Annotated in this window: 99 protein-coding genes and 1 pseudogene; 39 read left to right on the top strand and 61 right to left on the bottom strand. The window is 70.2% G+C overall.

Features of this window, described 5'->3' with window-relative positions; genetic code table 11:
• Nucleotides 1-263 precede the first annotated feature (263 nt).
• The 3 genes from AP234_RS12210 to AP234_RS12200 all read left to right on the top strand — a co-directional run bounded on the left by AP234_RS12210 (nucleotide 264) and on the right by AP234_RS12200 (nucleotide 2,801).
• Nucleotides 264-1,307 (top strand): AI-2E family transporter, encoded by a 1,044-nt coding sequence (locus tag AP234_RS12210; protein ID WP_055479674.1) that lies wholly within the window; start codon nucleotides 264-266, stop codon nucleotides 1,305-1,307.
• 322 nt (nucleotides 1,308-1,629) lie between these two features.
• A complete protein-coding gene (locus AP234_RS12205; protein WP_055479673.1) occupies nucleotides 1,630-2,220 on the top strand; it encodes an RNA polymerase sigma factor in 591 nt (196 codons plus the stop codon).
• The gene (locus tag AP234_RS12200) at nucleotides 2,217-2,801 is read left to right on the top strand and encodes a hypothetical protein (protein ID WP_055479672.1); all 585 of its coding nucleotides are present in this window, start codon (nucleotides 2,217-2,219) and stop codon (nucleotides 2,799-2,801) included. Before AP234_RS12205 ends, AP234_RS12200 begins: the two co-directional genes overlap by 4 nt.
• 350 nt (nucleotides 2,802-3,151) lie before the next feature.
• On the opposite strand, the gene AP234_RS12195 is transcribed toward AP234_RS12200, so the two are convergent.
• The 5 genes from AP234_RS12195 to AP234_RS12175 form a co-directional block, all read right to left on the bottom strand.
• The gene (locus AP234_RS12195) at nucleotides 3,152-4,480 is read right to left on the bottom strand and encodes a hypothetical protein (protein WP_055479671.1); all 1,329 of its coding nucleotides are present in this window, start codon (nucleotides 4,478-4,480) and stop codon (nucleotides 3,152-3,154) included.
• 333 nt (nucleotides 4,481-4,813) lie between these two features.
• Nucleotides 4,814-6,271 carry a carbohydrate-binding protein gene (locus AP234_RS12190; RefSeq protein ID WP_055479670.1) on the bottom strand — a complete coding sequence of 486 codons (1,458 nt, stop codon included), beginning with the start codon at nucleotides 6,269-6,271 and terminating at the stop codon, nucleotides 4,814-4,816.
• Nucleotides 6,272-6,320: 49 nt separating this feature from the next.
• Entirely contained in the window at nucleotides 6,321-7,946 is a 1,626-nt protein-coding gene (locus tag AP234_RS12185; RefSeq protein ID WP_055479669.1) for a carbohydrate binding domain-containing protein, read from the bottom strand.
• Nucleotides 7,947-8,576: 630 nt separating this feature from the next.
• Nucleotides 8,577-10,541: a M4 family metallopeptidase gene (locus tag AP234_RS12180; RefSeq protein WP_200926454.1), complete on the bottom strand. Its 1,965-nt coding sequence runs from the start codon at nucleotides 10,539-10,541 to the stop codon at nucleotides 8,577-8,579.
• A gap of 560 nt (nucleotides 10,542-11,101) precedes the next feature.
• Nucleotides 11,102-12,487: a helix-turn-helix domain-containing protein gene (locus AP234_RS12175; protein ID WP_055479668.1), complete on the bottom strand. Its 1,386-nt coding sequence runs from the start codon at nucleotides 12,485-12,487 to the stop codon at nucleotides 11,102-11,104.
• Nucleotides 12,488-12,944: 457 nt separating this feature from the next.
• Here AP234_RS12175 and leuE point away from each other — a divergent pair, with 457 nt between their 5' ends.
• Together leuE and AP234_RS12165 are read left to right on the top strand one after the other, a co-directional pair.
• Nucleotides 12,945-13,601 carry a leucine efflux protein LeuE gene (gene leuE, locus AP234_RS12170; protein ID WP_055479667.1) on the top strand — a complete coding sequence of 219 codons (657 nt, stop codon included), beginning with the start codon at nucleotides 12,945-12,947 and terminating at the stop codon, nucleotides 13,599-13,601.
• Nucleotides 13,602-13,677: 76 nt separating this feature from the next.
• The gene (locus AP234_RS12165; protein WP_055479666.1) at nucleotides 13,678-14,556 is read left to right on the top strand and encodes an aryldialkylphosphatase; all 879 of its coding nucleotides are present in this window, start codon (nucleotides 13,678-13,680) and stop codon (nucleotides 14,554-14,556) included.
• A gap of 273 nt (nucleotides 14,557-14,829) precedes the next feature.
• Here AP234_RS12165 and AP234_RS12160 read toward each other — a convergent pair whose 3' ends face one another.
• The 6 genes from AP234_RS12160 to AP234_RS12135 form a co-directional block, all read right to left on the bottom strand.
• Nucleotides 14,830-16,254 carry an NAD(P)/FAD-dependent oxidoreductase gene (locus tag AP234_RS12160; protein ID WP_055479665.1) on the bottom strand — a complete coding sequence of 475 codons (1,425 nt, stop codon included), beginning with the start codon at nucleotides 16,252-16,254 and terminating at the stop codon, nucleotides 14,830-14,832.
• A 36-nt stretch (nucleotides 16,255-16,290) separates the two neighbouring features.
• Nucleotides 16,291-17,100: an ABC transporter permease gene (locus AP234_RS12155; protein ID WP_055479664.1), complete on the bottom strand. Its 810-nt coding sequence runs from the start codon at nucleotides 17,098-17,100 to the stop codon at nucleotides 16,291-16,293.
• Entirely contained in the window at nucleotides 17,097-17,963 is an 867-nt protein-coding gene (locus AP234_RS12150) for an ABC transporter permease (RefSeq protein ID WP_055479663.1), read from the bottom strand. Before AP234_RS12150 ends, AP234_RS12155 begins: the two co-directional genes overlap by 4 nt.
• On the bottom strand, nucleotides 17,960-19,219 hold the full coding sequence (locus AP234_RS12145) for a polyamine ABC transporter substrate-binding protein (RefSeq protein WP_055479662.1): 1,260 nt from the start codon (nucleotides 19,217-19,219) through the stop codon (nucleotides 17,960-17,962). The genes AP234_RS12150 and AP234_RS12145 overlap by 4 nt, the downstream gene beginning before the upstream one ends.
• Before the next feature lie 62 nt (nucleotides 19,220-19,281).
• Nucleotides 19,282-20,430: an ABC transporter ATP-binding protein gene (locus tag AP234_RS12140; RefSeq protein ID WP_055479661.1), complete on the bottom strand. Its 1,149-nt coding sequence runs from the start codon at nucleotides 20,428-20,430 to the stop codon at nucleotides 19,282-19,284.
• Between the two features lie 47 nt (nucleotides 20,431-20,477).
• Complete coding sequence (locus AP234_RS12135; protein ID WP_055479660.1) at nucleotides 20,478-21,914, bottom strand: gamma-aminobutyraldehyde dehydrogenase; 1,437 nt, start codon at nucleotides 21,912-21,914, stop codon at nucleotides 20,478-20,480.
• A gap of 240 nt (nucleotides 21,915-22,154) precedes the next feature.
• Here AP234_RS12135 and AP234_RS12130 point away from each other — a divergent pair, with 240 nt between their 5' ends.
• Together AP234_RS12130 and AP234_RS12125 are read left to right on the top strand one after the other, a co-directional pair.
• On the top strand, nucleotides 22,155-22,643 hold the full coding sequence (locus tag AP234_RS12130; protein WP_055479659.1) for an Lrp/AsnC family transcriptional regulator: 489 nt from the start codon (nucleotides 22,155-22,157) through the stop codon (nucleotides 22,641-22,643).
• A gap of 73 nt (nucleotides 22,644-22,716) precedes the next feature.
• Nucleotides 22,717-23,466, top strand: coding sequence for a type 1 glutamine amidotransferase (locus tag AP234_RS12125; RefSeq protein ID WP_055479658.1), 750 nt, complete (start codon nucleotides 22,717-22,719; stop codon nucleotides 23,464-23,466).
• Nucleotides 23,467-23,487: 21 nt separating this feature from the next.
• On the opposite strand, the gene AP234_RS12120 is transcribed toward AP234_RS12125, so the two are convergent.
• Nucleotides 23,488-24,279 carry a cyclase family protein gene (locus AP234_RS12120; RefSeq protein ID WP_431998464.1) on the bottom strand — a complete coding sequence of 264 codons (792 nt, stop codon included), beginning with the start codon at nucleotides 24,277-24,279 and terminating at the stop codon, nucleotides 23,488-23,490.
• A 47-nt stretch (nucleotides 24,280-24,326) separates the two neighbouring features.
• Between AP234_RS12120 and AP234_RS12115 the strand changes: the two genes are divergently transcribed.
• Together AP234_RS12115 and AP234_RS12110 are read left to right on the top strand one after the other, a co-directional pair.
• A complete protein-coding gene (locus AP234_RS12115) occupies nucleotides 24,327-25,082 on the top strand; it encodes an ABC transporter ATP-binding protein (protein ID WP_055479747.1) in 756 nt (251 codons plus the stop codon).
• A complete protein-coding gene (locus AP234_RS12110; RefSeq protein ID WP_055479657.1) occupies nucleotides 25,079-25,741 on the top strand; it encodes a hypothetical protein in 663 nt (220 codons plus the stop codon). The genes AP234_RS12115 and AP234_RS12110 overlap by 4 nt, the downstream gene beginning before the upstream one ends.
• A 3-nt stretch (nucleotides 25,742-25,744) precedes the next feature.
• On the opposite strand, the gene rlmN is transcribed toward AP234_RS12110, so the two are convergent.
• Complete coding sequence (gene rlmN, locus AP234_RS12105) at nucleotides 25,745-26,890, bottom strand: 23S rRNA (adenine(2503)-C(2))-methyltransferase RlmN (RefSeq protein WP_083502014.1); 1,146 nt, start codon at nucleotides 26,888-26,890, stop codon at nucleotides 25,745-25,747.
• A gap of 111 nt (nucleotides 26,891-27,001) precedes the next feature.
• On the opposite strand from rlmN, the gene AP234_RS12100 reads away from it, so the two are divergent.
• Nucleotides 27,002-28,027, top strand: coding sequence for a suppressor of fused domain protein (locus AP234_RS12100; RefSeq protein ID WP_055479656.1), 1,026 nt, complete (start codon nucleotides 27,002-27,004; stop codon nucleotides 28,025-28,027).
• A gap of 30 nt (nucleotides 28,028-28,057) precedes the next feature.
• Here the strand turns inward: AP234_RS12100 and AP234_RS12095 are convergent, their stop codons facing one another.
• The 6 genes from AP234_RS12095 to AP234_RS12070 all read right to left on the bottom strand — a co-directional run bounded on the left by AP234_RS12095 (nucleotide 28,058) and on the right by AP234_RS12070 (nucleotide 33,273).
• Nucleotides 28,058-28,963 carry a phosphatidate cytidylyltransferase gene (locus tag AP234_RS12095; protein WP_083502013.1) on the bottom strand — a complete coding sequence of 302 codons (906 nt, stop codon included), beginning with the start codon at nucleotides 28,961-28,963 and terminating at the stop codon, nucleotides 28,058-28,060.
• A 128-nt stretch (nucleotides 28,964-29,091) separates the two neighbouring features.
• Nucleotides 29,092-29,649, bottom strand: a complete 558-nt coding sequence (gene frr / locus AP234_RS12090) for a ribosome recycling factor (RefSeq protein WP_055479655.1) — start codon at nucleotides 29,647-29,649, stop codon at nucleotides 29,092-29,094.
• Between the two features lie 9 nt (nucleotides 29,650-29,658).
• A complete protein-coding gene (pyrH, locus tag AP234_RS12085) occupies nucleotides 29,659-30,357 on the bottom strand; it encodes a UMP kinase (RefSeq protein ID WP_235558133.1) in 699 nt (232 codons plus the stop codon).
• 123 nt (nucleotides 30,358-30,480) lie between these two features.
• On the bottom strand, nucleotides 30,481-31,314 hold the full coding sequence (tsf, locus tag AP234_RS12080) for a translation elongation factor Ts (protein WP_055479654.1): 834 nt from the start codon (nucleotides 31,312-31,314) through the stop codon (nucleotides 30,481-30,483).
• Between the two features lie 144 nt (nucleotides 31,315-31,458).
• Nucleotides 31,459-32,358, bottom strand: coding sequence for a 30S ribosomal protein S2 (gene rpsB / locus AP234_RS12075; protein WP_055479653.1), 900 nt, complete (start codon nucleotides 32,356-32,358; stop codon nucleotides 31,459-31,461).
• 261 nt (nucleotides 32,359-32,619) lie between these two features.
• Nucleotides 32,620-33,273 (bottom strand): ArsR/SmtB family transcription factor, encoded by a 654-nt coding sequence (locus AP234_RS12070; protein ID WP_063842867.1) that lies wholly within the window; start codon nucleotides 33,271-33,273, stop codon nucleotides 32,620-32,622.
• Nucleotides 33,274-33,345: 72 nt separating this feature from the next.
• Here AP234_RS12070 and AP234_RS12065 point away from each other — a divergent pair, with 72 nt between their 5' ends.
• The gene (locus AP234_RS12065; protein ID WP_063842866.1) at nucleotides 33,346-34,677 is read left to right on the top strand and encodes an MFS transporter; all 1,332 of its coding nucleotides are present in this window, start codon (nucleotides 33,346-33,348) and stop codon (nucleotides 34,675-34,677) included.
• Here AP234_RS12065 and AP234_RS12060 read toward each other — a convergent pair.
• Nucleotides 34,565-35,941, bottom strand: a complete 1,377-nt coding sequence (locus tag AP234_RS12060) for a CoA transferase (RefSeq protein ID WP_055479652.1) — start codon at nucleotides 35,939-35,941, stop codon at nucleotides 34,565-34,567. The genes AP234_RS12065 and AP234_RS12060 overlap by 113 nt on opposite strands.
• A gap of 118 nt (nucleotides 35,942-36,059) precedes the next feature.
• On the opposite strand from AP234_RS12060, the gene AP234_RS12055 reads away from it, so the two are divergent.
• The 4 genes from AP234_RS12055 to AP234_RS12040 all read left to right on the top strand — a co-directional run bounded on the left by AP234_RS12055 (nucleotide 36,060) and on the right by AP234_RS12040 (nucleotide 40,307).
• On the top strand, nucleotides 36,060-36,413 hold the full coding sequence (locus AP234_RS12055; RefSeq protein WP_055479651.1) for a YraN family protein: 354 nt from the start codon (nucleotides 36,060-36,062) through the stop codon (nucleotides 36,411-36,413).
• Between the two features lies 1 nt (nucleotide 36,414).
• Nucleotides 36,415-37,977, top strand: coding sequence for a YifB family Mg chelatase-like AAA ATPase (locus tag AP234_RS12050; RefSeq protein ID WP_055479650.1), 1,563 nt, complete (start codon nucleotides 36,415-36,417; stop codon nucleotides 37,975-37,977).
• A 17-nt stretch (nucleotides 37,978-37,994) separates the two neighbouring features.
• On the top strand, nucleotides 37,995-39,257 hold the full coding sequence (gene dprA / locus AP234_RS12045) for a DNA-processing protein DprA (RefSeq protein WP_083502012.1): 1,263 nt from the start codon (nucleotides 37,995-37,997) through the stop codon (nucleotides 39,255-39,257).
• A gap of 117 nt (nucleotides 39,258-39,374) precedes the next feature.
• The gene (locus AP234_RS12040; protein WP_055479649.1) at nucleotides 39,375-40,307 is read left to right on the top strand and encodes a tyrosine recombinase XerC; all 933 of its coding nucleotides are present in this window, start codon (nucleotides 39,375-39,377) and stop codon (nucleotides 40,305-40,307) included.
• Here the strand turns inward: AP234_RS12040 and AP234_RS12035 are convergent.
• The 15 genes from AP234_RS12035 to AP234_RS11965 all read right to left on the bottom strand — a co-directional run bounded on the left by AP234_RS12035 (nucleotide 40,270) and on the right by AP234_RS11965 (nucleotide 52,424).
• A complete protein-coding gene (locus AP234_RS12035; protein WP_063842865.1) occupies nucleotides 40,270-40,869 on the bottom strand; it encodes a M23 family metallopeptidase in 600 nt (199 codons plus the stop codon). The genes AP234_RS12040 and AP234_RS12035 overlap by 38 nt on opposite strands.
• A 76-nt stretch (nucleotides 40,870-40,945) precedes the next feature.
• Nucleotides 40,946-41,269 carry a DUF2469 domain-containing protein gene (locus AP234_RS12030; RefSeq protein WP_036327164.1) on the bottom strand — a complete coding sequence of 108 codons (324 nt, stop codon included), beginning with the start codon at nucleotides 41,267-41,269 and terminating at the stop codon, nucleotides 40,946-40,948.
• 39 nt (nucleotides 41,270-41,308) lie between these two features.
• Complete coding sequence (locus AP234_RS12025) at nucleotides 41,309-42,034, bottom strand: ribonuclease HII (RefSeq protein ID WP_055479648.1); 726 nt, start codon at nucleotides 42,032-42,034, stop codon at nucleotides 41,309-41,311.
• A 92-nt stretch (nucleotides 42,035-42,126) separates the two neighbouring features.
• Entirely contained in the window at nucleotides 42,127-42,735 is a 609-nt protein-coding gene (gene lepB, locus AP234_RS12020) for a signal peptidase I (protein WP_055479647.1), read from the bottom strand.
• Between the two features lie 9 nt (nucleotides 42,736-42,744).
• A complete protein-coding gene (gene lepB, locus AP234_RS12015; RefSeq protein WP_083502011.1) occupies nucleotides 42,745-43,617 on the bottom strand; it encodes a signal peptidase I in 873 nt (290 codons plus the stop codon).
• Between the two features lie 111 nt (nucleotides 43,618-43,728).
• Complete coding sequence (gene rplS, locus AP234_RS12010) at nucleotides 43,729-44,094, bottom strand: 50S ribosomal protein L19 (protein ID WP_055479645.1); 366 nt, start codon at nucleotides 44,092-44,094, stop codon at nucleotides 43,729-43,731.
• 161 nt (nucleotides 44,095-44,255) lie between these two features.
• Nucleotides 44,256-45,080, bottom strand: coding sequence for a tRNA (guanosine(37)-N1)-methyltransferase TrmD (gene trmD, locus AP234_RS12005; RefSeq protein WP_055479644.1), 825 nt, complete (start codon nucleotides 45,078-45,080; stop codon nucleotides 44,256-44,258).
• A 28-nt stretch (nucleotides 45,081-45,108) separates the two neighbouring features.
• On the bottom strand, nucleotides 45,109-45,627 hold the full coding sequence (gene rimM / locus AP234_RS12000) for a ribosome maturation factor RimM (RefSeq protein ID WP_055479643.1): 519 nt from the start codon (nucleotides 45,625-45,627) through the stop codon (nucleotides 45,109-45,111).
• A gap of 96 nt (nucleotides 45,628-45,723) precedes the next feature.
• A complete protein-coding gene (locus AP234_RS11995) occupies nucleotides 45,724-45,966 on the bottom strand; it encodes an RNA-binding protein (RefSeq protein WP_055479642.1) in 243 nt (80 codons plus the stop codon).
• A gap of 1 nt (nucleotide 45,967) precedes the next feature.
• Nucleotides 45,968-46,435, bottom strand: coding sequence for a 30S ribosomal protein S16 (rpsP, locus tag AP234_RS11990; protein ID WP_055479641.1), 468 nt, complete (start codon nucleotides 46,433-46,435; stop codon nucleotides 45,968-45,970).
• Between the two features lie 205 nt (nucleotides 46,436-46,640).
• Nucleotides 46,641-48,191: a signal recognition particle protein gene (ffh, locus tag AP234_RS11985; protein WP_055479640.1), complete on the bottom strand. Its 1,551-nt coding sequence runs from the start codon at nucleotides 48,189-48,191 to the stop codon at nucleotides 46,641-46,643.
• 94 nt (nucleotides 48,192-48,285) lie between these two features.
• Nucleotides 48,286-48,840 (bottom strand): GTP-binding protein, encoded by a 555-nt coding sequence (locus AP234_RS11980; RefSeq protein WP_235558132.1) that lies wholly within the window; start codon nucleotides 48,838-48,840, stop codon nucleotides 48,286-48,288.
• 25 nt (nucleotides 48,841-48,865) lie between these two features.
• The gene (locus AP234_RS11975) at nucleotides 48,866-49,255 is read right to left on the bottom strand and encodes a DUF742 domain-containing protein (protein WP_055479638.1); all 390 of its coding nucleotides are present in this window, start codon (nucleotides 49,253-49,255) and stop codon (nucleotides 48,866-48,868) included.
• Complete coding sequence (locus AP234_RS11970; RefSeq protein WP_055479637.1) at nucleotides 49,252-49,677, bottom strand: roadblock/LC7 domain-containing protein; 426 nt, start codon at nucleotides 49,675-49,677, stop codon at nucleotides 49,252-49,254. Before AP234_RS11970 ends, AP234_RS11975 begins: the two co-directional genes overlap by 4 nt.
• Nucleotides 49,674-52,424, bottom strand: a complete 2,751-nt coding sequence (locus AP234_RS11965) for a nitrate- and nitrite sensing domain-containing protein (protein ID WP_235558123.1) — start codon at nucleotides 52,422-52,424, stop codon at nucleotides 49,674-49,676. The genes AP234_RS11970 and AP234_RS11965 overlap by 4 nt, the downstream gene beginning before the upstream one ends.
• A 310-nt stretch (nucleotides 52,425-52,734) precedes the next feature.
• Here AP234_RS11965 and AP234_RS11960 point away from each other — a divergent pair, with 310 nt between their 5' ends.
• Genes AP234_RS11960 through AP234_RS11940 form a run of 5 tightly spaced genes read left to right on the top strand, consistent with a single transcriptional unit; the run spans nucleotide 52,735 to nucleotide 57,219 of the window.
• Entirely contained in the window at nucleotides 52,735-53,814 is a 1,080-nt protein-coding gene (locus AP234_RS11960; protein WP_235558122.1) for an ABC transporter substrate-binding protein, read from the top strand.
• A gap of 30 nt (nucleotides 53,815-53,844) precedes the next feature.
• Nucleotides 53,845-54,618 (top strand): ABC transporter permease, encoded by a 774-nt coding sequence (locus AP234_RS11955; RefSeq protein ID WP_055479635.1) that lies wholly within the window; start codon nucleotides 53,845-53,847, stop codon nucleotides 54,616-54,618.
• The gene (locus AP234_RS38575) at nucleotides 54,615-55,430 is read left to right on the top strand and encodes an ABC transporter permease (protein WP_055479741.1); all 816 of its coding nucleotides are present in this window, start codon (nucleotides 54,615-54,617) and stop codon (nucleotides 55,428-55,430) included. The genes AP234_RS11955 and AP234_RS38575 overlap by 4 nt, the downstream gene beginning before the upstream one ends.
• Before the next feature lie 11 nt (nucleotides 55,431-55,441).
• Nucleotides 55,442-56,221, top strand: a complete 780-nt coding sequence (locus AP234_RS38570; RefSeq protein ID WP_055479634.1) for an ABC transporter ATP-binding protein — start codon at nucleotides 55,442-55,444, stop codon at nucleotides 56,219-56,221.
• A complete protein-coding gene (locus AP234_RS11940) occupies nucleotides 56,218-57,219 on the top strand; it encodes a methyltransferase (RefSeq protein ID WP_235558121.1) in 1,002 nt (333 codons plus the stop codon). Before AP234_RS38570 ends, AP234_RS11940 begins: the two co-directional genes overlap by 4 nt.
• A 51-nt stretch (nucleotides 57,220-57,270) precedes the next feature.
• On the opposite strand, the gene AP234_RS11935 is transcribed toward AP234_RS11940, so the two are convergent.
• The 18 genes from AP234_RS11935 to AP234_RS11850 form a co-directional block, all read right to left on the bottom strand.
• Complete coding sequence (locus AP234_RS11935) at nucleotides 57,271-57,834, bottom strand: GTP-binding protein (protein ID WP_063842878.1); 564 nt, start codon at nucleotides 57,832-57,834, stop codon at nucleotides 57,271-57,273.
• Between the two features lie 25 nt (nucleotides 57,835-57,859).
• Entirely contained in the window at nucleotides 57,860-58,303 is a 444-nt protein-coding gene (locus AP234_RS11930; RefSeq protein ID WP_055479632.1) for a DUF742 domain-containing protein, read from the bottom strand.
• A 47-nt stretch (nucleotides 58,304-58,350) separates the two neighbouring features.
• Nucleotides 58,351-58,773 (bottom strand): roadblock/LC7 domain-containing protein, encoded by a 423-nt coding sequence (locus AP234_RS11925; protein ID WP_055479631.1) that lies wholly within the window; start codon nucleotides 58,771-58,773, stop codon nucleotides 58,351-58,353.
• Nucleotides 58,770-61,967: a nitrate- and nitrite sensing domain-containing protein gene (locus AP234_RS38565; RefSeq protein ID WP_235558120.1), complete on the bottom strand. Its 3,198-nt coding sequence runs from the start codon at nucleotides 61,965-61,967 to the stop codon at nucleotides 58,770-58,772. The genes AP234_RS11925 and AP234_RS38565 overlap by 4 nt, the downstream gene beginning before the upstream one ends.
• Before the next feature lie 303 nt (nucleotides 61,968-62,270).
• The gene (locus AP234_RS11915; RefSeq protein WP_055479739.1) at nucleotides 62,271-62,828 is read right to left on the bottom strand and encodes a GTP-binding protein; all 558 of its coding nucleotides are present in this window, start codon (nucleotides 62,826-62,828) and stop codon (nucleotides 62,271-62,273) included.
• Between the two features lie 7 nt (nucleotides 62,829-62,835).
• Entirely contained in the window at nucleotides 62,836-63,195 is a 360-nt protein-coding gene (locus AP234_RS11910; protein WP_055479629.1) for a DUF742 domain-containing protein, read from the bottom strand.
• A gap of 18 nt (nucleotides 63,196-63,213) precedes the next feature.
• The gene (locus tag AP234_RS11905) at nucleotides 63,214-63,633 is read right to left on the bottom strand and encodes a roadblock/LC7 domain-containing protein (protein ID WP_055479628.1); all 420 of its coding nucleotides are present in this window, start codon (nucleotides 63,631-63,633) and stop codon (nucleotides 63,214-63,216) included.
• Nucleotides 63,630-66,674 (bottom strand): nitrate- and nitrite sensing domain-containing protein, encoded by a 3,045-nt coding sequence (locus AP234_RS11900; protein WP_055479627.1) that lies wholly within the window; start codon nucleotides 66,672-66,674, stop codon nucleotides 63,630-63,632. Before AP234_RS11900 ends, AP234_RS11905 begins: the two co-directional genes overlap by 4 nt.
• 349 nt (nucleotides 66,675-67,023) lie before the next feature.
• Nucleotides 67,024-68,367, bottom strand: coding sequence for an ammonium transporter (locus AP234_RS11895; protein WP_200926452.1), 1,344 nt, complete (start codon nucleotides 68,365-68,367; stop codon nucleotides 67,024-67,026).
• 269 nt (nucleotides 68,368-68,636) lie between these two features.
• Nucleotides 68,637-69,566: a sigma-70 family RNA polymerase sigma factor gene (locus tag AP234_RS11890; protein WP_152990366.1), complete on the bottom strand. Its 930-nt coding sequence runs from the start codon at nucleotides 69,564-69,566 to the stop codon at nucleotides 68,637-68,639.
• Nucleotides 69,567-69,769: 203 nt separating this feature from the next.
• Nucleotides 69,770-70,459 carry an SDR family oxidoreductase gene (locus tag AP234_RS11885; RefSeq protein ID WP_055479737.1) on the bottom strand — a complete coding sequence of 230 codons (690 nt, stop codon included), beginning with the start codon at nucleotides 70,457-70,459 and terminating at the stop codon, nucleotides 69,770-69,772.
• Between the two features lie 327 nt (nucleotides 70,460-70,786).
• Nucleotides 70,787-71,485 (bottom strand): hypothetical protein, encoded by a 699-nt coding sequence (locus AP234_RS11880; RefSeq protein ID WP_055479626.1) that lies wholly within the window; start codon nucleotides 71,483-71,485, stop codon nucleotides 70,787-70,789.
• 113 nt (nucleotides 71,486-71,598) lie between these two features.
• Nucleotides 71,599-71,793 carry a hypothetical protein gene (locus tag AP234_RS11875; RefSeq protein WP_055479625.1) on the bottom strand — a complete coding sequence of 65 codons (195 nt, stop codon included), beginning with the start codon at nucleotides 71,791-71,793 and terminating at the stop codon, nucleotides 71,599-71,601.
• A gap of 152 nt (nucleotides 71,794-71,945) precedes the next feature.
• Nucleotides 71,946-72,920, bottom strand: coding sequence for an L-histidine N(alpha)-methyltransferase (gene egtD, locus AP234_RS11870; protein ID WP_055479736.1), 975 nt, complete (start codon nucleotides 72,918-72,920; stop codon nucleotides 71,946-71,948).
• Nucleotides 72,921-72,959: 39 nt separating this feature from the next.
• Entirely contained in the window at nucleotides 72,960-73,754 is a 795-nt protein-coding gene (gene egtC, locus AP234_RS11865) for an ergothioneine biosynthesis protein EgtC (protein WP_055479624.1), read from the bottom strand.
• 13 nt (nucleotides 73,755-73,767) lie between these two features.
• Nucleotides 73,768-75,135 (bottom strand): ergothioneine biosynthesis protein EgtB, encoded by a 1,368-nt coding sequence (gene egtB, locus AP234_RS11860; protein ID WP_083502009.1) that lies wholly within the window; start codon nucleotides 75,133-75,135, stop codon nucleotides 73,768-73,770.
• Nucleotides 75,132-76,268: an ergothioneine biosynthesis glutamate--cysteine ligase EgtA gene (egtA, locus tag AP234_RS11855; protein ID WP_055479623.1), complete on the bottom strand. Its 1,137-nt coding sequence runs from the start codon at nucleotides 76,266-76,268 to the stop codon at nucleotides 75,132-75,134. Before egtA ends, egtB begins: the two co-directional genes overlap by 4 nt.
• 112 nt (nucleotides 76,269-76,380) lie before the next feature.
• Entirely contained in the window at nucleotides 76,381-77,046 is a 666-nt protein-coding gene (locus tag AP234_RS11850) for a hypothetical protein (RefSeq protein WP_055479622.1), read from the bottom strand.
• Nucleotides 77,047-77,207: 161 nt separating this feature from the next.
• Here AP234_RS11850 and AP234_RS11845 point away from each other — a divergent pair, with 161 nt between their 5' ends.
• From AP234_RS11845 to AP234_RS11830, 4 genes are all read left to right on the top strand, one after another.
• Entirely contained in the window at nucleotides 77,208-78,350 is a 1,143-nt protein-coding gene (locus AP234_RS11845; protein ID WP_055479621.1) for a sensor histidine kinase, read from the top strand.
• Nucleotides 78,347-79,042, top strand: a complete 696-nt coding sequence (locus tag AP234_RS11840; RefSeq protein ID WP_268778047.1) for a response regulator — start codon at nucleotides 78,347-78,349, stop codon at nucleotides 79,040-79,042. Before AP234_RS11845 ends, AP234_RS11840 begins: the two co-directional genes overlap by 4 nt.
• A gap of 11 nt (nucleotides 79,043-79,053) precedes the next feature.
• Entirely contained in the window at nucleotides 79,054-80,016 is a 963-nt protein-coding gene (gene dapD, locus AP234_RS11835) for a 2,3,4,5-tetrahydropyridine-2,6-dicarboxylate N-succinyltransferase (protein ID WP_055479733.1), read from the top strand.
• A gap of 88 nt (nucleotides 80,017-80,104) precedes the next feature.
• Nucleotides 80,105-80,290, top strand: a complete 186-nt coding sequence (locus tag AP234_RS11830; RefSeq protein ID WP_055479620.1) for a hypothetical protein — start codon at nucleotides 80,105-80,107, stop codon at nucleotides 80,288-80,290.
• Between the two features lie 225 nt (nucleotides 80,291-80,515).
• Here AP234_RS11830 and AP234_RS11825 read toward each other — a convergent pair whose 3' ends face one another.
• The 3 genes from AP234_RS11825 to AP234_RS11815 all read right to left on the bottom strand — a co-directional run bounded on the left by AP234_RS11825 (nucleotide 80,516) and on the right by AP234_RS11815 (nucleotide 84,786).
• On the bottom strand, nucleotides 80,516-82,357 hold the full coding sequence (locus AP234_RS11825; protein ID WP_152990365.1) for a glycoside hydrolase family 6 protein: 1,842 nt from the start codon (nucleotides 82,355-82,357) through the stop codon (nucleotides 80,516-80,518).
• 647 nt (nucleotides 82,358-83,004) lie between these two features.
• Nucleotides 83,005-84,360, bottom strand: coding sequence for a cysteine--tRNA ligase (gene cysS, locus AP234_RS11820; protein WP_055479618.1), 1,356 nt, complete (start codon nucleotides 84,358-84,360; stop codon nucleotides 83,005-83,007).
• A 111-nt stretch (nucleotides 84,361-84,471) separates the two neighbouring features.
• Complete coding sequence (locus tag AP234_RS11815) at nucleotides 84,472-84,786, bottom strand: hypothetical protein (RefSeq protein WP_235558119.1); 315 nt, start codon at nucleotides 84,784-84,786, stop codon at nucleotides 84,472-84,474.
• A 265-nt stretch (nucleotides 84,787-85,051) separates the two neighbouring features.
• On the opposite strand from AP234_RS11815, the gene AP234_RS11810 reads away from it, so the two are divergent.
• The 5 genes and pseudogenes from AP234_RS11810 to AP234_RS39495 form a co-directional block, all read left to right on the top strand.
• On the top strand, nucleotides 85,052-86,497 hold the full coding sequence (locus tag AP234_RS11810) for a helix-turn-helix domain-containing protein (protein ID WP_055479617.1): 1,446 nt from the start codon (nucleotides 85,052-85,054) through the stop codon (nucleotides 86,495-86,497).
• A complete protein-coding gene (locus AP234_RS11805; RefSeq protein WP_235558118.1) occupies nucleotides 86,494-87,441 on the top strand; it encodes a phosphotransferase enzyme family protein in 948 nt (315 codons plus the stop codon). The genes AP234_RS11810 and AP234_RS11805 overlap by 4 nt, the downstream gene beginning before the upstream one ends.
• Before the next feature lie 165 nt (nucleotides 87,442-87,606).
• A complete protein-coding gene (locus AP234_RS11800) occupies nucleotides 87,607-87,810 on the top strand; it encodes a cold-shock protein (RefSeq protein ID WP_055479616.1) in 204 nt (67 codons plus the stop codon).
• A gap of 190 nt (nucleotides 87,811-88,000) precedes the next feature.
• Complete coding sequence (locus AP234_RS11795; protein ID WP_055479615.1) at nucleotides 88,001-89,710, top strand: alpha-amylase family protein; 1,710 nt, start codon at nucleotides 88,001-88,003, stop codon at nucleotides 89,708-89,710.
• 85 nt (nucleotides 89,711-89,795) lie between these two features.
• Nucleotides 89,796-90,302 (top strand): annotated as a pseudogene (locus AP234_RS39495) (DUF998 domain-containing protein); the annotation flags it as partial.
• Nucleotides 90,303-90,437: 135 nt separating this feature from the next.
• On the opposite strand, the gene AP234_RS11785 reads toward AP234_RS39495, so the two are convergent.
• On the bottom strand, nucleotides 90,438-91,415 hold the full coding sequence (locus AP234_RS11785; RefSeq protein ID WP_055479613.1) for a malate dehydrogenase: 978 nt from the start codon (nucleotides 91,413-91,415) through the stop codon (nucleotides 90,438-90,440).
• Between the two features lie 307 nt (nucleotides 91,416-91,722).
• Nucleotides 91,723-92,847, bottom strand: a complete 1,125-nt coding sequence (locus AP234_RS11780; RefSeq protein ID WP_055479612.1) for a glycosyltransferase family 4 protein — start codon at nucleotides 92,845-92,847, stop codon at nucleotides 91,723-91,725.
• Between the two features lie 147 nt (nucleotides 92,848-92,994).
• On the opposite strand from AP234_RS11780, the gene AP234_RS11775 reads away from it, so the two are divergent.
• From AP234_RS11775 to AP234_RS11765, 3 genes are all read left to right on the top strand, one after another.
• On the top strand, nucleotides 92,995-93,792 hold the full coding sequence (locus AP234_RS11775; RefSeq protein ID WP_055479611.1) for a PIG-L family deacetylase: 798 nt from the start codon (nucleotides 92,995-92,997) through the stop codon (nucleotides 93,790-93,792).
• A 96-nt stretch (nucleotides 93,793-93,888) separates the two neighbouring features.
• On the top strand, nucleotides 93,889-95,001 hold the full coding sequence (locus AP234_RS11770; RefSeq protein ID WP_055479610.1) for a lysylphosphatidylglycerol synthase domain-containing protein: 1,113 nt from the start codon (nucleotides 93,889-93,891) through the stop codon (nucleotides 94,999-95,001).
• Between the two features lie 140 nt (nucleotides 95,002-95,141).
• On the top strand, nucleotides 95,142-98,498 hold the full coding sequence (locus tag AP234_RS11765) for an AfsR/SARP family transcriptional regulator (protein ID WP_055479609.1): 3,357 nt from the start codon (nucleotides 95,142-95,144) through the stop codon (nucleotides 98,496-98,498).
• On the opposite strand, the gene AP234_RS11760 is transcribed toward AP234_RS11765, so the two are convergent.
• Nucleotides 98,495-99,301: a TrmH family RNA methyltransferase gene (locus AP234_RS11760; protein WP_055479608.1), complete on the bottom strand. Its 807-nt coding sequence runs from the start codon at nucleotides 99,299-99,301 to the stop codon at nucleotides 98,495-98,497. The two genes, AP234_RS11765 and AP234_RS11760, sit on opposite strands and share 4 nt — an antisense overlap.
• A gap of 177 nt (nucleotides 99,302-99,478) precedes the next feature.
• Between AP234_RS11760 and AP234_RS11755 the strand changes: the two genes are divergently transcribed.
• From AP234_RS11755 to AP234_RS11730, 6 genes are all read left to right on the top strand, one after another.
• Entirely contained in the window at nucleotides 99,479-101,305 is a 1,827-nt protein-coding gene (locus AP234_RS11755) for a substrate-binding and VWA domain-containing protein (RefSeq protein WP_055479607.1), read from the top strand.
• Nucleotides 101,306-101,479: 174 nt separating this feature from the next.
• Nucleotides 101,480-101,860, top strand: coding sequence for a hypothetical protein (locus tag AP234_RS11750; RefSeq protein WP_055479606.1), 381 nt, complete (start codon nucleotides 101,480-101,482; stop codon nucleotides 101,858-101,860).
• A 296-nt stretch (nucleotides 101,861-102,156) separates the two neighbouring features.
• Nucleotides 102,157-102,987 carry a glycosyltransferase family 2 protein gene (locus AP234_RS11745; protein WP_083502007.1) on the top strand — a complete coding sequence of 277 codons (831 nt, stop codon included), beginning with the start codon at nucleotides 102,157-102,159 and terminating at the stop codon, nucleotides 102,985-102,987.
• Entirely contained in the window at nucleotides 102,984-103,940 is a 957-nt protein-coding gene (locus AP234_RS11740; RefSeq protein WP_055479729.1) for a glycosyltransferase family 2 protein, read from the top strand. Before AP234_RS11745 ends, AP234_RS11740 begins: the two co-directional genes overlap by 4 nt.
• On the top strand, nucleotides 103,937-104,734 hold the full coding sequence (locus AP234_RS11735; RefSeq protein WP_055479605.1) for a polysaccharide deacetylase family protein: 798 nt from the start codon (nucleotides 103,937-103,939) through the stop codon (nucleotides 104,732-104,734). Before AP234_RS11740 ends, AP234_RS11735 begins: the two co-directional genes overlap by 4 nt.
• 75 nt (nucleotides 104,735-104,809) lie before the next feature.
• Nucleotides 104,810-105,406, top strand: coding sequence for a hypothetical protein (locus AP234_RS11730; RefSeq protein ID WP_200926448.1), 597 nt, complete (start codon nucleotides 104,810-104,812; stop codon nucleotides 105,404-105,406).
• Nucleotides 105,407-105,578: 172 nt separating this feature from the next.
• Here the strand turns inward: AP234_RS11730 and AP234_RS11725 are convergent, their stop codons facing one another.
• Nucleotides 105,579-106,988: a PLP-dependent aminotransferase family protein gene (locus AP234_RS11725; protein WP_055479728.1), complete on the bottom strand. Its 1,410-nt coding sequence runs from the start codon at nucleotides 106,986-106,988 to the stop codon at nucleotides 105,579-105,581.
• Nucleotides 106,989-107,068: 80 nt separating this feature from the next.
• Between AP234_RS11725 and AP234_RS11720 the strand changes: the two genes are divergently transcribed.
• Nucleotides 107,069-107,707, top strand: a complete 639-nt coding sequence (locus AP234_RS11720; protein WP_055479603.1) for a pyridoxamine 5'-phosphate oxidase family protein — start codon at nucleotides 107,069-107,071, stop codon at nucleotides 107,705-107,707.
• Between the two features lie 43 nt (nucleotides 107,708-107,750).
• On the opposite strand, the gene AP234_RS37185 is transcribed toward AP234_RS11720, so the two are convergent.
• Nucleotides 107,751-108,800: fibronectin type III domain-containing protein (locus tag AP234_RS37185; protein ID WP_160330418.1), on the bottom strand; the 1,050-nt coding region annotated here is incomplete at its 5' end.

The following is a 108,800-nucleotide window of genomic DNA, read 5'->3' as shown; positions in this document are numbered from 1 at the left end:
CCCGGCCCGACCCCGCCACGCAAACCGCAGCGGACCCAAGATCCGGAAGAAAGAGGAGGCACCGAGACCATACCCGGGCGAACCACACCCCGTCGAAACGACCGGGAGAGGGATCCGCCGGATCACCCGGCTCGACAAGATTACCAGAGCTGGACACCAACCGCGGCCGACCACGCGGTCCGGCCGGGGATGTGGCGGAAACCGGCGGGACACGACCCTCCAGGGGGACTTGCGGGATCTTTTGGAGACGGTAGAAACGATGGGTGATTCAACAGGGATTCCCACGCGCCCTGGTCGTGCTGCTCGGAACGGCCGCCGCCGTGGTCACATTGGCCGGGATTCAGGCGGTCGGGTCGATCCTCGGGCCCGTCGTTCTGGCGCTGACCCTGGTGATCGCCGTGTCACCGGTGCGCAACTGGCTGTCTCGGCATCGCGCCCCCACCTGGATGCAGATCGCCATCCCACTCGCCATCGTGCTGCTGGTCCTGCTCGGCATGGTGGCGATCCTCAGCCTCGCCGCCGCGCAGCTGGCCCTCCTCGCGCCCACCTATGCCACGCAGTTCAACACGATGGTGACGGACCTCCGGCACTGGGCCGCCGGCCTCGGCTACGGCAGCGAGCAGCTCAACCAGGTGCTGTCCTCGCTCGACGCGGGCAAGGTGATCGAGGTCGCCCAGGGTCTGCTGAGCAGCGTGATGAGCGTGCTGTCCAGCCTCTTCCTGATCGTGGTGCTGCTGCTGGCGATGAGCCTCGACGCCCCGTTCTTCTCCCGGATCGTCAACGCGGCCGCCGTCGAGCGGCCCGACCTGACCAGGGCGCTCCAGACCTTCACCTATCGGACCCGCCGCTATCTGATCGTCTCGACGTTCTTCGGCCTGATCTGCGCGGCGCTCGATGTCGCCGCGCTCTACGCGCTCAGCGTGCCCCTGCCGCTGCTCTGGGGAGTGCTAGCGCTGATCACCAACTACATTCCGAACATCGGGTTCGTCCTCGGTCTGATCCCGCCCGCGCTGCTCGGGTTGCTCGAGGGCGGACCGAAGACCATGCTGCTGGTGATCATCGCGTACCTCGCGATCAACGTGGTCGTCCAGTCGTTCATCCAGCCGAAGTTCCTGGGCGACGCCGTAGGCCTGTCCACAACCGCGACGTTCCTGTCACTGATCGTCTGGGCGTGGGTCCTGGGGCCGCTGGGCGCTCTGCTGGCGATCCCGCTGAGCCTGCTCGTACGAGCCCTGCTCATCGACAGCGATCCGAAGAGCAAGTGGACAGCGGCCCTGCTCTCTGGCTCGTTACCGGAACCAGAGTAGGCCGCCGGTCCGGCACCCCGCGATGGACGAACACGACTTGTGCACATGACCATTCGAAAGCGCCGGTCTATCCGGCACAAGCATGTCCGAGCCCGTCGTGATCATCTGCCGCCGCACGTGCGGCCACGGGCCGCACCGAACGCCACGGCCAACGCGAACCCGGTCTTGCCGACCACCACCACGTAGCCGGTGCGCGTGCCGCGGTGATCACCTCGCGGCCTGCACGCGGAGCTCGACGCCGGTGATCGAGCGGCTGTCGGGCCTTGAGCACCGGAGGGAACCGGGAGAACCGGGCGGACAGTACCTTTGTGTGGACATGTCAATGCGTGCCCGGATACGGGACGGGGACCCAGCGGCGTTCGAACGGCTCTTCGACGAGAGCGCGAAAAGCGTCTACAACCATGCCTTCCGGCTGACCGGTGACTGGTCCACCGCCGAGGACGTTGTGGCGATGACCTTTCTGGAGGCGTGGCGGTTACGTCGGAGGATCGACGCCGAGGGCGGGTCGCTCCGGCCGTGGCTGCTCGGGATCGCCACCAACGTGACGCGCAACCTGCGGCGCACGTCACGCAGGTACGAAGACGCGGTGGCCAGACTGCCCCGGGGCGAGGTGATTCCGGACTTCGCCGACGAGGTGGTCGGGCGCATCGAGGACGCGGCACGCCTCGTCAGGGTACGGCTCGCGTACGGCAGGCTGCGCCGCCAGGAACAGGACGTGTTCGCGCTGTGCGTGTGGGCGGGGCTGGACTACGCCGAAGCGGCGGAGGCGCTCGGGATCCCGATCGGCACAGTGAGGTCCCGGCTGTCCCGCGCCCGAAGAAAACTCGCGGAATACGGCGAAAACCGGGAACCAGCGCCACGGGGCCGACAGGTAGTAGGTGACCGAGGCCCAGAGAAGGAGGAGATCCGATGAGCTGGCCGGAACGCGATCTTCCTGAGGGCCGTCACCATCTGCTCAAGGAGTTCGTGATGACCGAGATCACACGCGCGCCGCGGCGACGGCGGCTGCTCCGTCCCGCGGTGCTGGCACCCGCGCTGGGCGCTGCTGTGGCCGCAGCGATCGCCTTCCCCTCGCTCACGGGAGGCACGCCCGCTTATGCCGTGACCACAGGGGGCGACGGGCTGGTCCACATCACCATCAACGAGGCCAAGGACCCCAAGCGGCTCCAAGAGGACCTGCGGGCCATGGGCGTCAACGTGGTCGTGGACTACATCCCCATGGGCAAGCGGTGCAGCCCCCAGCCACGCAGCGAGCAGCTCGTGCCGCGGGAGCAGGCCTCCCTGTCTGTGTTCCCGGCCCCCGAAGGGTACGAGGACGGGTTCACGATCGACCCGAAGGTGATCAAGCCGGGTCAGACCGGGGTGTTGGAGTTCAGCGTCGGCGACGGCACCCCCGTGGTCGCGGGCATCTGGGCCGGTGTGTCGGATGGTCCTGTCGCCGACTGCACCTTGGTTGACAGCACGGAAGCGCCCCTGGGACCGCCCAGGAGTTGAGAAAATGCCGGGGCCCGCCACCGCAGCAGGAGGAGCGGGCCCCGCGGCGGGCACCCGCAGGAGGCTCATCGGCTTCCGGCTCCGCGCCGACGACGGCAACCTGGTCGGTGGGCTCCCCGCAGGGCATCCGCGGGACCCGCCGGAAGGCCGCTAGGTGACGATCCGGCGGAACCGGTACGTCCCCGCCGTACGGACAGCAACTCGTAACCCTGGTCCCTGCACGCGCAGGTGTCTCGACGACCCGGCCGACAACCAGGGCAACGGACCGCCCGCTCCCGAACCGAAATCGTCCCTCCCCCGGCGAAGCCCTGACGCCAGGTCCTCGCCGGGGGTCGGCCGCGAGTTGGTCGTCACCTGATCTCTTCGCCCACCTGAGCATGGGCAGGCGAGGCGGCGGCCGCCTCCGCCTGCCTGCGGCTCCACGGCAGGGCCGCGATGATCAGCGGGAACAGCACGATGGAGCTCATCGCCCATGGCTTGTGCAGTTCGTACCACTGCTCCCCGGGGAACTGGGTGAGCACGAGATATCCGACGGCCGCCCACAGACAGCACCCGAGAATCGCCGGCCAGGCCCAGCGGGTGGGCCGGGCGACCAGGAACGGCATGAACCACAGCAGGTACTGCGCGCCGAGCCGCGGCGTGAAGATCATGAACGCCAGCAGGATCGCGATCGTGACGTCGACCGGGTGGGCCTTGCGCCACCAGATCAGGCAGGCGACCAGCGAGGCGTAGATCAGGTACTGGCCGATCCTCGCGGGAGTCGGATCGAGGTTCCACTCTCCCCCGCTCAGCAGGGCCGTCCAGCCCCAGTCGCCCGTGATGGGCCGTACGTCGCTCGGCCGTAGCCCGATGGCGTTGAGCACGTCGTCGAGCTCGCTCCACTTGGTCCAGCCGCCGATCGGCAGCGACAGCAGGAACAGGACCGGCGGTACGCCGGTCGCGACCAGCGAGACCAGGCGGGAGCGCAGTCCCGGGAGAAGCATGAGCAACGCCGGCACGAGGATCACCGGCCAGCTCTTCGCGCACAGCGCGAGCCCCATCAGCAGTCCCGCCCACACCGCTCGGCCGGTGGCAGCGCGGTCCGCTTCCAAGGGGTGTGTGAGGCGGCGCAGGAACTCGCCCGGCCGCAGCCAGGGCAGTGGCTCGGGGCGCCGCCAGCCGTCGGGCCCGCGGGCCACGACGTACGCGGCGACGGCGAAGACCAGGGAGACCGGCTCGACCTGGCCGTGCACGGAGGCGACGAGGATCGCCAGCGGGTTGCACGCGTACTGGAAGGCGCGCAGCCGTGCGGCTGAGCCTCCGGCCAGCCTGCCGACCAGCGGGATCAGCACGATGTCGGCGGCCACGGTCACCAGCCTGCCGGTGACCTCCCAGGGGATGCCCAGCCAGAGCAGCAGGCCGTACATGTAGGGGATCGTCGGCAGGAAGTGCCACCCGCCGTTGCTCTCCAGCACCGGGTCGCGGTGGTTGAGGATCGCCTCGCCGGCCGGCTTGAAGCTGCCGACATAGTCGGGCGGCTGCCATCCGTCCGTGGCGGCGATCACCAGGATCAGTGCGCGGACGCCGACGCCGACCGCCAGGGTCACCGCGAGCGAGGGCTTCCAGCCCTTCCGCTCCGCGACCACCGCGACGACGACTCCGGCTATCAGAACGAGGGCTGTGTGGATTGCGTAATGCATGGCGAAGCCAAGCGTGCCCCACAAACGGTGAAGGAGGCGACTCGATGGAAGATTTCTGCTCCCCCGGTCGCACTCTGTCACTATTCGCGGTATTCTGGCCACTCACAGTAACAAATGGGAGACCTCGATGAAGATGCGGCTCTGGATCACCCTCACTGTGGCGACCTTCGTTGGCATGCTCATCGGCCTGCTGGCCCCCACGCGAAGCGGCGGCCGGCACGACAGGTAACGGGGGGTGATTCCTGTCGTGCCGGCCGCCCGATCACGGGCCGGGCCGGAGCCGGGACGCGTCCCGGCCCGCCCGGCCCCGGTCATCGGAACCGGGCTTCCAGATCAGAAGCCTGCGGTCACCCTGGTGAAGTCCCAGTCGTTCTGGGCGATTCCGCTGCAGTTCTCGGCCACGCCGCCGTTGGGGCAGGGACGGTCCCGGTTGACCGACCAGAAGGCGAGCCTCCCGAGCCCGTTCGACTTGGCGTAGTCCCGGATCCTGGTCCAGGTGTCCACCGAGGTCAGCTCGCGCTGGTCGGACAGGCCGTTCATGCCCGAGATGCCCATGTGGGCGTACGCGGTCGCGTCGGACCAGCCCCACGCGGACTTGAGCGCGTTCTTCAGGCCCTCGGCCGCGTTGACCGTGTTCCCGTACATGTCGGCGCCGCCGCCGAAGTCGAACGGCATGATCGTGTAGTTGTCGATGTCGACGCCGAGCGCCTTGGCCTGGTTGATCAGCCGGGTGCCGTAGTACGTCGGCCCGCTGGTGGCGGTGCCGAACGTGACGACGACCTTCACGCTCGGGTTCTTCTGCTTGACGATCTTCAGGGCGTTGAGGATGCGGTCCTGAACAACCGTGTTCTCGAACTCATCGGTGTTCTCGATGTCGAAGTCCACCGCGGCCGGCTGGTGGGCGTCGATGACCTTCTGCACCGCGTCGGCGAAGGCGGCCGGCGTGGAGCAGTTCGGGCCGAGCTTGTTGCCCGACCAGCCACCGAAGGAGATCTGCACGTTGCCGCCGGCGTTCTTGATCTGGGAGATCGCCGCCGCGTCCTGACCGCCCAACAGCGGACGCTGGCCGTCCCAGGCGGGGTTGCATCCGCCGCTGGAGAGGATGAACGCCATGGTGAACTGCTTGATCCCGGTGGCGTTCATGACCGTGGCCGGGCTGGGCGGGTTGCCCCAGCCCGTGTAGAGGTACGGCGCGCCGGGCATCTTGCCGCCGCCGCCCGTGCAGCCGCTCGTGGTGCCGGTGACCGCCGAGCTCGCCACGGACTCGCCGTTGGAGTTGTACGCCTTGACGGTGTAGGTGTGCGTGGTGCAGGCGCCGAGGCCGGAGATCGTGGTGCTGGTCCCACTGGCGGTGGCCGCCACGCCGGTGCCCTCGTACACGCGGTAGCCGGTGACGGTGCCCGAGGAGGCGCCCCAGCTCAGCGAGATCGAGTTGTTGGTGGTCCCGGTGACGCTCGGCGTACCCGGCTTGCCCGGGACTCCCGCCGGAGGCGTCGGGCTCGGGCTGGGGCTGGGGGTTCCGCCGCCGGCGACCTTCCACAGCGCCGGGACGTTCGACGGCTCCCAACCGGGCAGCGAGGTGTGGCCCTGGATGCACTCGTACTCGACGCCGTTGTAGGTCACCCGGTCGCCGGTCTTGTAGGCGGTCCACGCCGCCCAGGCCGGGGCGGCCAGAGCCGTGCTCGCGCCGGCGGTCACCTGGCCGTAGGCGACGGGGGCCGTGACGGCGAGGCCGGTCACCGACAGCGCCACCGCGGCGAGAGTCGCCGTCATCTTGCGGCTTAATCTCATGACTGTCCTTCGAGGAAGGGAATGGGGGGTGATATCGGGCTTCTCGGGATCAGCCGAGGCCGTTGAGGTACGCCCGATGGTTACGGGAGAACTCGAACCCGTTGTACTTGTCCCAGTTGATGGACCACGCCATCAGGCCTCGTAGGCCGGGGAAGACGCCGTGCGGCCGGTAGGAGCCGCAGCCGGTCCCCTTCGCCAGGCAGCTGAACGCGTTCTGCACCTGAGCCACCGTGGTGAAGCCGTTCCCGGCCCACGGCGCGGCCGGTAGGCCGATCGCCACCTGCTCGGGACGGAGCGCGGGGAAGGTCGCACCACCGGCCACTGGGAAGCCGGTGAGCAGCATGTCGGTCATGGCGATGTGGAAATCGGCCACGCCCATCGTGTGGTACTGGTCGTCGAGGCCCATGATCGGCCCGGAGTTGTAGTCCTGGACGTGCAGCAGCGTCAGGTCGTCGCGCAGCGCGTAGATCACCGGTAGGTACGCACCGGCGCGCGGATCCGCCGTACCGTTCGCACCGGCGCCGTAGAACTGGTAGCCGAGCTGGACGAAGAACGTCTCCGGAGCCATCGTCAGCACGAAGTTCGCGCCGTACTTCGCCTTGAGCGTCTTGAGAGCGGAGATCAGGTTCACGACCACCGGGGTGGTGGGGTTCCTGAAGTCGGTGTCACCCTTGTTCAGCGACAGGGAGTGGCCCTCGAAGTCGATGTCGAGGCCGTCCAGGCCGTACTTATCGATGATCGCGCTGACGGACGCGACGAACTTGTCCCTGGCCGCGGTGGTGGTCAGCTGCACCTGGCCGTTCTGGCCGCCGATGGAGATGAGCACCTTCTTGCCGGCCGCCTGCTTGGCGCGGATCCCCGCGATGAACTCCGCGTCGCTCTCCACATTCGGGCACTCGGCCACCGGGCAGCGGTTGAACCGGATGTCACCGGAGGTGACCGACGTCGGCTCGCCGAAGGCGAGATCGATGATGTCCCATTCGTTGGGCACATCGGCCATCCGCACGTACCCGGAGCCGTTGGCGAACGAGGCGTGCAGATAGCCCACCAGCAGCCGCTTGGTGTTCGGCGTCGGGGTCGGGGTCGGCGTGGGTGTCGGCGTCGGAGTCGGGGTGGGCGTCGGGGTCGGAGTCGGAGTCGGCGTCGGAGTCGGCGTGGGAGTCGGGGTAGGGGTGGGGCTGGGGCTTGGGCCCCCGGGGCCGTCGAGCACGATGTCGTCCGCGTAGTAGGCGCCCTGGCCGTACCAACCGTTGACGTAGACCGTCACGCTGGTCGTCGCGGATCCCGTCGTGAACGAGGTGCTCAGCTGCCGCCACGTGGACCCGGGCGACCCCCAGATCTGCGCGTCGGAGGTGCCCGTGCCGGTCGCGCCGAGGAACACATAGTTGCCCTGGACCCAGGCCGACAATGTGTACGACGTGGACGGACGCACACTGATGGTCTGTTGGCAGCGTGCGTGATCACTCCCGGCGGGCGTGGCCGACAGCGCCTTCGTCCCACCGTGCACCGGGCTGGACACCGCCTGGGCTCCGGAGGCCGCGGAGCAGGTCCAGCCGGTGAGGCCGGACTCGAATCCGGCATTGGCCACGATATTGGCCGCCGAGGCGCTCCCGGCCCACAGGCCGGTCGCCCCCAGCGCCAGTACGGCTACCGCCGCCAGCTTTCGGACGGACACATTCGTCTCACTTTCACCGTGATCTTGCGAAATCTCGCAGGCATGGTCGATGACCTGGCCCGACACTCATCGTGATCTTGCAGAAATCAGGGGAGCACGGCCGTGAGCCGCGCCTTCACCCTCCGTGATCTTGCAGTGCGTCGAGAGAGTGCAAGATCACGGAGGACATTTCACCGGCTCAGGGAAGATGGCCGCGAGATTCTGCAAGATCACGGGCGGCATTTCCGCTGACCAGACCGACCGCGTGCGAGAAATCGCAAGATCACGCGGGGGGTTGGGGAGGGTGATTTCCGGGGGTTCGGGGGGTGGTCAAGGAATCCGTACGGCCGGCGCCTAACCGAGGCGGCCGGATAGGACGGCGCCGGCTGTACGGCGCTCTGGGGCGCCTGGTGACGTGACGCGGACGGAGGTTACGGGTCCGAGAGGGCCATGCTGCGACTCCGAGTCGTCTTTCTTTTAGGAAAGTTTCCTAAGAGTTGATCGGATCGTAGCCCCATGTGCGGCGGCCACACAAGACCCAAACCACATGCTTTTCTGACCACGCATGTCAGGCCTCGCCATCCTCCCGGTGAACACGAAGGGGCCCGGCCCAGCCAGGTGGCTGGACCGAGCCCGGTCACCCTTGAAAGATCAGGGCGCGTCGTATCCGAGGGTGTAGGCGCCGGAGCCGCTGTAGGCATGGACGCGGTAGCGGTAGTAGCCGGCCGTGCCGTTGTAGGAGAGGGTCTCGTCTGCGGCCGCGGTGGCGCCCTGGGCGACCGTCGCCCAGGAGAAGCCCGACCACTTCTGCAGGTAAAGGTCGTAGTCGGTGCCGGCGGGGCCGTCCAGGCAGGCGCGGTGCGCGCCGGAGGCGCCGGTGTAGAAGTAGCTGCCGTCGGGCTGGTAGACGCTGGATCCGCTGGTCAGCGTGCCGGTCTTGGTGGTCTCATACCCCTGGCAGGCGCCGGGTCCCGGGGTCGGGCTGGGACTCGGGCTCGGGCTCGGGTCGCCCCCGCAGGAGCCGTCGTTGCCGGACACGTTGACCGCGGTCCAGGCCGCCTGGACGGTCTTGTACTCCGTGGAGCAGTTGCCGTACAGGTCGGTGGCCGCGCGCAGCGTGTAGGCGCGGGCGGTGTTGCCGGGGTTGCCGGAGTTCACGTAGCGGGTGCTGGACGTGAAGTAGTTGGCCAGTGCGCGGAACCAGATCTTCGCGGCCTTGTCCCGGCCGATGCCGGTCACCGCGGGGGCCGAGCCGCACACGGGCGAGTTGCCGTACTGCGTGCTGCCGGAGCCCTCGGCGAGCATGAAGAAGAAGTGGTTGCCGACGCCGGAGGAGTAGTGCACGTCGACGCTATTGGTGCTGGTCGACCAGCACGAGTGCGAGCGGCCGTCCAGTGAGGGGTTGTACATGTACCGCAACGGGGTGCCGTTGCCGTTGATGTTGATTTCCTCCCCGATGTCGTAGTCGCCGGGGTCGGAGGAGTTGTTGGAGTAGAACTCGACCATCGTGCCGAAGATGTCGCTGGTCGCCTCGTTGAGGCCGCCGGACTCCCCGGAGTAGGTCAGGTTGGCGGTGCGCTCGGTCACGCCGTGGGACATCTCGTGCCCGGCCACGTCGATCGCGACCAGCGGACGGGAGTTGCCCGACCCGTCGCCGTACGTCATCTGGGAGCCGTCCCAGAAGGCGTTCACGTAGTTGCTGCCGTAGTGGACCCGGCTCGGCACGCCCTGTCCGTTGCCGAAGATGCCGTTGCGGCCGTGCACGTTCTTGAAGTAGTCGAACGTGGTCGCCGCACCGTAGTGCGCGTCGACGCCGGCGCTCTGCCGGTTGCTGTTGGAGCCGTTGCCCCAGGTGTTGTCGGGGTCGGTGAACGTCGTGCAGGTGCCGCTGGTGCGGTTGTTCATGTCACACGTACGGCCGTTGCCGCGGTCGACGTCGACCATGCTGTAGGAGCCGCTCGACCCCGAGGTGGAGATCGTGACCGTGCCCGAGTAGATCGAGTTGCCGACGCCGTCCACGTGCATGATCTCGTCGAACGAGGTCAGGACGGCCCCGGTGACCGCATCGGTGATCACGTGTAGCCGCGACGGGGTCTGCCCGTCCTCCGCCATGCCGCTGATCACGGTCTCCCAGGCCAGCCTGCCGTACCCGGAGGAGGCGTCGACGACCAGCTCGGGCTTGGCGATCTCGCCGATCTCCCCCGTGAACGCGTCCTTTGCCTTGGCCGCCGCGTCCGCGGCGCTGATCTTCGGGGTGACGCCGAGCGTGAGCGGCGCCGCGAGACCCACCGATGCCCCGTCGAAGGCGCCGTCCCTGTTCAGGTGGACGACGAAGTCGCCGCCGAGGACCCGCAGGTTGTGATACTTCCGGATGTAGCGCACGTGCGCCGCGCCGTCGCCGTCCACGTTGGCGACCGACACGGTGTACTTGTCCGAGCCGCCGGCGCGCACCGCCTCGCCATGCTGGGCGATGGCCTGGTCGGCCCTGGCGACGACGGAGGGGTCGGGGCTCGGGTCCGTCGCCGTCGAGGCGGCCGCCACCGACATGGGGATCGCGGTCGCGACGGCCGCGGCGGCGATGCCGAACGGGGCCAGTCTTCGGAGGAAACCTCTCATGTTGTCCTCGCTGCTAGACGATGTGGGGGTACGCGGTGCCGGCCGGATGGCCGTACCGCGACATCGACGCGGGACCTGTACCGGTCGTTCATTCGCCCGGACAGGGCAGGAGCGCCGCGACCAGACCGTCCCAATCCCGACAGACCGGGTCAACGATCTGTACGGATCATGCAAACTCTGTCGATCCGTACGGCAGCGCGATCGCGTCCTGCGGGACGCAGGTGACGGATGGTGACGAAGCGACACGCTTCGGGTCACGGTTGGCAAGGAAATCGACAAACCGGTGCACCCCCGATCCGCCCCCGGAGAAGGAGATCCGCCCCCTTGGAGGGCATCGGCGCGCGGCAGGAGAGATCGGCTCGCAGAGAGGGAGATCGGTCCGTGGAAAAGGAGATCGGCTCGCAGAGAGGGAGATCGGTCCGTGGAAAAGGAGATCGGCTCGCAGAGAGGGAGATCGGTCCGTGGAAAGGGAGATCGGCTCGCAGAGAGGGAGATCGGTCCGTGGAAAGGGAGATCGGCTCGCGGGAGAACCGCTCGCGGGAGAACGCCGACCGCGAAGATCAGAAAGGCGGGCCGCCGACTCTGGCGGCGAAATCGCGCACATCGAGCCGGCCGCCCCAGCGGGCCACCAGCCGGTTGCGCAGACCGCGAAGCTCCTGGCTGATCATGGAGGTGGGCATGGCGACCGCCTCGGCGAGCACCGGCTCGGCGACCACGAGGGCGGCCTCGGCGTTGCCCGCGCAGGCGTAGCCGTCGGCCAGCCGCAGCGTGAGCATCACCCGGGTCTGCCGCATGTGCGACGGCAGATGGCGCAGCGACCTCTCGATCGCCTGGACCGCCAGGCCGGCCACCGACCGGCTGGCCGTGACCGCGGCGATGTCGCGCAGCGCGCCGCCGGTGTTCGCCTCGACGCGGAGGTGACCGGCGGTGCCGCACAGCCAGGGCGCCTCGAACTCGTCGCGCTCGCCGAACCGGGCCAGGTGCACCCTGGCGTGCGCGATGTGCCGATGGCACTCGGCCGCGTCACCGCCCAGCGCGTGTCCCCGGGCCTCGTAGAGATCGGCCAGTGCCGCCACCCACTCCCGGCCCGGTCCTGCGGCGCGGATGCCCCGCGCGTACGCCAGGGCGGACTGCGGGTCGTTCTCGAGCCGCGCGAGCGTGCTCATGTCCCCGAGGAGGGACACCCGCGTCTCGAGATCCTCGGCCATCGCGGCCCAGCGCAGGCCCGCGCCGAACCAGGCCGCCGCCATGCCGTGCTGGCCGCGCTGCATCCGCAGCACGGCGGCCAGTTGCCCGTAGCCGGCGGCGAGGCTGAGCAGCGCCCGCCGGTACGGCCCGGCGAGCACCTCCATCCATCGTGCGATCGCGTGCAGCGCGTGCTCGACCACCGTGACCAGCACCGCGGCCGCCCGCTCGTCACCCGCCTGCCAGTACGCCGCCAGGAGCGCGGCCAGCACGTGCACGGCGTCGGCGTCGATGTTCTGCGGGGGCGGGGAGGTCTGGTCGAACGCGCAGGACGCGAGATAGCTCGACAGCGCCTCGGCCGGAACGGGCACCACACAGCCGTCGGCGCCGTGAAGCGGGCACGCGAGCCCGTAACTGGGCAGATGCGACGGCCAGCTCAGCGTTTCGAGGATCTCCATGTCGGCCAGCAGTGCCCTGCCGTCCCCGGGGAGCGGATCGGACGGCGACAGCCCGGCTGGCCCGATCCCGGCCTGCCCCGGCAGGGCGGCGGCCGTGTAGGCCGCCTGCAGTTCCCCGCCCGTGCCCAGCAGGTCGTCGAGCCGGCGCACGAGGCGCGGGGACGGCTCCCGGTTCCCGCCCTCCAGCTTGCTGATCGCGCTGTGGTCGTAGCCGACGTGGATGCCGACCTGCGCCTGGGTGAGCCCGGCCCGCCGCCGCCAGTGCCGCAGGCATCGGCCGAACTCCTCCCATCGTGCCGGCACCCGGACGGCTGGAGGGTTCGCGTGAGCAGTCTCGGCGTCCACCGGGCTCCCAAGGAGTGCGCGGAAATTGCGGGTGACATGACCGTCCGGACGCACACGACGGCGCCGAAGCGTGCGTGCACCGCACGCGTCCGGTGGCCGTGCACGACCGGTGCGCATGCGCGATCGGGTGCGTCGCGCTGATCTGGTAGGCGGCCGCCTCTTTATGGAAACCTTATTGAGATCGGTCGAATCGTAGCTCTGCCCCGCATGCCCGACAAGACCCGATTCGACGCCTTCCGACGCGTTCTCACCCACGCACGTCGACAGAGGCCGCGTAGGTCGTGGATCCGGTCGAGGTCGGAACCGTACCCGGCCTGCTCCGGGGCGGCGGCGGATGTCCCCCAGACCGGGCGAGGACGATCTGTAGATCTTGGTGTGGCTATATGGTGAGACATCATTTTTTGTGGGAGCAACATTGTTCTTTGGCATCACCAACATCTGGGCCTACGTCGTCGGATCGTTCCTCATCATCCTGCTGCCCGGCCCCAACTCGCTGTTCGTACTCTCCGCCGCGGCCCGGCGAGGCGTCAGGTACGGCTACCGCGCCGCGTGCGGGGTCTTCGTCGGCGACAGCGTGCTGATGTTCCTCTCGGCCGCCGGCGTGGCCTCGCTGCTGAAGTCGACGCCGCTGCTGTTCTCGGTGGTCAAGTACGCCGGGGCGGCGTACCTGGCGTGGATCGGCTTCGGCCTGGTGCGCACGGCGTGGAAGTCGCTGCGCTCCCCTGCCGCGCCCCAGGAGGTCGAGGCGGTCGAGGAGCCCATGCCACAGAAGAGCCCGTTCCGCAGGGCTCTGACGATCAGCCTGCTCAACCCCAAGGCGATCCTGTTCTTCGTGGCGTTCTTCGTGCAGTTCGTGGACCCGACGTACGCCGCGCCCGCGCTGTCGTTCCTGATCCTCGCGCTGATCATCCAGGTCTTCAGCTTCGCCTATCTGACGATGCTCATCTTCGGCGGCACCTTCCTCGCCGATCGTTTCCGGCGGCGGCGCAAGCTGTCGGCCGGTCTGACCTCGGGAGCGGGCGTCCTGTTCCTGGGCTTCGGCGCCAAACTGGCCACGGCCACGCTGAGCTGATCGACAGACAGCCACAGAACGTTACAAATTGGCAGGTTAGAGGGCACTGGACGCAAAAATCAGGTAATGTCCGGGCATGTCCGGCGCCTCGTTCCCCCGCATCCAGACCGTCACCGGCGCGGTTCCCGTCTCGGAGCTGAACGGACCGGTGCTGCCCCACGAGCATATGCGCACCGACACCCGCTGGGGCATCGGCGTGGACTCCGATCCGCGCCGCTGGCTGGACGAGGAACGCCACATCATCCCCGAGATCAGGGTGATCGGGCGGGAGCACGGCCTCGCCCTGATCGTCGAGCACACCTGCCTGGGCATGGCGCGGGATCCGGCCGCGCTGGCCCGCGTCGCCATGGACACCCGGGTCCACATCGTGACATCGACGGGCTTCGCGGCCGAGCCGTTCTCCGGCGGACTGATCCGGCACCGCGACGCGGACGAGCTCACCGGCGACCTGCTGCGGGAGATCGGCGCCGGGCTCGACGGGACCGGGACGCGTCCCGGTCTGATCGTGGCGGCGTCCTGGGGCGAGACCCCGACTCCCGCCGAGGAGCGGGCGGTGATCGCGGCGGCGCGAGCCTCGCTGCACACCGATCTCCCGGTGGCCGCCGGAGGCCTCCACCTGCTCGAGCTCCTGCTCTCCAACGGCGTACCCGCGCACCGCCTGAGCGTTCGCGGCGCGGACGCCCCCACGCAGCGTAAGATCGCCGAAACCGGGGCCTACGTCAGCGTCCGTGAGGCCGAGCACGCCCTCGCCCTCCTGGACGCCGGCCACACCGAACAGGTGCTTCTCAGCAGCGGGGTGGAGCGCCAGGAGCACGTCGCCGCCTACGGCGGGCACGGGTACGGCCGGCTGTTCGACACGCTCGTCCCCGCCCTGACCGCCGCCGGAGTCGACGACGACACCCTTCACCTGATCACCAGCGAGAACCCCCTGCGCTGGCTGACCGGCACGCGGTGATCCTCCCCCCTCCCTGGGCGTGATCTTGCGAAAACTCGCAGACATTACCCTTGACCTGCACATACTCCATTCGTGATCTTGCAGAAACTCGCAGGCATCGCACCCCACCTGCGGCTTCGGCGCCCGTGATCTTGCAGTGCAAGATCACGGGTGACATTTACCCAGGTCAAGTGAGGTATGTGCGAGTTTCTGCAAGATCACGGCACGTATCGTCCCAGCTCAATGCACTCATCTGCGAGCAATTACAAGATCACGGTAACTGGGGTGGAGGGATCAGGAGTCGAAGCCGAGGCCCATCGCGTCGAGCAGGCGCAGCCAGGCGTTGCGCCGGCCCCGGCGGGCGTCGGCCCGGGCCATCGACCAGCGGGTGAGCTGGACGACGCCCGACCTGAACGGCTCGGGCGGGAACGGCAGCGGCTTCTCCCTGACCATGCGCAGCCGGGTCCGCTCGGTCTCCCCGCCGCCGAAGCCGGGGCCGCCCAGATCCGGGCCGCCGAGCAGGTCGAGCATCACGTTGGCGCCGAACCGGGTGGCGCCGACGCCCAGCCCCGTGTAGCCCACCGCATAGGCGAGGCGGGAGCCGTACGCGGTGCCGAAGAAGGCGCTGAACCGGCTGCAGGTGTCGATGACCCCGCCCCAGCGGTGGGTGAAGCGCACCCCTTCGAGCTGCGGGAACGTCTCGTAGAAGTGCCTGGCGAGCTTCTCGAACGTGGCGTCCCGCTGGTCGTGGGACGCTTTGATCAGGCCGCCGTTGTGGTAGATCGCGTCGTAGCCGCCCCACAGGATCCGGTTGTCGTCGGTCAGCCGGTAGTAGTGGAACTGGTTGGCGGAGTCGCCGACGCCCTGCCGGTTCCGCCAGCCGAGCTCGGCCAGCCGTGCGGGCGGCAGCGGCTCGGTCATCAGCGCGTAGTCGTACACGGGCACGAGGAAGTGCCCGAGCCTGCGCAGCAACGGCGGGAAGACGCCGGTGCCGAGCGCCACCCGCCGGGCCCTGACCCTGCCCCCGGGGGTGTCGAGCTCCAGCGGCCTCCCACCGTCGCGCACCGACCTGACCGGCGTGTGCTCGAAGATCCGAACACCGAGCCGCAGGCAGGCGTCTCTCAGTCCCCAGGCCAGCCGCGCCGGGTCGACCATGGCGGTCCCGTCCCGGTCCCACAGGCCGCCGAGGTATGTCGGGGAGTCCACCTCGGCCCGCGTCTGCTCCCGGTCGAGCCGGTCCAGCCGCAGGCCGAGCGACGCGGCGGCCCGCGCCTCCTCCTCCAGGTCGGCGAGCTGCCACTCCTCGGTGGCGACGTGCAGCTCGCCGGTGCGCTCGAACGAGCAGTCGATGCCGTACCTCGTGACCGTCGCCTCGATCTCGGCCAGATTCCGCCGCCCGAGCCGCTCCAGCGTGGCGATCTCCTCGGGCCAGCGCCGCAGCCCGTTGCCCAGACCGTGGGTGATGCTGGCGGCGCAGAAGCCGCCGTTGCGGCCGGAGGCGGCCCACCCGATCCGACGGCCCTCCAGCAGGACCACGTCGAGCGACGGCTCCCGCTCCTTGGCCAGCAGCGCCGCCCACAGGCCGGAGAAGCCACCCCCGACCACGGCCAGATCGCAGGTCGTCCCGCCCCTGAGCGGGGGCAGCGGCTCCGGCGCGATCGGCCGGTCGAGCCAGTACGGCTTGCGCTCCGCGTCAGCGAGTGCCTTCAGCGGATCCACACATTTCACTTCCCTACAGCGATTCGAACCGCGGAATCAGCCGCGACGGCGGGCCATCAGGGCGTTGACCACGGCGATCAGCACGCCACCCGCGAAGATCAGCGTGCCCATGATGTTGACCTGGGGCGGAATGCCCACCCGCGTGGAGCCCCAGATCCACAGCGGGAACGTCACCGTCCCGCCTGCGGTGAAGTTGGTGATCACGAAGTCGTCGATGGACAGCGCGAAGGCCAGCATCGACCCGGCCAGCACACCCGGGAAGATCATTGGCAGGGTGACCAGGCGGAACGTGGTCCAGGTGCCCGCGCCGAGGTCCCTGGCCGCCTCCTCGAGCGAGCGGTCCAGCGTCATCACCCGGGCCCGGACCGTCACCGCGACGAACGAGATCGAGAACATCACGTGCGAGATCATGATCGTCCAGAACCCCAGCGGCACGGCGAGCGTGACGAACAGCGACAGCAGCGAGGCGCCCATCACGATCTCGGCACAGGCGATGGCGGCGAACATGACGACGTTCGTCGTACCGGACCCGCGGAAGCGGTAGCGGCCCAGCGCCAGCCCGATGAGCGAGCCGAGCACGCCGGCGACGACCATCGTCAGCAGCGCGATGAGCAGCGAGTTCACCAGCGCCTCGGTCAGGTCGCCGATCTCGAACAGCTTGCCGTACCACTTGAGCGTGAAACCCTGCCAGGCGGTGTTGTAGCGGCCCTGGGTGTCGTTGAACCCGAACAGGATCATCACGGCGATCGGCAGGAGCAGCCAGGCGATCACCAGCCAGGTGAAGATCTGCAGCCCGCGACCGCCCAGCAGCGGTCTGCGTCCGGCCGCACGGCCTCGCAGGCTCATCGGGCCGCCACCTCCAGCACGTCCTCGGTGCCCAGCGCCCTGGCGTAGGCGAAGATGCCGACCAGCAGCAGCGCCATGAGCGTGAACGACAGCGCCGAGGCCGTCGGATAGTCCTGGGTGATCAGGTACTGGTTCTGGATGACGTTGCCGATCATCGTGGTGTTCGTCCCGCCGAGCACCGAGGCGTTGACGTAGTCCGACGTGGCCGGCACGAACGTCATGAGCACACCGGCGAACACACCGGGCAGCGACAGCGGCAGCACCACGCGCAGGAACGTCTGGAACCGGCTCGCGTACAGGTCCTGCGCCGCCTCCAGGACCCGCGGGTCGATCCGTTCGAGCGCCACGTACATCGGCAGCACCATGAACGGCAGGAAGTTGTACGCGAGGCCGCCGATCACGGCGTACGGCGTGGCCAACACCCGGAAGTCCTCCGGCAGCAGCCCGATGCCCTTGAGCGGGCCGAGCAGCATGCCGTTGTCCGACAGCAGGAACTGCCAGGAGATCGTCCGCAGCACGAACGACACCAGGAAGGGCAGCAGCAGCAGGAACAGGTAGACCGACTTGCGCCTGCCGCCCTTGAACGCGATCCAGTACGCCACCGGGAAGCCGATGACGATCTGGATCACGGTCGAGGACAGCCCGTAGATCACCGAACGGATGATCTGGTCGTGGTAGTTCGTCAGCCCGTCGACATAGGAGTGCCAGTTCCAGGTGAAGGCATAGCCGTCCTCCACGCTGCCCGACTGCAGCGAGAGCGACAGCATGACCACCATCGGGACGACGAAGAAGATCGCGAGCCAGATGCCGCCGGGAAAGATCAGCGCATACGGCGTGAGCGCCGTCCTGAGCCGCCTGCTCATGAGGTGGTGATGGGCTGGAAGACGCTCTCGAACTTCTTGTGCTCCTCACTGTTGGCGAAGGTCACATAGGTTCGCAGCTTGGCGTAGTCGTCCTCGCTCGGGAACACCAGCGGGCTGCCGGCGATCATGTCGAGCGTCTTCTTGTCCTCCCCGGTCGCCTTCGCGGCCTTCTCGACGATGATGTCCTTGGCAGCGGGCACCGGGGTCACGTAGTTGATGTACTCGGCCAGGCTCGCCGCGATGGCGGGCTCGTAGAAGAAGTCGATCATCATGATCGCGTCGACCGGGTTGACGGCCGTCTTCGGGATCATGAAGTTGTCGGTCCAGATGGTGGCGCCCTCGTCCGGGATCACGAACTTCAGGTCGGTGCCGTCGGAGAGGTTCTTCTGGAAGATGTCGCCCGACCACGCCTGGGTGATCCAGATGTCGCCCTTGGCCAGCGGATCGATGTACGACTGGTCGTAATATTTCCGGACGATCCCGGAGTCGCGCTGCTCCTTGAGCTTCTCGGCCGCCTTCTCCCAGTCGGCCTGCGTGGACTTGGCCGGGTCGATGCCGAGCAGGAACATCGCGAAGTTCGCGATCTCCTGCGAGTCGGCCATCATGCCGACCTTGCCCTTGTACTTGGGATCCCAGAGTGCGGAGTAGCTCGTCGGCGGCGTGTCCACGTACTTCGGGTTGTACGCGATGCCGGTCATCCCGGAGGCGTACGGGACGGTGAACACGTTGCCCGGGTCGAAGGACTGGCTCTTGTACCGCTCGCCGACGTTCTTGGCGAAGTTGGGCAGCTGGGCGTGATCGAGCGGCACCAGGTAACCCAGCTTGATCAGCTGGGTGAGCTGGACGCTGTTGGTGACGATCATCACGTCGTAGCCGATGGACTGCCCGGCGGCGAGCTGCGGCTGGATCTTGGCGTACCAGCTCGTGGTCTCCTGGATGGCCTCCTTGTAGTTCACCGTGATCCCGGTCCGCTCGGTGAACTCCTTGAGCTCGGGCAGCTTGGGATCCATGTAGAGCGGCCAGTTGACGAAGTCGACGTGGCCGTTCTTCGTCTTGCCTGACCAGTACTTGTCCACCTCGGACTCCACCTGAGCCGAGGAGGTCGGCTGCGCCACGCTCTTGCCCTGCACACCGCACGCGGCGAGGGCGAGCCCGGCGGCAGACAGGCCGCTCAGGCGCAGGGCGTCGCGGCGGCCGAGGCGCCGTCCGGTCATGCCGCGGAGGAAGGCGAGATCCTGCCTGGAGGGGTCGTTCATGGGGTTGCGCTCCGGGGGAGTTGCTGTGCCTGCTCTGGGGAACCGCGCGGTGATCGGTGTGGTCACCTCAGCGCGTAGGAGTGCCGGGGCTGCCAGGAGAGCCAGACCGTGTCGCCTCGCCCGGCCGTGATGGTGCTGTCGTGCGCGTTCTGCTGGAACACGGTGATGTCGGCTCCGTCGGCGAGCACGACCGTGTAGCTGTTGTAGGTCCCGAGGTACACGACCTCCGCCACCGTGCCGCGCACGATGCTCAGATCGCCCGCCGGCTGCTCCGTCGAGATCGTGATCTTCTCGGGCCGTACGGTGAGGTCCACCGTGTCGCCCACGCCCGCCGTGCCGTCGGCCGGGACCATGATCTGGTCGCCGGCTCCGAACGAGAGCACCGCCGTCGCGCCGGTCACCTGCCGTACCGTGCCGCTGAGCAGGTTGGAGGTGCCGATGAACCCCGCGACGAACTTGGTCGCCGGCCTCTCATAGATCTCGCGCGGGTCGGCCAGCTGCTCCACGAGCCCGTCGTTCATCACGGCGATGCGGTCGCTCATCGTGAGCGCCTCGCTCTGGTCGTGGGTGACGTAGACGAACGTGATGCCCACGTCGCGCTGGATGCGCTTGAGCTCGATCTGCATGGCCTGGCGCAGCTTCAGGTCGAGCGCGCCGAGCGGCTCGTCGAGGAGCAGCGCCCGGGGCCGGTTGACCAGCGCGCGGGCGAGCGCGACGCGCTGCTGCTGGCCGCCGGACATCTCCCTGGGACGGCGCTTCTCCCGGCCGACCAGGTCCACCACTTCCAGGATGTCGCCGACGCGGCGCTTGATCTCGTCGGCGGGGACCTTCTTGCGCTTGAGCCCGAAGGCCACGTTCTCCCACACGCTCATGTGCGGGAACAGCGCGTACGACTGGAAGACCATGTTCACGTCGCGCCGGTTCGGCGGCACGTTGGTCACGTCCTCGCCGCGCAGCCGGACGCTCCCCCGGGTGGGCTCCTCGAACCCGGCGATCATCCGCATCGTCGTGGTCTTGCCGCAGCCGGACGGACCGAGGAGGGAGAAGAACTCGCCTTCGGCGATGGAGAGGCTGACGCCCTTCACGGCCTGAACGACCTCTCCGTGTGACACGTACTCCTTGACGACGCTGTCGAGTTCGATGGCGGGCACGTCGGCTGATACGGGGGCGGCCGCGACGACCGCCCCCGTGCCCGCCTGGATGTCTGTCATTCCAGGCTTATTCCTCTTTGTCGATAGGCCGTACGGCCGAACGTGGCCTATTCGCCGATGTAGTGCATGACGTGCTTGACGCGCGTGTAGTCATGCAGTCCGAAGACCGAAAGGTCCTTTCCGTAACCGGAGTGCTTGAAGCCGCCGTGCGGCATCTCGGACACGAACGGGAGGTGGGCGTTGACCCACACCACGCCGAAGTCCAGCCGCTTGGACATGCGCATGGCCCGGCCGTGGTCGGAGGTCCACACCGAGCCGGACAGTCCGTACCGCACGCCGTTCGCCTTGGCCAGCGCGTCCGCCTCGTCGGTGAACGTCTGGATCGTGATGACCGGGCCGAAGATCTCGTCCTGGATCATCTCGTCGTCCTGGCGGAGGCCGTCGACGACGGTCGGCGCGAAGAAGAACCCCTTCTCGCCGATCCGGTGGCCGCCGGTCAGGACCTTCGCGTGGTCGGGCTTGCGCGCGAAGAATCCCTCCACCCTGGCGAGCTGGGCGGCGTTGTTGAGCGGGCCGAAGTAGGCGTCCTCGTCGTCCAGGCCGCCCACCTTGGTCGCGGCCGCCGCCTCGGCGAGCGCGGCGGCGAGCTCGTCGTGGATGCTCTCCTGGACGAGCACCCGGCAGCCGGCGGTGCAGTCCTGGCCGGCGTTGTAGAGACCGGCCTCGGCGATCGCCGCCGCCACGGCCCCGATGTCCTTGACGTCATCGAACACCACGACCGGCGCCTTGCCGCCGAGCTCCAGGTGGACGCGCTTGAGATCGTCGGCCGCCGACCTGGCGACCGCCATGCCCGCGCCGACCGAGCCCGTGATCGCGACCATGTCGGCGCTCGGGTGGCCAACGACCAGCGCACCGGTCTCGCGGTCCCCGGTGACGACGTTGAAGACGCCCGCCGGGAGGATGTCGCCGACGATCTCGGCGAGCTTGAGCGTGGAGGCGGGAGTGGTGTCCGACGGCTTGAGCACGATCGTGTTGCCGGCCGCGAGCGCGGGAGCGATCTTCCAGACCGCCATCATCATCGGGTAGTTCCACGGCGTGACCTGACCGATGACGCCGATCGGCTCGTGCCTGATCATGGACGTGTGGTCGGCGAGGAACTCTCCGGCGGTCGGGCCCTCAAGGGTGCGGGCCGCCCCGGCGAAGAACCGGAAGTGGTCGGCGCCGACCGGCGTCTCGTCCTCGGCCATCCGGGCCCGAGGCTTGCCGGTGTTACGGCACTCCGCCTCATTGATCTCGTCGGCCCGCGCCTCGATCGCGTCGGCGATCTTCAGCAGCAGCGCGGACCGCTCACCCGGCGTCGTCTGGCCCCACGTCTCGAAGGCGGCGGTGGCGGCGGCGTAGGCCGCGTCGACGTCCTCTCGGCCCGACACCGGTGCCTGGGCGTAGACCTCGCCCGTCGTAGGGTCGACCACGTCGGAGAAGCGCCCGCTCACGGCGTCGACGAACTTCCCGTTCACGAAGTTCTGGAGACGGGTGGTCAACATTGACCTCCTGTTGCGGTGGCTGGAGTTGTCGCGACTCTGACAGAGAAAACAGACAACTACAAGGGAATCCGTGGCTAAGATACCAAATCGCTACGAATTCGATTGCCATGAGCAGCAGGGTTGACAACCTGTCGGAGCCTGATCACACGACGTCGGGAACTACCCTGTAACACGAGGTCACACCGGTGACAGCCCGTCTCCCGTCCCACTCCATCCCCCAGAGAGGACACCCCCCCGAGGATGACCAATCCGTCCAAGGTACGCGCGCCCGGAAAGGGCGGGCCAGTGATGCTCGACGAGATCTCCAAGCAGATCATCGAGCAGCTTCAGACCGACGGGCGCAAGCCGTACGCCGCGATAGGCAAGGCCGTGGGGCTGTCGGAGGCCGCGGTACGCCAGCGGGTGCAGCGGCTGCTCGACCTCGGTGTGATGCAGATCGTCGCGGTCACCGATCCCCTGTCGCTCGGCTTCCCTCGGCAGGCGATGATCGGCATCAAGTGCGAGGGCGACCTGGACGCCGTCGCCGAGGAGCTCTCCTCGATAAAGGAGATCAACTATGTGGTGCTGACGGCCGGCTCGGTGGACCTCATCGTCGAGGTGGTCTGTGAGGGGGACAGCCACCTGCTGGAGATCCTCGGCAAGATCAGGGCTATCGGCAGCGTGCGGGCGACCGAGACGTTCGTCTACCTGAAACTGCACAAGCAGACCTACTCCTGGGGCACCCGTTAGATCGGGTTCCCCGCAGCTCCTGGGGCACCGTCAGGCCGGGTTCCCCGAAGCCGATCAGTGAGGCGTACCGTCCGTGAACACTCCCGTGATCCTCATCGTCCAGCACGAGGACGGCGCCGGCCCCGGACTCATCGGCACGCGAATCGCGGCGGCCGGGGTCAGGCCGGATCTGCGCCAGCCGTGGCGGGGCGACCCGCTCCCACGCTCCCTTGAGGGGATCGACGGCCTTCTCGTCCTCGGCGGCGTCCCCGGCGTGGGCGACGTGGACAGGGCGCCCTGGCTGCCCTCGGTGGCCGATCTGCTCCGCCGGGCCGTACGCGCCGAGGTCCCCACGCTCGGCGTGTGCCTGGGCGGGCAGCTGCTCGCCCACGCCTGCGGCGGCGCCGTGGCCAGGGCCTCCGCTCCCCAGATCGGCCTGTTCCCGCTGACGGCCCGGCCGGCCGCAGCGCAGGACGCGCTGTTCGCCGGCCTGCCCGACGCAGCGCCGGCCGTCCAGTGGCACTACGACGAGATCACCGAGCTGCCGCCCGGGGCCGTTCCGCTGCTGTGCTGCCCCGACTTCCCCAACCAGGCGTTCCGGCTGGGCCCGGCGGCCTGGGGCGTGCAGTTCCATCCCGAGGTGCTGGTGGAGTCCGTCGAGCCGTGGGCCCGGGACGATTCCGGCAAATTGGCCGAACTGGGTCTGGACGTCAACACCATGCTCACCGAGATCGCCGCTGCCGAACCCGCCCTGCGCACGATTTGGGGCCGCATGGCCGACCGCTGGATCGACCTGGTCGTCCGCCGCGCCTCCGGCGGAGCGGAGACCGCGGCCTCGCCGTGAGCCGGTTCTCCTTCGGTGGCCCTACGGGGCCTCCGCGGTGACGCGGGCGACGGCGCGGATGGGGGCGCCGTCGGCCGAGCCGAGCCGGAGCGGCAGCAGGAAGACCTCGATCTCGTGGCCCGCGGTCTGGGCGGCCAGGAGGTCGTCGAGGCCGCGCAGGTTCTCCGCGATGACGGCGTGCGCCCCGCACAGGACGCGGTGGGCGGGAATCTCACCGGCCGGGGTGGGATCCACGCTCAGCGCGTCGATCCCGACCGTCATGGTCCCCGACCGTACGATCAGCTCGGCCGCCTCCGCGGTGAGCCACGGGTGCGCCAGATAGTGCTCGTCCCCCCAGTGGGCCGCCCAGCCGGTGGCGATCAGCAGGATCGTCCCCGGACGCGAACCCGCCGACGCCAGCGCCGGCGCCAGCGCCTCCGGCGTGATCGGCGCATGCGGCGGCAGGCCCCGCACGTCGGCGACGACCGCCGGGCCGACGAACCGGTCGAGGGGCAGGTCCGCCAGCGTGGGCAGGGCGTCGTCGATGTGGTACGGCGCGTCCACGTGGGTGCCCGACTGCGACCCGAGGTGCAGACGCAGGACGTTGACCCCCTCGGCCGCGACCGTCAGCGCCGGTTCGACCGCCACCTCGGGATCCCCGGGGTAGACCGGCATCCCGGTCGCCATCGGCACCGTCAGGTCGATCAGCATGTCGCCTCCCAGGGCGATGGAGCGCGTTCCGTCCAGGTTCTCGAGCGGCGTGGAGAACGTGTCGTCACCGATCTTCTCGCTCAACGCGCGCCGTGTCGCCATGATCACGGTCACCGCGACCATCGGAATACCCGACGGATGGGGAAATGTGGTTATAGGCTCCTGTGAACATGCGGGTCGCCAACCTCTCGTTCCGCTACGGGCGGCGGGATCCATGGGTGCTGTCCGGGGTGGAGCTGAACCTCGGCGGCGGAGACGTCGTCGAGATCACCGGGATCAACGGCACGGGCAAGTCCACTCTCCTGCGCCTGCTCGCGGGACTGCTCAGACCCGTCAGGGGCGTGATCGAGGATCGGCCGGCCGTGGTCGGATACGCCCCGGAACGCTTCCCGGCGGGGCAGCCGTTCACCGTCGCCGCCTATCTCCGGCACATGGCGGCCGTCCGCCGCGTCGATCCGCGATCCGTGGGGGAATGGGCGGAACGGCTCGGCATGGATCACCTGCTCGACCGGCGGCTGCCGGACCTGTCCAAGGGCAGCGCCCACAAGGTGGGCCTCGCCCAGGCGCTGCTGTGCCGGCCGGGGCTGCTCGTCCTCGACGAGCCCTTCGCCGGCCTGGACACGGCCACCCGCGCAGAGCTGCCGCGCGTCATCGGCGAGGTGGCGGCCGGGGGCGGCATCGTCGTCGTCAGCGACCACCAGGGCGACCTGCGCGCGCTGCCCGGAAGGCGGCGGCACGAGGTGCGCGACGGGGCCGTCCGCGAGGTCCCCGTCGTCGAGGAGCCCCCGGACGACCTGCTCGACGCCGCCGAGCCGGCCACGGTGCTCGAGGTCCGCGTGGCCGCGTCGAAGGCCGCCGACCTGGCCGAGCGCCTGCGGGCCGAAGGCCACGACGTCCGGACGGTCCGTACGGCGGTGGGCCGATGATCGCCCTGGTCCGGTTCCGGCTCGCCGCCTACGCGCGCTCCCACAGGGCCGTCCAGCCCCTCATCGGGCTGCTCCCGCTGCTGGCGATCCTCTACGCGACGCCGGTCCCCCCGGGTGCCGAACTGGGGGCGGCGGCCGACTCGGCCGCCATCCTCGTCCCGGTGTTCGCCTGGGCCGCCCGCGGGCTTCTCGACAGCGAGCCGGACGAGCAGCGGATGATCTCTCGTACGGCCGTCGGCCGGTCAGAGGTGGCGGGCGGACTGCTGGCCGCCGGGGCGTACGACCTCGTGCTGGCCGCCGTCGCCATGACCACGCTGGTCCTGCGGCTGTCGGCCGCCCCGGGCCCGGCCGTGCTCGCCGCCGGCGCGTGCCTGCACCTGCTGTCGGTGATCGCGGGTGTGGCGCTCGGAGCGCTGACGAGCCGCCCGATCATCGCCTCCCCCGCGGTGTCGAGCATGACCCTGATCCTCGGTTACCTGGTCATGCTGCTCATCAGCATGTCGGGAATCCGCTGGCTCGGCGTCCCGCTCCTCACCTGGATGCGCGACGCACACCACGGCGTCCTGCTCGCCGGCCTGCCCCTGCTCACGGTGCAGTCGCTGCTGTGGCCCGCCCTCGGCCTGGCCGTCTACGCGCGCCTTCGCCTGACCCGCCCGTGACGGTCACGACGGGTTCGCGGCGGCGAGCTGGCCGCAGGCGCCGTCGATCTCCCGGCCGCGGGTGTCCCGTACGGTCACGGCGACGCCGTGCGACTCCAGCCTGCGGACGAAGGCCCGCTCGTCCTCCGGGCGGGAGGCCGTCCACTTCGACCCGGGCGTCGGGTTGAGCGGGATGAGGTTGACGTGCACGAGCTTGCCCTTGAGCAGGCGGCCCAGCAGGTCGGCGCGCCACTCCTGATCGTTGATGTCCTTGATCAACGCGTACTCGATGGAGACCCGGCGTCCGGTCGTCCGCGCGTACCGCCAGGCGGCGGCGAGCACCTCGGCCACCTTCCAGCGGGTGTTGATCGGCACGAGCGTGTCCCGCAGTTCGTCGTCGGGCGCGTGGAGGGACACGGCGAGCCTGACCGGCAGGCCCTCGCCCGCCAGCCTGTCGATGGCGGGCACCAGGCCGACGGTCGAGACCGTGACGCCCCTGGCGGAGATGCCGAGGCCGGCGGGCACGGGGTCGACGATGCGGCGGACCGCGCCGATGACGGCCTTGTAGTTGGCCAGCGGCTCGCCCATCCCCATGAAGACGATGTTGCCGACCCGGCCGGGGCCGCCGGGAACGTCGCCGCGTGCCAGCGACCTGGCCCCGGCCACGACCTGCTCGACGATCTCGGCGGTGGACATGTTCCTGGTGAGACCGGCCTGGCCGGTCGCGCAGAACGGGCAGTTCATCCCGCAGCCCGCCTGGGATGACACGCACATGGTGACCCGGTCGGGATAGCGCATGAGCACCGACTCGACGAGCGACCCGTCGAACAGCCGCCACAGGGTCTTGCGCGTCATGCCGCCGTCACAGGTGATCTCGCGTACGGACGTCAGCAGCGGCGGCATGAGCTGCTCGACCAGCCGCTCACGCAGCCCGCCCGGCAGGTCGGTCATCTGCTCGGGGGCGGCCGTGAGCCTGGCGAAGTAGTGCCGCGAGAGCTGATCGGCGCGGAACGGCTTCTCCCCCAGCTCGGCGACCGCCTCCCGGCGCTCGGCCATGCTCAGATCCGCCAGGTGACGCCGCGGCTTGGCCCGGCGGGGCGCGATGAGGGTCAGCCGGCCGGGCCGGTCCTGGCCGGTGGTCGGCTGCGTGGTGGTCGGCTGCTCGCTCACGCGGAAACCTTCCGATCTCGTGGTTGGCGGAACACGGTCTTAACGGCTGCAGCAACCGGGCTTACATTCGGTCTGACGGCCTGTTCGCGGAGGCGACCCGGAGGTTGACGGGTGGACATCACCACCGTGCTCACCAGCCCCAATCCATACCGGAGCCGCACTCTCACAGTCGAAACCGACCGGGAGTCGTCCGTAGCCTACCTGCGCGACGCGCGGGGCGCCGTACGCGGAGCGGTCTGGCTGGCCAACCACCGCCCGGCTCCGGACGCGGCCGACCCGGCCAGAACCGACGCCGGCCTGCCGCCCGTGCTGCCGGTGAACGCCACCGCTCGTCCGGCCGGCACCCCGCCGCTGGACGCGGCCGCGCTGTCCGTGCTCTGGTTCGAGGAGGGTGACGGCGTCGCCCTGTTCGAGAACGGCGAACTCCTGGCCGTCATTCCGAGCTGGGCGGACATGGACCGCGGCATGCCCGGTTACGCGCGGGACGCCGTGGGCGAGTCACCGTTCGCGTGGCCGCTGGCCGAGGCGATGGAAGGGCTGTCGACCCGCGTCGCCGAGGCGCGCGCCTACTGGCGGTGGCGGGAGACGGAGGGAAGCTGGGCCTCGTTCCAGCAGTTCGTGATGGGCCACCTGGACGGCAGGGTCGGCCCGCCGGGCCGCTACTGGGAGATCGGCGGAGGCGGTCTGCCCGTGATCGGCGTGACGGAACGCCCGGCCACGGCGGCACGCGACCACGCCGTCCTGTCGACGGTGGGGATGAGCTGCCAGCGGATGCCGGGAGCCGAGCTCTACGACACGGCCTGCCGGGTGGAGCTCGCCGTCGCGACGCGACGGGATCCGAGGGTGGTCACCCGGCTGTTCGCCTGGCTGGGCCGGTATCCCTGGCGATCGGTGACCTGGCTGGGGCACGGTCACACGGCCCGGTGGCGGGCCGACGCGTTCCCGATGGGCCTGGATTATCAGGGGGTCCTCATGCTCGCCGAGCCACCCGGATTTCCAGACATGTCAGGATTCGCGTTTGGGGGTGAACCGGTCCGCTGGCTGTGGCTGTTCCCGCTCACCGAGGCCGAACTCCGCTTCACCGCGGAGCAGGGGCACGAGGCGCTCGCCGCGCGCCTGGCCGTACGGCACCGCTGACGGCGCCGATGCTGACGGCGGGGCGAACGGTCATGGGCCGACGAGGAGCGTCAGCAGCAGCCAGACCGGGACGAGCGTGAACAGCAGGGAGTCGAGGCGGTCCATCGCTCCGCCGTGGCCGGGCAGCAGCGAGCTCATGTCCTTGATGCCGAGATCACGCTTGATCACCGACTCGACGAGATCCCCGAGGGTGGCGCAGACGACCACGACCGCGCCGAGGACCGCCCCCTGCCAGTAGCCGGAGTCGAGCCGGAAATGGACGAGTAACGCCCCGGCGACGACGCAGGCGAGCGCCGATCCGGCGAAGCCCTCCCACGTCTTCTTGGGGCTGATGAGCGGCGACATCCGGTGCTTGCCGAAGAAGATGCCGGCGAAATATCCCCCGATATCGCTGCAGACCGTCACGGCGATGAAGATGACGACCCGGTCGGCGCCGTCCTCCGGCTTCAGCAGCAGCGGCACGAACCCGGCGAACAGCGCCGGGTAGACCGCGACGAACATGCTCGCCGTCGCGTCCCTGACGAAGCCGTCGGCGCCCTGGAACATCCGCCAGATCAGCAGGACCATCGCGGTCACCGCGAACGCGCCGACGAGGAAGGGGACCCCGCCCCAGTACGGACCGACGACCATCGCCGCCATGCCGGCGAGCAGCGGCACCACCGGCACCCGGATGCCGTGGATCGCGAGCGCCTTGACCAGCTCGTGCACGCCGACGCCAACGGCGGCCAGGACGACGACCAGGAAGGCCGCCTTGACAATGTAGAGCGAGCCGATGACGACCACGCCGAGCACGACGCCGACCGCCACGGCGGCCGGCAGGTTCCGGCCCGTACGGCTCCCGCCCCCGGCGGCCGCGGCCGCTCCGAAGGCACCGCCGTCGCCGGCGGCCGACTTCCTGTCGGGCCCGTTCTCCGAGGTGGCGGCCGTTGCGTCCAAAACGTCCTACTCCCTATACGCGTGATCCTTGTGCCACGCCGCCGTCGCACGGCGCGGCACAAGGATCACGGTCGTACCGGTCCGTCGGCCCGGGTCGCGTCCGTCGCTCCCCGCCGCCGAGGTGTCGGTCAGACCTCGAGCAGCTCGGCTTCCTTGCCCTTGAGCAGCTCGTCGATCTTCGCGACGTGCCTGTGGGTGAGGTCGTCGAGCTCCTTCACCGCGCGGTGGACCTCGTCCTCACCGGCCTCGCCGTCCTTGACCATCTTGTCCAGGATGTCCTTGGCGTGACGGCGGATGTTCCGCACGGAGACCCGGGCGCCCTCCGCCTTGTTCCGGGCTATCTTGACGTACTCCTTGCGGCGCTCCTGCGACAGCTCGGGGAACACCACGCGGATGACCGCGCCGTCGTTGCCGGGGTTGACCCCGAGATCGCTGTCCCGGATGGCCTTCTCGATCGCGTTCAGCGAACCCTTGTCGTACGGCTGGACAAGGACCATCCGGGCCTCGGGGACGTGAAACGACGCGAGTTGCTGGATCGGAGTTGGCGACCCGTAGTAGTCCACGTTGATCTTGTTGAACATCGAGGGGGTGACGCGGCCGGTGCGGATACCCGAGAAATCCTCCTTGGCGACCGCCACCGCCTTTTCCATCTTCTCCTCCGCCTCGAGGAGGGTTTCGTCGATCACTGCGGCTCCCTATTTCCCTGCCGGACTCACCAGCGTGCCGATCTTCTCACCGCGAACCGCCCGCAGGATGTTGCCCTCGCCCATCAGATCGAAGACCACGATGGGCAGGCCGTTGTCCATGCACAGGCTGATCGCGGTGGCGTCCATGACCCCGAGACCTCGCGTCAGCACCTCACCGTACTCAAGCTGGTCGAACCGTACCGCATCGGGGTTCTTCCGCGGGTCCGCGTCGTAGACGCCGTCGACCTGCGTGCCCTTCAGCAGCGCCTCGGCGCCGATCTCCAGAGCCCGCTGCGCCGCACAGGTGTCGGTCGAGAAGAACGGCGATCCCAGCCCGGCGCCGAAGATGACCACTCGCCCCTTCTCCAGGTGCCGGATCGCCCTGCGCGGCAGGAACGGCTCGGCGACCTGCTGCATCGTTATCGCGGTCTGCACACGGGTGTCGATCCCGCGCTTCTCCAGGAAGTCCTGCAGAGCGAGGCAGTTTATGACGGTCCCGAGCATGCCCATGTAGTCGGCACGGGCACGGTCCATGCCCTGTTCGGACAGGGCGGCGCCGCGGAACATGTTGCCGCCGCCGACCACCACCGCCACCTGCACGCCCTCACGGACGGCCTCGGCGACGGAGTCGGCGAGCTGGGCGACGACGAGCGGGTCGATGCCGAGCGTGTCCCCCCCGGCGAACGCCTCTCCCGACAGCTTCAGCATCACCCGCTTCCAACGCAGCGGCCCGTCGTACGACGAAGCCGCCGGCGTGGCGGGTCTGATGTTTTCCTGCACGGCGGCGGCCTCCTCGAAATATCCCAGGGTCAACGGCTCTTGGCGGTAAGCCTAAGCCTGCCCCACCTTGTACCGGGTGAAGGCCAGAACCTTGACACCGGCCTCGTCCGCGACCTTGGCGATCGTCTTCTTGTTGTCCTTCACGAACGCCTGCTCCAGCAGCGTGAAGTCCTTGTACCAGCCGTTGACGCGGCCCTCGACGATCTTCGCGATGGCCGGCTCGGGCTTGCCCTCCTCGCGGGTCATCTGCTCGAACAGCGACCGCTCCTTCTCGATCACCTCCGCCGGCACCTCGGCGGGGCTCAGGAACCTCGGCGCCATCGCGGCGGTGTGCTGCGCGATGTCCTTGGCCACCTCGGCGTTCGGCTGGTCGAGCTGGATCAGCACGCCGACCGCCGGCGGAAGCTGCGGGTCGGTCTTGTGCATGTACGACACGATGTACCCGCCGTCGAGCACGGAGAACCGGCGGATCTCGATCTTCTCGCCGAGCGTGGCGTTCGTCTCGTCGAGCAGCTCCTTGACGGTCTTGCCGTTCAGCTGGGACTCCAGCAGGGTCGGCACGTCTCCGGGCTTGGTCGCCAGGACATGGGCGACGATGTCGGCGGCGAGCTGCTGGAAGCGCTCGTTCTTGGCGACGAAGTCGGTCTCGCAGTTGATCTCCAGCAGCGCGGCCAGGGAGTCGCCCTCGTGCTTGACGGCCACCAGGCCGTTCGAGGCCGTGCGCGCCTCGCGCTTGCCGACGTCCTTGGCGCCCTTGAGACGCAGGATGTCGACGGCCTTGTCGAAGTCGCCAGCGGACTCCTCGAGCGCCTTCTTACAGTCCATCATGCCGGCGGCGGTCATCTCGCGAAGCCGCTTGACGTCGGCCATGTTCACGGAAGCCATTGTTCTGATTTCCTCTTCAGGACCAGGATGCGAATCGTCATGGGGGGCGGGCGCCCGCCGGTGTGTTCCAGCGGCCGGGCGCCCGCCCGATGAAGCGTGTCGCCGTTCCCGTACGGCTCGGCCGTACGGCGGCGGGAGCGTGCGTCAGGCCTGCTCGCCCTGAGCGTTCTGCGCGCTCTGGTCGGCCTGCTCCGCAGGCTGCTCGGCGGCCTGCTCGGCGGCGGGGGCCTCGCCGGCCTCGGCCGCTTCGGCGGCGGGGGCGGAGCCTTCGAGCAGCTCGCGCTCCCACTCGGCCAGCGGCTCCGCGACGGCGACACCGGCCGCCGGCTTCTCCTCACCGCGGGAGGCGCCGGCGCGGGTCATCAGTCCGTCGGCCACGGCGTCGGCGACCACACGGGTGAGGAGGCTGACGGCGCGGATCGCGTCGTCGTTACCCGGGATCGGGTAGTCGACCTCGTCGGGGTCGCAGTTGGTGTCCAGGATCGCGACGACCGGGATGCCGAGCTTCTTGGCCTCGTTGATCGCGATGTGCTCCTTCTTGGTGTCCACGACCCAGATCGCGCTCGGGACGCGGGCCATGTCGCGGATGCCGCCGAGGGTGCGCTCCAGCTTCTCCTTCTCGCGGCGGCGCATGAGGAGCTCCTTCTTCGTGAGCCCGGAGCCGGCCACGTTGTCGAAGTCGAGCTCCTCCAGCTCCTTGAGACGCTGGAGCCGCTTGTGCACGGTCGAGAAGTTGGTGAGCATGCCGCCCAGCCAGCGCTGGTTGACGTACGGCATGCCGACGCGCGACGCCTGCTCGGCGATAGCCTCCTGAGCCTGCTTCTTGGTGCCGATGAACATGATCGTGCCGCCGTGCGCGACGGTCTCCTTCACGAAGTCGTACGCGCGGTCGATGTACGACAGCGACATCCGCAGGTCGATCATGTAGATGCCGTTGCGCTCCGTGAGGATGAAGCGCTTCATCTTGGGGTTCCACCGGCGCGTCTGGTGGCCGAAGTGAACGCCGCTCTCAAGAAGCTGCCGCATGGTGACGACAGGGGCCATGGTGCTGTTCCTCCATGGTCGCGTGCCCTCGGGCACTGGCCTCGGTTGGTCACGCGGGCCCGTTGCCCGCGTCCTGACGCCCCGGGCCATCTTCACCGGGCGAGGTCGTGTTCTGGTGAACACGCCCCGGTCCGGACCGAGGAGACGGCCCCTGGTCGTGTCTCGCGCGATCTCGCGATCCGCGCGGACACTCCCGTGAACGGGCGTGCGAATTCGGCCCGCACAAGCAGGCCGTCGAACAGTCTATACGGATCCGCCTTATCAGGTGACGACCGCTTCGTCGGCACCGGCGGCACCGGCGGCTTCGCGGGCGTGCGGCGCGGCCCCGCGCGGCGCCCGCGGGAACAGTCGGAGGTGGACCTCCGCCAGCCGGGCCCCTGTGGGAGCGTCCTCGGCCGCGCGCTCGGTCACCCGGTACGGATGGATGAGCTCGTTGATCCGCTCGGCCAGCGCTCGCAGTTCCTCGGCGTCGACCAGCAGCACCGCATGGGTGAGCCAGGCCGCGGCCCGCCACTCGCGAGACTCCCGGTCAGACTGCGCCAGGTAGTCGGCCAGCCGCTGCGCCGCCGCGGCCAGAACGGTGTCGATCACGGCCCGCTGCGCCTGAACGATGTCTGGGCTCAGCTCACCCTCGGGGTCCTCGAACCCCCAGCCGCGCTGGAGCGCCCGCCACACCCGCTCCCTGCCGTCCCCTCTGGGCGGCGCATCCGCCACGAACCCGTGTTTGGCCAGCGTTCGGAGGTGATAGCTGCACGCGCTGGGTGACAACCCGGTGACCTGGGCGCACTCCGTGGCCGTCGCCGGCCCCTCGGTCTGCAGCCGGGTCAGGATGGCCAGCCGGGCGGGATGCGCCATCGCTCGCAGGACTCCGGTGTCGGTGACCCGCCGGTACTCCTCCGACCGAACGCTCGTCATATCACCCCACGCTACCCGGTTCCAAGATATGAAGTCTTTACTTCACAACTATGAAGCACTAGTTTCACAAATATGTCGATCCCCTCCGTTGAGACCTCCGCCTCTCCCGAGTCAGGCGGCCCCGTCCCGTTACGGCGCCAGCGGGACTACCGGCTGCTCTGGTCGGCCCGAGCGGTCTCGGAGACCGGCAGCGAAGTGGCCCGGCTCGCGCTACCGCTCACGGCGGCCACCGTGCTGGCCGCGTCTCCGATCGAGATGGGCCTGCTCACCGCCGCTTCGACGGTCCCGTTCCTGCTGGTCGGCCTCCCGTCGGGCGCGCTCGCCGACCGCGTGATCCGCCGCAGGCCGGTGATGGCGACGTGCGAGGTCGCCGCCGGCCTCGCCGTACTGTCCGTGCCCGCGGCCTGGCTGGGCGGGCTGTTGAGCATCCCCTGGCTGATCGCGGTCGCGCTGACCGTCGGTGTGTGCACGGTGCTGTTCCGTTCGTTCAACCTTCCCCACCTGACGTCCGTGGTGGCGCCCTCGCAGCGGACAGCGGCCCTGGCGGGTTTCCAGTCCGTGTTCGCCATCGCCCAGATGTGCGGACCGAGCCTGGGCGGCCTGCTCGTCGCCCTGCTGACCGCCCCGGTGGCCGTCGTGGTCAACGCGGTCACGTTCCTGGCGTCCGCCCTCTGTCTCAGAGGCATCCGCGCACCGGAGCACGGGACGCGCAGCCGACGAAGGGGCATGCTCCGCGAGATCGGCGAGGGCATGAGCGCGCTGGTGAGGCACGGCACGCTGCGCGCGCTCTGCGCCACCGGGATGATCGTCAACTTGCTCGGCGCGGCCCAGCTCGCGCTCTTCGTGCTGTTCGCCGTACGCGTGCTGGGCCTTCCCGGCGCTCTGGTGGGTGTGGCCGCGACCGGGTTCGGCGTCGGCGGGCTGCTCGGCGCCGTGCTCGCACCCCGGCTGGCCCGCCGGTTCGGCGAGAACCGGGTGCTCCTCGGCTCGGTGCTGTTCTTTCCCGTCGGATTCGTCGCGACGGCGGCGGCCGGGGGCCCGGTCTGGCTCGTCGTATGCCAGCTCGGCGCGGCAGAGGTGGTCACGGGTGTGGCCATCGTCTGCTACAGCGTCTGCGCGAGCTCCGTGACGATGCGTGAGGCTCCCGCCGAGTTGCTCGGCCGGGTGAACGCCACGATCGGCTTCGCCACCCAGGGCGTGATGGCGCCGGGCAGCATGCTCGGCGGCCTGCTCGGAGCGTCAATCGGGCTCCGGCCCACGCTGTGGGTGTGCTCGATCGCCGCGCTCCTCGTCATCCCCTGCCTGTGGCTGTCGCCCATTCGGCGCGGTGCTCGCCCCGCCGCGGCGGGCTCGACCAGTGCGGCTCCGCTCCCTCGATCAGCCCCGGCGGCCGCACGTAGGTGAGGGCGCCGAAAGCGCTGGGCATGGTGGCCAGCAGTCCGTCGGCCGACGGCTGCGGAATCCCGGCGCCGTCGACCCTGCCGAGATCGTCGAGCCAGCCGGCCGTGCGCGCCAGGCCCACCTCTACGTGCCACGATCCGCCCTCGGCCCGGCGGCGCAGCAGCGCGGCGACCGCGCCGAAGGCGGCGAGGAAGCCGCTGCCGTGATCGAGCGCCTGGGCCGGCAGTGGAGCAGGCCGGGATCCGTCGCCGTTCTCGTGGGCGATTCCGCAGGCCATCTGGACCAGACTGTCGAAGCCCCGTCTGTCGCCCCAGAGACCGCGGGAGCCGTACGCGGAGATGTCGACGCAGACGATTCCCGGCCGCAGCGCCGCGAGATCGGCCGGCCCGAACCCCCTGGCCGCCAGTGCCCCAGGCCGGTACGCCTGAATGACCACGTCGGCCTCCCGGACGAGGTCGCGCAGTGCCTCGGGCTCCGAGCGGATATCGATGTGGCACGACCGCTTGCCGAACGCCGTCTCGACGACGAGCCCGGGCACCTCGGGCAGATGGGCGGCGCCGACCCGCAGCACCTCCGCCCCGTGAGCGGCGAGCGTGCGGGCGGCCACCGGCCCGGCGATCACCCGGGTCAGGTCGAGGACGCGCACCCCGCTCAGCGGCCGCTCCCCCTTCGGCGGTTCGTCTCGTCCGGACGGCCCGGCCGCACCCGAGGTGCCGGGCAGGCGGGTGAGCGCGACCAGGGGCCGCTCCGCGACCACGCGCGCCTGCGGGTGCGCGAGCCATTCGGCCCGGCTGCGCATCGCGGCCGCGCCCCCGCCCTCGCGGGTCACCGCCTCCTCGACGTCGAGGGCCGTACGGCTCTCGCAGGCGCGTGCGACGTCCTCCACGGTCGCCCCGGCCGGCAACTCCAGTGCCCGGAGCGCGGCGTCCCGATGGTGTGCGAAGTTGCAGTGCAGCCTGACCCAGCCGTCCCGGGTGCGATGGTCGCCCGACAGGGGCGCCCAGACATCGAGGTGCTCGCCGTCGACCTGGAAGTGTCGCTCGCTCTGGAAGGCCACCGCCGCGTGTCGCATATCGACGAGCACCTCCGGCGGATCGGCGGGCCTCCAGTAGGCGGCCACGGCGGCGGTCGCCGCGCCCACGCACACGGTGGCGGCCGTGCCGACCCGGAAGACGGACGGCAGCACCGGGTCCGCGCCGGTCACGCGGACGTCCGGCAGGGCGACCCCGACTCCCTCGCCGAGTTCCCGGATGAGCTCCCCGATCATGCCCGTCGCCCCCTCCCCCACTTGACCGCGATTCTCCGCGGGGAGTTGTCCACAGAACGCCGTTCGGCCCATCGAGGGTAGCCCTCGGTCGGCGACCGTCGGGGCCGGAGGTGGTCACATGGCCGCGAAAGATCGACTGGGCAGACGCGGCGAGCAGCTCGCCGCGGACTTCCTCGAGGCGGGGGGCATGCGGATTCTCGCCCGCAACTGGCGATGCTCGCAGGGTGAGATCGACATCCTCGCCAGGGACGGCGACACGCTGGTCGTCGTGGAGGTGAAGACCCGCTCCGGCCGCAGCCACGGCACCGCGTTCGAGGCGGTCACCCTCGAGAAGCTGCGGCGTCTGCGGCGCCTGGCGGGCCGGTGGCTGGCCGGGCGGTCCGAGACGTTCGGCGCGATCCGGGTCGACGTGGTCGCGCTGGAGCGGTTCGCCGGCGACTTCGCCGTACGCCACGAGCGCGGAGTGATCTGACATGGCCGTGGCGAGGACCCGGTGCGTCGCGCTGGTGGGCGTCACCGGCCGGATGGTCGAGGTCGAGGCCGACGTGGGGCCCGGAGTCGCGGGCACGCACTTCATCGGCCTCCTCGACACCGCGACCAGCGAGGCACGCGGGCGGGTGCGCTCGGCGTTGATCAACAGTCGCTTCGCCTGGCCCGACACACGGATCACGGTCAGCCTGTTCCCGGCGAGCCTGCCCAAGCGGGGCTCGATCTTCGATCTGGCCATCGCCGTCGCCGTGCTGGGCGCGGCCGGTGCCGTCCCCGCGCACCGCATCGCGGATCCGCTGTTCCTCGGCGAGCTGGGGCTCGACGGCAGGGTGCGGCCGATCAGGGGCGTGCTGCCCGCCGTGCTGGCGGCGGCGGAGGCGGGAATCGGCACGGTCGTCGTGCCCGCGTGCAACGCCGCCGAAGCGGCCCTCGTGCCCGGCCTCACCGTGCTCCCCGTCACCCGCCTCGGCGAGCTCGTGCGGTGGCTGCGCACCGGCGACCTGAACCGCCTGCCGATCGCCGCCGGACCGCCCGTGCCGCCCACCGGGGCCGCCGATGCCGGGTCCACGACGAGCGGGCCGGAGAGCACGCCCGACCTGCGGGACGTGGCCGGTCAGCCGCTCGCGCGCAGGGCTCTGGAGGTGTGCGCGGCCGGTGGGCACAACCTCTGGATGGTCGGCCCGCCGGGCACAGGAAAGACCATGCTGGCCGAGCGGCTGCCGACCCTGCTGCCCCCGCTCGGCCGCGAAGAGGCCCTGCAGGCGTCGGCGATCCAATCGGTGGCGGGGACGCTCCCGGCCGGTCGGCCGCTGCTCACCCGGCCTCCGTTCGTGGCTCCGCATCACAGCGCGACGGTGGCCTCGATCGTGGGCGGCGGCAGCGGCGGGACGGTGCGTCCCGGCGCGGTGTCGCTCGCGCACCGGGGGGTGCTGTTCCTGGACGAAGCCCCCGAGTTCGCCGCCTCCGTGCTCGAGTCTCTGCGTCAGCCGCTCGAGTCCGGCACGGTGACGATCGCGCGGGCGAGCGGGACGATCACCTTTCCCGCTCGCTTCATGCTCGTCCTCGCGGCCAACCCGTGCCCCTGCGGCCGTCCGGGGACGTCGCGGGAACCCTGCCGGTGCACGCCGGGCGCCCGGCGGCGCTATCTGGCGCGGCTGTCCGGCCCGCTGCTCGACCGGATCGACGTGAAGGTGCGGGTCGGCCGGGCCACCCGGGCCGAACTGCTGGCGGACCGGCACTTCACCGAGTCGACCGAGGTCGTGGCACAGCGGGTCCTGCTCGCGAGGGAACGTGCCGCCCGGCGGCTGGCGGGGACGCCCTGGCGTGCGAACGCCGAGGTGCCGTCCGCCGCCCTGCACGACGAGTTCCGCCTGCCGAGCGAGGCCCTCGCCCCGCTGCATCGTGGCCTCGACCTCGGCACGCTCGGCGCGCGTGGGCTCGACCGAGTGCTCCGCCTGTCCTGGACCCTGGCCGACCTCGCGGACCGGGAGATCCCCGGCGAGCAGGAGACGTCCGGGGCGCTGGCGATGTGGCTGGGGGTGGACTGATGGGGGGACGTGAACCGATGGGTGAACCGCTGGAGGAGACGGGACGAGACGAGGGCCGGGCCGACACCGGGGCTCGGGCGGAGGGCCCGGCGGAGGCCCGGCACGGCGTCCCCGAGGATCACGCCCGGGAGGAGGAGCGGGCGGCCCGGGCCGCGCTCATGCGCATGGCCGAGGCCGGTGATCCGGTGATGGGCCGGCTGATCGCCGCGTACGGCCCGGTGGCCGCGCTGGAACAGGCTCGGCGCGGCGGGCTGGAGCCGGAGTTCGTGCGGCGGGAGGCCGCGCTCGCGTCGGCGTCGCGGCGCCGTCTCGATCTCACCCGGCTCGTCGCGGGTTGGGCCGCCCGCTACACGGACCCCGAGGCCCTGCTCACCGCGGGACTGGAGCAGGGGGCCCGGCTGGTGGTCCCCGGCGACGCCGAGTGGCCCACCCAGCTCGACGACCTCGCTGACCGGCGGCCGTTCGGACTGTGGCTCGATGGGCGGGCCAACCTGCGCTTCGCCTGCCTGCGCTCCGTCTCGATAGTCGGAGCACGGGCCGCGACCGCCTACGGGACGACCGTCGCGAGCGATCTCGGCTCGGGACTCGGCGAGCGCGGCTGGTCGGTGATCAGTGGTGGAGCCTACGGGATCGACGGCGCCGCCCACCGCGGCGCGCTGGCGGCCGGGGCGGCGACGGTGGCCGTGCTGGCCTGCGGTACGGACGTCTGCTATCCAACGGCTCACGAGGAGTTGTTCCGCGCCGTGCGCTCCCATGGCCTCGTGATCAGCGAATGGCCGCTGGGCTTCCATCCCACGAGGCCGCGGTTTCTCGTACGCAACCGGGTGATCGCCGCACTGTCGCGCGGCACGGTCGTCGTCGAGGCCGCGGCGCGGAGCGGAGCGCTCAACACCGGAGGGCACGCCGCCGACCTGAACCGGCATCTGATGGCCGTGCCCGGCCCGGTCACCTCGGAGACCTCGGTGGGCTGTCACGTGCTGATCAGGGAGGGCAGGGCGGTCTGTGTGACCTCCGCCGACGAAGTGATCGATCTGGTCGGCTCCATCGGGACCGACCTCGCCCCACATCCCCGGGGACCCGTGCTCCCCCGGGACGCGCTGAACGACGAGACGAGACGGGTGCTGGAGGCGGTGCCCGCCCGTGGCGGGACGGGGCCCGCCGCGGTCGCCGTCGCAGCCGGGGTGGATCTCACCACGGCCCTCGCCTGCCTCGGCGGGCTGGCCGCCGCCGGATTCGTCGAGCAGTCGAACCGCGGCTGGCGACTCCGCCGCTCCCGGTAGTCCGATTCATCGAGATCACGAATGGGTCGACGGTTAGCATGCGAATCATGACCGTCCGCATCTCGGCAACGATCGACGTGGGGGACGGCAGGGAGATCACCCTGGGGGTCACCTGAGATGTCGTCCAACGGGTTCGAGCCGGTCCTGGCGGCGTTCGAGCGCCATCTTCGCCTGGAGCGAGGTCTGTCGCCGCACACCGTCAGGGCGTACCTGGGAGACATCGCCTCGCTGTTCGCGCACCTGGCGGCCGCGGAGCGGGAAAGCACCGGTCTGGAGGCGATCGCCGCTCTCGACGTCGCCGCTCTCCGCGACTGGCTGGGAGATCAGCATCGGGCCGGGCTGTCCCGGGCCACGCTGGCACGTCGAACGGCGTGCGCGCGGGCCTTCACGGCCTTCTGCCACCGGCGCGGCTGGTCGGACCACGATCCCGGGTTGCTGCTGGGCACCGCCAAGCCGCGCCGGAGCCTGCCCAAGGTGCTGGACCAGGCGGAGGCCCGGGCCGTACTCGACGGGGCCGCGGCCGACCGGACGAGTTCCGGCGATCCCAGGGACCTGCGCGATCAGGCGATCATGGAGCTGCTCTACGCCACCGGTGTGCGGGTGAGCGAGCTGTGCGGTCTCGACCTGGACGACGTCGACCGCGATCGCCGGACCGTGCGGGTGCTGGGCAAGGGCGGCAGGGAGCGAACGGTGCCCATGGGAGCGCCCGCGCTGCGCGCGCTGGACGCCTGGTGCGTGCGCGGCAGGCCGTCGCTGGTCCGCGAGAGCTCAGGGCCCGCCCTCTTCATCGGAGTGCGCGGGGGCCGGATCGACCAGGGCACGGTCAGGCGGATCGTGCACGCGCGGCTGGCGGAGATCGACGGAGCACCGGACATGGGCCCGCACGGCCTCCGGCACACCGCGGCCACCCATCTGCTCGAGGGCGGAGCCGACCTGCGCAGCGTTCAGGAGATGCTCGGCCACGCGTCGCTGTCCACCACGCAGATCTACACCCATGTGTCCGTCGAACGGCTCAGAGCCGCGTATCGGCAGGCTCACCCACGGGCCTGACCTGACTCTCCCCCGGCCCCGTCTCCGGCCAGGACGGCAGCAGGCGGACCCTGCCGAGGCCGAACAGCGCGAGGGGATCGAGGTAGCTCCTGCCGCGGAGGAGTCCCCAGTGGAGACAGACCCTCCGGCAATGTCCCACGACATCCTCGACCACCCCGATCACGTCGCCCGCTGCCACCCGTCCGCCGGCCACCACCGATGCCCGGACCGGGAGATAGGTGGTGCGCAGCCCGTTCGGGTGCGCGATGACGACGACGCCTCGCCCGGCCACCCGGCCGGCGTATCCGACGATTCCCGGACCGGCCGCGTGGACCTCGTCGCCGGCCCGCGCCGCGAGATCCACCCCACGGTGGCCGGCGAGCCACGGCCGGGGCGGCGGATCGAAGCCTCTGATCACCTGGCCGCGAACACCGAGCGGGCGACGCCATGACATGACCGCCGGGGCCGGCGATCCGCCGTCCGGGCCGTCGCCCGCACCAGTGGGCGGCGGCGGCCGCGACGAGAGGCCGATGCCGGACCAGGTGGTCACGAGGCAGGCGAGCAGGCAGATGACCGAGCGCATGCCCCAACAGTGCGACAGGCGGACGGCGCCCCGGCCCGCCGAACCCGGTTCTGGGGAAAACCGGGCTCGAGATCGGTCAGCTCGAGAATCCCTCCTTGGGCATCTCCAGATCCGGCTTGGCCAGTTCCTCTATGTTGACGTCCTTGAAGGTCACGACTCGCACGTTCTTCACAAAGCGCGCGGGACGGTACATGTCCCACACCCAGGCGTCCTGCATCTTCACGTCGAAGAAGACGTCACCGTTCTCGGCCGTCCGGACGTCGAGATCCACCGAGTTGGTCAGATAGAAGCGCCGCTCGGTCTCTACGACGTAGGTGAACAGTCCCACGACGTCGCGGTACTCCCGGTAGAGCTGCAGCTCCATCTCGGTCTCGTACTTCTCGAGATCTTCCGCGCTCACTCCGGACCTCCTCTTCCGCTCCCCGTCGCGATCGCCCTTTCAGACGACACCGGCCCCCACCTCATTCTCTTGCATGCCCCCATCCTGCCCGGTCGACGGGCCCGCGTCCTGGATCTCCGCTCCACGAGTCACCCTGGCCACCGTCACGAACGAGAACCGGTGATGGGGGCTGGGTCCATGTTGGGCCAAAGCCCGTCGATGGCCGGACGTGACGTAACCCTTGTGGACGGCGAAGCCGTACTCGGGAAACACCTCGTCCAGGCCGCGCATCAGGCGGTCCCTGGTCACCTTGGCCACGATCGAGGCCGCCGCGACGCAGGCCGCGACCTGGTCGCCCTTCCATACGGCGAGCGACGGTGCGGGAAGGCCGGCCACCGGGAACCCGTCGGTCAGGATGTAACCGACATCGATGCCCAGCCCCGCCACCGCCCGGCGCATCCCCGTCACGTTGCACCTGTGCAGACCCCTCGCGTCGATCTCCTCTGGGGGGATGACGACGACGCCGACCGCGCGCGCCGTCACGGTGATGTGGTCGTAGAGGCGCTCCCGGGCGGCCTCGGTGAGGAGCTTGGAGTCGGCCAGGCCGTCGATCTCCCGGCCGAGCACCACCGCGGCGACCACCAGCGGCCCGGCGCAGGCACCACGGCCTGCCTCGTCCACCCCGGCGATCGGCGTGAACCCCCGTCGTGCCAGGGCCCGCTCGTAGCCGTACAGTCCCGAATCCCGCCGCACCACACTGGGACGCGGGCGATACAAAGGCGTCATGACGACAAGCACATTACGCCCCATTCCGCCTCGGCGATACGGCCCGAACCCCCACCTCGGGCAAAAGCCCAGGTGAATCGGGACCGGCGAGATCAGCGGACCGCGGCGAAAGTCTCCGGCGGGGACAGCCAGGAAAAGCGCGAGAACGGCCAGAACCGGACGAAGGCCCGGCCGATGACGTCGTCCTCGGAGATCGTGCCCAGATGCCCGTCCTCCAGGAACGTACGGGAGTCCATGGAGTTGTTCCGATGGTCGCCCATCAGCCACAGCCGTCCCGGAGGCACCTTCACCTCGAACTTGCGCCCCGAGGGATAGACCCCCGGATACAGATAGGCGCCCTCCTCCTCGAGCGGGGTGCCGTTGACCGTGATCCGGCGCTTGGTGTCGCAGCATTTCACGGTGTCGCCGCCCACGCCGATGACCCGTTTGATCGTGTCCTCGCCGTCCCAGCCCTTGAAGACGACGATGTCGCCCCGATCCACGTCGCCGAACTTGTAGGCGAGTTTGTTCACCGCCACGTAGTCGTTCAGCAGCAGCGTGTTCTCCATCGACCCGGAGGGAATGTAGAACGACTGCAGGACGAACGCGTGGACCAGTAGGGCCACCACGATCCCGCCGAGCCCGTACAGGATCGTGTCGCGGAGCCCCGACCCCTTCTTCTCGGTCTCTTCGGTCTTCTCGGTCTTGCCGGTCTTCGTCATGACCTTCCTCTACCGACTGGCTGATCTGCGGTTCTTGAGTCTGCGGCGCATCATCACCAGTGGTACGGCTCCCGCGAAGCCCGCCAGCACGGGGGCGGCCCCGCCCACGGTTCCGGCGGCCTTCAGCGCGGGCTGGGCGAACGTGTCGGGGATCGGCAGGACCTGGGCCCGGTCGAACGGCCAGACGATGACGAAGGCGCGGCCGATCACCTGGTCCGCGGGGATCGCGCCGCCTCCGGGATCACCCGTGTGGCGCCGCGAGTCGGAGGAGACGGCGCGGTGGTCGCCCATCACCCACAGCCGCCCGGGTGGCACCGTGACATCGAAGGGCGTATCGGAGGGCGCGTCTCCCGGGTGCAGGTATGCCTTCTCGTCCAGCGGCACCCCGTTCACCGTCACGCGGCCCTCACCGTCACAGCACTTCACCCGGTCGCCCGGCAGTCCGATGACCCGCTTGATGTAGTCCTTCTCCCCCGGGACCACGCCGAAGGCCGTGCCGATCCAGCGGGCGGCCGCGGTGATCGGGTTCGACGGCTCCTCCAGACGCACCTCGGGATCCCAGGAGTCCACGCCCGAGAACACCACGACGTCGCCGCGCTCGATGTCGCGGACGTGGTAGACGAGCTTGTTGACGAGCACGCGGTCGTTGATCAGCAGGGTGTTCTCCATCGACTCCGACGGGATGTAGAACGCCTGCACGACGAAGGTCTTGATGAGCAGGGCCAGGCCGAGGGCCACCACGATGAGGACGGGGAGCTCCCGCCAGAACGAACCCTTCTTCTCTTTGGGACCATCGGCGCTCTGCTGGATGTCTTCGGCGACCACGTCCACCCCGTCCTCGGCAGGGGGGCACACGCCGAACCCCTGACCTTCGCTAGTCAACGGTGCTGAGCCTAAATGATGTCCGCGGTGACCAGTGGCGTGGACGCGGCGTCACCGCCAAAAGAAAGTGGTCCGTACCGATGGCACGGACCACGATCGACACTCCTTGACCTACTTGGCGGCCGGCGTCGCCTCACGCTTCTCGCGGATGCGCGCCGCCTTGCCGCGCAGGTCGCGCATGTAGTAGAGCTTCGCCCGGCGGACATCGCCCCGGGTCACCACGACGATCTTCTCGATCACCGGGCTGTGCACCGGGAAGGTCCGCTCGACGCCGACACCGTAGCTGATCTTGCGAACGGTGAAAGTCTCACGCACGCCGCCGCCCTGCCGACGCAGGACGAACCCCTTGAACACCTGGATACGGGACCGGTTGCCCTCGACGACGCGGACGTGGACCTCCAGCGTGTCACCCGGGCGGAACGCCGGAATGTCGCTGCGTAGAGCAGCCTTCTCGAGCTCCTGGATCTGCGTGTGCATGGCGGCGGTTCCTCGCTGACATGGGCACGCGGAGGTCCACCCGGCCGGGCCGACGAGGCTCGGCGACGAGGGGGACACGCGCGCTTGGCTTGATTTACGTCCGGTTGTGCTGCGGCCGGGACCGGGCGACACCCGGCCACCCGAAAAGCGGCAGCAGCGTCTTAGTTTGCCACATCATGAGGCCGCGCGCGAAACGGGACTCCGCAAGCGGCCTCGAACTCCGCCAGGATCTTCCGGTCGTCCTTGTCGAGACCGGCCGGATCGAGCCGGGCGACCAACTCGGGCCGCTTCTCCAACGTGCGCCGGAGGGCCTGGTCACGCCGCCAGCGGGCGATCTTCCCGTGGTGGCCGGACAGCAGGATCTCGGGCACCTCGTGGCCGCGCCACACCGGTGGCTTGGTGTAGACCGGGCCCTCCAGAAGGTTGGCCATCGGTCCGGGGGCGAAGGAGTCGTCGGCGACCGATCGGGCGTTTCCGAGAACACCGGGCAGCAGCCGCCCAACGGCCTCGACGATCACGAGGACGGCCGCCTCACCGCCCGCCAGCACGTAATCGCCGATGCTCACCTCGTCGACCCGCAGGCGGGAGCCGTACTCGGCGGCGACGCGGGAGTCGATGCCCTCGTAACGGGCGGGTGTGAACAGCAGCCAGGGCTCGGCGGCGTATTCGATGGCCGTCTCCTGGGTGAACGGCCGGCCGCTCGGCGTCGGCACGATCATCCGTGGCGCCCCGGCCGGTTCGCCCAGCGCCGACCGGCCTGCGGAGATCACCGCGTCGATGGCCTCGCCCCAGATCTCCGGCTTCATCACCATGCCGGGGCCCCCGCCGTACGGCGTGTCGTCCACGGTCTTGTGGACGTCGCGGGTCCAGTCCCGCAACTGGTGAAGATGGATCTCGAGGATGCCCCGCTCCCGCGCCTTGCCCACCAGCGACACATCGAGCGGAGCGAAGTATTCGGGAAAGATCGAGATGATGTCGACGCGCATGCGTGGCCTCCTCCTGCTCGCCGTCGCCCTACTCGGACTCGCCGAGATCGAACAGGCCGGGCGGCGCGTCGACGACCAGGACGCCCCGGTCGAGATCGACCTCGGGGACGAGCGCCTTGACGAAAGGAACGTAGGCATCGCTCCGCGCCGGACGGCGGACCACGAGGAGGTCCTGCCCGTGGTGGAGGACGTCGGTGACCTCACCGACCCGCTCGCCGGCCACGGTCAGCACCGCCAGGCCGATGAGCTCGTGATCGCGGAACTCGTCGGGGTCGGCGGAACGCGGGACGTCGGCGGAGTCGATGACGAGCAGCGTGCCCCGCAGTTCCTCGGCGGCGTCACGGTCGGTCACGCCGGCCAGGGCCAGCAGCAGGATCCCCTTGTGCCAGCGTGCTCCCTCGACCGTCAGCGGCCCGGCTTCCGCCGGGTCGGTGGCGAGCGCCGTACCGGGGGCGAAGCGCACGTCGGGGTCGTCGGTGCGCACCTCGACGGTGACCTCGCCCCGCACGCCGTGCGGCCGGCCGATCCTGCCCACCACCAACTGCACTTGTCGCCTTCTTCCAGAAACGAATCTCGCCGGCGCCGGACCCCCGGAAGCCGAGCGGGGGACCCCATGCGGGGTCCCCCGGAGATCAGGTCGTCCTCAGCGGACCTCGTCCAGATCGACCAGGTCGATCCGTACGTACCTGCCCTGGGACAGCCCGTTCACGACCGTGCGCAGTGCCCTGGCCGTACGGCCGCCGCGGCCGATGACCTTGCCGAGGTCTTCCGGATGGACCCGGACCTCGAGGACGCGTCCGGTGCGGATGCGTCGCGCGCGGACCCGGACGTCGTCAGGATGTTCGACGATGCCCTTGACCAGATGCTCGAGGGCCTCCTCGAGCATCTCAGGCCTCGCCTTCCGGCTTCTCCTCGGCGGCCGGCGCCTGGGCTGCCGGGGCCTCGGCGGTCGCTTCGGCCTTGGCGGGCTTCCTGGCCTTCTTCTGGGTGGTGGCCGCACCGGTGTCGCCGGTCAGCGTCTCCTTGGCCGCGGCCTCGTAGGCGGCGTGGCGGTCGGGCTTGGGCTCGGCCACCTGAAGCGGCGTCGCCGGAGCGGGCTCGCCCTTGAACTTCTGCCAGTCGCCGGTCAGCTTGAAGATCTTGAGAACCGGGTCGGTCGGCTGCGCGCCGACGCCCAGCCAGTACTGCGCCCGCTCGGAGTTCACCTCGATGCGCGAGGGGTTCTCCTTCGGGTGGTACAGGCCGATCTCCTCGATCGCACGGCCGTCGCGCTTGCTCCGGCTGTCGGCGACGACGATGCGGTACTGCGGGTTGCGGATCATCCCGAGCCGCTTGAGCTTGATCTTGACTGCCACGAGTGTGGTCTCTCCTGCATTAGAGCGTGGGTGAGCGGTGTCTCATCGAGTGGGGCACGATGTGAACCCGCCCGAGGGACAGACGCGACCGGCGGGGGTGAGAGGGCACCCGCCTGGTCACGATGTTCCAGCCAGACATTCTGCCAGATGGCTCGGGATGCTCGGGCATCTCCTCGCCATCATGGCGTCAATGCCGGAGATCGCGTCAGTTCTGGCCCGGCAGCTTGAACTTCGACGGGTCGAAGCCCGGCGGGAGTTCCAGGCCGGGGGGCAGTTGCCCGGCGCCGAGGTTGCCGAGTGCGCCCATGCCCTTCGGCAGCGAGGGCGTGCCGCCCGTACCGGAGGCGGCCTTGCCGCGCGCCGCCTTGCGGGGGTCGCCGCTGACGCGCCGGCCCTTCTTGGCCTTCTGCGCCTTCTGGCCCTTGCCCCGGCCCGGCATGCCGGGAATGCCCAGACCCTGGGTCATCCGCTTCATCATCTTCTGCGCTTCGAAGAAGCGGACGACGAGGTTGCTGACCTCGGTGACGGTGACCCCGGAGCCCTTGGCGATGCGGGCCCGCCGCGAGCCATTGATGATCTTCGGTTCCCGGCGCTCGCCGGGGGTCATGGAGCGGATGATGGCGGCGATGCGGTCGAGGTCCCGGTCGTCGACCTGGTTGAGCTGATCGCGCATCTGCCCCATGCCCGGCATCATGCCGAGCAGGTTCTTGATGGGGCCCATTCGGCGGACCATCATCATCTGCTCGAGGAAGTCGTCGAGCGTGAAGTCGTCACCGGAGGCGAGCTTGCCCGCCATCTTGGCGGCTTCCTGCTCGTCGAAGGTCTTCTGGGCCTGCTCGATCAGGGTGAGGATGTCGCCCATGTCGAGGATCCGGCCCGCCATCCGGTCCGGGTGGAAGGCGTCGAAGTCCTCGAGCTTCTCGCCGGTGGAGGCGAACATGATCGGACGGCCGGTGACATGCCGGACCGACAGCGCGGCGCCGCCCCTGGCATCGCCGTCGAGCTTGGTCAGCACGACGCCGTCGAAGCCGACCCCCTCCATGAACGCCTGAGCCGTGCTCACGGCGTCCTGACCGATCATCGCGTCGACCACGAACAGCACCTCGTCCGGGCTGATCGCGTCGCGGATGTCGGCCGCCTGCCGCATGAGCTCCTCGTCGATGCCCAGCCGTCCGGCGGTGTCGACGATGACCACGTCGTGCTGGCGGCGCCGGGCGTGGTCGATCGACTCCCTGGCCACCTCGATCGGATCGCCGACGCCGTTGCCCGGCTGGGGCGCGAAGACGGCGACCTCGGCCCGCTCGGCCATGACCGACAGCTGCTGTACGGCGTTGGGCCGCTGAAGGTCGCACGCCACGAGCAGCGGAGCGTGGCCCTGGTCGCGCAGCCACTTGGCCAGCTTGCCGGCGAGCGTGGTCTTTCCCGATCCCTGGAGACCGGCGAGCATGATGACGGTCGGCGGGGTCTTGGCGTGGCGCAGCCTGCGCGTCTCACCGCCCAGGACCGCGATCAGCTCGTCATTGACGATCTTCACGACCTGCTGGGCGGGGTTGAGCGCCTGGGAGACCTCGGCTCCGCGCGCCCGTTCCTTGACCCGGGCCACGAAGTCCTTCACCACCGGCAGCGCGACGTCGGCCTCGAGCAGGGCGATGCGGATCTCGCGGCAGGTCGCGTCGATGTCGGCGTCGGAAAGCCTGCCCTTGGACCTAAGGGAGGAGAAGACCGAAGTCAGCCGGTCGGAAAGCGTCTCGAACACGTGAGTGGCCAGCCCTCGAAGCGATTGGACGGGTGAATGGACCGGACTCCAGCCTATCCGGCCCCACGGCCTCCGCGCCCGTCCGCGCGCCCGCTCATCGGCCGGGCACCCCGACGTGCGTGGTCAGGGCGTGCTCCACCAGAGTGATCAACGCACTCTTGACCGACTCCCGATCACGCGCGTCCGTACGCACGATCGGGATATGCGCCCCCAACGTCATCGCCTCCCGAATCTCCTCCTCACCATGCGGAAACCGCCCATCGAACCCATTGATCCCCACCACGAACGGCAACCGCGCCTCCTCGAAATAATCCACCGCCGGAAAACTGTCGGCCAGCCGCCGCGTATCCACCAGCACCACCGCACCGATCGCCCCCCGCACCAGGTCATCCCACATGAACCAGAACCGATGCTGACCCGGCGTCCCGAACAAATACAAGATCAAATCACGATCCAGCGACACCCGCCCGAAATCCATCGCCACCGTCGTCGTCGTCTTATGCGGAACCAACCCCACATCGTCCACCCCCGCCGACGCATCGGTCATCACCGCCTCCGTCGTCAACGGCATGATCTCCGACACCGCCCCCACGAACGTCGTCTTCCCCACACCGAAACCACCCGCAACGACGATCTTCGTCGACGTCAGCCCCCGACCGGAACCGGCCACATCTCTAGAGCCTGCGAAGTCCACTGAGCACCCTCTCCAGCAAAGTCACATCCGGCTTGCCCGCATCCAGCTGCGGCTGATGCACCTGCACCAACCCCTCAGCCGCCATGTCCGCGATCACCACACGCACCACACCCAGCGGAATCCGCAACAACGCCGACACCTCCGCCACCGACCGCACCTGACGGCACAGCGAGCTGATCGCGCGGTACTCGGGTGGGCGGCCGGACAGATCGAGGTGGGCCGTGGTCGCCGACGACACGAGCGCCTCGATCGCGAGCTGCATGCGCGGGGTCGTACGCCCTCCGGTCACGGTGAAGGGGCGGACCGGGGACGCGGGCTCCTGGGGGATCGGGGCGCCGCCGTGCGGCTGCCCCCACGGGTCCACCGTCACCTCCGCGAGTGGGACGACTGCAGCTCGGCGCGCAGCGCCGGCGTGAGCACCTGTCCCGCTCGATCCACCAGCAACGTCATCTGATACGCCACGAGTCCGAGGTCCGAGTCCGGCGCGGCCAGCACGGCCAGGCACGACCCGTCGCTGATCGACATGATCAGCAACAGCCCGCGCTGCATCTCGACGACCGTCTGCGTCACCGCCCCGCCCTCGAACACCCGCGAGGCGCCCTGCGTCAGACTGATCAAACCCGCCGCCACCGCCGCAAGCTGATCGGCCCGATCGGGTGGGAATCCGTCGGAATAGGCCAGTGGCAGACCGTCGGCCGCCACGACGACCGCATGCGCCACGCCGGGAACCGAGCCGACGAAGTCGCTGATCAACCAGTTGAGCCCGCGCGCTGCCTGACTCATCTCCATCATCGCTGCTCCCCTTCTCTCATCGGGTAGCCCTGGTCCTCGCTGATCTCCCCGCGCGCCACGGCGCGGCCCTGCCGTACGCCCTGCTGGAAGCTCGACAGGCGGCTCCGGGCGCGATCGGGTGACAGGACCGGCGGCGGCGGCGCGGCGGAAGCCGCCGCCGCGTCGGCCGAGCCCGGCACCAGGTTGGCCTTGGGGACCCGCTTGGGCAGGCCGGAGGTGGTCTTTCCGTCGGAGGCGGGCTGCTGGGCGACCGCGGCAGCGGTCTGCCAGCCGGCGTCGACGGCGGACGGCCGCTGCCATTCCGACTCCGCCTCGGTCGGCGTGGTCCTCTTGAACCACGCGGACTCGACGGAAGCGAAGATCGGCAGGAACTCTTCGGGCGGCTCCTCCAGCGGCGCGTTCCGCAGGACCGGCATCGGACCGGTCGCCGCCTCGTCCGGAACGTCGTCGTGGCGACGCGGCCGCATCCCGGCACCCCCGTGAGGAGCGGCGGGGGTGAAATGCGGGCCGGTGTTGTGACCGAGGGGGGCCGTCGGGGCCGCGGGCGGGATCGCCGAGGGCGGCATGGCCGAACGCGGCGCGATCGGCGAGCGTGCGGGCCACTCCGACTGGCTCGGCTGGAGACTCGACTGGGGGCTCCACGAGGGGGCGAACGCGCCGCCGTGGGCCGGCGGCTGGTAGGCGGGCCGGCTCATCAGCGCCTCCGGCAGCAGGACCATCGCGGTCAGGCCTCCGCCGTCGTGCGGTCTGAGCTGCACCCGGATGCCGTTGCGCAGCGCGAGCCGGCCGACCACGAACAGGCCCATCCGCCGGGACACCGACACGTCCACGACCGGGGGGTTGGAGAGGCGATGGTTCGCCTGGGCGATCTCCTCGTTGGTCATGCCGATGCCGGAGTCCGTGATGGAGATCATCACTCCGCCGCCGTCGATGCTGTTCCCCGACACGGTCACGCGGGTGTCCCTGGCCGAGAACGACAGCGCGTTCTCGACGAGCTCGGCGAGCAGGTGGATGACGTCGTTGACGGACTGCCCGGCGATGGCGACGTCACCGGGCACGTTGAGCGCCACCCGCTCATATCCCTCGACCTCCGACAGGGACGCGCGGAGCACGTCGGTGATCTCGACGGGCCGGCTCCAGCGGCGTGCGGGCTCCTGGCCGGCGAGGACCAGGAGGTTCTCACTGTTGCGCCGCATGCGGGTGGCCAGGTGGTCGAGCTTGAACATGTCGGCCAGGCGCCGCTCGTCCTGCTCGCCCTGCTCCAGACCGTCGATCAGCGTGATCTGCCGCTCCACCAGGGTCTGCGTGCGCCGCGACAGGTTCACGAACATGGCGTTGATGTTGCTGCGCAGCTGGGCCTCGTCGCCGGCCAGCCGTACGGCTTCGCGGTGCACCTCGTCGAAGGCCCGCGCGACCTCGCCGATCTCGTCGGCGGAGTGCACGCCGATCGGCTGCACCTCGGGCCGGCCGCGCCCGCCGTCGGCGTCACGCAGCCGCTGCACGAGTTCGGGCAGGCGTCGCCCGGCGACCTCCAGCGCCTCGCTGCGCAACCTGCGCAGCGGATGCACCAGCGATCGGGCCATGACGGCGGTGATGAGCAGGACCAGCAGCAGGACCGCGGTGATCAGAATGGCGCTGAACACGGCCGCGTTGCGTTCGGCCGCCTGGAGTTCGGCGCTCCTGGTGACGGCGGACTTGGTGATGGTCTCGGAGACCTCCCGCATCAGGTCGGCCTGCTTGCTGATCGCGGCGAACCACCGCTCCTCGTCGGAGCTCCTGCGGTCGAGGTTGCGGATCGGCAGCCCGGCCGCGTTGAGGAAGCGCGCCCGGTTGATGAAGAACCTCGCCCGGTCGATCAGCTGGTTGGTCACGGTGTCGGCGTAGTACTGACGCTGGGCGATGGTCGCCTCGGCGTTGAACGAGGTCAGCTCGCTCCGCTCACCGGCGGCCGCGGCCGTGAAGGCGTCGAACTCGTCCTGCTCGAACCGCTGCCTGGCCAGCGCCAGGGCGAGCAGCGCGCGCTGCTGCGAGACCGCCTCCTGGGCGCGAGCCAGCGCGCCGAGCGCCTTGATGCTCGCAGCGAGCGCCTCGTCCGGCACTCCCTGCCCCGCCGCGTCGTAGAGCCGCAGCAGGTCGGCGGTGACGAGCCGATACTTCTCGAGGGTGCGCAGCGGCTGGAGCTGGCTTTCCAGCGCGATCTTACGCAGCGCGGGCAGGTCGGTCAGCCGCCCCAGCGCGCGGGAGAGTTCCGCCCGGCCGAGTTCTCCCAGCGTGTCGCCGTCGGACGCGGCCTTGCTCCGGACCAGCTCCACCGCCGCGTCGACGACCTTGTGCTGGTTGTTGATCAGCGTGAGGACCGAGTTCGAGCGGCGGCCGCCCGCCACATATCTGACGGAGAGGTCGCGCTCCAGCTGGATCTCTTGGGCCAGCGTGCCGATGCGGGCGACGAGTTCGACCGCTCCGCGCACGCGCTGGTACTCGGCGGCGCTGCCGATCGAGGTGATCACTCGCAGGCCGCCGAGCAGGACCGCGACGACCGTCGGCAGCACGATCAGCGCCAGGAGCCGGCTGCGTACGCGCCAGTTCTTCAGCGCCATCGGGCTCCCGGTGGCGTGCCCGGCCGAGCTCCCGGTCCGGGCCCCCGGCGGCCGTCGCCCGCTCGTGGTGGTCGTCGCGCCGCCGACACCCGCTCCGCCGGGCGGTTCGGGATCGGCGCGGCGACCGCCCTCGATCGTTGCTGTCCTCACTGGTCGCAACCTCTCGCGCTGGTCCTCGGGAAAGAGTTTCGCGGTGGGCCCGTACGGGAAACCCCACAAGTCATCGGCAATTTGAGCATAAATGGACGAGCTAGACCAAGGCTTCGAATATATTTGGAACGATCCAAAAAGCACCGAATAGCGTTCTAAAGTGACCATAAGTGAGGTGTCCAGCAGTATCCGGATGATGGCATGTCAGGTGCTAAACACGGTTACGCCTTGGCATCGGTCCAAACCTCCAGTAGATCAGATAGTTGGACATAATGGACGTTCGGGGAAGTTGTATGACATATATGACCGAATGCTGTTAAGTCGTTTTGACTCCGGTACGCTTCTCGCCCGTCGCCCGTCTTCGCTTGATCACCTGACCAGTCGGGCGTCACTCCCCGCCAAAGGAGAGCTAATGAGGCTTATGGGGCGAACCTTCGCCATAGGTGTCGCGGCCGTGCTGGCCCTGACCGCTTGCAGCACCGAGACATCGTCCGACTCCTCCGCCGACGGCTCCGCCCTGGAGAAGACCACGCTGGTCGTGGGCACGATCCCCGTCCCGGACATCGCGCCGCTCCAGGTCGCCATCGACCGCGGCTTCTTCAAGGAGGAGGGCTTGGAGGTCAAGACCGAGGTCCTCGCGGGCGGCGCCATCGGCATCCAGAAGATCCTGGGCGAGAGCATCGACCTGACACTCAGCGCCTATATCGGCACCTTCCTGGCGCAGGAGAAGGGCGCGGGGAAGTTCAAGTTCGTGGCCGACAGTTATGGTTCCGCCCCCGGCGCCTTCGTGATCATGGCCAAGAAGGACTCCCCCATCAAGAGCGCGGCCGACCTCAAGGGGAAGAAGATCGCCGTCAATACCTTCAACAACCTCAGCCAGCTGACGGCCGAGGTCCAGATGAGGGTGGCGGGGGTGACCGCGACCCAGGACCAGTTCGTCGAGAAGCCATACCCCGACATGCCGGCCGCCCTGGAAAACGGTCAGGTCGATGCGGCAGCTATGGTCGAGCCGTTTATCACCGTCGCGTCCAAGGCGGGCGCCAGAATCGTCACCGACCAAATGACCGGACCGACCGAGGACTTTCCCGTCGCCGGCTGGCTGACCACGGAAAGCATCGCCAACAAGTACCCGAAGACGTTGGCCGCCTTCCAGCGTGCCCTCGGCAAGGCCCAGCAGCTCGTCGCGAACGACCGAAAGATCGTGGACGAGGTGCTGCCCAAGTACACCAAGATCGACGCTGCCACGGCGGCGGTAATCGCCCTGGGCTCCTATCCGACGTCGCTGAGCGAGGAGCGCCTCCAGCGGGTGGCCGACCTGATGAAGGAGTACGGCTACCTGAAGACGGATCTCGACGTGAAGTCGCTGATCCTGGCACCGCCGGCGAGCTGACGGAGACCGCCGCGAGACCATGATCAGATCATGAACCGGGTCCGAGTGCTCCGCGGCGTCGTCGGCGCTGCGGGGTTCGTCGCAGCGGTCGAGGCCGTCGGCATGAGCGGGTTGATCGATGAACGTTTCCTGCCCCGCATGTCGACGATCCTCGTCAGCGCCGCGGGCCTGATCGTCGACCCGGACTTCCTCGCCGACGCCACCGCCACGGTGACAGCCTGGGCCCTGGGGCTCCTGCTCACCGTGGCGGTGGCCGTACCCGCCGGGCTGGCGCTCGGCGCGCTGCCCGCCGTCGAACGTGCGGTCCGCCCGCTCATCGAGTTCCTCCGGCCCATCCCGTCGGTCGCGATCATCCCGCTCGCGATCCTGCTCTTCAGCGACAACCTGCACCTGAGGCTGGCCGTCATCCTGTACGCGTCGTCCTGGCCGGTGCTGATGAACGCCATCTACGGCGTGAAAGACGTCGATCCCCTCGCCAAGGAGACCCTGCGCAGCTTCGGGTTCGGACCGGTGTCCGTACTATTGCGGGTCTCGCTGCCCAGTGCGGCACCGTTCATCGCGACCGGGGTGCGGGTCGCCTCCGGCATCGCGATCATCCTGGCGGTCAGCGCGGAGTTGCTGGCGGGCGGCGCGGAGGGAATCGGGATCTTCATCACCGAGGCCGCCAGTGCGGGCCGGATCGACCTGATGCTGGCCGCGACCCTGTGGGCGGGCCTGTTCGGCGTCCTTTCCAACGCCGTCCTGGTCGCGGCGGAACGCCGGCTGTTCCGGTGGCACCGCGTGAGATCGGGGAGCCCCAGATGAACCTGCGTTCCGGCGGGCCCGTCGTCCCTGTCATCCGTTCACTCGGCCGGCTCTGGCTGGTGGCCGTCACGATCGCGATCTGGGAGATCGTCACCCGCACGGCCGAGCAGCCGTTCTTCCCTCCGCCCTCGGCGATCCTCGCGCGGATGCACGAGCTATGGTTCTCCGGCCCGGCGTCCCATCTCCTGCTGACGGACCAGGCGCTCAGCGATTTCGGCCCCAGCCTCGCGAGGCTGTTCGGCGGCTGGCTGGCCGCCGCCGTCCTCGGCGTGCTCGCCGGAATCGCCATCGGCTGCTCGCCCCGGCTGTCCGACTACCTGGACCCGCTCATCGATCTCGGCCGGGCCGTACCACCGCCCCTGCTGGTGCCGTTCTTCCTGGCCCTGCTGAAGCTGGGCACGCCGGCACAGCTCGCCACCATCGTGTTCGGGGTGATCTGGCCGATCCTGCTCAACACCGTCGACGGCACGCGCGGCGTGGACCGGCAGCATCTGGAAACGGCGCGCATCTTCGGCTTCTCCGCGTCCCAGCGCCTCTGGCAGGTCATCCTCCCCGCCGCCATGCCGAAGATCTTCGCCGGTCTGCGGCTCGCCCTCTCCCTGGCACTGATCCTCCTGGTGATCGCCGAGATCTTCGGCGGCAGCGGAGGGATCGGCTACCAGCTTCTCTGGGCACAGCGCAGCTACCTCTTCCCCGACATGTGGGGCTGCCTCGTGATGCTCGGCCTGCTCGGCTACCTGCTCAACTCCGCGTTCCTGCTGTTGGAGCGGCGCGTGCTCGCCTGGCACCGGGGCGCCAGGCAGACCAACTAAGGGGGTATCCCGTGCTCAAGATCACCGACCTGGTCCATTCGTACGGTTCGCACCGGGTGCTCGACGGGGTGAGCCTGTCCGTCGCCGAAGGCGAGTTGGTCAGCGTCGTCGGCCCCTCCGGGTGCGGGAAGTCGACCCTGCTGCGCTCGATCGCCGGACTCGTCAGACCGTCCGGCGGCAGCATCCTGCTCGGCGGCCGGCCGATCGACCGGATCCCGGACAACCTGGCGATCGTCTTCCAGGACTACAGCCGCTCGCTCTTTCCGTGGATGACGGCGATGAGCAACGTCGCGCTGCCGCTGCGGCGCAGGGGGCTGGACCGCAGGCGCAGCCGGGAGGCCGCGATGGCGGCCCTCGACCAGGTGGGCCTGGCCGACGCCGGCGGGAAATACCCCTGGGAGATGTCCGGCGGCATGCAGCAGCGTGTCTCGATCGCGCGTGCCCTCGCCTACCGCCCGGCGCTCCTCCTCATGGACGAGCCGTTCGGATCGGTCGACGCCCAGACTCGTGAGGATCTGGAGGACCTGGTGCTGCGGGTCTGCGCACACCAGGGGATGACGATCCTGCTGATCACCCACGACATCGACGAGAGCGTGTACGTCGGGGACCGCGTCATCGTCCTCACCAGGTCGCCCGCGCGGGTCGCGGCCGATCTGGAGGTCGGCCTGGGCGGATCACGCGACCAGATCGCCACCCGGCAGCTCGACGAGTTCGTCCGGCTGCGCGCCGAAGTCGGCCGCCTCGTCCGAGGCGGTTCCACCACCGCGACCACCGTTCTGGAGCAGCATTGATCGACTCGACCGACCCCATCTGGGACGCCGTCATCGGCATCACCCGGCTCGGCGCCATGGCCACCATGGCGGAGCTGGGCTGCGCCGATCATCTGGCGGACGGCCCGATGAGCGTCACAGAACTGGCCACCGCGTGCGGGGCGCACGCCCCCTCGCTCGGACGGGTGATGCGCGAGCTGGCGGGCATCGGGATCGTCCGCACCGTCGGTCCCGGCGTCTACGAGCTGACCGAAAGCGGCCAGGCCCTGCGGGAGGGCGTGCCCGGCAGCATGCGCGCCGCGCTGCGGGTGATGATGGAGCCCGGCTACTGGTACGCCATGGGGACGCTGCCCGAGGCCGTACGGCACGGCCGTTCCCCGTTCATCGAGCGCTTCGGGACCTATTACGACTACCTGGCGGAACGACCCGAGGCCGGGCGGAACTTCAACGACTACATGGGGATCCGGGCCGCTTCGATCGAGCCGGCGCTGGCCGCCGCCTACGACTTCTCGGGCTGCGGCACGCTCGTGGACGTGGCCGGAGGAAGGGGACATCTGCTCGCGGCCGTGCTCGACGCGAACCCTCGGCTGCGCGGCGTGCTCTTCGACCGCGAGGGCGTGGTGGCCCACGCGCGCGAGGCGCTCGGCACGCGCGGCTTCGGCGACCGGTGCGAATTCGTGGGCGGCGACTTCTTCGAGGCCGTTCCGGAGGGCGCGGACGCCTACCTGCTCGCGAGCATCATCCACAACTGGGACGACGACGACGCGCTGCGCATCCTCGGCAACGTGCGGGACGCGATGGCCGACGATGGCCGGGTGCTGCTGGTGGAGATGGTGCTCCCCGACGACGATTCACCGCACATCGGCAAGGAGATCGACCTGCGGATGCTCACCCTGCTGGGTGGTAAGGAACGGACCCGGAGCGAGTACGCCACCCTGCTCGGTAAGAGCGGCCTGTCGCTGTCGCGGGTGCTGCCGCTCCCCGCCGGGGCGAGCCTGATCGAAGCGCTCCCCCTCTAACGAGCTCCGACGAGGTCGCGGAGCCGGGGTCGGGGTCGGGGCCGGGGTCGGTCAGGAAAGTCCCCGCTGGGGTACGGCGACGTGCGTGGTCAGGGCGTGCTCGACCAGAGTGATCAACGCACTCTTGACCGACTCCCGATCACGCGCGTCCGTACGCACGATCGGGATATGCGCCCCCAACGTCATCGCCTCCCGAATCTCCTCCTCACCATGCGGAAACCGCCCATCGAACCCATTGATCCCCACCACGAACGGCAACCGCGCCTCCTCGAAATAATCCACCGCCGGAAAACTGTCGGCCAGCCGCCGCGTATCCACCAGCACCACCGCACCGATCGCCCCCCGCACCAGGTCATCCCACATGAACCAGAACCGATGCTGACCCGGCGTCCCGAACAAATACAAGATCAAATCACGATCCAGCGACACCCGCCCGAAATCCATCGCCACCGTCGTCGTCGTCTTATGCGGAACCAACCCCACATCGTCCACCCCCGCCGACGCATCGGTCATCACCGCCTCCGTCGTCAACGGCATGATCTCCGACACCGCCCCCACGAACGTCGTCTTCCCCACACCGAAACCACCCGCAACGACGATCTTCGTCGACGTCAGCCCCCGACCGGAACCGGCCACATCTCTAGAGCCTGCGAAGTCCACTGAGCACCCTCTCCAGCAAAGTCACATCCGGCTTGCCCGCATCCAGCTGCGGCTGATGCACCTGCACCAACCCCTCAGCCGCCATGTCCGCGATCACCACACGCACCACACCCAGCGGAATCCGCAACAACGCCGACACCTCCGCCACCGACCGCACCTGACGGCACAGCGAGCAGATGGCCTGCCGTTCCGGCGTGAGCGTGGAAAGGTCCTGGTTGACCAGGGTGATGGACGACACGAGCGCCTCCATCGCGAGCTGCACGCGCGGTGCCGTGCGCCCTCCGGTCACCGCGTACGGACGCACCAGAGAGCTGCTGGGCTGCGGCGGTGGCGCCGAGGACGGGGCGGGGTTCGCGCCGCCGTAGTGCCGGTGGGCATCGTCCACCGGCGGATAGGGCTCGTTGGTCCAACCGCCTGCCACCATGTCCTCCTGACCTCGTCGTGCCAACGTCACCGGGGACGGCCGATCCGTCACCTCGGGTGAGACGACTGCAGCTCGGCCCGCACCGCGGGCGTGAGCACCTGTCCCGCACGTTCCACCAGCAACGTCATCTGATACGCCACCAATCCCATATCGGAATCGGCCGCCGCGAGCACGGCCAGGCACGACCCGTCGCTGATCGACATGATCAACAGTAGCCCGCGCTGCATCTCGACGACCGTCTGCGTCACCGCCCCGCCCTCGAACACCCGCGAGGCGCCCTGCGTCAGACTGATCAAACCCGCCGCCACCGCCGCAAGCTGATCGGCCCGATCCTTGGGAAACCCATCGGAGAACGCCAGCGGCAGGCCGTCCGAGGACACCACCACCGCGTGCGCCACACCGGGCACGTTGTTCACAAAATCCGTGATCAACCAGTTGACGCCGCGTGCGGCCTGGCTCATCTCCCTCATGAGTCCTCCTTCTCACTGTCCTGGGCACTAGGGTCGCCCAGCGGCGGCGCCCCGGGGTATGCCTGGTCCTCGCCGGCCTCTCCGCGCGCCACGGCGCGGCCCTGCCGTACGCCCTGCTGGAAGCTGGCGAGCCTGCTGCGCACGCGCTCGGGCGAAAGGACCGGTGGCGGTGGCGGCGGTGGCGCCGCGGCGGGCTCGGCGGGGACGGGAGCGGAGGCCGGACTCGTGGCGGAGCCGGGGACCAGGTTGGCCTTGGGCACGCGCTTCGGAAGCCCGGAGGCGGTGACGCCGCCGAGCGTGGGCTCGGCCGCGGCCTTCGCCGCCTGCCACCCGGCGTCCGCCGGGGACGACCACAATTTGGCGGGCGGCTCGTCGCCGGAGTCGCTCTTCTCGTCGGAGAGGTCGACTTTCTTGAACCAGTCCGACTCGACGGCGGCGAAGATCGGCAAGAACTCCTCCTCCGACTCCATGGGCGAGGTGCGGACCACGGGGAGCGGACCGGTGTGATCGATGTCACCCTCGAACGCGCCGCCCCCGGGCCATCCCGGCCACTCGCCTCCGGTGCCGGTGGTCCGGTCCGGGGAGGGCGAGCCGGGCCAGGAGGTGCCGCTGCCCGGAGGGGGCAGGTGCCCCGGCCACGGCGTGTCGACGGGGGCCTCCCCGGCGCGTCCGCGTGCGAAGGGGTTGGTGTCGAAGGGGTTGGCGTCGAACCGACCGCTGTCGGCGGGATTCACGTCGAAGTCGAACTTGGTCGTCTCGAACGGGTCGGTCGAGGAAGAGATCGGGCCGGGGGCGTCCGGCCCGCCCGGCTCCCGCTTGGCGGGGCCGCCGCCGAACGGAGCGCCGCCGAACGGGGCACGCGTGAAGGGATCGGGATCGCGTCCCACGCTCTCCCTGGGGAAGGTCTCGAACGGGCCGCGTTCGAAGGAGTCGCCCCGTGGGGCTCCCGGCCCCGCTGTGCCCACGCCCGGGGTGTTCAGACCGGGCGCGTCGGCGCCGAACAACGACGGCCGCGGCGCGGGCCCGAAGGAGTTCGGACCACTCGGCTCGTCGAAGGGGTTGGCGCCGGTCTGCTCCGGGACGGCCCGCTCACCGGGCATGTTCAGCTCGCCGGTCATGCCCATGCCGCTGGAGGCCCCGACCTGGGCCGGCATGCCGAAGCCGCCGGATGCCCCGGCCATGCCGGGGAACGCCGGTCCCGTCTGGGCGAGCAGCGACTCGGGCAGCAGCACCATCGCGGTCAGCCCGCCCACGTCCTGCTGGCGCAGCTGCACCCGGATGCCGTGGCGCAGGGCCAGGCGGCCGACCACGAACAGGCCCATGCGGCGGGACACCGACACGTCCACGACCGGGGGGTTGGCGAGGCGATGGTTGGTCTGCGCCACCTCCTCGGGGGTCATGCCGATGCCGCGGTCGCTGACGGAGACGATGAGACCGCCGCCGTCGATGCGGTTGCTCGACACGACGACCTTGGTCTCACGCGGGGAGAACGAGATGGAGTTCTCGACCAGCTCGGCGATCAGGTGGACGACGTCGTTGACGGCCTGGCCGACGACCGCGGCGCCGGGCTGCACCCGCACGTCGACCCGTTCGTACCCCTCGACCTCGGAGAGCGAGGCACGCACCACGTCGACGATCGACACCGGCTGACCCCAGCGGCGTGCGGGCTCCTGGCCGGCGAGGACCAGGAGGTTCTCACTGTTGCGCCGCATGCGGGTGGCCAGGTGGTCGAGCTTGAACATGTCGGCGAGCCGTCGCTCGTCCTGCTCGCTCTGCTCCAGACCGTCGATCAGGGAGAGCTGCCGCTCCACCAGGGTCTGCGTGCGCCGCGACAGGTTCACGAACATCGCGTTGACGTTGCTGCGCAGTCGTGCCTCGTCGCCCGCCAGTCGTACGGCCTCGCGGTGCACCTCGTCGAAGGCCCGCGCGACCTCGCCGATCTCGTCGCGGGCGACCACCCCGATGGGGGCGATGTGCGGGGTCTCACCGGTGTCGCCGGCCTCCCGGAGCCGCTGGACGACGCCGGGCAGACGGTGGCCGGCGATCTCGAGCGCTTCGCTGCGCAACCTGCGCAGCGGCCGCACCAGCGACTGGGCGACGCCGGTGGTGATGGCGAGCACGGCGATCAGCAGGAGCGCCACCGCGCCGGCCACGATCAGGGCGCGCCGCTGCTCGTCGTCCTTGAGCTCCTGGCTCCTGGCCACGATCGACGAATTCAGCTTGGCCTCGACCGTACGAATTCGGTTGATCGGCTGGGTCATCGCGTCGAACCATCTGCGGTTGTCGTCGCGGACCGAGCGGTCGAGACCGTTGAGCGGGAAGCCGGCGTTGGCCCGGTCCAGCACCAGCGTACGGAGGAACTCGGCGTCGTCGACCTTGTCGCCGGTGACGGTCGAGTCGTAGTCGCTCCGCTCCTCACGGGACGCGCTCTTGCGGAACTCCCGCAGTTCGCGCTCCTGAGCGGACATGGCGCCGAGGAAGTCCTGCAGCTGCGCCTGCTCGAACCGCCTGGCCGGAAGCACCGTCGTGAGCAGACCGCGCTGCACCGAGGCGCTCTCCTTGGCCCTGGCGAGCGCGGCCAGGGTGACCGACATGGCGGTGAGCCGGTCGTCCTGGCCGTCCTTGGCCAGCTCGTCCTGCAGGGCGAGGAGGTTCTCGATGACGAGGGAGTACTGTTCGAGGACCGCGCTCGGCAGCAGGGTGCCCTCCACCGCCTGCTTGCGCAGCGGCTCCAGGCTGTCCAGCTTGGCGAGGATGTTCTCGACCTCGTCGCCGGCGCGTTCGCCCACCTTCGACCGTGCGTCGGTGGCGAGCCCGCGGACGTCGGCGAGCGCCGTGTCCGCCAGCTTTATCTGGGCGTTCACCGCCGCGACTGCCTTCGCGGGCCTGCCGATGGCCGCGTTCCAGGCCGCCCGGTCCCGCTCGGCCTGCAGTTCGTGGGTGAGCCCTGCGACGCTCTCCACGAGCCGAGCCAGATCGTTCACCCGCTGGTATCCCGCCGCGGTGTCGAGGGAGGTGACCACACGGAGACCGCCGAGCACCAGGGCGGCCAGGGTCGGGATGAGGATCAGCGCCACCAACCGGGACCGTACCCGCCAGTTGCGCAGGAGGAACCGGCTTCCCTCGTCTGGCCCCTGCTCGGCCGGAACCCCGGTTTCTGGGCTCTCCTCGGTCCGGGGGTCTTGTTTCCTCACAGGCTTAGCAACCTCTCGCCGTATGTGCGCGCAGGGGGGATTGTCTCTCGACGAGTGCGCAGTCGTGACAGTTGAGACGTCCTGCAGGCGAGGGTAATTGCAGCACACCGACACCAGGGAGGCCAACCGAACACCCGTACACAAACAGCCTAACGGGGCACGTATATGACCTTAATTGGCTAAATATCGGACAGGCTTGATTAGCAAATAGTGCCTCGGCGGCCAGTGCCCGGCCTGAACGGGTCATCCGGGCCCCGCCGCGTGCAGGATCATGTTCGTTCTCGTGACCGCGGACGGGCCGCGTCAGTAGGTACGGCCGTAGGCCGACCGCACGGTCAGCACGTACTCCACCAGGCTGATGAGCGTCGACTTCACCGCATCCCGGGAGCGCGCGTCCGTACGGACGATCGGCACGTGCGGAGGCAGCGACAGGGCCTCCCTCACCTCCTCCTCCGAGTGGAGGTACTGGCCGTCCCAGCCGTTCAGCGCGACGAGGAAGGGCAGCTGGGCCTCCTCGAAGTAGTCGATGGCGGGGAAGCAGTCGGCCAGCCGCCTGCTGTCCACCAGCACCACCGCGCCGATCGCGCCACGGACGAGGTCGTCCCACATGAACCAGAACCGATGCTGACCCGGTGTCCCGAACAGATACAGGATCAGGTCCTGATCGAGCGAGAGCCGGCCGAAGTCCATCGCGACCGTGGTCGTCGTCTTGTTCGGCGTGAGGCCCAGGTCGTCGATGCCGGCGCTGGCGTCGGTCATCACGGCCTCGGTGGTCAGGGGGAGGATCTCGGAGACGGCGCCTACAAAGGTCGTCTTCCCGACGCCGAACCCACCCGCAACGACGATTTTCGTCGAGGTCAGCCCACGACTAGAGCCTGCGTAGTCCACTGAGCACCCTTTCGAGCAGGTTGAGGTCCGGCTGCCCCTCATCGAGCTGTGGCATGTGGAGGCGCACCAGACCCTCGTCGGCCATATCGGCGATGAGCACGCGGGCCACGCCTAGGGGGACCCGGAGCAGTGCCGAGACCTCCGCGACCGATCGTACGGAACGACATAAAATCATGATCGATTCCTGCTCGGGGGTGAGCAGGGAATAATCATTGCCCTTCAAGGTCACCGATGATACGAGGGTTTCCATCGCCATGTGGTAACGCGGCTCGGATCGACCACCGGTGACGGCGTAAGGACGGAACAGAGGCTCGTCCTCTGTCCCGTCACCCGCGCGCATGCCCGTCTCCCTCTGTCGTCATCGACGAGAGGTCTGGAGTTCGGCACGCAGCGCCGGGGTGAGCACCTGACCGGCCCGCTCGACCAGCAGGGTCATCTGGTAGGCCACCAGGCCCATGTCGCAGTCGGGCGAGGCCAGCACGGACAGGCACGACCCGTCGCTGATCGCCATGACGAGCAGCAATCCGCGCTGCATCTCGACGACCGTCTGGGTCACCTGCCCGCCCTCGAACACCCTCGCCGCACCCGCGGTGAGGCTGAGCAGGCCGGCGGCGACGGCGGCGAGCTGGTCGGCCCGGTCGTGCGGGAAACCGTCCGACTGGGCCAGCCGCAGTCCGTCCGACGACACCACGACGGCGTGCGCCACCCCCGGTGTCGAGTTGACGAACTCGGTGATCAGCCAGTCGAACCTGCGTACCTCCACGCTCAGCTCAGTCACGAGCTCTCCTCCTCGTTACCGGTCTCACCGGCGGATCCGTCGGCCAGTTCGGCCCGGCCTCGCCGTACTCCCTGTTGGAAGCTGGACAGGCGGCTGCGCACCGCCTCGGCCGACACCACGGGACGCGGGGCCGGCGACGTGCTCTCCGTGCCCACCGAGCCGGGAACCAGGTTGGCCCTGGGCGTCCGCTTCGGCAACCCGGCGGCCGTGACGCCGCCGAGCTGCGGGTCCCGTGCGCTGTCCGCCGCCTGGAAGCCGCTGTCGGCCCGGGACCACCATCCTCCCGCCTGCTGCTCGCGCTCTGAACCGGCGGGTCCGGAGATCGGCGGGACCGCTTGCGGGCGCGGCGCGGCGGACTCCGGCCGCGGCTCGGGCCGGACCGCGATCGGATCCGCCGGGGCGGCCGGAGCGGCCTCGCCCGGCTCCGGACGCCGGAACCAGGCGGACTCGACCGACGCGAAGATCGGCAGGAACTCGTCCCCGCGCTCCAGCGGGGTGTCGGCGACCGCCGGGAGCGGTCCGGTGACCGAGGCGGGTTCCTCTATCGGGAAGGCGCCCGAGTGCTCGGTGAAGGCCGGGGTGCCCCGGTAGGGCGGAGCACCGAATGAGTCGGCGTGCCCGCCTCCGTACGGCTCCGGCGAGGGAACCGGGAACGGCTCGGGCGGCGTCACGTACGGCTCGGCGGACGGTGGCGGTGGCGTGAACGGGGTGCCGAAGGGCGGAGTCGTGGTGATGTCCCGCGTCGGGGCGCCGAACGGCGCGAACGTCCCGGCATCGCCTCCGGCGCCGGTGTCCGCCGTCTGGAACGGCCTGCGTCCGGTGCCTCCACCGCCGAGGCCGCCACCCGCCGCACCGCTGCCGCCGTCTCCGATCGCCTCCCACGGCTGGAACGCGTTGCCACCCGGGGCCGGGTCGCCGAGCGGCTGCCGGACGGGCAGGCCGGCGCCGGTCCGCTGGTCTCCCCTGGCCGGGCCGCCTCCCATCCGGCCGCCGGCGCCCTGGCCCGCGCCGATCTGGTCGCCCGCCGCGTGGCCCCCTCGGGGCCGGCCTGCGGCGATCTGGCCGCCCGGAACCGTGGCCGGAGGCGACGGCTGATCGGCGTCCGAGATGAGCTGCGCGGGGAAGAGCACCATCGCGATGACCCCGGTGCCGTCACCACGCCGGAGCTGGACGCGGATGCCGTGCCGGAGCGCGAGACGGCCGACCACGAACAGGCCCATTCGCCGGGCGACGGAGACGTCCACCGTCGGCGGCTCCGCCAGGCGCCGGTTGATCTCCGCGATCTCCTCCAGCGACATGCCGATCCCGGCGTCGCTGACGCCGAGCATGACAGCCCCTCCCTCCACCGGGCTGCTCGACACGACGACCCTGGTGTTGCGCGGGGAGAAGGCGATGGCGTTCTCCACGAGCTCGGCGACCAGGTGGATCACGTCGTTGGCGGCGTGGCCGGCGATGGCGATGGCGCGGGGCACCTTGACCGTGACGCGTTCGTAGTCCTCGACCTCCGACAGCGAGGCACGGACCACGTCGACCAGGCGGGCGGGCCGGCTTCGCTTACGCGGCGGCTCGTGCCCGGCGAGGACCAGGAGGTTCTCACTGTTGCGGCGCATGCGGGTGGCCAGGTGGTCGAGCTTGAAGAGGTCGGCCAGCCGCCGGCCGTCCTCTTCGCCGCGCTCGAGACCGTCGATCAGCGAGATCTGCCGCTCCACGAGCGTCTGCGTCCGGCGCGACAGGTTCACGAACATCGCGTTGACGTTGGCGCGCAGGCGGGACTCCTCGGCCGCCAGGCGCAGCGCCTGCGTGTGCACCTCGTCGAAGGCCCGCGCGACCTCTCCGATCTCGTCGTCGCCGTCGACGTCGATCGGCTGGACAGCGGGCTCGCGGTCGGGCTCGTCCGTCTCCCGCATCCGCCGCACCACATCGGGCAGCCGCCGCCCGGCCACGTCGAGCGCCTCGGCGCGCAGCCGCCGCAGCGGGCGCACCATCGAGCGCGCGATCAACGCGGTCGTGACGACGACCAGGACGAGGAGGGCCAGGATCAGGAGCGCGGCGGTCACCGCGTTGCGCTGCTCACTGGACTGCAACTGCCGGGCCCGGTCGAGCACGAGGGACGAGACGCTCTTCTCCGCCGTGGCCATCTGCTCGATCGCCCTGGTGCTGTGCTGGAACCAGGTCTGGAGCATCCTGTCCCGGCCCGGGTACCTGCTCAAGGACTGGCCCTTCAGTCCCAGCGTCAGCGCCCAGGACTTCGTCAGCTCGATGCCGACGATGTCCTTGTCGCCGAGAAGGGTCACCAGCCGGCTGCTCTCCGCCGGCGGAGCCTCCTTGTAGAAGGTGGCGAGGTACCCCTGCTCGCGAGCCTGGGAGGCGAGCATGGCCTCGAGTTCCGCCGGGGTGAAGGACTGCCTGCGCTCCTGGAACTCGTCGGTCAGCATCGACCGTTGGAGGGCCACCTCCTCCTTGGCGTGGGCGAGCGCGTTCAGCGCGCGTACGTTGCCGGTCAGCACGACGGCGTCGGTGCCGCTGATCTCGTCCTGCAGCCGGAGCAGGTTGGCGATCAGGGCGGAGTAGTCCTCCGGCGCCCCGTTCTCACGGATGCCGGGAAGGCTCTGGAGCCGGCTGCCGACCTGCTGCGCCTGATCGGTGGCACGCGCCCCGAAATCGTCGTCGACGATCTCCTCGAGATCCGCCTTCACCTGGGTGACCAGCGGGTCGACCACCGCCCGCTGCTGCGCCCGGGTCAGCTCGGTCTCTCCGTCCACCTTGAACTTGCGCCGGGCGGGGCCGCCCCAGACGTTCATGTCCCGCTCCAGCGCGAGCTGCTCGGCCAGGTCGCGCAGGTGTACGGAGTACTCCGCGGCCGACCTGGCCAGCTGGTAGCCGCCGAGGTCGTCGATCGACTGGGCCACGCGCAGACCCGAGACCAGCACGGCGACGAGGGTCGGGGCCAGGATCAGGGCCGCGAGCCGGGTGGGCACCCGCCAGTTGCGCAGCGCCAGGCGGCGCCGCCACCCCGGCTTGTCGGTCTTCGGTTGCTCCATGCTCACCGGCCCCGCCACCTTTTCGGCCTGTCTTCACGCGTTCTGACAGCATGAGCGACATAGCTGTATAAGCGGGACAATTCGACCACAAGGTCACCCGGACGGGTGACCTTACCCTGGTTGCGCCACGCAATCGTTACGAACAGGTGAGAAGATCTTCGCCCGATCCGCCTTCACGCGATCGACAGCGGCTCCCGAGGCTTCGGAAGCCGCTGCAGCCCGTCTATGCCCGCCTGTCGACAGGCCCCCCGTGTAATCCCCATACAAGAGACAATTGCCGCTTTACTGCGCACCGAGTCTCTCGGGAGGGGCCCCTCACGTCAAGCCCGTGGCGTCCGGACCCGGCCGGTCACGGCGAGGGCGGCCGGCCGGACGACATGGCCGAGACCGGCGACACCGCCGAGACCGCCGCCTTCGGCGATCCGTACGGCGACGCCCCCGAGCCGCGGCCGAGGTCGTAGCCGCTCTCGGCGTGGGTGGTGAGGTCGAGGCCGGTCATCTCCTCCTGCGCGGTCACCCGGAAGCCCATCGTCCTGTCGATGGCCTTTCCGATGATCCACGCCATGCCGAAGGAGTAGAGCCCGACGGCCACCGGACCGATCGCCTGCACGGCGAGTTGCGAGATCGGGCCTCCGTAGACCAGCCCCTGGTTCTGTCCCGGCGCGAACGGATAGCGGGCGACGAGGCCGAGGGCGACGGCGCCGATCGCGCCGCCCACCAGATGCACACCGACGACGTCCAGTGAATCGTCGTAGCCGAACCTGCGCTTCAGCCCGACGGCGCAGGCGCAGGCCGTGCCGGCGACGGCCCCGAGCGCCCCGGCCGCCCAGGGGTCGACGAAACCGCAGGCGGGCGTGATCGCGACCAGGCCCGCCACGGCGCCGGACGCGATGCCGAGGGAGGTCGAGTGCCCGTCGCGCAGCTTCTCCACGAAGAGCCAGGCGCCGGCGGCGGTGGCCGCCGCGATCTGCGTGTTGATGAACGCCAGGCCGGTCGTGCCGTCGACGGCCAGCTCCGAGCCCGCGTTGAAGCCGAACCAGCCGAACCACAGCAGGCCCGCGCCGAGCAGCACCATGGGCAGGTTGTGCGGGCGCATCGGATCTTCCGGCCAGCCGACCCGCCTGCCCAGCACCAGCGCGAGCGCGAGTCCGGCGGCCCCGGCGTTCACGTGGACGACCGTGCCGCCGGCGAAGTCCTCGATGCCCAGATCGGCCAGCCAGCCACCACCCCACACCCAGTGGGCGACGGGGAAGTAGACCAGCGTCGCCCAGGCGACCGAGAAGACGACCCACGAGCCGAACCGCGCTCGGTCGGCGATGGCACCGCTGATCAGGGCGACCGTGATGATCGCGAACGTGAGCTGGAAGGCCGAGAACACCAGGCTCGGCATGCCCGTTCCGTCATCGCCGGTGACCGCGCCCACGAGGCTCTGCAGTCCGAACGCGTCGGCGCCCCCGACGAACCCGTTGACGAGGCCATCGGCCTCGCCGAACGTGTCGAACGCCATCGAATGTCCGTACAGGGTCCAGGTGACGGTCACCGCGACCATGCTGACGAACGACATCATCATCATGTTCAGGGCGCTCTTCGCCCTGGTCATGCCCCCGTAGAAGAACGCGAGGCCGGGAGTCATCAACAACACGAATGCGGTGGCTGTGATCATCCAGGCGGTGTTGCCGGTATCGATCTTCACCGACGCGGCCCTCCTTTCCGCTGAGTCGATCACAGCGTGCAATTCCGCTGTTTCAGATCACGACCTCGAGTGTTTCGCCCGCGTGAAGCCGATGGGCGACACGTTTCCGGGTGATTTCGGCCACCTCAGCGCGTACCGGAATTCACGCGCGTGCGATCTCCGTCCGGCGGGCTCGCCAACGGGTGAGAACGTGCCGAGACGCGAAAACGCGCACCCTGCTCGGGTGCGCGTTCCCGGGAGCTTTCGCCGGAGGTTCCGTACGGCGCCGCTCAGGCGGCAGCCGTCGCCATCTTGCGCAGGCGCGAGAGCGCGTCGCGCTCCAGCCGCCTGGCGCGGTCACGGCCGATGCCGTAACGCTCCCCCACCTCGGTCAAAGTGTGCTCCCGGCCGTCGACGAGGCCGTAACGCCAGCGCAGCATCTCACTGACCTGACCCTCGAGCCCGGTCAGCCAGTCTTCCAGGCGTTCCTTGTCGAGCGTGGCCATCGCCTGCTCTTCCGGGTCGGCCCAGGTGTCGTCCGCGAGCATGTCGCCGAGCTCGGTCTCGTCCTCGTCGCCCACCCCGAGCTGCAGCGACACCGGGTCGCTGGCCCAGCGGCGCAGCTCCTTCACCCGCTCGATCGGCAGGTCGAGCACCTCGGCCAGCTCGGCGTCGGTCGGCTCGACGTCGAACTCGGCCAGCATGTCCCTGCGGACCCGCATCAGCCGGGTCATCTGCTCCCCCGCGTGCGTCGGCAGCCGTACCGGCCGGGCCTGCTCGTGGATCGAACGGCCGACCGCCTGCCTGATCCACCATGTGGCGTAGGTGGAGAACTTGTACCCCCGCCGATAGTCGAACTTCTCCACCGCGCGGACCAGGCCGAGGTTGCCCTCCTGGACCAGATCGATCAGCGGCATGCCCCGACCGGAGTACTTCCTCGCCACCGCCACCACGAGCCTCAGGTTCGCCTGGATGAACTCGTCCTTGGCGCGGCGTCCCGAGATCGCGATGCGCTCCAGCTCCTCGTCGGTCGCATCCGCGATCTTCGGTTCGGTCCGGCCGCTGTCGAGCAACTGCTCGGCGAAGAGCCCTGCCTCGATGCGCTTGGCGAGCTCCACCTCCTGCTCAGCCGTCAGCAGGGGGACCCGCCCGATCTCGATCAGGTAGGTCCCGAGCAGGTCCCGATCCTGCCGGTCCTGCGTCCGATTCCCCGTCGCCATTCGCTGGCACCTCTTCCACCGCGCGGCCATGTGCACTGTGCGGATCCGGCTCCCCGGTCCCTGACCCGACCAACGAATTCTCCGTGGCAAAGATTCCGTAATTTAATACGTCCGGGGAATGGTTTTCGATTCCTCCCCAAGGAGGATGCGCTCCCCGGAGAATCCCCGACTACCCTGGCGGCCGCGGCCCAAACGAGGCCGGATCAGCGTGTGGGACCGGCGGCCGGCCGTACGGTGATCTCGGTGACATGGGCGTCCGGCGTGGCCGTGACGGCGGCGAGCACCGCCCTCGCCACCGACTCCGGCTGCAGGTAACGCTCCGGCTGGTACGGGCCGCCTTCCTGGGTCCGCACGTCCCGCTGCATGTCGGTGTCCACCCGGCCGGGATAGATCGTGGTGACCCGTACGCCGTTGGGATGCTCCTCGTCGCGCAGCACGTCGGCGAAGGCGCGCAGCGCGAACTTGCTCGCCGCGTAGGAGCCCCAGTTGGCGTTGGCCCGCTGCCCCGACCCGGAGTTGACGAGCACCACATGGCCGTGCGCCGCCCGCAGGGCGGGCAGCAGCAGCCGGGTCAGCTCGGCCACCGCCACGACATTGATCTCAAACGTTCTCCGCCACACCTCGGCCGGCATGTCGGCGAGCCGGCCGAGCCGGGCGATTCCCGCACTGTGGACGAGCAGGTCGAGCCGATCGATCCCCGCGACGTCCGCCGGGGTGAGCTCGGCCAGTTCCACCGCCCAGGGGCGGGCGCCCGGCAGTTCGGCGGCGAGCCGGTCGAGCGCGGCGCGGTCCCGGCCGCCGAGCAGCAGGTCGTGCGTGGGGGTCAGGGCTCGGGCGACCGCGGCGCCCACCCCCCGCGAGGCACCGGTGATCAAAGCCATGGGCCGTCTCATGATCCTCACTCTAGGTCTCGCCGATCAGGGGAGCGACCAGGAGAACGGCGGGGCGCCCGGTGTGCGAACACCGGGCGCCCCGCCTCAGACCACGGTACGGGCGCGCCCGCACGCGCGCCCCGCCGCGATATGAAGGAGAGGTAACGCACTCCAGAACTTCCCGATCCTCGGTCGTGACAAGCTGTGGATCGGTGTAAGCCCTGCTCACGGCGCTCCCACGGGGAGGTCAGCCCGCCGGTGTCCCCTCCCGGGGAGTCCGTTCATCCGGGATGCTCAGTCCACCTCGGTGGCTCAGTCCACCTCGGTGACTCAGTCCACCTCGGTGACTCAGTCCACCTCGGGGACATCCAGATCGAACTCGGCGTCGCCGTCATCGACCCGGCGAAGTTTGATGTCCTCCACCCAGGCGTAGACGAACCGCCGGATCTCGGCGATCCGCTCCTCGTCGAGGCCGTAGTCGCCGAACGCCTCGTCCGCCAGGAGGTCGACGGTCTCCAGCCGTTCGATCAGGTGCTCCGTACGCCAGTCGTCGTCATGGCCGGCGCCCAGCCGTTCGAGGGAGCGGAAGCCGTACAGTTCGGAGACCGAGGCCACATCGGCGAAGTCGCGCGGCAGGCCGCGGTCGTGGAGCGCCCTGACCTTGAGGCCGACCGCGTCGTCGAGGCCCACGACGGGGCACGGCTCGACGGCGGTGTGCCGGTCACGCAGGATCTCGACGAGCAGCGTGACCTCGCACTTCTGGCCGGTGATCTCGTCGGTGACGATGACGCGTCCCGTTCGCGGACCGCTCTCCCCCACCTCGGCCGCCAGACCGGTCGCGCGGAAGGCCGCGGCCATCGCGTCGGCGATCTCGGCAGGCGGCGTCTCGTCCCCCGTCGCGAACGTCAGGCCGTCGACCGGGCGGTCCGTACGGCCGTGCGCGCGCAGCGCGTAACCGCCGGCGAGCAGCAGGCCGTACCGGTCGAGGACGGCGCGGGCGTCCTCGACGAGGCGAAGATGGAAGGGGGGAAGTTCGACCCTGGTCACCAGGCCGCCTCTCCGAGAATGCACACCGTGGTCATCACTTCGGCACGTCAGCACTTGATCGAGGCGAATCGGCTCGGCATTACGGCCGTGCAGCCGATCCCCACGGGAAAAGGCTATCCGGGCAGATCGTAGAGCAGGCGGATATGCCAGGTGGTGTCGAGGATGTCGTACCACGTCAGGCACAGTCTGGCCTCGGCCTCCTCGGTGTCGGCCTCGGCGGCCAGCAGACGGTCGCCGGTCAGGCAGGCCGCCTCCCGTTTCAGCTCGGCGGCCATCTTCTGGAACATGAAATGCTCGCGAGACTCCATTCCGCTACCTTCCGCCGCAGAGCAACTGTTCTCCTCGGAAATACCCCTATATCCCGCCAAAATTCGTACGGCAGGCGATCATCGCCTCTCCGATACTCGGGCGTCACGCCGTCGCGGCGCCCCCGGGCCCCTTTTGAGACCGGGTGGGCGGCTTATGAGACCGGGTGGGCGGCGGTGGCGAGGGTCAGGGCGTAGTCCCCGGCGGGATCGGTGTATCGGCGGGCGACCGCGAACCCGGCCCGCGTGAGCTCCGCGGCCAGGCCCTCCTCCCGGAACTTGGCGCTGATCTCCGTACGGATGTCCTCGCCCTCCCTGACGACGACGGTGAGGCCGAGCGCGCGGATCGCGACCCGCATGGGACGGGTCGCCCGCAGGCGCATCTCGATCCACTCGTTGTCCTCGTCGTAGCGGACGACGTGCTCGAAGGCCTCCGGCCGGAAGTCGGCGGCCAGCTCCCGGTTGAGCACGCGCAGGACGTTGCGGTTGAACTCAGCGGTCACGCCGAGGGCGTCGTCGTAGGCCGCGACCAACCGGCCGACGTCCTTCACCAGGTCGGTGCCGAGAAGCAGCGTGTCGCCCGGCCGCAGCGTGGCGCGCAGCTCTTTCAGGAACACCTCCCTCGCGGCGGGCGGCAGGTTGCCGATCGTGCCGCCGAGGAAGGCCACCATCCGGCGGCCCGGCCTGGGCAGCAGCGCCAGGTGCCGCTCGAAGTCGGCGCGGACGGGCCGCAGATCGAGCCGGGGATAACGGACGGCGAGCCGGGCCGCTGCCGCCTCCAGCGTGACCACGTCGACGTCGACCGGCAGGTAAGCGCGCAGCGTCCCCTCCGAGGTGAGGGCGTCAAGCAGCAGCACGGTCTTCTCGCTGGTGCCGGATCCCAGCTCGACGAGCGTGTCGGCCCGGCTCAGCGCGGCGATGTCGCGTACGTGCCGGCGCAGGATGTCCAGCTCACGCCGGGTCGGGTAGTACTCGGGGAGACGGGTGATCGCCGAGAACAGCTCGCCGCCCGCCTCGTCGTAGAACCACTTCGGCGGGAGCCACTTGGGCGTGGCCGTGAGCCCGATGCGGACGTCGTGCTCCAGCGCCTGCCGCAGATAGTCGTCGTCCAGATGGTCGATCACGGCCATGAGTCGCTCCTCGTCGAACGGATCTCGATCCAACGGATCTCAACGGGACGGTCCCCGACCGATCGGGGCGATCAGCACGCCGTCGGGGGACGCCGACAGGAGGCTGCGGTCGGGCACCGGGCGCCATCCCCGGCGGTCGTCCAGCGGCTCGCTGGCCACGAGCACCCCCTCGCCGACGTGGGCGTACAGGCTGTCCCCCCAGGCGACGGCGGCCACCTCCGCGCCGCCGCAGGCGAGCAGGTTGAGCCGGGCCCCAGGATCGGCGGCGGCGGCCCGCTCGACGACGACGGTCAGGGCCTGGGCGAGCGAGGCCCCGGCCCGCAGCCCGGTGAACACGAGGGCGGCGAGCCACGCCGAGTCGCACAGGCTCTCGGGCTCGCACGGATTCTCAAGGTCACGCGGGCTCTCGGGGTCGCACAGGTTGTCGGGGTCGCGCAAACCGGCGAGATCGGCCGCCAGCCGTCTGACGCCGTCCCGCCCGACCCGCCCGTTGTGGCTGAGCAGCCAGCGCCCGTCGGCGAACGGCGCGGTGGCCGTCTCCTCGACGGGCATGCCCACCGTGGCGCACCGTACGGCGGCGATGAGGCAGGTGGACCGCGCCGCCGCGGCCAGGCCGGGCAGGTTGGCGTCGGCCCAGATGGGGACGGCACGGCGGTAGCGCACCGGTTCGTGGCGTACCGGGTCGTACCAGCCCATGCCGAAGCCGTCGGCGTTGACGGTGCCGTACCGCTGCATCCGCGGCGCGTACGCCTGTTTGAGCAGGCCGTTCTCCGGCTCGGAGATCAGCCACGAGAGCGGCCGGGCCGGGCCGAACCACGCCGCGTGACGGCACACCTCGGTCCTCCGGTCAGTCTTCCGAGCGGGCGCAGCGGAAACCGGCGAAGATCTGCCGGCGGATCGGGTAGTCCCAGTTCCGGAACGTCGTCCTGACCGCCGTGGAATGCGTGGCCCAGGACCCACCGCGTAGCACCCGGTAGCTCTCCCCGAAGAAGACCTCGCTGTACTCGGGGTACGGAAAGCCGCGGAAACCGGGATAGGGCAGGAACCAGGAGTCGGTCCACTCCCAGACGTCGCCGATGAGCTGCTCGACGCCGTACGGGCTGGCCCCCCGGGGGAAGGCCCCGACAGGTGCCGGGCGGGCGGCCCGATTGCCGAGATTGGCCTGCTCCGCGCTCGGCGGCAGATCGCCCCACGGGTAGGCGTGCCCGCCGCACGCCTTCTCCCACTCGGCCTCGGTCGGCAGCCGTCTGCCCGCCCAGCGCGCGTACGCGTCGGCCTCATACCAGGAGACGTGCTGCACGGGCTCGTCCTCCGGCACGGGCTCGGTCCTGCCGAAGCGCGTGCGCACCCAGGTGTCGCCGTCCCACGTCCAGAACAGCGGCGCGCGCACCCCGGAGCGGCACACCCATTTCCATCCCCTGGGGTTCCACCAGCGGGGCTCGTCGTACCCGCCGTCGGCGATGAACGCCGCGAACGCGCCGTTGCTCACCGGGTGGCGGTCGATCCAGTAGTCCGGCAGGTGCCGGCGATGGGCGGCCCGCTCGTTGTCGTACGCCCAGGGCGAGGCGTCGCTCGCGCCCATCGTGAAGACCCCCGCCGGAATGTGGATCTCCTCGGCGACGGGACCGCCCGGCCGGCCGGCGTACGGGCCGGTGGGCAACTCGCCATCGGGCACCAGTCCGGGCTGTCCGGACAGCTGCAGCGTCGCGAGCATGGTCTCGGCGTGCTGGTGCTCGTGCTGCGCCACCAGCCCGAAGACGTACCCTCCAGTGCGCAGCGGGTCGGGACCGCCGAGGCGCATGGCGTCGGGGTCCATTTCGCCGAGCACGTCGAACACCCGGCCGCGCACCCCGCAGATGTAGCGTCTGGCCTCGTCCGGCGAGAGGAGCGGCAGCGACGGCCGGTCCCTGCGCGGCTGCTTGAACGCGTCGTAGACGTCGTCGATCTCCGGCCGCAGCGGGGCCATGCCGCCCACCGTGCGCAGCACCCACAGCTCCTCGTAGTTGCCGACGTGGGCGAGGTCCCACACCAGGGGCGACATCAGCGGCGAGTGCTGCCGGACGAGCAGGTCGTCGTCCGCGTCGGTGTACGTCAGGGAGCGCGCGCGCACCGTCGCCAGCTCGGCCACGATCCGTTCCTTCAGCCGGTGCGGGTCGTTCCATGAGTACGGATCGTCCGCGCCGGTCATGCCGTGGAGATCGTTGAGCTCGGTCATACGATCAGCTCCTCCATCAGGTCGACGGCCGGGGATCGTCCCGATTCGATGTGCTTGGCGGCGAACGCCCGGACCCGGGCGACCAGCTCCGGCTCCGCCCCCGACCGGGGCAGCGCCTCGGCCGCCGCCCGGAAGCACGCGGCGGCCGCCCGGCGCAGGCCCGGGTCGGCCAGCCCCAGCCGGGCGGCGTCGGTCCACCGGCCTTCCACCGGCGCCGCCGCTTCCAGCGCGGTCTCGGCCGCCCGGTCGTCGGCGATCAGGGCGTACACGACGGCCGCGGCCACCGCCCAGTCGTCGGCCCCCTGGGCGTCGAGGTAGCGGATCTCCAGCCAGCCGCGCGGCCGCACCGGCGGGAAGAGCGTGGTGGCGTGATAGACGAGGTCTTCCTGCTCCGGCGGCCGGCCGGCCACCCTGGCGAAGTCGCGGAACGCCGAGCCGTCCAGGACCGGGCGCAGGCCGCCCCCGGCACATCTGATCATCATCAGGCGGGCGTCGAGAAGGTAGCGCGCCCAGTCGGCGGCCGGGTCCCCGCCCTGCCCCGGCGGCGCGACCGGCGCGGTCCTGCTGGGGTCGAGGGCGGCCCAGATGGCCTGGCGCGCCGACATCCACCCTCCGGCCGGCGAGTTGGCGAAGGCCGCCACCAGCACGGGGCCGAGCCGGTGCGCCCGAGTCCAGCGGGCGATGGGATCACCGCCCATGTCGACGTTGAGCTGGATGGACGCGGTCGAGCACATCATGGTGAGCCCGTACGGCACGCCGAGGAAGGCCGCCATGGCCTCATAGCGCGGCTCGCGCAGCTGCCGTACCGGCGGGCGCCGCGGGTCGAGCCCGGCCCCGCCGAGGGACAGCCCCGCCTCGCCGAGCGCGAGCCGTACGGCTCGGACGTCGGCGGCGAGGCGCGCCACCGCGACGGGCAGCAGGCCCGGCGGCCCGGAGAGTTCGAGCTGCCCGCCGGGTTCGAACGTCACGCGGCTCCCGCCGGGCAGCGGCGGGAGCGCGTCGCGGATCCGGGCGACGGGCACCTGCTCCGCGGGACGGACGGCGTCGTAGACCAGGAACTCCAGCTCGACGCCCAGCCGGTCCGCGCCGCCCCCGTGGAAACACTCACGGGCGTACGCCTGAACATCGGTCATCCGCCCTCCATCGGCGCCGGCACAGGCCCTGCCGATGTGGATTCCTGCCCGGAATCCCGACATTCAACCTACAAGGGTATTAATGGGATGATCAGCCGCTAAACAGGATGAATCATCCGGCTATGCCGCGAATGCCTCTGGCCGACCAGTCCTCATCGCCCATCCGGATGAGCGAGACGCCGACGACCCCGAAGACGACCAGCAGGATCACCGGGCCCGCCAGCCCGAGCAGGGCGTTCCCCTGGTTCGCGCCGAAGAGCCAGACGAGCAGGCCGACCAGGACGCCGGCCGGGAACCACCAGCCCGCCCGGCCGGACCGGGCGTAGGCGACCGCGACGAGCGTGAGTCCGAGGAACGAGCCGATCATTCCGGGCATCTGCCAGCCGAAGATCAGAGCGGGGTGCGCCGAATCGTCGATGAGCTTCTGCGCCTGCTCCGCCGGCAGGTTCTGGAAGAGGGTGATGTCGATGAAGTCCACGACCATCATCGAGGAGAAGTTGATGAGGCCGAGAACGGCGGCGGCGCCGGCCAGGTTGGCGAGCACCACCCCCCGTCCGCGCACCAGGTGCACCAGACCGAGGACGGCCGGCACCCAGAGCACCCAGGCGTAGTGCAGCAGCGTCGCGCTGATGCCCGCCGCGCCGGGGTTGTTCGCGTAGGCCATGACGTCGCCGGGCTCGTAGGGGTCGACGACCATGCCCAGCAGCAGGCAGAGGGGGGCGAGGACGAGGCAGGCGCCCGCCGCGAGGCGGCGGAAGGAGTTCGCGTTGGCAATCATGGACCGGACGGTAGGGAGCCGGCCCCCGTCCGGTCGTCAAAGCGCTCTTTGACGCCCCCTCCCCCCGGAGGCTGATTCCGGCAGGGCGTCGCCTCCCCCGGAGTGTCCATGACGGGCGGCCCTGGAACGGTGCGGGGACGGCGACGGCTACCCTCTGCCTCATGTTCCAGCGCCGTCCCCCGACAGCGGTCGACTGGCTCGTCGCGGTCATCGTGGGCCTGTTCGCCGTGGCGGAGGAGATCGGCGGGCGTGCCGTGCCGCCGACCCGGTCGTACCTCGCCTGGTGGATCGGGGCCGGGGTGGCCGCGGCGGCGCTGGTGCTCTTCCGCCGCCGTGCGCCGTTCGCCGTCCTGTGCGTCTACTCGGCCGTCAACATCGCGTCGTTCCTGCTGCTGCACGAGACGGCGGCCGCCTGGCAGTTCTACACCCAGCTCGTGCTGCTGTTCACCCTGCTGTCCGAGGTGCGGGCGGTCAGCGTGAAGGCCGGCGTCGGCCTGACCGCGACCGGCGCGTACCTGCTCTGCATGCTGACCGCGTCGTCACCGCCGGCCGGATGGGGCGACGTGGCCGTGGCCCTCGTCATGACCTCGATCGCGGCGGGTGCCGGAACCGCCGTGCGCCGCCACCGCGTGCTCGCCGTGCAGGCGGCCGAGCGCGGCGAGCTGCTCGCCCGCGAGGCCGTCGCCGAGGAGCGCGCCCGCATCGCCCGCGAGCTGCACGACATCGTGGCCAACAGCGTCAGCGTGATGACCATGCAGACCGGCGGCGTACGGCTCTCGCTGCGGGAGGACCAGCGGCTCGAGCGGGAGGTGCTGTCCGGCATCGAGGAGATCGGCCGGGGGGCCGTCGAGGAGCTGCAGCGCATGCTCGGTCTGCTGCGCGGCCCCGACGGCGCGGCGGCGGGCCCGCGGCCCGGCCTCGACCGGCTGGACGACCTGCTGGAGCAGATGCGGTCGGCCGGGCTCGACGTGACGCTCGACGTGCGCGGCGACCCGGTGCCGCTCGCCGCGGGCCTCGACCTGTCCGCCTACCGCATCGTGCAGGAGGCGCTGACCAACGCCCTCAGGCACGCGGGCCCGACGGAGGTCGCCGTCACCGTCGAGTTCACGCCCCGTGAGCTCCGCCTGGAGGTGGTCGACCGGGGGCCGCGCGACGGCACCGGACCACCGGAGCGGAGCAGATCGGGGCAGCGGGGCGGCCACGGGCTGATCGGCATGCGCGAGCGGGTCGCCCTGTTCCAGGGCTCGTTCTCGGCGGGGCCGACCGGCCGCGGCTTCGCCGTCCGGGCGGTGCTTCCCCTGTGAGCGACGTCCAGGAGAGCGGCCCTCCCCCGCGCATCGGCATCGTGATCGCCGATGACGAGGCGATGATCCGCGCCGGGCTGCGGCTGGTGATCGGGACCCAGCCCGACCTGTCCGTACTGGGCGAGGCGTCCGACGGGCGGGCCGCGATCGAGCTGGCCGCCGGCCTGCGGCCGGACGTCGTGCTGCTCGATGTCGCGATGCCCCGCGTGGACGGACTGGAGGCGGCCGGACGCATCCTCGCCCTGCCGGGGGCGCCGCGGGTGATCATGCTCACCACCTACGACACCGACGACAACCTGGACCGCGCCCTGCGCGCCGGGGTGAGCGGTTTCCTGCTCAAGGTCTCACCACCCGAGCAACTGTTCGCCGCCATCCGCAGCGCGGCCAGGGGCGAGGCCCTGCTCGACCCCGCCGTGACCCGGCGGGTGATCGAGACGTACGTCCGGACGCCCACGGCCGACGCCGCCCCGAGCGACCTGACGCCGCGGGAGCGGCAGGTGCTCCGCCTGATCGCCCAGGGGCTGTCCAACGCCGAGATCGCCGCGACGCTGTCCATCGCCGAGGCGACGGTCAGCACGCACATCAACCGGCTGCTGGCCAAGCTCCACCTGCGTGATCGTGCTCAGGCCGTACGGTACGCGTACGAGGCCGGGCTCGTACGCCCCGGCGTCCCGCCCCGCCGCTGCCGGTAGCGTTGGACGACATGACAGCTATCGATCCCACGGGTGCGTACGGCATCGGCTTGGCGACCGTCGCCTCGGACGGCACCGTTCTGGACACCTGGTATCCCTCTCCCGCGCTCGGCGAGCCTCCCGCCAAGGGCACCGAGCGGCTGACGGCCGAGGACGTCGACGCGGACATGGCGGCGCTGCTCGGGCCCGACCCGGCACGCGGGGTGGAGGTCGTTGCGGTGCGTACGGGCATCGCCCGGCTGTCCGAGCCGCCGGTGGACACCCACGACGCCTATCTCAGGCTGCACCTGCTGTCGCACCGCCTGGTCCGGCCGCACGGGGTGAACCTCGACGGGATCTTCGGACTGCTTGCCAACGTCGTGTGGACCAACCACGGGCCGTGCCCGGTCGAGGGCTTCGAGAAGGTGCGGCTGCGCCTGCGTGCCCGGGGCCCGGTGACCGTACACGGCGTGGACAAGTTCCCGCGGATGGTCGACTACGTGCTTCCCGCGGGCGTCCGGATCGCCGACGCCGACCGGGTTCGGCTGGGCGCCCATCTGGCGAGCGGGACGACCGTCATGCACGAGGGCTTCGTGAACTTCAACGCCGGCACCTTGGGCTCGTCGATGGTGGAGGGGCGGATCTCCGCCGGAGTGGTCGTCGGCGACGGCTCCGACGTCGGCGGCGGCGCCTCGATCATGGGGACCCTCTCGGGCGGCGGCAAGCAGGTCATCTCCGTTGGAGAGCGGTGCCTGCTCGGGGCCAACTCCGGCATCGGCATCTCACTGGGTGACGACTGCGTCGTCGAGGCCGGGCTGTACGTGACGGCCGGAACCAAGGTCACCTTCGCCGACGGCGGCGTGGTGAAGGCCAAGGAGCTGTCCGGCAGGTCGGGCCTGCTGCTGCGCCGCAACTCGACCACCGGCGCGGTCGAGGCCGTGTCCAGGGGTGGTGCCGGGATCGAGCTCAACGCCGAACTGCACGCCAACGACTGACCGCGGCACCCTGAGATGTCCCTGAGTCGGCCCTGAACTTGGCCGTCCGCCCTGGGATTCCAGGGCGGACGGCTCGTACGGTGAAGACATGGCACGCATTCTTCTGATCGCAGCGCTCGTCGTCGTCGGCTTCATCGTCCTGGGGTCGGTGATCGGTTTGATCTTCAGTGCGCTCAAGTGGCTCCTGATCATCGGAGCCATCGCACTGATCGTCTCCGTCGTCTTCAAGATCACCCGCTCGAGCGGCAGCCGCTCCGGATATTCCGGGCACTGACCGGCCGTACGTCCCGCCCGGCCGGCCGGGATCGATCTGCGCGTCGGCCGGCGCACTCCCGGCCGTCAGCGGGCCGTCGAGCCGGAAGAGCGGGAGAAGCCGGAGAAGCCGCAAAGCCGGAAAAAAAGGGGCGGGCCCCGCCGTCGGAGGACGGCAGGGCCCGCTGCTGGGAGAATCGGTCACTCGGTGACTCTGTGACGGCGACCTCGCCGGTGTGCCTCGGTCTTACGAAAGGGGCGGGTAGGCGTTCGCCATCAGCTCACGGAACTGGGCGGAGAACCAGTGGCCCGAGACCGGGGCGTCGGGCAGGGCACCGCTCGCGTTGTTGCCGTTGCGGTCGTTGCCACCGTAGGTCGGGTCGCACATCCGGTCGAAGCCCTTGCCCTCGTTGTTCGGGATCTCGGAGCTCGAGCCGTCGGACTCACCCGGAGGCTTGACCCAGACGTAGGCGTCGATGCCCGGCTCGGGGTTCGCCTTCGGCCGCTCGCCGAGGCCGGCGCCGGCCTGGTTGCACCAGTTGCCGGCGTGGATCCGGCGGTCGATGCGCGACTCGTTGACGAAGGTGTTGACGTCGGTGGACGTGCTCGGCCCGGCCGGACGGGCCGTACCACCCCAGCCGTTGCGGGAGGTGTCGATCAGCATGCCGATCTTCGACGAGAAGCCCTTCTGGATGAGCTGGTTCCGGAAGGCCTGGGCGAAGGTCAGCTCGTCCACGTAGTAGTTCCAGTCGACCCACCGCGACTGACGGACCGTGGTGCCGTTGACCGTGGTGTTGATGTTGAAGTACGGCTCCTTCAGCGCCGAGTAGTTGGCGGTGTTGGTGATGAAGCCGTCGACGCTGTTGAAGCCGGCGGTGGTGCCGCGGACGGTCTCGGCGAACAGGTCGGCGGTCGGACCGAAGTTGGTGTCCCAGCCGATCCAGCCGTGGTGCGCCGCGTCAACGTAGTTGTACACGTTGGGGATGGCGTGCAGCTTGTTCAGCGCGTACCGCACACCGTCGACGTAGGCGCCGCTCGACTTGGCCTCGGCGCACTTCGCCAGGTTGGTGTTGGTGATGAGGTTCGGCAGCGAGTCGATCTCGACGATCGCGACGATGCGCAGGTTGCTGTACTTCGGGTCCGCCATGATGTCGGCGATCACGTCGATGTACTCGGTCTTGTACCGCTGGAGGCCGTTCTCGGCGATCAGCAGCTCACCGTTGGAGGCGAGGGCCGAGCAGTCGCGGTTCGGCAGGTTGTAGATCACGACCTGGATCGTGAGCGGCTTGCTGCCGTTGGCCGCGTCCTGCCTGACCGCCTCGTCCAGGTGGTCGCGCAGGCCCTTGCTGTTGTTGCCGGCGGAGCCGGAGGTGATCGCGGCGATGCGGTCCAGCCAGACCGCCGTGGACTCGTTGGCCACCCGCGAGCCACCGGGCTCAGAGGCGGCGCTGGCCGACCAGTCCGGGTTCACATAACCGTCGGCCCCGGCGTACGGGTTGTCCACGTGCTCGCCGGGCTGCGGCGTCGGCGTGGGAGTCGGCGTCGGCGTCGGGGTCGGGGTGGGCGTAGGAGTGGGCGTCGGCGTCGGCGTCGGTGTGGGAGTCGGCGTCGGCGTCGGGGTGGGGGTCGGCGTGGGAGTCGGCGTCGGCGTCGTGCCGTTGCAGGAGACCCCGTTGATCTTGAAGTCGGTCGGCTTCGGGTTGCTGCCGCTCCAGGTGCCGTTGAAGCCGATGCTCGTCGAGGTGCCGCTGCCGAGCGACTTGTTCCAGTCCATGGCCGTCGCGGTCACGTTGCTGCCGGACTGGCTCCAGTTGGCCGACCAGCCCTGCGCGACCCGCTGACCGCTGTTGGGGAAGGTGAACGTGAGCGTCCACCCGTTGACCGGGTCGCCCAGGTTCTGGATCGAGAGGTTGACGGACATGCCGCCCTGCCACTCGCTCTGGTCGTAGGTGACTTTGCACGAGACCGCGGCGCTCGCCGATGTGGCGGCGGCCACGGCCATCGTGGAGCCCATCGCGGCCACGGTCGCCGCGATCGCTCCGCGGCGCACCATGGAGCGCATGGCTCCGAGTCGGGGGGTGGATCTCATTGCGTAGGTCCTCCTGGCGATCATCAATGCGCTTGGGAGCGCTCCCACAGACCATAGGCACGCCACTGACGCCCGTACAGCACCCAGATACGCGGACCCCGGGCCCGGCCGTCGTTCCAATGACGACGAGCGGGCTCCCTAGCTGGTCATCCGCCCTCTCACCACGGTGGAGAAGACCCCGGCGACCCCTGAAAGTTTCACCGAATCCCCTTCGGAAAGCCCCGGAATCACGCCCTCGCCAGTCCATCGGCGGCGACACACCCCCTCCCGCCACCCCCCGCGCGTGATCTTGCGAATTCTCGCAGGCACCCCCTCCCACCTGCGCGATCACCAACCCTGATCTTGCAGAAACTCGCACACGGCGCCGCCGACCAGGAAGAACACCAACGCCGATCTTGCACTGCAAGATCGCGGATGGCGAAGCCGCGGGTCGGCCGCCTACCGTGCGAGCTTCCGCAAGATCACGAATCACATCTTCGCAGGTCACCGGGCACGGCTGCGAGAATTCGCAAGATCACCGCCATTGAGGGGGGATCGCCGCCGCCAAGCGAGATCCGTCAGGCGAGATCCGTAAGGCGAGATCGTCAAGCGAGATCGTCAAGCGAGATCGTCGCCTTTAAGGGAGGGGTGATGGAGATCGTGATCGGCTATCTGATAAGTGCTGGATGTTGGATTTTGTGACGTTTTGCCAGAGCCATCTCGATCTGATGCTCCACGATCAGGGCACGTTCATGATCCCCTCGCGCGAAGCTCGCCGACGCCATGTCGCGGACCACCCGGAGTACGGCCTCGGCGACGTCCTGGAGATGCGTTTCCCATGACCAGATCTCACTGAGCGGATCGAGGCCGAGGACATTCAGCATGGCCCGTACGGAACGACATTTCCTGACCGCTCTCATATGGTCGCCGGCCCCCAGCGCGGCGTTCCCCTCGCCGACGGCCGCGTGCACGGCCGACAGCGCGGCCGGCACGTTGAGATCGTTGTCCATCGCCGCGGTGAACTGGGACGGAAGCTCGCGATCGGCGTCGGCGCCCACCCGCAGCACGAACCGCTCGACCCTCCGATAGGCCGCGGCGGCCTCCTCCAGGGCGGCGAGGGAGAATTCCACCGGCGATCGGTAATGGGCGGCACCGAGGTAATAGCGGAGTTCCACGGGCCGGATCCGGTCGAGCAGCGGCGGCACGGCCAGCGGATTGCGCACGTGCTTGCGTATCTTCTCGCCCCGATGGGTGACCGGTCCGTTGTGCAGCCAGAAACGCGCGAAAGAGTCGCCCGCGGCCCGCGACTGGGCCATCTCATTCTCATGGTGTGGAAAAATCAGATTCGCTCCGCCGCCGTGGATGTCGAACTCCTCACCCAGATACCTACGGGCCATGGCGGAACACTCCAGATGCCATCCCGGCCGTCCTTCGCCCCACGGCGAGTGCCAGAACGGCTCCCCCGGCCTGACCCGCTTCCACAGCGCGAAATCACGCGGATCGATTTTCCCCCGCTCGTTTTCCTCGGTTATTCTCATGTGCTGCGCCCGCTGCCGGGAAAGCGATCCGTAGTCCGGATAGGAGCCGACCGAGAAATACACGTCGCCGTCGTGCTCGTAGGCGTGCCCGGCGTCGGCCAGCTGCTCGATCATCTCGATCATCTCGGGGATGTGGCCGGTCGCACGGGGCTCCACCGTGGGTGGAAGACAGCCGAGCGCCGCGTAGACCTGCGCGAACGTCCGATGCACCGGGTCGGTGACCCGCCACCACGGGATGCCCTCGGAAAGGGACCTTCCGATGATCTTGTCTTCGATGTCGGTGACGTTCCGGCAGAGCACGACGTCATATCCGCGGTGTTTCAGCCACCGGTGCAGGATGTCGAAGCTCACCTGCGACCTGATCTGCCCCACATGCGGCGGAACGACGACGGTGGGGCCGCAGAGATAAATCGAAACCGTTCCGGGAATTCGAGGGGCGAAATCACGGACGGCGCGACGGTGCGTATCGTAAAGGCGAAGACCCACCCATCCGAGGGTAGGCCCAAAATCCGCCGGCTGTCGACACCGCGCGCGCCAGGCGTGTCCAGTCCCGGGTAAATGCCGTTTGCCCGGGCGTGGAATATCGCGAACCCTCGGCTACCGCCGTATGACGTGCAGGACGCTGGCGATCCGCTCGGCCGCCGTGACGACGTCCGAGGCGTGCCCGATCCGTCCGGCCCACGACAGCCAGTACCACCACTCGCCGTCGGTCTCGTCGGACGCCAGCACGTCCTCGGCCATCGAGGGTTCCATCGGGTTGATCACACGCAGGCTCGGGTGGCGTCCGTTGGGGGCCGTCAGGCGCACCTGGAACGAGTGGGCCTCGAGCTGGGCCGCGAGCCGTTGCAGGTGATCGAGCGCCTCAGCGGGATCCGTGTGCACGGCCTCGTCCAACACGGCGTCTTCCAACACGCTGTCCTCCAGAGGAGATGTCGGGACCCGTCATCGGTCAGGGTGGACCCATGCCGTCCGGCGGGGCAATCGCGGCCGCCCCGCGAAACCGTGTGACAACCAGGGAATTCGTCGGCATTCCGTGGAACATCCACGGATCGGCGGCCACGAAGCCGTAACAGTCGATGGGGATCCGGTGCATGCCGGTTTACCTTGGGGGAACAACCGTAAAGGTGAGCCCGCGCAGCGGGGAGACCACTTCGAGGGCCTGCTAGGGGGGCGCTGTATGGCCCGTGGAGAGCACTCACCGGCGTGCGCCCGCCGCTGGCGTGAGCAGGCCGGGGCACGGCAGTGGACGCTCTGGCAGACCGCCCAGGCGATCCACGGATGCTGTGGAGCGAGCCTGCTCAAGGCCCACCGGCTGGCCCGGGGCTGGTCGGCCAGGCAGGCGATCGAGGAGCTGGAGTCGCTCTGCGAGCAGGAGTCGCTGGGCCTGCCCCGCGCCAGCATCGACCTCCTGAACGCCTGGGAGAACAACCGGGCCCGTCCCCGCCCGCAGACCATCGAACTGCTCGCCCGCCTCTACCGGGCCAACGCCGTACGGCTCGGCCTGGCCGGCGACTACTGCGAGGACCCCGGCGGGCCGCGCGTCATCGTCGTGAGTCACGCCAGGGCCGACGACCCGACGCGTCTGGACGAGCTCATGTCCGACGACGTCGAGCGCCGGGCGCTGTTCCACCAGGCCATGTTGCTCGGCACGCCGGACGGCCGCTTCTTCGCCGAGGTCGAGGGCACCCGGCACGATCTCGACCGTACGCTCGCCGCCGGCTCGGTGACCGAGGACCAGCTCGACCGGCTGGACGAGCAGGTGCTGCGCTACCGCAGGGAATACATGATCACCCCGCCGCTGCCGATGCTCTGCCGGGTCATGCTCGAGCTCTCCGACGTACGCAGGCTGAGCGCGGCGCGGCAGCCGTTCTCCGTGCAGCGCCGTCTGCTGACCGCCACCACGATGCTGTCGCTGCTGACCGCCGACGCGCTGATGAAGCTCGGCGACACCCGTCAGGCACACGCCTGGTACGGCACCGCCCGCGCGGCCTCGGACGACATGGGAGACCTGCGGCTGCGTGCGCTGGTGCGGGCGCAGCAGACCATGCTGCTCTACTACTACGGGGATCTCGGCGAGACGGTGCGCCTGGCCCGCGAGGCGCGCATGCTGGCGGGTTCCGCACCCAGCTCGCCCGCGGCGCTCGCCGCGGCGGCCGAGGCACGCGCGCTGGCGCGCATGGGCGACGGCAAGGCGGCCAGGACCGCGCTCGCGGAGGCCGAACAGATCTTCGCCCGCATGCGCGGCCTCAGCCAGGACGATCTGGCCTTCGTCTTCACGGAGAAGCGGATGACGTTCTACCGGACCGGAACGCTCATCGAGCTGGGCGACGCCCAGCAGATCCAGGGCATCGACGCCTATCCGCCCGGCTTCCACACGATCGATCCCGCCCTGATCCTGCTCGATCAGGCGTCCCACCTGGCCCGGCAGGGCGACCAGGAGGAGGCGTGCCGGATCGCGGCGCAGGCTCTCGGGCAGGTGCCGGCCGAGCACCGCACCTCGATCGTGGTCAGCCGGGCCACGGCCCTGCTGTCCGAGGTCGACCCCGATCTGCCCGCCGTACGGCACCTGCGCACGGTGCTGGCGGAGTCGTCTCTCAAACCGCCCCTGGACGCCCGACTGTGAGCCGGGGCGTGGTGCGGGCGAGGAGGCCGGCGGCGGATGACTGTCCGCTCGCCGACGAGGCGTCCGAGGTGCTCCGGGACGTGTGCGAACGGCTCGGCCTCGACGCGACGGGGGCCCGGCTGCTGCGGCTGCGCAGCAACGCGGTGTTCAAACTGCGCGCCGACATGGTCGTACGGATCACGACCGACCCCGACGCGGTGACCCGGCTGCCCGTGGTGCTGGCCGTCGCGCGCTGGCTCGCCGACCGGGGGTTTCCCGCGGTACGACCCGTCGACGAGATCCCCGGCCAGCCGATCGTGCACGACGGGCGGACCGTCACCTTCTGGCGGTACGTCCGGTCCACCGGACGGCCGACCACCAGGCAGCTCGGCCGGGTGCTGCGCAGCCTGCACGGCGAGCCGGTGCCGCCGATGGCGCTGCGGCGGCTCACCGATCCGCTCGCCGAGGTGCGGCACGCGGTGGAGCATGCGGTCGAGCCCGGCGCCGGGGTGCTCACCAGTGACCAGCGGGCCTGGCTGCGCGATCGCATCGAGGAGCTCACCGGCCGGTGGCTGGATCTGGACACCGGCTCGCCGGTCCTCCTGCACGGCGACGCCTGGATCGACAACCTGCTGCGTCTTCACGACGGGGACGTCATGCTGTGCGACTGGGACGGCGTGGCCGTCGGGCCGCGCGAGTGGGACCTCGTGCACACCTACCACGGTCAGCGCCGGTTCGGGCTGTCCGCCTCCGACGTGGACGACTTCGCCCGCGCGTACGGCTCCGACCTGAGGCTGTGGCCCGGCTACAGCACGCTGATGGAGGTCAGGGACATGTACGCGGTGGGCATCCACATCCGCAACGCGGTCGGCGACCCGTTCTCACGGCAGGAGCTGCCCCGCCGCCTCGACTCGCTGACCCGCGGCGACGGGCACGCGAGGTGGTACATGGCGGCGCCCGCATAGTGCCCGATGTTCGGGGGTACGTTTCGGGACGGCTGCGCGGAAGTGTCGCAGTTGTCATTACAAGAACAGGTATTTCTCGCGATTAAGCGCACTCGGGAGGGTTTGCCGGCAGCGGGCATGCATGCTTCCTGGTGACGTGGTGAGGCTCCCGAAAAGGAGAAGCAGTTGTCTGAAGGCACCGTCAAGTGGTTCAACGCCGAAAAGGGCTTCGGATTCATCGCTCCGGACGACGGTACCGCTGACGTGTTCGTCCACTACTCGGCGATCAACGCGAACGGTTACCGCAGCCTGGACCAGAACCAGCGGGTCAGCTACGTGACCGTGCAGGGCGCCAAGGGGCCGCAGGCCGAGCAGGTCACGCCGCTCTAACGATCGCCTCAGCGTCTCGGAGATCACGGGCCCCGCGCCGTATCCGTCAGGACGGCGCGGGCCCGGCACCACTCGGGACGTTCCCCACCGAAACCTTTCCCGCCGGGAGATTTCCCGTCGGGACCTTCATTTCACCGCACGTCCGGCCCGGTAGGTTTTACGCGGCCTTTACCGGGCAGCCGGAAGGCTCATGAGGCTGAGTCTGACTTCGGATGTGTGGTGGAAGAACGCGGTCATCTACTGCCTCGACATCGAGACGTACGCGGACGGCGACGGCGACGGAATCGGCGACTTCCGCGGCGCCATGCAGCGCATCGACCATCTCGACCGAATGGGCGTCACGTGCATATGGCTGATGCCGTTCTTCCCCACCCCCGACCGCGACGACGGCTATGACATCACCGACTTCTACAGCGTGGATCCGCGGCTCGGCACGCTGGGCGATTTCGCCGAGTTCATGCGCGTCGCCAGAGACCGCGGCATCCGCGTGATCGCCGATCTCGTCGTCAACCACACCTCCGACGAACATCCCTGGTTCAGGGAGGCCCGCTCCAGCAGGGAGTCCCGCTATCGCGACTGGTACATCTGGTCGGACCGGCCGGAACCGGACGATCCCGGCGGCATCGTGTTCCCGGACCAGGAGACCAGCCTGTGGGAGTACGACGAGACGACCGATCAGTACTACTTCCACCGCTTCTACCGTTTTCAGCCCGATCTCAACACCGCCAATCCCGAGGTGCAGGACGAGATCGCCAGGATTCTCGGGTTCTGGATGGAGCTCGGCCTGTCGGGGTTCCGCGTCGACGCCGTGCCGTACCTGCTGGAGCAGGTCGTCGAGCACGACGAGGACAAACTGCCCGACCCGCACGAGTTCTTCAACTGCCTGCGCGCGTTCCTGAACCGCAGGGACGGCAGCGCCGCGTTGCTGGGCGAGGTCAACCTGCCCTACGACGACCTGGTCAAGTATTTCGGGAACGATCTCGGCAACGAGATCACCATGTGCTTCGACTTCATCGGGATGCAGCGGATGTACCTGTCGCTCGCGCGCAAGGACGCCCGCCCGCTCATCGACGCCCTGCGGGAGCGCCCCCGGCCGCCGAAGGACTGCCAGTGGGCCACGTTCGTACGCAACCACGACGAGCTCACGCTGGACAAGCTCAGCTCTTCCGAACGCGAGGAGGTCTTCGCCGCTTTCGGCCCGGAGGAGCACATGCGGTTGTTCGGCCGGGGCCTGCGCCGTCGCCTGCCCACGATGCTCGGCGGCGACATGGACCGGATCAAGATGGTGTACAGCCTGCTGTTCTCACTGCCCGGCACACCGGTCCTCTTCTACGGTGAGGAGATCGGCATGGGAGAGAACCTGGAGCTGGACGGACGCCAGGCCGTGCGCACGCCCATGCAGTGGACCCCGGGCCGCAACGGCGGCTTCAGCGAGGCCGATCCGGCGAAGATCAGCGGTGTCGTGCGCGGGGAGTACGGCCCGGAGCGGGTCAACGTGAGCGCCCAGCACCGCGACCCCGACTCGCTGCTGGCGTGGATCACCCGGCTCGTCCACACCTACCGCGACACCCCCGAGCTCGCCTGGGGCGACTGCACCGTGCTGCGACCGACCGGGCCGGAACCGGGGGCCGAGTCGGTGCTCGCGCACCGAGTCGACTGCGGCGGCGACACCATCGTCGCCGTGCACAACTTCAGCGACGTACCGACCGAGGTCGAGCTCACCCTCGACGGGCTCGACTCGTCGAAGGTGCTGACCGACCTGCTGGTGGACGGGACGATCGAGATCTCCGACGAGGGCCGGGTCAGGTTCAAGCTCGGCAGGTACGGCTGCCGCTGGTTCCGGGCCTCCACCCCCGAGACGGCCCCGGCCGATTCCGGAGACGAACCCCGGGCGAGGTGACCCGTCTCCCTAAGGGACGGGTCAGGGAGGAGTCCGGTCGATCTCCGATGGGCCGGCCGCATCCGCACGGCCACAGTGATGAGGCATGAGGATGCTGCTGGGGAATGCCGCGATCGGAGGCGGCCTGGCCGGAATGGCGGTGCTGCACCTGATGTCGGGGCTGGACCCGCTCCAGGGCATGATCAGCGCGTACGTCTTCGCGCCGTACGGCTGGTTGCTGCCGGTCTCACTCACGCTGATCGCGGTCGGCTCGGCGGTGCTCGCCGTACGGCTGGCCGGCCTGCACCCCACCCCGCTGGGCCGGGGGGCCGCGCTCCTGATCGGGTTGTGGAGCTGCTGCCTGCTGCTGGTCGCCGGGTTTCCCACGGATCGCCCCGGAGTGTCGTTGTCGCTCTCCGGGGGGATCCACAGATATGCGGCGTTCGTGGCCTTCCTCAGCGTCCCGATCGCCGGGCTGATCGTCGCCGGGATGACCGGCTCGCGGCTCCACGCGTCCGTCCTGCGATGGCTGAGCATGGCCGCGCTCGGCTCGCTCGTGCTCGTGGCCGTGCCGTACGTCATCAGGGCGCTGGGCATCGACCCGGGGGCCGTGCCCGCCGGGCTCACCCAGCGGCTGACCGTCGTCACCGAGGTGGCCGCCCTGATCGTGATGCCGCTGCGCCGGCCCGCGCCACGCCCCTCCCCCGGCCGTGATCTCGTCACGGCCCGGGAGAGGCGATCCGGAGGGTCAGATCAGGCCGAGCGCACTGACCGCGTCGCGCTCCTCCACCAGCTCGTTCACCGAGGCGTCGATCCGCTGCCGGGAGAACGCGTCGATCTCCAGCCCCTGGACGATCTCCCAGCGGCCGTTCACGGAGACCACCGGGAACGAGGAGATGAGACCCTCGGGAACGCCGTACGAGCCGTCCGAAGGAACGGCGGCGGAGGTCCAGTCGCCCTCGGGCGTGCCGGTGACCCAGTCGTGGACGTGGTCGATGGCCGCGTTCGCCGCTGACGCGGCCGAGGAGGCGCCCCGGGCCTCGATGATCGCCGCGCCGCGCTTGGCCACGGTCGGGATGAAGGTGTCGCGCAGCCACTCCTCCTCGACCTGCTCGGCCGCGATCTTTCCGCCGACCTCGGCGTGGAAGAGGTCCGGGTACTGCGTGGCCGAGTGGTTGCCCCAGATCGTCATCTTCTTGATCTCGGTCACCGGAACGCGCAGCTTGGCGGCGAGCTGAGAGAGGGCGCGGTTGTGGTCGAGACGGGTCATCGCGGTGAAACGCTCGGCCGGGACGTCCGGCGCCGCCGACCGGGCGATGAGCGCGTTGGTGTTGGCGGGATTGCCCACCACGAGCACGCGGATGTCGTCGGCGGCGTGGTCGTTGATCGCCTTGCCCTGCGGGCCGAAGATGCCGCCGTTGGCCTCGAGGAGGTCGCCGCGCTCCATGCCCTTGGTCCGGGGGCGCGCGCCGACGAGCAGCGCCACGTTGGCGCCGTCGAAGGCCTTCGCCGGGTCATCTGAGATCTCGATGCCCTGTAGCAGCGGGAATGCGCAGTCGTCGAGCTCCATCGCGGTGCCCTCCGCCGCCTTGACGGCCTGCGGGATCTCCAGGAGGCTCAGCTTCACGGGGGTGTCCGCCCCCAGGAGCTGACCCGAGGCGATGCGGAAGAGCAGCGCGTAACCGATCTGGCCGGCCGCGCCGGTGACGGTCACTTTGACGGTCATGACGATTCCCCATTCGCGATTTGTGTGTCTCACGGATGTTATCCGGCCACGATGATCCTCCCTTGGCCAGGTGCCGTCCCGGACGGCGGTGACACGCGGAGAGCTCACCGCGAGAAGAAGAACTGACCGGAGGAGGGTAAGGGCGCCGGTTTCTTGGGAATCATGATGACACCGGATGAGGGGCACTCGACGGAAGGAGGGGCCCAGTTGAAGAAGGTGCGGATTGTGTCGCGACCGCGGCCACCCAGAACCCCCCAGTCCCTCGACCTGCGCACCCCTTCGGGGCGCGTTCTCCCGTTCTGACCGATCAGGCCCGCGCCAGCTCGTAGCAGCGGGCGAAACCCTCGAGCACGGACGTCCACGAGCAGTTCACCGGCTCGGTCTCCCGGTTGTGCTCGGCGATCGAGCGACGCAGCTCGTGATCGCCGGCGAGCCGGGCGACCGCCGCGACCAGTTCGTCGAACGTGCGCCCCAGCAGGCCCTCCTTGCCGGGGCCGACGAAGTCGGCGACGCCGCTCTGGGCCCGGGCGACCACGGGGACACCCGCCGCCCGGGCCTCCAGCGCGGCCAGCCCGAACGACTCACGCGGCGCCGGGGCCACGAAGACGTCGGCCGAGGCGAGCAGTCCCTTGATCTGTTCCCGGCTGAACCGGCCGGGCAGCGACACCCAGTCGAGGCGCCGGGCCGCCAGGTAACGTTCCATCCGGCCGCGCGCCGGGCCGTCGCCGACGATCGTGGCCCGCAGCGCGATCTGGCCGGGCACCCGCGCGCGTACGGCCTCGAGCAGCTTGAGCAGCCGCAGCGGCTGCTTGCGCGGCGCGAGCCTGCCGACGGCCACGACGTGCACACCGTCCGCATGAACGCCGTCCGTACGAACACCGTCCAGTCCGACGGCCGGCGGCTCGTCGCGCGGGCGCCAGTCGGAGACGTCCAGGCCGTTCGACACCACCTGCACCGGGACCCGTAGGCCGGCCACCGCCCGGATAGGGCGCGCGGCGGCCTCGCTGACGGCGGTCGCGACCAGGCCCCAGCGCCGCCAGTCGAACACCCCCTGCAGCGCCCGGTAGACCCCGCGCGTGACGGGATCCCACATGCTGTGCACGGTGACCACGACGGGCAGGCCGGCCCGTACGGCGGCGCGCACCCCCATCCAGGCGAACGGGGAGACCGCTCCGGTGTGCACGTGGACCACGTCGGGCCGCCGGGAGGTCATGAGCCGCATCAGGTGGCCCGTGCCGCGCGGGTGCACCGGAAGGTCGAACGGGAGACGGGCCACCACCCGATGCACACCGGGGAGTGCCGCTCCCGGCGTCGCCGTCGCCACCTCGACCGCGTGACCCGCCTCGCGCTGCGCCCTGACGAGGTCGGCGACCTGCACCTCTATGCCCCCGAGCCGGGGCAGGTAGCAGTCGCTGACGTGAAGAATCCTCACCGGCCAAGCCTGACAGAGTGTCCGGCCCCCATCAAACGCCCGCTCGACCGTCCAGGGCGGCACACGCCACGCGAACGACCCATGGGATCATGGGCGGACCAGTGAGTGGACGCGGGTGAGACGGATGACAATCTTCGGCGAGGCGCGATGAGCACCGCGGTGTTCTTCCACGCCCATCCCGACGACGAGGCGCTGCTGACGGCCGGGACCATGGCGATGCTGGCGCACGAGGGACACCGGGTCGTGCTCGTCGTGGCGACGGCAGGCGAGCGGGGCCTCGCCGACCTCCCGCACGGCGACGAGCTGGGCCGGGCCCGGATGGACGAGCTGCACGCCTCGGCAGCGGCCCTCGGCTGCGCCCGGGTGGTGCAGCTCGGCTACGGCGACTCGGGCCTGGCGATCGACGGCGGCGTGGCCGAGGACCGGCCGGACAACGCGTTCATAGACGCCGACATCGAGGAGGCGGCGCAGCGGCTCGCCGCAGTGCTCAAGGAGGAGACCGCCGACCTGGTGACGATCTACGACCCGGCCGGGGGGTACGGCCACCCGGACCACGTCCAGGTGTACCGGGTCGGCACCCGGGCCGCCGAGATCGCCGGGACGCCCATCGTCCTCGAGGCGACGGTGAACCGCGACCTGTTGCTCAAGGGCATCCGGCTGGCGGCCCGCTTCCATCCTTCGCTCGACGTCAGGAGCTTCGAGCGCGCCTACTCCCCCGGCGACGCGATCACCCACCGGGTGAACGTGCGCAGGCATGCCAGGGCCAAGCGGGCGGCCATGGCCGCGCACGGCACGCAGGCGACCGGCGGCGACGGCGAGCGCACCCTCGGCGCCATGCTGAAGATCCCCCATCCCCTCTACCGGTTCGTCTTCGGCACGGAGTGGTACGTCCGCCGGGGCCTGCCCCGCGGCACCCGTCTGCGGCATCCGTTCGACAATCCGTAGGAGGCCGTGATCCTCCGCGAGGAGGAGCCCACGACTCGGGCGCACCCGGCAGACTGGCTGGGGAGCGTTCGATGACGGCGACGGGGGAAATCGCGGGTGAACAGGAAGTGGCTGCAGATCACGCTGTCCGCGGTCTCGCTCGCGCTGGCCGTCGCGCTCGTGGTCTATCTCCCGCAGATCGTCCACGCGCTGACCGGGGCCGAGGTGAGCTGGCGTGAGATCGGCCATGAGTTCGCCAGGATGAGCCTGCCGGCCGTCGCGCTGATGGCCGTGCTGTGGCTGGCCAGCCTCTGGGCGTACACGTTCGTGATGACCTCGGCGCTGCCCGGCCTCACCCATCTGCAGGCGCTGACGCTCAACGCGGCGGGCAGCGCGGTCAGCAACCTGCTGCCGTTCGGCGGCGCCGCCGGAGTGGCGCTGACGTTCGGCATGACGCGCGGCTGGGGCTTCGCCAACCGGCCCATCGTCGTCTACACCCTCGTCACCGGCATCTGGAACACGCTGTTCCGCTTCATCCTGCCCGCGGTCGGCATCGTGTGCCTGCTGATCGCCGGCAAGGCGCCCAACCCCACCGTCGCACAGGCCGGGTGGGCCGGCGCGATCTCGATTCTCGTCCTCGTCGCCGTCGTGGCCGTGGCGCTCTACTGGGACCGGGCGGCGGCCCTCCTCGGCGGCGCGCTCGACGCGCTGGTACGGCTCCTGCCCCGGCGCGTCCGGCCGGGCGAGCACGCGGTGTCGGCGGCGATCGAGCGGCTGCGCCACGACACGGCCGGGATCATCCATCGGCGGTGGCCGGGACTGTCCCTCGGGATGGTCGCGTTCCTCGGCCTGCAGTGCCTGATCATGGCCTGCTGCCTCGTCGTCACCGGGTCCTATCCGGGCCCGGCCGAGACCGTCGCGGTCTTCGCGCTCAGCCGGGTGCTCACCACCGCGCTCGTCACCCCCAGCGGCGCGGGGATCATGGAGGGCGGCGTGGCCGCCCTGCTGGTCGGCGCGTTCGGCCAGCCCGCGAGCGGGGCCACGGCCGCCGCCGTGCTGTTCGGCTTCTGGACGTACACGATCGAGATCCCGTGGGGCGGTCTCGCGCTCGGCGGCTGGGCGCTGCTGCGCAGGCGCGACGGCAACCGCGCCGCGGCGGCATCGGCGGCATCCGGGGAGTGGAGCGGGAGCGGACGAGGACCGGAGGTTCCGCCCCGCGCGACTCCCTAAGATCGCAGCGTGAAGACAGCCCGACCGCGCCGGCGAAACGCTTGTCTCCGATTCGTGGGCGCGCATACCGTTGCGCCTGATATGAATCGGCGGTCGGTTGCCGATGAGCGCGTTGTGAGACATGGATTGGGCGGCGGCCAATGAGCTCGGTGGCGTTCCGGGTTCTCGGGCCCGTTGGAGCGCATGACGGCGCCGGCGAGCTCGACCTCGGCGGGTTACGGCAGCGTGCCGTGCTCGCCCGCCTGCTGGTGGCGCGCGGCCAGGTCGTCCCGGTCGACACCCTGCTGTTCGACCTGTGGAACGACGACGCGGGCAGGGGCGCGCAGTCGGGGCTGCAGGTCTACATCTCCCGGCTGCGCCGCATCCTGGAGCCGAACCGGCCGCGCGGCGGACCGGGCCGGCTGCTCGTGACCGTCGCCTCCGGCTATGCCCTGCGCGCCGCGCCCGAGCAGGTGGACGCGCTGCGCTTCGAGGCCGACGTCCGCTCGGCCGGGGAGCGGCTGGACGATCGCCCGCACGAGGCCAGGGCCATGCTGGGATCGTCGCTCGCGCTCTGGCAGGGCAAGCCGTACTCCGACTTCGCCGACCAGCCGTGGGCCGAGGCCGAGGTGGCGCGGCTGAGCGAGCTGCGCGTGGTCGCGCGGGAACGGCACGCCGACGCCGGCCTGCGGCTGGGGCTGCACGCGGAGACCGTGCCCGATCTGGAGGCGCTGACCACCGAGCACGCCCTGCGCGAGGAGGGCTGGCGGCTGCTCGCGCTCGGTCTGTACCGGTGCGGGCGGCAGGGCGACGCGCTGGCCGCGCTGCGCCGGGCCCGGGCGATCCTGTCCGAGGAGCTCGGCATCGATCCCGGGCCCGCGCTGCGGCGGCTGGAGTCGGACATCCTCTCCCAGGACCCGGGTCTCGACCTGACCCCACCCGCCCGGCGACCGGTGGAGGTCACCGCGGCCCCGCCACCACGGCAGGTGGTCGAGGCGGGAGCCGTACCACCCCTGCCGCCCGAGCCGTTCGTGGGGCGGGACGCCGAGCTGAACGCACTCGCGGCGGCGGCGCCGCGTGCGCGGGCGGGCCGGTTCACGGTCGCCGTGATCGGCGGCGACCCGGGCGCGGGGAAGAGCACCCTGGTGCGGCGGCTCGCCGAACGGCTGGAGGGCGAGGGGTGGACCTCGGCCACCGGCTCCTGCCCCGACAGCACCGCGACCCCGCCGGGCTGGGCCTGGGTCGAGGTGCTGCGCACGCTCGTCACGAGACGGGGCGCGGGAGAGTACGCCGCGCTGCTCGCGCCGCTGCTGGACGACACCGCCCCGGACAACGCGGGCGACGACGACGCCTCCGGTGGTTTCCGGCTGCACCGGGCGGTCGGCGGCTACCTGTCGGCGGCCACTCGGGAGGCGCCGCTGCTGATCCTCCTCGAGGACCTGCAGTGGGCGGACGACCAGACCCTGGCCCTGCTGCGCGCGCTGCCCAGCCTGCTCGCGGCCAGCCGGGTCCTGCTGGTGGTCACCTGCCGGGACGGCGAGCTGAACGCGCGGCAGCAGGACGTGCTCGCCGCGCTCGCCCGGCTGGATCCGGTACGGGTCGCCCTCGGCGGGCTGGACGACGCGGCGGTCGCCGCGCTGGTCCGCGCCACCTGCGTGCGCGAGGTGGACGACGAGGTCGTCGGCGCCATCGTGGAGCGCGCGGGCGGCAACCCGTTCTTCGTCAAGGAGACGGCCCGCCTGTTCGAGGCCGAGGCGGACATCTCCGCCGTGCCGTCCGGGGTGCGGGAGGTGCTGCGGCGGCGGGTCGCCCGGCTGCCGGGGCGTGCGCAGCAGGTGCTGCTGCAGGCCGCCGTGATCGGCCGCGACGTCGACGTCGACGTGCTGGTCGACGTGTCGGGCGACGAGGACTCGGTGGTGGACGCGGTGGAGGCGGCGCTGCTCGCCGGGCTGGTGACCGAGCCCGGCCCCGGCCTGCTCAGGTTCGACCACGCTCTGATCAGGGACACGATCTACTCGGACGCCTCCCGGCTGCGCAGGTCGCGACTGCACGCCGCGGTGGCGTCGGTGATCGAGCAGCGCGACCCGAACGACGTGGCCGCGCTGGCTCATCACTACGACGCCGCGGGCTCGGCCGAGACCGCGGCGAAGGCGCAGCGGTACGCCGGTCTGGCGGCCGGTCAGGCGGAGCGCCGGTTCGCGCACCGGGAGGCCGCATCGCTGTGGCAGAAGGCCATCGCCGCCTTCGACCGCGCCCACCCTTCCGCCCGCCCCGGCCGCGGCCCGGTGAAGGAGCGGCTGGAGCTGCAGCTCAGGCTGATCAGGGCGCTGGCGCTGTGCGGCGACATGACGGCGGCCCGCGCCCACCGGCGGGAGGCGATGGAGGCGGCCCTGCCGCTCGGCGATCTGGAGCTGACCGCACGGGTGGCGGCCGCGCTCGCGGTCCCGCACAAGGGCATCGCCCGGGATTTCACCCGGACCGCCTGGGAGATCGTGAACGTGACCGAGAGGGCACTGGAGGAACTGCCGCCGAGCGAGCAGGCGCTGCGGGCCAGCCTGCTCGCCACGCTGGCGCTGGAGCTCGAGGGATCGGCAACGGAGCGCGGCTATCAGGCGTCGCTGGAGGCCGAGGAGCTGGCGAGGTCGAGCGGTGACCCCGCCCTGCTGGCGACGGCGCTCAGCGGCAGGCTGCGCCAGTCGTACACGCTGACGCAGGTCGACGAGCGCGAGACCATCGGCCGTGAACTGCTGTTGGTCGGCGCGGAGTCCGGGCAGATCGCGGTCCGGACGCTGGCCCACCTGGTGCTGCTGGAATGCGCGGCGGCCCGGGGCGACTTCGCCGAGGCCGACGAGCACCTCGCGCAGGCCGAGCGGCTCGGCCGGCGCTACGACCTGCCCGCACCGGCCGCCGTGGGCGCGTGGTACGCCGGTCAGCGGCTGATGATCACCGGTGACTACGACGCGGCGGAGCGCGCCTACCGGAACGCGGCCCGGCTGACCGCGCGGGCCGGCATGCTCGAAGGCCGCCAGGACCTGCCGCTGATCGCCACGTTCTGCCTCCATCTGGTCGACGGCCGCGCCGCCGAGATGGTCGAGCCGCTGGGCGAGGCCCACCAGCGCGGCGCCAAGTGGACCCTCGACGCCTACGTGGTGGCGCTGTTCTACGCGGGGCACGTCAAGGACGCCCAGGCGATCGCGCTGACCAGGGAGCCGGTCCGTACGGACTTCCTCTACGAGCTCACGCTCATCTGGCGGGCGCTCGCCGGCATGCTGCTCGACGACGAGAACCGGATGCGGGAGGCGTACGAGAAGCTGCTGCCGTTCCACGACAGGATCGCCGGGGCGGGCACGGGCGTGGTCGCCCTCTGGCCGGTGGCCAGGACGCTCGGCGATCTCGCGGTACGGCTCGGCCTGCCGGCCCGGGAGCACTACGAGAAGGCGCTCGCCGTGGCCGAGCGGGTGGACGTCCCCCGCTGGATCGCCGACGCCCGGCACGCGCTCCAGCCCCGCACTCCCTAACGGCGGAGGAGGCCGTGGCAGGCGATGGCCGCGGCGGCCACGACGTTGAGCGAGTCCACGCCCAGATCCATGGCGGCCGGGCTCATCGGGATGCAGACGGGCAGATCGGCGTCCTTGAGCCAGTGCGACGACAGGCCGTCGCCCTCCGAGCCCAGCAGCAGCGCCACCCGCTCCCCCATGACGACCCGGTCGAGCGGTGTGGCCGACTGGTCGGGGGTCAGCGCCAGCGTCTGGAATCCGGCCGCCCGGATCTCGGCCAGGCCGCCGTGCCAGTCGGCCATCCTCGCGTACGGGATGGCGAAGACCGCTCCCATGGAGACCTTCACGGAGCGGCGGTAGAGGGGGTCGGCGCAGCGGGGCGACAGGACGATCGCGCCGACGCCCAGCGCGGCGGCGCAGCGGAAGACGGCCCCGACGTTGCCGTGGTCCACGAGGTCCTCGAGCACGACGATCCTGCTCACTCCGCCCAGCAGCTCCGCCACGGCGGGCAGCGCCGTACGCTCCATCGAGGCGAGCGCGCCCCGGTGGACGGGAAAGCCGGTGACGCCGGCCATGACCTCGTCGGAGACCACGTAGACGGGGGTGGTCTCCCCGACGGCGCCGGCGAGGTGGTCGAGCCACTTGGCCGTGGTCAGGACCGAGCGCACCGGGTGACCGGCTCCGACGGCCCGCCGGATGACCTTCTCCCCCTCGGCGATGAACAGCCCGTGCTCGCTCTCCAGGCTCTTGCGCAGGTCCACATCGCGTAGCCGTACGTAATCGGCGAGGCGCGGATCGGCGGCGTCTTCGACGGGGATGAGCACCCGTCAAGGGTACGGCGGAGCCGGCGCCCCGCGGCATCGACGGCCCAAAGTCGCACTAAAACCGACGTTTGGCCCCACATCGCGATGCCGCTATCGTTCCGTAAGCATTACGGAGAATCTCCCCCGAGAGCCACGCCTCATCCCGGGGGGAGCCAAATCGAGACCGAAGAGGGCACCGTGGGCGGACGGCACCGCACAGACGAACTCGAGGGTGGCTTCAATCCCGAGCACGAACAGCCATCCAGGCGGCGCGGCGGCGGCCCGGGCAAGGTGTTCGTCCCGCTGGCGGGCGCGGTCGCCCTCGCCGTGCTCTGCGGGGTGGCCGCATACGTGGTCGTCAACAAGAACCCCGAATGCGGGGAGGCGGGAAGCTCCGGCGACAAGATCGGGCTCACCGTGGTGGCCTCGCCCGACATCCAGCCGGCGGTGCAGAAGATCGCGAGCAGGTTCGCCAAGTCGGGCAAGAAGGTCAACGGGAAATGCGTGGCCGTGACGGTCAAGGCGGCGGAGTCCGCCGACGTCGCGAACGCGATCGCGGGAACCGGCCCCACCAAGGCCGGGGCCGCTGGGAAGGCCGGGGCCGTCCCCGACCTCTGGATCCCCGACTCCAAGCTCTGGACCACCGGTCTGCCCGAGAACGGCACGGCGAAGATGGCGGGCAACGCCGCCCGTTCCCCCATTGTGCTCACCACGTCGAAGTCCGGTGCGGAGAAGCTGAGCTCGGGCTTCAGCCCGGCGAGCTGGACCGGGCTGATGAGCGCGGCGAACGCCGCCAACCCCGACGGCCTGGCCAGGAAGGTGCGCGTGCTCGCGCTCGACCCGACGCAGAACGCGGCCGGGCTGGGTGCGCTGCTCGCCGGCGCGAGCGTGCTCAAGGCGAAGGGCGGGAGCGAGGAGCTCCTCGTCGGCGTGCTGCGGCAGTTGTCGGGATCCACCGTGCCGTCCCCCGACAATCTCTTCGCCACGCTGACCAAGACCACCGCGCGCGTCCCGGTCGGCGTCGCCTCGGAGCAGGCGGTCTGGTCCTTCAACACCAAGACCTCCCCGTCGAACCCCGCGGTCGCGCTCTATCCGACCGAGGGCACGGTCAGCCTCGACTACCCGATCGTCATCAGGGCCGAGAACGGCGCGGTCCGCAAGGCCGCCGACGCCTTCGCCGCCGAGCTGACCTCGGCCTCGGGCAAGAAGACCGTGCAGGACTACGGCTTCCGCACCCCGGAGGGCACGGGCGGCGGCCTGCTCAAGCCGGAGAACGGGGTGAACGCCAAGAAACCGGCGGAGATCGCGCTGCCCGACCAGGCGTCGATCGACAAGCTGGCCCAGGCGTGGCGGCAGATCAAGCTGGGCACCCGCCTGCTCGGGCTGATCGACATCTCCGGGACGATGGCCGAGCCGGCCGACAGCACCGGGGTCAGCCGGATGAAGGCCATCACGGACACCAGCATCGAGGGACTGAAGCTCTTCCCGGGCAAGGCCGAGGTAGGCATCTGGGCGTTCTCCGACAACCTGCAGGGCCAGGGCGTGGACTGGAAACCCATCATCTCGATCGGCCCGCTGGCGCAGCAGGTCAACGGCGTCACCCGGCGTGACCGCATCATCCGGGCCATGCAGCGGACCAGCGCGATCCCGACCGGCAACACCGGGCTGAACGACACGCTGTGGGCCGCCTACCAGAAGATGACCAAGGAGTATCAGCCCGACAAGGTCAACACGATCCTGCTGTTCACCGACGGCGTCGGCAACGACGACCCGACCGGCGGCCTCGAGAACGACGAGATCATCCGGAAGCTGAAGCAGACGTACGACCCCAAGCGGCCGGTGAGCATCCTGATCATCTCGTTCAACACGACGAAGGACGACGACAGGGCGCAGATGACCGCGATCGCCAAGGCCACCGGCGGCGCGGCGTACTTCCCGCAGACGGTGCTGGAGATCCGCGACATCTTCCTCAAGGGCATCGCGCGCCGGCTCTGCGCGCCGAACTGCGAAGGGGCGCGCCAGTAGGCGGCCTCCGGTCGTGGCCTCCCCGGAGATACCCGGTGCCGGGCAACATTCCGGATAAGATCGCGGCTTCCGGCGCGATCAGGTAAACCCGCTGCATGGGCAAGGCGTCGCCATTGTCGTCAGGTGAAGCCGTGGGTCCCATGTGACGAGCGTCGTTCGGGGAGTCGGGGAGGCATGAGCAGGAGCCGTACCATCGCGAAGGTCGTGCTCGCCGTGGCGTGTGCCGCCGGCGCGGTGCTGGTGCTGGCGGACGTCGAGACGCCCGCCCGCATGGTGCTCGCTCCCCTGTTCATGCTGGTGGTTCCCGGCGCGGCGATCATCGGACTGTTGCGCGATCGTGACCCTCTCTCGACGCTGACGGTGGGTGCGGCGGCAAGCCTGGCAATAAATGTTCTACTCGCCGAAGCCATGCTCCTCTTCAACGCGTGGTCCCCCCGTGCCGGGGTCGCCACGATCGGGGTGCTGGGCTTCTTCCTGCTCGTCATCCGGTTGCTCTACCGGGAACGGGCGCCATCGACCGTGCCGTTGAACAGCGCCGCCGGACGGCGCCGTTGAAAAGGGGGGCAGGCTCAGGGTGACCATCACACGCGCCGTCGAAGGGCCAAGGCCATGAGGTCCTTCGGATCCGCCCGCCCCGCACCCGTCTGATTCACTCACCGACACGGCGTTCCCTCCCCGCCACGGCGTCGGCGTCCCCCTCACCGCCGTCGCCGGTTCAGCCATTCGTCCGCTTGACAGACCAGCCTCTCCCTGCCAGCAGACCGGGACGGAGAACGCCTCTCCGTCCAGACCGCGCCGGTTCGTCGGCAGTCCACGAATGACCGACTGCCTGGAAGGACACCCCAGTCACGATGAGTCCCGACATCACCCAGCACGGGGTCAAGCCACAGTTCGCCACCCTACGGTCGCTGCCCGCCGTCGACCGATATACACCGCTCGGCCCGCACCTCGCCATCGCCCCGACCGTGAGCGTGGTCATCCCCGCGATGAACGAGGCGGAGAACCTCCCGCATGTCTTCGCCACCCTGCCCCCGTGGGTCCACGAGGTCGTGCTCGTCGACGGCAACTCGGCCGACGACACGGTCGCGGTGGCCCGCCGGCTCCGCCCCGGCCTCCGGGTCGTACGGCAGCGCGGCCGCGGCAAGGGCAACGCGCTCGCCGAGGGGTTCGCCGCCTGCACCGGTGAGATCATCGTGATGATCGACGCGGACGGCTCGACCGACGGCCGTGAGATCATCCGCTTCGTCGGCGCACTGGTCAGCGGCGCCGACTTCGCCAAGGGATCCCGCTGTCTCCCCGGCGGCGGCAGCGACGACCTGACCATCAGCCGGAGGCTGGGCAACAGCATGCTGCGCATGGTCGTCAACCTCGTCTACGGCACCCGCTACACCGACCTGTGCTACGGCTACAACGCGTTCTGGGCCCATCACCTGCCGGTCCTCGACCTCGACTGCGACGGGTTCGAGGTCGAGACGCTGATGAACATCCGCGCCGCCCGGGCCGGGCTGCGCGTCCACGAGGTGCCGAGCCACGAGCGCTGCCGCATCCACGGCGCGAGCAACCTCAGGACGGTCAGGGACGGCCTGCGGGTGCTGCGGACCATCGCGCGGGAGTGGCGGCGCGAACCGCGATCGGCGCCGTCGGCCACGACCACACCGGTGGCCGACAAGGGCGCGGCATGAGCCCACGGATCTCTGTGGTGATCTGCGCCTACACCGAGGATCGCTGGGACGACATCCGGGCGGCGGTCGAGTCGGTGCGCGCGCAACGGCGGCAGCCGTACGAACTGATCCTCGTGGTCGACCACAACCCCGCCCTGCATCTGAGGATGAAGCGGGAGTACGCGGACGCGATCGTGCTGGAGAACGCGCACGAGCGTGGGCTGTCCGGCGGCAAGAACACGGGAACGGAGGCGGCCACGGGCGATGTGGTCGCCTTCCTCGACGACGACGCGGTGGCCGATCCCGAGTGGCTGGCGGCGTTCGAGGCGGACTTCGCCGACCCGGCCGTGGTGGGCGTGGGCGGCCTGACCAGGCCGCTGTGGGCGGGCGGCGGCCGTCCCCGCTGGTTTCCCGAGGAGTTCGACTGGACGGTGGGCTGCACCTATCGGGGCATGCCCGTCGAGCGCGCCCCGATCCGGAATGTGATGGGGGGAAACGCCGCGTTCCGCCGGGAGGTCGTCGGCGCGGTCGGCGGGTTCAGCACGCACATCGGGCGCAGCGTACGCGGCGGCGGGAGCAGGCCGCTGGGCTGTGAGGAGACGGAGTTCTGCATCCGGCTCACGCAGCGGCGCCCCGGATCGGTCCTGCTGTTCGAGCCGGGCGCGGCGATCGGTCACCGTGTCTCCGCCGAGCGGGCGCGCTTCGCCTACTTCCGGTCCAGGTGCTATGCGGAGGGTCTGTCGAAGGCCATGGTGACCCGCAGCGTGGGCGCGGGTGACGGACTGTCCAGCGAGCGGAGCTACACGTTACGGACGCTCCCGCTGGGCGTGCTGCGCGGGCTCGGCGACGCCGTACGCGGGGATCTCGCCGGGCTCGGCCGCGCGGCCGCGATCGTCACCGGGCTGGCCTGGACCACCTGGGGCTACGTCGTGGGCCGCGTGCGGACCGGAACGGCGGCGGAGGCGGGCCGATGACCCGGGTGCCCATCCTGATGTACCACTCGGTGACCGACCGGCCGACCTCGGGCACCCGCCCGCACGCGGTGCGGCCGGCCGACTTCGCCGAGCAGATGGCCTATCTGGCGGACCGCGGGTTCACCGCGCTGACCTTCGGCGAGCTGACGGCCGCGCTGGACGCGGGCGCGGAGCTTCCCGAGCGCCCCGTCGTGATCACATTCGACGACGGGTACGCCGACTTCCACGAGATCGCCCTGCCCGTGCTCGACCGTCTGGGCCTGCGTTCCACGCTCTTCGTCACCAGCGGGTGGGTGCGCGACGCCGGGCCGCATGCGGCGGGGCGGCCGCTCGACCGGACGCTGAGCTGGAGCCAGATCCGCGAGGCCGCCGGGCACGGCGTGGAGATCGCCGGCCACAGCCACAGCCATCCCCAGCTCGACCAGATTCCCGACCGCGAGCTCCGGGAGGAGCTGCGGCGCAACAAGGCGCTGCTGGAGGAGCGGATCGACCGGCCCGTGCGCACGATGGCCTACCCCTACGGCTATTCCAGCGCGAGGGTGCGGCGGGCGGTAAGCGAGACGGGCTATCAGGCGGCCTGCGCGGTGAACAACGCCGTCGCCGCCGGGCGCCATGACCGGCTGGCCGTTCCCCGGCTCACGGTGGGGCGTGACATCACGATCGCCCGCTTCCGCCGGGCGGTCGAGGATCGCGGAATGCCTCTCATTTATCTCAAATATCGCGCTTTCACCGGAGGTTACGCAGTCGTGCGCCGGACGCGTTCCGCTTTACGAGCCGTTGCCACTCGCCAGTAACAATCATGATTCGCGAGGTGTTAGCGCGAGTTCGAAAGGGGAGAAAACACCCGACCGAGGATTTGAGGGGGCATCGTGGCCCAAGCATGGCTGCCCGGCGCCAGCCGGCTTCCCTCCCTTCAGGACTCCGGGGCGATGCTCGGCGGGGCTCCGCGCACCGTCTGGTTCATCTGGCCCGCGGATCCTCAAGCGGTTTCCGCCAAGTCCGTCGCCCAGCGGCTCATCCAGCTCGATCGCCCCTCCCACCTGGTGTGGAACCCGGTGACCGGGGAGATCGTCCAGCTCCTCCCGCCCACCAGGGCGGCGAGCGGGCTGGTGGGAGATCGGGGCCGGAACGGGCGCGTCTGCGTGCAGGTCCGGGTCATCGGATCCACGCACGAACCGTTCACCGATACCAAGCTCGACGGCCTGGACGACATCCTGGAGTGGCTGGACTCCTGGGAGGTTCCCCGTCGCTGGCCGTGCGGGCCGCCGCTGCCCTACCCGCACTCGCTCATGGCCGACCGCAGTTGCCGCCTATGGTCGCTCGGCGGGCACTTCGGCCATTCGCAGGTGCCGGGGACCCGGGAGGGCGACCCGGGCTCGATCGACATCACCAGGATCGTCGGTCCCGCTCCCGCCAAGCTGCAGGTCCCTCAGGAGGACCTGCGGCTGCTGGAGCAGGTGATCTAGTGCCGCGACCGCCAAGGTTTGCCCGGAAGGAGCGGCGGCCAGGGTGGTGCGTCGCAAGGCGGAGGAGGAGCTGAGTAGCGGAGCTACGAGCGACGACTCCAACGCCGCGAGGTGCCGCCCTGGACGACGCGACGGGGCAAGGATCGGCGGGAGGGGCGCTTGACTCCGGGGATCACGGCGCGGCGAGCAGCCGCCGGATCACCGTGCAGGCGTGCCGTACGTCGGCCTGCGAGGCCGAGCCGTACCCGAGCACGAGGCCGTGCACGCGCGGCGTGCCGTGATGGTGGCGGTCGACGGTGTCGAGCAGCACGCCGTGTCGGCGTGCCCGCTCGACCAGCCGGTGGACGACCTCTGCGGGCAGCTCGATCACCACGTGCAGCCCGGCGGTGTCGCCGCGCACGACCGGCCCGAGCGGCCCGAGGGTCTCGACGATGATCGCGCGGCGCCGGGCGTACTCGAGCCGCATCCTGCGCAGGTGCCGGTCGAGGTCCCCGCGCTCCAGGAGGGTCGCCACCGCGGCCTGCACGGGTCCGGGCGTGCGGTCGGTCAACTCCTCCCGGACCTTGGCGATCAGGTCGAGCAGTCCTCCGGAGGCAACCAGCCAGCCGAGGCCGACGTCCGGGCTGAGCGACTTCGACAGCGAGCCGAGCAGGACCACCCGGTCGGGGTCGAGGCCGTAGAGCGCGGGCAGCGGCGCGACGTCGTAGCGGAACTCCGCGTCGTAGTCGTCCTCGACGAGGATCGCGCCCGTGCGGCGAGCCCACGCGAGCAGCCGTTCCCTGCGCGGGATCGGCAGCCGGCCGCCCATCGGGTACTGGTGGGCGGGTGTGGTGTAGAGCACCCGAAGGTCGTCCGGCAGCGCCTCGACGATCACCCCCTGGTCGTCCACCGGGCACGGGACGATCTCGGCGCCCCGGGCGGCGAAGATGCCCCTGGCCTTTCGGTAACCGGGTTCCTCCACTCCCGCCCTCGGCGGGGGCTCGCCGGGCCGGGGCCGCAGCAGCACGGTCGCGATGAGGTCGAGCCCGTTGCCGGTGCCCCTCGTGACCATGACGTCCTCCACCGAGACGGGCACGGCCCTCGCCCGGCGTAGATGCTCGGCGAGCAGCTCGCGCAGCCGGGGATGGCCGTAGGGGTCCGGGAAATCGTCCGGCGGGAGGGCCCCGGCCGCGCGCCAGGCACGCCGCCAGGCCGCCATGTCGTACGCGGACGCCCACGGCCGTCCGGGCCGCATGTCGATCACCCGGTCCGCCGGTCCGGTGCGGACGCGATCGCCCGGCCGTTCGCGTCGCTCCCGGCGTGCCGTCCGCCCTCCGTGATCGACGCCGTCCGCCACGTACGTCCCCGAGCCGTGCCGTCCGTCCACCCAGCCCTCGGCGTAAAGCTGCTGGTAGGCGACCATCACGACGGTCCGGCTGACGCCGAGCACGGAGGCGAGCCCGCGGCTCGACGGCAGCCGCTCGCCCGCCCTCAGCCCGCCGGTGCGCATCGCCTCTCTGAGCAGGTCGGCGAGCTGCGCGGTCAGCGGCACCGGCGAGGATCGGTCCAGGGTCAGGGGAAGGTCGATATGCCCGCGCACGATGTTCTCCGGTGAAGTGGTCTCGCGAGAGCGGCCGGAAGTGGACATGTTGCACGTGTCCACTTCCGCTTAACCTAACGGACATGCTCTCCACGACACCGCGGACCACCCTGAAGCGCGCCAAGGACCGTGCCCGTACGGACCGCGCCGACCTCTACGCGGTCCTGGACGCCGGCCTCGTCTGCCACCTCGGCGTGGTGGCCGGCGGGCAGCCGATGGTGATCCCGACCGGGTACGGCCGGCGGGACGACACGCTCTATCTGCACGGTTCGACCGGGGCGACCTCGCTACGCGCGGCGCTCGACGGTCCCGTGTGCGTCACCGTCACCCACCTCGACGGCATCGTCCTCGCCCGGTCCGCCTTCCACCACTCGGCCAACTACCGCTCCGCGATGATCTACGGTACGGCCCGGCCGGTGGAGGACTTCGACGAGCGGCTCGAAGCCCTGCGTGTGATCACCGAGCAGCTCGCCCCCGGCCGGTGGGAGGCCGTCCGTCCGCCCACCCGCAAGGAGATCGCCGCGACGGCCGTGCTCGCGTTGCCGCTCGACGAGGCCTCCGTCAAGGTGCGGCAGGGCCCACCGATCGACGACGAGGAAGACTACGACCTGCCCGTCTGGGCGGGGGTGCTGCCGCTGACCGTGGGCTGGGGCGCCCCGGTGCCGGATCCGCGCCTGGCCGCGGGCATCGCCGTACCCGCCCACGTCAGCGACCGCGGGTGAACGCCGGCACCGGACCGGGCGCGGGAGCGCCCGGGCGGGCGGCTCACCAGTCTTCGAAGTGGATGAAGCGGCTCGGCCAGCCGCTGCCGGAGTAGATCTTCCGGGTCGAGTAACGGTGGTCGCCCTGCCCGTTGTACTCCTCGACCACGATGTAGCCGTCGCCGACTCCCGAGACGAAGGCGACGTGTCCGTACGTCCCGCCCTCCCACTGGGCGATGCTGCCGGCGACCGGCGTGCCGTCCTGCCGGACGCCCGCGCGTGACGCCGCGGTGTCCCAGTTCTTGGCATGCCACCAGTGATCGGTGCCGGGCTGCCGCCAGTAGGCGTTGAACCCGGAGATGTGGTAGCGCCGGACCCGCCAGGTGGCGAACGAGGTGCACTCCTTCACCAGGAATCCCCAGGCGTCGGGGTGGTAGGTGGGGTAGCCGCCGAGCGGATAGTCGTTGTAGGTCACGTAGGCCTTCGCCGATCCGGAGGCCGACCCCTCCACCCCGAACCGGTCGGCGACCACCCGCAGGTCCCAGCAGCCGGCCAGGTGCTCGACCGTGTGACTGGTCCTGGTGATCATGATGCCGAGGATCGTCCACTTCCCAGAAGCTCCGCACGGCCTGCCGTCGACGCTGTAACCGGTGGCCCCGGACACCGCGTTCCACGTGACGTCGATGGCCTCCCTGCCGGGGACCGGGGCGGCCCGGACGCCGGAGGGCCTGCCCGGCGGGGTCACCGTCAGACGCACGGAATCGGTGTTGGAGGGTGCGGAGTCGCCGGCCACGTTGGTCGCCCGGACGCGGAACTCGTAGGTTCTCGACGGCGTGAGGTAGTCCACGGTGAACGAGCAGCAGGTGGACAGCGGATACTTCAGCCGGATCCAGGAGCCGCCCGCGACGCGGTACTCGATCCAGTAGTACACGTTCTTGGTCGGGCTCGCCGTCCAGGTGAGCTTCACCGCGTTCTCGCCGTGCGCCGAGGCGCTGAGCCCGGACGGCGCCTGCGGGAACGGCGGCATCGGCTTCGCCGACGCGACGTTGGACGGAGCGGAGTCACCCGCCAGGTTCGTGGCGCGCACCCGGAAGTCGTACGACTTCCCGTTCGT

It is taken from the genome of Sphaerimonospora mesophila (assembly GCF_001417795.1).
GTDB classification, from domain to species: domain Bacteria; phylum Actinomycetota; class Actinomycetes; order Streptosporangiales; family Streptosporangiaceae; genus Sphaerimonospora; species Sphaerimonospora mesophila.
This window is presented reverse-complemented; position numbering and strand designations above follow the sequence as displayed.

Bases quoted from the DNA above. Each gene is read 5' to 3' on its own strand.
- AP234_RS11785 (WP_055479613.1), bottom strand. From the start codon at position 91,415: ATGACCGTCAAAGTGACCGTCACCGGCGCGGCCGGCCAGATCGGTTAC.
- AP234_RS12190 (WP_055479670.1), bottom strand. From the start codon at position 6,271: ATGAGATTAAGCCGCAAGATGACGGCGACTCTCGCCGCGGTGGCGCTG.
- AP234_RS11875 (WP_055479625.1), bottom strand. From the start codon at position 71,793: ATGGAGTCTCGCGAGCATTTCATGTTCCAGAAGATGGCCGCCGAGCTG.
- AP234_RS12165 (WP_055479666.1), top strand. From the start codon at position 13,678: ATGTCCGGCGCCTCGTTCCCCCGCATCCAGACCGTCACCGGCGCGGTT.
- dapD (WP_055479733.1), top strand. From the start codon at position 79,054: ATGACAGCTATCGATCCCACGGGTGCGTACGGCATCGGCTTGGCGACC.
- AP234_RS12065 (WP_063842866.1), top strand. From the start codon at position 33,346: ATGTCGATCCCCTCCGTTGAGACCTCCGCCTCTCCCGAGTCAGGCGGC.
- AP234_RS12110 (WP_055479657.1), top strand. From the start codon at position 25,079: ATGATCGCCCTGGTCCGGTTCCGGCTCGCCGCCTACGCGCGCTCCCAC.
- AP234_RS12140 (WP_055479661.1), bottom strand. From the start codon at position 20,430: ATGACAGACATCCAGGCGGGCACGGGGGCGGTCGTCGCGGCCGCCCCC.
- AP234_RS12115 (WP_055479747.1), top strand. From the start codon at position 24,327: ATGCGGGTCGCCAACCTCTCGTTCCGCTACGGGCGGCGGGATCCATGG.
- AP234_RS12205 (WP_055479673.1), top strand. From the start codon at position 1,630: ATGCGTGCCCGGATACGGGACGGGGACCCAGCGGCGTTCGAACGGCTC.
- AP234_RS11910 (WP_055479629.1), bottom strand. From the start codon at position 63,195: ATGCGCGCGGGTGACGGGACAGAGGACGAGCCTCTGTTCCGTCCTTAC.
- dprA (WP_083502012.1), top strand. From the start codon at position 37,995: ATGGGTGAACCGCTGGAGGAGACGGGACGAGACGAGGGCCGGGCCGAC.
- AP234_RS11810 (WP_055479617.1), top strand. From the start codon at position 85,052: ATGGCCCGTGGAGAGCACTCACCGGCGTGCGCCCGCCGCTGGCGTGAG.
- AP234_RS12135 (WP_055479660.1), bottom strand. From the start codon at position 21,914: ATGTTGACCACCCGTCTCCAGAACTTCGTGAACGGGAAGTTCGTCGAC.
- AP234_RS38575 (WP_055479741.1), top strand. From the start codon at position 54,615: ATGAACCTGCGTTCCGGCGGGCCCGTCGTCCCTGTCATCCGTTCACTC.
- AP234_RS11900 (WP_055479627.1), bottom strand. From the start codon at position 66,674: ATGGAGCAACCGAAGACCGACAAGCCGGGGTGGCGGCGCCGCCTGGCG.
- trmD (WP_055479644.1), bottom strand. From the start codon at position 45,080: ATGCGCGTCGACATCATCTCGATCTTTCCCGAATACTTCGCTCCGCTC.
- AP234_RS12120 (WP_431998464.1), bottom strand. From the start codon at position 24,279: ATGGTCGCGGTGACCGTGATCATGGCGACACGGCGCGCGTTGAGCGAG.
- egtB (WP_083502009.1), bottom strand. From the start codon at position 75,135: ATGACCGAGCTCAACGATCTCCACGGCATGACCGGCGCGGACGATCCG.
- AP234_RS12025 (WP_055479648.1), bottom strand. From the start codon at position 42,034: ATGACGCCTTTGTATCGCCCGCGTCCCAGTGTGGTGCGGCGGGATTCG.
- AP234_RS12155 (WP_055479664.1), bottom strand. From the start codon at position 17,100: ATGAGCCTGCGAGGCCGTGCGGCCGGACGCAGACCGCTGCTGGGCGGT.
- egtD (WP_055479736.1), bottom strand. From the start codon at position 72,920: ATGGCCGTGATCGACCATCTGGACGACGACTATCTGCGGCAGGCGCTG.
- AP234_RS11925 (WP_055479631.1), bottom strand. From the start codon at position 58,773: ATGAGGGAGATGAGCCAGGCCGCACGCGGCGTCAACTGGTTGATCACG.
- AP234_RS12145 (WP_055479662.1), bottom strand. From the start codon at position 19,219: ATGAACGACCCCTCCAGGCAGGATCTCGCCTTCCTCCGCGGCATGACC.
- AP234_RS12150 (WP_055479663.1), bottom strand. From the start codon at position 17,963: ATGAGCAGGCGGCTCAGGACGGCGCTCACGCCGTATGCGCTGATCTTT.
- AP234_RS11955 (WP_055479635.1), top strand. From the start codon at position 53,845: ATGAACCGGGTCCGAGTGCTCCGCGGCGTCGTCGGCGCTGCGGGGTTC.
- AP234_RS12130 (WP_055479659.1), top strand. From the start codon at position 22,155: ATGACCAATCCGTCCAAGGTACGCGCGCCCGGAAAGGGCGGGCCAGTG.
- AP234_RS12050 (WP_055479650.1), top strand. From the start codon at position 36,415: ATGGCCGTGGCGAGGACCCGGTGCGTCGCGCTGGTGGGCGTCACCGGC.
- AP234_RS11740 (WP_055479729.1), top strand. From the start codon at position 102,984: ATGAGCCCACGGATCTCTGTGGTGATCTGCGCCTACACCGAGGATCGC.
- AP234_RS11830 (WP_055479620.1), top strand. From the start codon at position 80,105: ATGGCACGCATTCTTCTGATCGCAGCGCTCGTCGTCGTCGGCTTCATC.
- AP234_RS12195 (WP_055479671.1), bottom strand. From the start codon at position 4,480: ATGCATTACGCAATCCACACAGCCCTCGTTCTGATAGCCGGAGTCGTC.
- AP234_RS11745 (WP_083502007.1), top strand. From the start codon at position 102,157: ATGAGTCCCGACATCACCCAGCACGGGGTCAAGCCACAGTTCGCCACC.
- AP234_RS11845 (WP_055479621.1), top strand. From the start codon at position 77,208: ATGTTCCAGCGCCGTCCCCCGACAGCGGTCGACTGGCTCGTCGCGGTC.
- AP234_RS12200 (WP_055479672.1), top strand. From the start codon at position 2,217: ATGAGCTGGCCGGAACGCGATCTTCCTGAGGGCCGTCACCATCTGCTC.
- AP234_RS12070 (WP_063842867.1), bottom strand. From the start codon at position 33,273: ATGACGAGCGTTCGGTCGGAGGAGTACCGGCGGGTCACCGACACCGGA.
- egtA (WP_055479623.1), bottom strand. From the start codon at position 76,268: ATGACCGATGTTCAGGCGTACGCCCGTGAGTGTTTCCACGGGGGCGGC.
- AP234_RS11995 (WP_055479642.1), bottom strand. From the start codon at position 45,966: ATGCTCGAGGAGGCCCTCGAGCATCTGGTCAAGGGCATCGTCGAACAT.
- rplS (WP_055479645.1), bottom strand. From the start codon at position 44,094: ATGCACACGCAGATCCAGGAGCTCGAGAAGGCTGCTCTACGCAGCGAC.
- AP234_RS12055 (WP_055479651.1), top strand. From the start codon at position 36,060: ATGGCCGCGAAAGATCGACTGGGCAGACGCGGCGAGCAGCTCGCCGCG.
- AP234_RS11750 (WP_055479606.1), top strand. From the start codon at position 101,480: ATGAGCAGGAGCCGTACCATCGCGAAGGTCGTGCTCGCCGTGGCGTGT.
- AP234_RS11795 (WP_055479615.1), top strand. From the start codon at position 88,001: ATGAGGCTGAGTCTGACTTCGGATGTGTGGTGGAAGAACGCGGTCATC.
- AP234_RS11890 (WP_152990366.1), bottom strand. From the start codon at position 69,566: ATGGCGACGGGGAATCGGACGCAGGACCGGCAGGATCGGGACCTGCTC.
- AP234_RS11775 (WP_055479611.1), top strand. From the start codon at position 92,995: ATGAGCACCGCGGTGTTCTTCCACGCCCATCCCGACGACGAGGCGCTG.
- AP234_RS11970 (WP_055479637.1), bottom strand. From the start codon at position 49,677: ATGATGGAGATGAGTCAGGCAGCGCGCGGGCTCAACTGGTTGATCAGC.
- AP234_RS11765 (WP_055479609.1), top strand. From the start codon at position 95,142: ATGAGCTCGGTGGCGTTCCGGGTTCTCGGGCCCGTTGGAGCGCATGAC.
- pyrH (WP_235558133.1), bottom strand. From the start codon at position 30,357: ATGCTGAAGCTGTCGGGAGAGGCGTTCGCCGGGGGGGACACGCTCGGC.
- AP234_RS12040 (WP_055479649.1), top strand. From the start codon at position 39,375: ATGTCGTCCAACGGGTTCGAGCCGGTCCTGGCGGCGTTCGAGCGCCAT.
- AP234_RS12060 (WP_055479652.1), bottom strand. From the start codon at position 35,941: ATGATCGGGGAGCTCATCCGGGAACTCGGCGAGGGAGTCGGGGTCGCC.
- rpsB (WP_055479653.1), bottom strand. From the start codon at position 32,358: ATGGCCCCTGTCGTCACCATGCGGCAGCTTCTTGAGAGCGGCGTTCAC.
- AP234_RS11885 (WP_055479737.1), bottom strand. From the start codon at position 70,459: ATGAGACGGCCCATGGCTTTGATCACCGGTGCCTCGCGGGGGGTGGGC.
- AP234_RS12180 (WP_200926454.1), bottom strand. From the start codon at position 10,541: ATGAGAGGTTTCCTCCGAAGACTGGCCCCGTTCGGCATCGCCGCCGCG.
- tsf (WP_055479654.1), bottom strand. From the start codon at position 31,314: ATGGCTTCCGTGAACATGGCCGACGTCAAGCGGCTTCGCGAGATGACC.
- AP234_RS11735 (WP_055479605.1), top strand. From the start codon at position 103,937: ATGACCCGGGTGCCCATCCTGATGTACCACTCGGTGACCGACCGGCCG.
- AP234_RS11825 (WP_152990365.1), bottom strand. From the start codon at position 82,357: ATGAGATCCACCCCCCGACTCGGAGCCATGCGCTCCATGGTGCGCCGC.
- AP234_RS12035 (WP_063842865.1), bottom strand. From the start codon at position 40,869: ATGCGCTCGGTCATCTGCCTGCTCGCCTGCCTCGTGACCACCTGGTCC.
- AP234_RS11850 (WP_055479622.1), bottom strand. From the start codon at position 77,046: ATGATTGCCAACGCGAACTCCTTCCGCCGCCTCGCGGCGGGCGCCTGC.
- AP234_RS11960 (WP_235558122.1), top strand. From the start codon at position 52,735: ATGCTGTTAAGTCGTTTTGACTCCGGTACGCTTCTCGCCCGTCGCCCG.
- lepB (WP_055479647.1), bottom strand. From the start codon at position 42,735: ATGACGAAGACCGGCAAGACCGAGAAGACCGAAGAGACCGAGAAGAAG.
- AP234_RS11930 (WP_055479632.1), bottom strand. From the start codon at position 58,303: ATGGTGGCAGGCGGTTGGACCAACGAGCCCTATCCGCCGGTGGACGAT.
- AP234_RS11720 (WP_055479603.1), top strand. From the start codon at position 107,069: ATGCTCTCCACGACACCGCGGACCACCCTGAAGCGCGCCAAGGACCGT.